The following is a 115,343-nucleotide window of genomic DNA, read 5'->3' on the forward strand; positions in this document are numbered from 1 at the left end:
GTTGAATGCTCCACCCCAACCTGTATCAATATCGACCAGTAAAGGCGTATCGACACGTTCGGTAATTCGGCGTACATCTTCCAAAACGTTATCTAGACTGGTCATTCCCAAGTCAGGTAAGCCATAGGAGTAGTTGGCAACACCCGCACCTGAAACGTAGATGGCTTTGTAACCCACTTCCTTGGCCATCATCGCGGCATAAGCATTAACCGTACCAATAATTTGTAAGGGTTTCTCTATTTCTAGTGCTTCTCGAAATCTTAAACCTGCAGATCTTTGTGCTGTCATATTCCTTTTCCACAGTTTCATTTTACTTATCGAATTTCGAGTATAGCCATAAAGATCTTCATATCTATGACTTTTTAGTGTTTATACTTTAAAACTTTAGTCATATATTTAGCCAAACTATACTATTATTTCAATGCATCATATGCGTAACAAAATAATTCAACTCTAGTAATTCAAGAAATGTGTGCATATTTTTGCTATAATTGCAAATGATTTCATTTTTTGATTATTGACTCAATACGCCATATGCAACAAATAGTTCAATTAGATCCTTTCGCTCGCGATATCCCACACACAAAGCGTGGTCATGAACGATGCCTATCACTTTTACTCAGTGCCAATGAATTATTTTTAGAACGTGGTTATGATGCAGTTTCCTTAGATGATATCGTGCATCATGCGGGTGGCTCAAAAGCATCAATTTACAAGTTTTTTGGCAACAAAGAAGGCTTATTTACTGCCATTTGTGACTATCGTCGCGAACAATTTTTTAAAGATATTTGTGTTCCTTTTGAACAAGATAAACATAATTTAAAAACTTATCTCATTCGTACTTTATTAAATTTTCATCAACATTTATTACAACCAGAAAATACGGCATTTATGCGTTTAGTATTGGAGCGTACGCAACGAAGTTCGGAACTAGCCCTCTACATTCACGAGCAAGGACCAAAACATATTCAATCTGCAATTGCCTGTGCATTACAAAAAGCGCATAGCAATGGAGTAATAAAGTGTGAAAATCCAATTTATTCTGCACAATTTTATTTCGGGATTTTACGAGATTTAGAATGGCGTATATTAATTGGACTCCCTATTGAAGAAGATGAACAAGAAACCATCACTTACTTAAGTTATTGTGTCGATCGCTTTTTAGAAGGTCATCAAAAAGATTAGTTTTTTGCAATTTCCTCTGGTTATAGTATATTGGTCGATTCCCTTTTCACTTAACCAACCGACAATTCATTGTTGTTTTCGTTTTTATTTAACAATAATTGTGGAGTAATCATGGCTCTCCGTCACTTTCTGACCTTACGCGATTTATCGACTTTAGAACTTAACCAAATTTTACAGCGCGCAATTGAACTGAAGCGCAAGCAACATAACAATGAGGTATTCCAACCTTTTGTCGGTAAAGTCTTGGGCATGATTTTCGAAAAATCGAGTACCCGTACACGTGTTTCGTTTGAAGCAGGTATGAGCCAATTCGGTGGTAGTGCAATTTTCTTATCTTCTCGTGATACCCAATTGGGGCGTGGCGAACCGATTGAAGATTCTGCGCGTGTTATTTCAAGTATGCTTGATATTATTATGATTCGTACTTTTGGTCATGACATCGTAGAACGTTTTGCTTCTTATTCTACAGTACCTATTATTAATGCTTTAACTGATGATCATCACCCTTGCCAGCTTTTGGCTGACATGCAGACTTTTCTAGAACATCGCGGTTCTATTGAAGGAAAAACAGTGGCATGGATTGGTGATGGTAACAATATGTGTAATTCCTATATTGAAGCTGCGCATATGTGGGGCTTTAACTTAAAAATTGCCACACCTAAAGGTTATGAACCTCAGCAAAAATTCTTGTCTGAATTTGCTCATTGTGTGGAATTATTTGATTCGGCAGAAGATGCAGCGGTAAATGCTGACCTCATCGTGACTGATGTTTGGGCAAGTATGGGACAAGAGGAAGAACAAAAAATTCGTGAAGCCGCATTTGCCGATTTTCAAGTGAATGAGAAATTAATGAGTTTGGCGCATCCTGATTGTTTATTTATGCACTGTTTGCCAGCACATCGTGGTGAAGAAATTTCAGAAAATATGCTAGATCATAAAAATGCTGTCGTTTGGGATGAAGCAGAAAACCGCCTACATGCACAAAAAGCTTTAGTTGAATTTCTGTTAAATCAAAATTTAAATAAAAATTAGAATATTTATTTTATTCAATAAAATTAAGCACCTTTTGGTGCTTTTTTATACTTAGATTTAAAATAAGATTTAACGAACTAAACCCTGTGGTTGTAAAATAATAAGCAGTGCACCGAGTATTACCACTACGCCGCCCAACAAATCCCAACGTGTTAAACTGACTTGATCAACGTAACGAAGCCAGAGTAACGCAGTAAAAATATAGATTCCTCCATATGCTGCATAAATTCGTCCTGAAGCAGCAGGATGCAAAGTCAGCAACCAAACAAAAATCAATAGGCTTAAGGCTGCAGGAATCCATAACCAATGAGACTTCCCTTGATTTAAAATTAAATAAGGAAAGTAACATCCTAAAATTTCAGCAATTGCGGTAATCAAAAAAAGAAAAAAGGTAGTGATGACTTTGGTAATTTGAATATCCATAAATTTTAATTCACCCAGCAATCTGGATCTTTGATCTTTAAGCAAAACTCATAAATTTTCAATATAAAAACAACCCGTACGGACACGGGTTGTTTTTTTATATAGTCTTAAGCAGGTTCAGCGGTCTGATCTTCAAATACTTCCAATTTCAAACCAGTCGCTTTACCATTTTCTTTCTTCACGGAAACTGCGACATTGCCACCATGTTCCGCAAGCTCACCAAATAAAATCATTTCTGCAAGCGGTTTTTTCAAATGTTCTTGGATCAGACGTTGCATTGGTCGAGCACCCATTAAACGATCGTAACCCTGCTCAACCATCCATTCACGCGCATTTTGATCAACTTCAAGAATGACTTTCTTATCATCCAGCTGCGCTTGCAATTCAGTCAAGAATTTATCTACCACATTTTCAATTACTGTGGTTGGTAAGGCATTGAATTGAATTACACCATCTAGACGGTTACGGAATTCAGGTGAGAATGCTTTTTTCATTGCATCTTTATTATCTAGACTATTATCTTGCTCCATAAAACCAATACTCGTGCGTGAAATACTTTCAGCACCAATATTCGTGGTTAGAACAAGAATCACATTACGGAAATCTGATTTACGTCCATTATTATCAGTTAATGCCCCGTGATCCATAATCTGCAAGAGCAAATTAAATACATCAGGGTGCGCTTTTTCAATTTCATCTAATAATAATACACAATGCGGATTCTTATGAATTGCATCGGTGAGTAAACCACCTTGATCAAAACCAACATATCCTGGAGGTGCACCAATTAAGCGTGAAACAGCATGACGCTCCATATACTCAGACATATCAAAACGAACCAGTTCAACACCCATCAATTTGGCCAATTGTTTGGTGACTTCAGTTTTACCGACTCCTGTAGGACCTGCAAACACAAAACTACCGACTGGTTTATCAGGCGATTTTAAACCTGCACGTGACAGCTTGATTGCAGAACCGAGTGCTTCGATGGCATTGTCTTGTCCAAATACCACTCGTTTGAGATCGCGCTCAAGATTACTTAATACAGTTTTATCATCTTTAGATACTGTTTTCGGTGGAATACGGGCAATTTTGGATATAATATCTTCAATATTTTCAACGGTAATCAGAGTATTTTCTTGTTCAGCTTTTAAACGACGCTGCGCACCTGCTTCATCAATCACGTCAATCGCCTTATCAGGCAAGAATCGGTCATTGATAAATTTCGATGATAATTCAACGGCTGCAATCAAAGACTGATCGTCATATTGTACATGGTGAAAATCCTCAAACTTAGATTTTAAACCGCGTAAAATATCAATTGTTTCAGAAATAGATGGCTCATTGACATCAATTTTTTGGAAACGACGTGACAATGCATGGTCTTTTTCAAAGACTTGGCGATATTCTTGAAATGTGGTTGAACCAATGCAACGCAATGAACCATTCGATAAAGCGGGTTTAATTAAGTTTGAGGCATCCATTGTGCTGCCCATACTTGAACCAGCACCAATAATCATGTGAATTTCATCAATAAATAAAATCGCTTCTGGTTTCTTTTTCAAAGCATTAAGAAGCTGTTTCAGGCGTTTTTCGAAATCACCACGATATTTTGTACCTGCCACCAGTGCACCAATATCCAAGCTATAGACTTCAGCATTTGCGAGTGGTTTAGGTGCTTTAGCATTGACAATCAGCCAAGCCAAACCTTCCGCAATCGAAGTTTTGCCCACGCCAGGATCACCGACCAATAATGGATTATTTTTACGACGACGACATAAAATTTGTGCTGCGCGTTCAATTTCTTTTTCACGCCCAATGAGTGGATCAGTTTTGCCTTTTTGCGCTTCGACGTTTAAATTGGTCGTATATAAATCGAGCGGACCTGAATTTGAAGAACTTGATGTTTCACCATCTAACTCTTCCACTTCCTCTTCGGCCTGTACTTCTTCTTTGCGAGTCCCATGAGATAAATATTGAGTCAATGTTAAACGATTAATTTGATGACGCTTAAGCAAGTAAACGGCAAAAGAATCACGTTCAGAATACATTGCGACCAATATATCAGCACCTTCAACGGTACGATCACCACCACTTGACTGAACATGAAAAATCGCACGTTGCAAAATACGGTCAAAACTTTCAGTCGGATGAGGAGCCTGCTCACTGTGTTCACCCAGTTTAGGGGTATGCTGTTCAACGTATTCTTCAAGTTCTTTACGAAGCGCAACGATGTCTGCACCACACGCCTTTAGCGCGTTTACAGCAGAATCATTATCAAGTAAAGCCAACAATAAATGTTCAACCGTGAGAAACTCATGTCTCTTTTGACGAGCCATGCTTACAGCCAAACGTAAAGATACTTCTAATTGACGACTGAGCATGTAATCCCCTTAATCTTTTGGCTCAATCTGACAAAGTAATGGATGACCTTGAGACCGAGCATAATTATTAACTTGGTTCGCTTTCGTTTCCGCAATGTCTCGTGGATAAACGCCTGCAATACCTTTTCCTTCATAATGTACAGTTAGCATTACTTGAGTGGCTTGGTCAAGATTCAAAGCAAAGTATTGTTGTAAAATTTCAATTACAAAGTCCATTGGGGTGTAATCGTCGTTCATCAGAACCACAACATACAGCGGTGGACGTTTTAATTGTGGTTGCGCAGTTTGAACAGCCAGATCTCCTTGCTCGTCCCCATGCGTTTCATCGCTTAAGCGCGGATGAATATGCCAATCGACATACCCAGTTTGCTGAAAAGAATTTTTGATGTCGTTTAAACAATGTTGACGTTTATTCATTGGCATATAATTTAAAGTTCACACTATTGTGCATTGGCTTCTGCTTGAGGAATTTCAGAAATGAATGCGGATTGACTTTCTATAGGTTTCCCACGCCCCCAACTGAAACGCTTAATCACGGGGGTTGCTGTTCCCGTTAAACGAACTTCAATAAATTGCGGACTAAAGCCTTTAGGCATAGTCCAACGTCCAGTTAAACGTTCAAAATCCTGAAAATTAAAATTCTTATCTTCCAGTGGAATTTCTAAAACTTCAGTACCTTGAATTAAACGTAACTCGACACCTCCAGATGTACTACGTTTATTTGGACTCACTTGAACCAAATCAAGCTGATACTCATAAGCATTTTCAGGTAAGGGTTTAATTCCAATATTTTGAATGGTTAAGCTTAATCCACCTCGTTGACGCAGAACCTCACGGTAAATAGCACTTAGCCCCTCAGACTGAACTTTGTCTTCTTTGGCCTGATTGAGCACAGTAAATAAATCATTGGAATTACTTACTGCTACATCACGTTCTTGTACAGCTAAATTCAATGTTTTATTTAAAGTTTCGAGTCTGGTTTTTTGCTGTTTAACCACTTCAACCAATTGCTCAGCATCCGCCTCAAAGCCTACAGCGGTTAAACCCTGTCGATGTCCTACTGAATAGCCCATAAAGCCACTTCCTACCACTAAAATGGCAGCACCAATCGCAAGCGGCAAATTACCTTTCAAAAACGGCTTTTTATTGACCTGCGTCGGTTGTGACGGGGTATTTGATTCGGTATTCAACATCGTCATCTCTTATTTTGATTTATTCAAAACACATATTTAAATCTAAATCGAAATATGTGTGAAGTCTAAAATAGTTTTTTATGGTAATAAACCAATACCTTCTAATCCAGAAGTCTCAGTTAAGCCAAACATCAGATTCATATTTTGTACGGCTTGACCTGCTGCGCCCTTAACCAAATTATCTTGTACAGATAAGACAACTAACTTTTTCGGCTGAGGTTTGTACAATGCAATTCGAAGTTGGTTTGCACCACGCACAGAACGTGTCTCAGGTAAACTGTTTATTGGCATCACATCAACAAATGCTTCATCTGCATAAAACTGTTCATAAAGAGCTTGCAAATCGGCTGCATCGCCTGCATCTGTCAAATCAACATAGATTGTACTCAGCATGCCGCGAATCATCGGAACCAAATGTGGCACAAATACAATATGATCAAACACACCTTTTTGACCGGATATATTTTCCAATGCTTCCACAATTTCAGGATGATGACGATGTCCACCAACTGAATATGCCTTAAAATTATCTGCATTTTCCGAATAGCTCATCTCTAAGCTGGCTTTTCTTCCCGCCCCTGAAACCCCTGATTTTGCATCAATAATAATGCTTTCAGGTTTTATCAATGCATCGCTATTTTTGAATAGTGGTGCCAAACCCAATTGTACTGTTGTTGGATAGCAACCTGGGTTACCAATCACGTTGGCTTGTTTGATGTTTTCACGATTCAGTTCTGATAAACCATACACAGAATCTTTTAAAATTTCTGGACAAGCATGTGGCATGCCATACCATTTTTCAAATTGCGCTAAGTTTTGTAAACGAAAATCAGCTGCAAGGTCTATTACTTTGGTATTTGATGCAAGTAGTTCTGCTGCATGATTCATGGCAACACCGTGTGGCGTTGCAAAGAAAACTACGTCACATTTTTTTAATTCATCGATATTTAAATCTGAATATTGAAGATCGGTATGTCCACGCAAACTTGGGAACATATCATCTACACGGCGACCATTTTCAGTACGTGATGTTAATACACTAACTTGTACATTTGGGTGTCGTAGTAAAAGACGCAACAATTCTACGCCTGTATAACCTGTACCACCGACAATACCAACAGTAATCACGATCACTACCTCAAATTTAAAGTGTTCATTTCGTAACTGCATAGTATGACAGGAAGTTTTGATTTTCTGAACTGTTTTAGCTTAGATTACTTCAATTCGGATGTTTTTATCGGGTTAAGTGAAAACATATTCTCAGAAAGTATAAGGCCGACATTATAGTAAAGGTAAAATCGGCCTACTTGCTAGCCAAAAAATACTACTTCATACTAATTTGTAATGGTATTTTCTGTCCTTTTCTCAGAATTTCAAACTTTACCGTATTTCCTTTTAAATAATTTGAACTTTCAACAAAAGCGCTAACATCTTTAATATTTTCGTCATTCATTTTTAAAATTATATCTTGCGGCATTATAACATTTTCTGCTGGAGAGTCTCGCTTAAGCACTTTAGCAACGACGCCTGATTGAATACCGTTATAAATTTTATCTCTTTCGGATAAGTCAGCAGGGTAAATACCTGTTATTGAATTAAATTTATAAAAATAAATTACCCTAAACTGATCATGTAAAGATTCATATCGGACTGACCTACTTTCTATCGTGCCTACCGGTATATTATTTAAATTATTCACATCATTTTTATTTCTGTCATTGCCTGAAATTCTTGCAGCCTCTGGCTCGCGCATCCGAGTATCGTAAATAAGCTTATTGCCTTGATATTCATTGCTAAAAACAGCAATGGGAGAGCCATGAAGCAACGCTTTTTCTCGAATATCTCTCATGCTTCTGCTATAGGAATAATCAATGAACTTTTCTTTAAATATGGGTACATATCCTTCTTGCAGCATTTCAAGTGTCTTTTCTTCTAAATCATCTACTTTAAAAATTTGTGGATTTAAACTTTGTACATTTTTTCCACTGTAACCCTCCGCACGAACTATATTACTGCTGCAAACCAGCATCAAAACACTGCAGAATCCTAATAGCTTCATCATTTTCGGTTTCTCTCTTATATTTTTAATTTTGTATTTAACCTAAATATATAAATGAAAAATCTTTATTTATTCAATCCTTATTAGATGAAAAGACACTTTTTACTCCAAAGCAACTATGGTGCATAAATATTTAAATTTTAGTTTCTATACACTCCACCACCAAGGCATTGGCGTAGTTTTTAAAATTTTCCGATGCTGTTGAAAATTCTCATCATGTTTTTGAACTTCTGCCCAAAAATGCGGACCATGATCAAAATACTTGGTATGTGCCAACTCATGTACACACACATAACGAGCGATATGCTTTGGAAATAATACCAAACCACTGTTCAACATAATGTCATGCTTAGATGTACAACTTCCCCATCTGGTTTTAGGTTGACGAATCGCACATTTTGCAAAATTCAGATTAGATTCTTGGCTTATCTCTTCCAAGTAAAGTGGAAGATGATGCTTTGCATAAGCAATCACGAAGTTTTTTAAATATTGCGTAGGCTGCCGGTCACTGATAAGCAGCTGTGAATTTTGATCATCAAAGATAAAATTAGGCTGCTGCGTATGATAAATAATAGTAATTGAATTCTGTAAATTAAAAAGTTGCAACGTATTCGGTAAAGTCCGATCTTGGTTTTTGATATTCTGTTGCTGCTGCTGCCATGTTTTTAACAACCATTGTTCAGATAACTGAATAAAACTTTGAATTTGTCCTGATGTACAAAAAACAGGAGCCGTAAGACGTATTTTATTAGGCTCAACGCGTAAACGTAAATGCTTAGAGCGCACATTTCGAGTGATTTGAATTTCTGGCAAGTCTGGAAAATTCATTGTTCTTCTATTCAAATTTACTAACCCTCCTCCTGCAAAAGGAGGATTAGTTAGCATGATTTAAACCGCAGTACGTTCTTCAATACCATTGTTGGTAGCAACAATTGCTACATCAGCTTGATGAATCGCGAAAATGCCGTTACACACGACACCAGGAATATCATTCAAGGTTTTTTCAAGCTCAAGCGCATTTAAAATATTAAAGTTATATACATCTAAAATCACGTTGCCGTTATCGGTAACCACACCTTCACGATACACTGGGTCACCACCAAGTGAAACGATTTTACGTGCTACTGCGGAACGCGCCATTGGAATCACTTCTACTGGCAGCGGAAAATCACGCCCCAACTGATCAACCCATTTAGAATCATCTACGATACATACAAATTTTTTCGCAATCGATGCGACAATTTTTTCGCGTGTTAAAGCAGCCCCACCACCTTTGATCATATGCATACGACGATCAATCTCATCTGCGCCATCGACATACGCATCTAAACCACCAACATGGTTCATATCGACCACTTCTATACCCAATTTTTTAAGACGCTGTGCAGTGGCTTCAGAGCTTGCTACAGCCGCCTCCAACTGTAACTCAGGTAATAAATCAATCAGGAAGTTAACAGTGCTTCCCGTACCTACCCCCAAAATTCCACCCTTTGGCAAATGCTTTAATGCAGCTTTCGCGGCAGCTTGTTTCTTTTCATCTTGGGTCGCATACAGACTCATAACTTGGCTCAACTATTTTTGACATTTCTTGCTGATTAAACAGCCCAAATGCACAGGGGTTTGTTACAATAATTGCCTATTTTAAACTGTTAGATGGAAAATTAACATGCTGTCTCGTTTGGTTCGACAAATATTACAAGCAACTGTCTACGATGTTGCAATCGAAACTCCACTCGAAGCGGCACCACGAATTAGTGAAAAACTTAAAAACAACATTCGTTTTAAACGCGAAGATTTACAACCTGTCTTTTCTTTCAAACTACGCGGTGCATATAACCGTATTAGTCAGTTACCAAAATCACAATTAGAACGTGGTGTAATAACTGCGTCTGCTGGTAATCATGCACAAGGCGTAGCACTTTCTGGTCAAAAATTAGGGATTCGCGCCATTATTGTGATGCCTAAAACCACACCTGACATTAAAGTTCAGGCGGTAAAACGTTTAGGCGGTGAAGTCGTATTACACGGTGACTCTTTCGATGTTGCCAATAAATATGCGATTCAACGTGCTACAGAAGAAGGCATGACTTTCATTCCGCCTTATGACGATGAATTGGTCATGGCTGGCCAAGGCACGATTGCCAATGAAATTTTGCGCCAATGGCGTGATGTTGAATATGTATTCGTTGCCGTAGGTGGTGGTGGCCTAATTGCAGGCGTTGCTGCTTACTTGGGCGATGTCGCGCCACATGTCAAAATCATTCCTGTGGAATATGAAGAATCTGCATGCTTAAAGGCAGCTTTTGAAGCCAATGAACGTGTGATTCTTCCACAAGTCGGCTTATTTGCCGATGGTACGGCGGTGGCACAAATTGGTGAAAAACCTTTTGATGTGATTCGTCTGCAAAAATCGGATAATTCAGGTCCAATTGTTGAACGCGATGTCGTTCTGGTCAATACAGATGAAATCTGCACAGCCATTAAAGATACTTATGATGAATGCCGCAGCATTGTTGAACCCTCTGGTGCTATGGCACTGGCAGGAATAAAAAAATACGTCGAACAACATGGTCTAGAAAACAAGAACATGGTCTCGATTGTATGTGGTGCCAACATGAACTTTGATCGTCTACGTTATATTGCCGAACGTACCGAACTCGGCGAACAAAAAGAAGCGATTTTTGCAGTCACTATTCCTGAAGAAAACGGTTCATTTTTAAAATTCTGCCGTGCGCTACAAGGACGTAATATTACCGAGTTTAATTATCGTGCTAGCAGTTCAAGTGCCGCACAAGTATTTGTTGGTATCAGCTTAAAAGGTGGCGAACCCGAACGTCATGATATCCATGAAATGCTTAAAGTTCAGTATGATGTGGATGATTTATCTGATGATGAAGTAGCCAAATTACATATTCGTTATTTAATTGGCGGTCATGCTGATCTTGAAAATGAACGTTTATTCCGTGTCGAATTTCCAGAACGTCCAGGCGCATTATTAACCTTCCTCGAACGTCTTGGGCCTACACATAATATTACCTTGTTCCACTATCGTAATCATGGTGCAGCAGAAGGTCGTGTTTTGGTCGGCTTAGAAGCCTCTGATGCCAAACAAAATCCAGATGGCTTAATTGAAACCCTAGAAAGTATTACTTATCCTTATGCAGAAATAACCAACAATCTTGGCTATCAACGTTTTTTAAAATAATCCTTTAAACAAAGAGCCATATATGGCTCTTTGTTTATTTTTAGATCGCTATTTAAGTCGATCTTAAACAATCTGATTTTATATAATGTTCAATACAAATTCCTTCATTTTTAAATTGCTTACTGAATGACTTACAAAATTTATGAATTTTCACATCCTGATTAGGAACCGCCATCCAGTACGTGGCATCTGCATAAATTAATAACAACTCAAAATTATGATGCTTTAAAACCGTATCAATTTCTTCAAAAACCAGATCAAAAATTTGATCATTGATGTTGTAATATTTTCCAATCGTATCTTTATGTTTTTCGTAATGTGCATTGAGAGGCATGACTCGATCCTCAATGCGTTGCTGTATGTCTTCAAAATTTAATTTTAATGTTTTTAACACTGCGCAACGCTGCAACTGATTGTCTAATGGACTTTTAAAAACCACTGACATCAAATGACTTCCCTTTTCACTTTCAGCTAAAATCCACGTGAGAAATTGCTGAAAATTCTGTCGATGTTTTTTCTTGGGTATGCCTTGTTGCGCAAGAACAGGAAACCAATCTTTTAATATTTTAAAAATCTTTTTATCGTCCATTTTAGTTCTTCTATGGTTATTTTTTAGACTTGGTGATAACAATAAAATCTTCTGAAGATGCTATATGGTATTTTTGAATGTTTGATGACGATCACCGTTTTATTTGTGTCTATTGTAATATTGAATACAAAATCTTTTTTTAGACTGCTACATATTTTCAAATCAAAGCGACGCTTTTTATATAAAAAATAAAGGTTTTAATTGGCTGTATTTTTTATTTTTCCATCTAAAATAAACTCTTGTTATATATAATTTTGTAAGCTCGACACACGTGTGAAGTAGAACATTATAAAATGATTTGCTACTTAGACTTTCCATATATAAAAACCAATAAGAGGTATTTTGAATGGCTCAATTTGCAGTAATTGGTTTAGGCAGTTTTGGAGCAACGATTGCCACAGAGCTTGTAGGTTTAAATCATGATGTGATTGGTATTGATATCAATAAAAAATTTGTTGAAAACATTGCTGAGCAAATTACCCATGCCGTCATTGCAGATGCGACTGATGACCATGTTTTAAATGAACTGAATATTCAAAATTGTGAAGCAGTCGTGGTTGCCATTGGTGAAGATATTGAAGCGAGTATTTTATGCGTACTACATCTTAAAAATATGGGTGTAGAAAAAATCTGGGCAAAAGCCAAATCCAAAGCCCATCATATGATTTTGACTCATCTGGGCATTAGCAAAATTATTCATCCAGAAGAAGATATGGGCGTTCGGATTGCACAATCCTTGAGTTATCCCATGGTCAGCCGTTATATGGTTTTAGAGGATAATCATTTTCTGGTCAAAGTAGAAATTAAAGAAAAGCTTCACGGGGAACGCTTTAACCATCTCATGAATCATGCACCAGAAATTAAAACCTTACTGCATAAACGGGGCAAAGAAATTTTATATAGTATTGATCCAAATTTAATTTTACAAATTGGTGATGTATTGGTAGTTGAGGGAGAACTTGAACCCTTACGTAAACTCTCAGCACGGTTTAAATAACACATGAATTCATTACAGAATAAAAAACAAAATACTATTAATCTGAGTCCACCTAGTTTACTGGCCTTGGGATTTTTAGGTTTTATTTTAACGGGGACATTGTTACTTAAACTGCCTATTTCACATCATGGTGAACTCAGTTGGTTAAATGCCTTGTTTACCGCTACATCTGCCGTGACCATCACAGGACTTTCTGTTGTCAATGTCGGAGAAGCCTACACCACTTTTGGACAAGTGGTGATTATGTTTTTACTGCAATGTGGCGGTTTAGGCTTTATGACTTTCGCCATTCTTGCAGCGCTCAGCCTGTCTTCTAATCTCAAATTAAAACAACAAATGATGGCTCAAGAAGCAATAGGACAAACCAGCCTAACCAAAGTTGCGTTTACCATTAAGGGCGTCCTTTTATATTCTTTATTTTTTGAAGCGCTGGGCACAGTGATTTTAACCATTGCTTGGATGCAAGAGTATGATTTTTCTCGCGCATTTTTTTATGCGGCTTTTTATAGTGTTTCTGCTTTTAATAATGGTGGCTTTTCACTTTTCCCCAATAGTCTGATGAGCTTTGCAGGGCATTATTTCATTACTTTCACCATTAGTATGCTCTATATTATTGGAGGCATAGGCTTTGTTGTACTCATGGATATTAAACGTACACGTCGCTGGAAAAAGATGAGTCCAAACAGTAAATTAATTCTCTCTACCATTGCAGGTTTAAATCTTCTTGCTTTTTTAGTTATTTGGGCTTTAGAAGCAAATAATCCACTGACACTCGCTAGCATGAGTCTCGGTGATCAAGCTGTAAATGCTTGGTTTCATGCGACTGTCCCGCGCTCGTCAGGCTTTAATAGTTTAGATATGTCGAGTATTACTGATGCTTCTAGTTTATTTACCATTATCTTAATGTTTATCGGGGGTGGCTCCCTCAGCACTGCTGGCGGCATTAAAGTTGGCACATTTATTATCGTGGTTTTAAGTGTCATCACCTTTTTACGTCGCTCTGAAGAATTACGTGTTTTTAATCATTCAGTTTCAAAAGTCACTTCATTTAAAGCATTCGCAGTTGTTTCAATCACGGCCATTTTGGTATTTTTAGGATTATTCACTTTACTTATTTTAGAACCCAATAAAAATTTTTTAGATTTATTATTTGAAGCAGTTTCTGCCGCATGTACAGTCGGTTTATCTCGAGGGATTACCAGCGAATTGCAACCAGCTAGCCTAATCGCTCTAATATTATTGATGTTTGCAGGGCGTTTAGGTCCATTAACCTTGGCTTATCTTATTGCCACACCCAAAAAAACGCGTCTCAAACATCCACCCGCAGATATTCAAATTGGTTAACTTTCTCTAAATTTTAGTAAAAAAAACCACTTTTAAAGAAAGTGGTTTTTAGCTTTTCACATAGTTTTAGAACCAATTCATCAACGATACGCCTAAACCGACATACGTTGCACGGTGATTATAATCAATCAGACTCTCACCATAGCCATCAAATAATTGAAAATGGCCTCGTAATTTTCCACTAATCGGAAATACCCAATCAAATTGGGCCGCACCATGCGCATCATCTCCACCTTTCAATGAATGACGCAGCATCAATGAAAAATCATGATCATTCCAGCGATAAAAAGCCGTCAAATCTCCACGACCAATATAGTTTTTAATGTCTGGATTATTATCATCTTTTGAATCTTCTTCAATTCGATACCAAGGGCGCAACATGAGTGCAAAATTATCACGCTCAAAACCGATATTCATCATGATACGGTTCCAACTACGCGACAATGGGTCTGCTCGCCCATTAGACTGATGATTAAAAGTTAAACCCAATAAACGTGCATTTAAACCCAATATTTCATAATTAGTCCGAAAAATGAGACTGGCTTCAGGTTCGTAATTGGTTTCACGAAAAGGACGAGATTCCTCACTGTTATAGACCTGCCAGCGCGAAGATTGTGTATAACCTAGCCAAATATCGCCATTATCACCCAACAGATTTTCAACGGCTTTGGTTTTTAATGACAATTGAAATTTGGATTCTGTCGATTTCAAATTTTGATCTGTATCGACCGTATTGTTCACATTCGGACTTTGCGGAAATTCATTTTTGTCTGAAGTCCAAAATGCAGGTAACAAATATACTGGCTGATGTGCTCGAATATTCCATGTTCCGAGTTTACTGTCTGGAGATAACTCCCAACGTCGATCCAGCAATGAATGATTTGGATCGATTTTCGATCCTTCACTTGCAAATATAGTACTCACCCCCTGACTGATTTTTTCTTTGAGTGTCTCGGGCTGAGTAGGTTCAGGTGCAAGCTCTTTTGCGGCTTGGCGTTCTGAAAGCAATGTCGTTTTCTCTGCTTCTGGCACTTTAAACAAAGTATCGTAACAAGATAACCGATCTGCATTTGACTCTAGCGCCACACATGCTTCAGCACTGGCGGGTGCAATCAAGTTTTCAGGGCTAACTGCATAACTAGTACTCACAGACAAAGAACTGAGCATAAATATGCTCAGTTTCAGTGTTGTGCATTCAAATGTTTTGAACGCCATCGTATTCCACCTCAAATTATTTTTTTAATGTATTAATTCACTTGCTGAAGATCAAAACCAAGCTCAAGCAAGATATCACGTTTCGACACTGGGGCCACCACAGCTTTAACAGGTTTTTGTTGAACCAAATATTGCTGAGTTACACGTTTTAAATCGTCTAAGGTGACATTCAATAAACGTGCTCTTAATTGTTTACGAATCGCAGGTGTTCGTGCATGCAACAAAGCATAACACGCCGTAATTGCTTCGCCCGCAGGAGAACCTGGTTTATCCATACTGGCAATCAAACCCAAGATCGCTTCTTCAAGTTGATGAGGTTGATGTTCTGTTTTTAATAACCATTCAATACTGGCATCAAAATCTTTAAACGTCTCAGCTAAGCGTGGGTCGCGATAACTGTAAAAACGGAATGAACAGGCATTACCGTCATAACTTGCCCCCCCCCCATAAGCTCCACCTTTTTCACGAATCGCACTATGTAAGAAACCATTACGTAAATAAGCAGCCAAGACCATTAAAGGAGCAGCATCGGGATGTGAAACTTCCACAGTAGCATAAGCTGAGGCACAAAATTGAACATTGGCTTGAATTAACCAGGCTTCATCTTTATTGCTATCGACAAAAGCAACTGGCGTTAACTGAACAGGCTCAGAATCGACGACTAATTTATCCCAAACATTCTGAATTTCTTCAATCAAGCGGTCTGATTGAGGCTCTTCACAAACCAGTAAAAATTGTTTTGGGGCCTGTAACAGCAAACGGTGAATCGCTTGTAACTCTGCAATTAAAGCATTATATGCAGTATCGTCTTTTTCAATTCGATTGACTAAGTCGTTTAACCAATTTAAAGCACCCAAACCTGTGGTTTGATAATCGCGTTGAGCCAAAGCACTACTATGACGAGATGCAATTTGCATGGCATAACTGTGCCCAGAACCAGAAATACGCGATTGCCAACGTGTTTTACGCTGTTGCAACAATTCAATGATTCGATCTTTTTCATCGAAACGTAACTGTTCAAAGGCTAATTTTAATAAACGGATTGCTTCAAAATTATTGACCAATGACTTAGTAGTAAGCGTGAGCCATGCGCTAATTTTATTTTTATCATCCACTTTAGAACGTAACGACGCACCCATTCCAACGCCACCACTTACCGCAGTTTGCAGCTGCTGAAGTTCAAGATAATCGTACTCACCTGCACCAACCTCACCCAACAAAACGGACAATAAATTAAAATAAGGCGATTGCACGACTTCATCTGGAATTTGAACGACAACCTGCTGGTAATAAATACCATTTGTTCCAGCATGATATAAATTTAAAGGCGTATCGATATTATTACTAATAATTTCACGTAATTGACCTTGTACGATATGCAAGTCAGCAGGCACATCTTCCAAGCCTACTTTCGGTAATAAATTTAAATCATCTGGTGTGTCTTGACGGACATTGAGGGCTTCAGTTTGCTTGATAATCTCAGCTTTTTGCTCAGCTGTCAGTTTAGCCCCGATTTCATTTAAACGTGCTTTCTCTGCCTCAGCTTCTTTCGCTGATTTAGTCGCATCTGGTACTAAAGTCAATTGCACACGATGTGGATTATCAATGAGATAGGTTTTGATCAGATTCGATAACCACATTGGATCTTTGAGTTCTTCTTTCACCAATGTAATCGCACTATCCACATCCCAAACATCTACTGGATCACTGTGATGAATAACACTGCTTAAGCCATTTAGAATCAGACTTAATCCATACGGCATGCCGTCGCCATTAATTTCACGTTGGTGTAATTCAATCTGATGCAAAATCGCATCGACCATTTCTGTATCAACAGGCTTTGAAGCCACGTCTTCAAGAATTTTAAAAACGCCTTTTTTAAATTCTTCAGCATATTCAGCATTGGAACCTTGCACACCACAGAAAAAAGTCATTTCAAAGTTAGAATCATCAACACCCATTATTGGGCCAGTCGATTGAGCATAACCACAGGTTTCTAAATAATGGCGTAATGGTGATGCAGAGTCTTCTAGTAAAATGCCTTCGACCAAGCGCAAACCTAAACGCAATTTAATATCACTTGCTTCTGGTAATAACCATGAAATAATGTGGTAGGTTTTATCCTTTAAATCTTCTGCATCTAAAGCATAACTTTCTGTTACTTCTATTGGTGCTGTTAAACGTGTTTCAGGAGTTGAATGCAGCGTTTCACCTTGTTTGAATTTAGATAAGGCTAAAATTTCAAATTGCTCTTGCAAGTGATAAGCCGATTCATCACCAAACGTCATGAATACTGCATTACTTGGATGGTAATGCGATTTATAGAAATTAACCAATTCAGAGTAAGTTAAATCTGGAATATCTTTGGGATCACCACCTGAATTGTAGTGATACGTGGTTTCTGGAAATAAATGATGCGCCAATTGATGATACAACTGATCTGAAGGCGAACTCATCGCTCCTTTCATTTCATTAAAGACCACGCCTTTATACACTGGTTCGTCATTTTCAAGTTCAATCCGAATCCCTTCTTGTGCAAAATCCAATTCATTTAGATTTGCAGCAAACGCAGCGTCTAAATAGACTTCTAATAAATTTTGAAAATCTTTCTTGTTTTGCGTAGCAAAAGGATAAGCGGTCCAGTCTGCCGAAGTGAACGCATTCATAAAGGTATTTAATGAACGACGAATCATGAGAAAAAATGGATCGCGTACTGGGAATTTTTCAGAACCACATAATGCAGTATGTTCTAAAATATGCGCTGCACCTTTTGAATCCATCGGCTGAGTGCGAAATGCCACTAAAAACACATTTTCATCCAGATCACTGGCCAAATGGTAATGGATAGCACCTGTGACTTTATGTTTATATTCAGACACAAAAATGTCTAAGGCTTCAACATGGTGTTGACGTATCAACTGAAACGCAGGATGAACAGTTTGAGTAATGGTTTCAGTAACATCTACAGTCATGTGATCTCCTCAGATATACATATTTGATAAAATGTTTTTGAGTATACCTCAATCTACAGCACTGTGGATTTTGAGGTTACGAATTTCATTGTATTTGAGGGTAGTTTTAAACCATATATTTTTTAAAATTTACAAATGACTCATCATTCGAAGATCGGATTGCAACGAATGCTTTTTGGGTTCTTTCAACATAAAAATAAATTTAGCTTTATACAAACATCACACTCCCAAAGTTAAAGCCCTTAAACTATTCCTTAAGCAAAATTGCTGCTATACAAGCAGAAATGGTGCGCTCTTTTAAATATACAAGCTAGACACCATTTCCCACACTCAATGGTAAATTTTAGAGTAAATATTTGAAATAACTATAATTAGGATGATTTTCAACAAAAACATAATTTTGCTTTTGATAAAAACTGGCTGCCGCTTTGGTATCAATACTCAAACACAAGGCAGAAAAATTTGCACGTGCCTGTTTTTCCAGATGTTGTAAAAGCTGTTTTCCAACACCATGCTTACGATACTTCGGCAAGACATAAAAACGACGAACACGACCAATACGTGTATCAATTTCATTTTCATTCCATTGCTGATTGAGCCCCCCACAGGCAATTAACCGATCATCATCATAAGCAAAAAGAAGAAACTCCCCAGGTTGATTGAATCTATTTTTTCCACTTTCATACTCTTCAATCAATCCATCAACCAATACCAAGCCTTCTTTGTGAGCTTGCTTCGCCAATTCTTTGATTTCTACAGGTAATGTTTCTGCCTGAGTAATGGTGATGTTCATCTATCCTTCCTTATCCTTTCTTAAGTTACATTCTGAACGAATCAATAGACAATATCTTGAATTTTATTCATCAATCTACAGCAATCATGAGCATTGGTGTAAACTTAGTGCTTTAATTTAAAATGTGAATCAAAGACATGGCAACTGTGGATCTTTTTGCAATTGGTAATGCACTCATCGACCAAGAATTTCAGGTTTCTGACGATTTCCTTGTCCAACAAAATTTGCAAAAAGGCACTATGCAGTTGACTGATGCTGAAACACAAGCAAATTTATATAATAATCTAATCGAAACGCAAGTATACAAAGGTCAAGCATCGGGCGGTTCTGCTGCAAATACGACAGTGGCTTTTAGTGCTTTGGGTGGAACCGCATTTTATGGTTGCCGTGTTGGTCATGATGAACTGGGTGGGATTTATTTAGCAGGATTAAATGAAGCAAAAGTTCAAACCACCGAAAAATCAGTGAGTCATGGCGTAACAGGGACCTGTATGGTACTTGTAAGTCCAGATTCTGAACGCACCATGCATACCTATTTAGGTATTACTGCTGAGTTAAGTGAAGATCAAATTTATTTTGAGCCTTTAAAATCTGCAAAATGGCTTTATCTTGAAGGCTATTTGTCTACCAGTGATTCTGCTCGACAAGCAGTCAAACAAGCACGTAAAATTGCTCGCGAACATGGTGTTAAAATCGCTCTGACCTTATCCGATCCAGCTATGGTGCAATATGCACGTCAAGGTTTAGATGAGTTATTGGATGATGGTGTAGACTTACTCCTCTGTAATCAGCAAGAAGCCCTGATGTATACCAATACTGAGACAATCGAAGCTGCGCTTGCTCAATTACAATTGAAAAGTAAATACACCGTCATTACATTATCAGCTGAAGGTGCTCTTATCTCAGATTCAGAGCAAACTTTTACGGTTCCAGGTCGAGCTGTTACAGCAGTAGATGCAAATGGTGCTGGTGATGCATTTGCAGGCGCGTTTCTTTATGCTTTAAATACAGGTCTTAGTTTAAAAACTGCAGCTGAATTGGCAATACTCATTTCAAGTGAAGTTGTTTCACAATTTGGTCCACGTTTAAGTGTTCAACACTATGCAGAATTATTAAATCATTTTCAAAAGGAATGTGCATAATGCTTAAAATTGCCATGACGGAAGAAATTCCCGAGCGTGAAGCTCGTGCTTATGAAACAGCGAATGGTGATACTATTTTTATTACCCAACGTGATGGTTCATTTTATGCTTATCAAAATATATGTCCGCACTTACAAGTTGAATTAGAATTTTTAGAAAATCAATTCTTAGATCAAGACCAAGAATATATTCAATGCTCTACACACGGTGCACTGTTTGTTGTAGAAACAGGTGAATGTATTTCGGGTCCATGCCAAGGTGAGTCACTTGAAAAAGTGAACATTAATGTGCACTCTGATGGCGGAATTTATCTAAACGAAGCATAAAAACCAATGGAATTTTATCATGCTTGAGTTTTTGCAAAACTATAATTTAATCCCCTTTCATTTAAGTTTATTGGCTTTGCTCCTCCTCAGCATGATAGAAACTATTGGGTATTACTTTAATATTCGCCCTATGCAATTTTTAAAACATTTATTCCCTAAAAAGCTAACCGAATCTCCTTTGCTCAGTGTTAAATTTTCTAAAACTTTGATTATTGTTTTTTTATTAATGAATTTTAGTTTTTCCGGTTATTTTTTACAGCTTTGTGCATTTGCACGCCAACAAGAATTTTTACCTGCTTATTACCTGATTCTTCCCGCTCTTATCATTGCGATTTTCTTTACTGTATTTATGATTCACTGTTTAGATCAAGTGATTAAACCTACAAAAACCAAGCGACAAATTACGCTGCTTGGACATTTAGCCACCATTTCAAGCGGCAATGCGCGCCCAGGATTTTCTGCTCAAGCAAGGGTCAGAGATCATTTTGGACAATTACACTATGTTCAAGTTGAACCTGAATTTGGCGAATTAGAATTTCAATCACAAATAATTCTTATTCGATTAAAAAAATCGCATTACGTCGCCAAAAAGATTTCTAAATCGAATACTTTATTTACGCTCGAACATGATTCTTAGACTTTTAAAATTGCTATTTTAAACAATTATACGCAGTATAAAGCACAACACAGTAATCAAATGATTATATGTTGTGCTTTAAAATAAAGTGATATCAAGCTGTTAAAATGTGAGATTAGCGTTTCAAGAAACCTGACACCAAGTTCATGACTTGCTGAATATCATTATTGGCTTCTTGTTTATCGGTGTGTTCGCCTTGAGGTGTCAACGAATCAATAATTTGCGGCAACACTTTAGAAATCGCGCTATAAATGTCCTGTTTCGGTACTTGCGCTTCTTCTGCAACTTGCGCTACTTCCTGCTCATCAAATAAGCTTTGCACTTGCTGTTGGTCTACACTTGCATTATCACCAGGACCTGTCGATACCCAGTCATCCACTTGCTGATTTAGCCCCATGCCTTTTAATTTTTCTAAAGCGCCCTGTATCCCACCTTGTTTTTGAATCCACGCCAACACCAAAGGTAAAACTGCAATCAATAAGGTTTTTGCACCACCGCCGCCTAAACCACTGTTTTTGGAATTCGATTGAGTTTGCTGTGTACCTCCTAAATGTCCCAAAACAGAGCCAAGTATTCCACCGAGACCACTTTGTTGTGATTGCGTCTGATTATGCGGGGTTTGCTGTGTATTATTCGTGTTTAATTGCCCCAAGACAGAACCTAAAATCCCACCTAAACCGCCTTGTTGCGATTGATTTTGCTGGCTGCCACCCAAAGCCTGCTTTGCCAGTATTTCCACAATATTGCTAAGATTAGTCATTCTTTTATCCTGATCTATGTTTTATAAAAGCATACGATGCTTTCAAAATATTAGATCAAGTGAATTGTTAAAATTTGCAATACTGAAAAAACATGAATAAATTTTACCAGCGAAACTTATTCCAGTTATCAGGATTCGCCCAGAATTTAGAATTAAACCAGTCTGGCACGTGCTTATAAGTCAAAATATTAAATTGCCATAACGCAAAATTATTAGAATATCGAGTTTTATCTATAAGCTGAGTAAATCCCAAAGAACGTAATAATTTTTCGTCTTGCAAGTGACTGACGACGACTATTCGTTTCGCCATCAAATCCCTTAATTTCACCAATAATTGAGATTTTTCTGTATTTGAAATATGACTGAATTCTGGAGAATCTAGCAATATAAATCCCAAATCATATCGTTGGGTAAAAGGCAGACTTAAAAACCCAGTTACGTTAAAATAGTGCCATTGAATGGATTGATTGTGATCGTATTGGCTTAAATTTTGACCAATACACAATGCAGTTTGAATAGGCTGTTCTTTAAATAAATCGTCTAGCATCGAAGCAATGACATTTTGTTCAGCCATAACTGCATCCTTATTATTTGAGAGAGTATTCTTCATGGAACTACAAGGCATTTGCTATAAAATGCATGCGGGTTTAAAGCAGCCTATTGTAACTGATCAACAGACCTGTAAGGCAAATGTAGAATATAAATTTGTGCTAGATCGCGCTGAAATAGACATTCCTTTTACCTTAGGTCAAGAAGTCGAAATTGAATGGACAGGCAATATTTACTGTGTCTCTTGTGGCAACAAAACACCAAAATCTTATGCACAAGGTCATTGTTTTAAATGTTTCAAAACAAAGGCCTCTTGTGACCTCTGTATTATGAAACCAGAGACGTGCCACTACCATTTAGGCACTTGCCGTCAAGACAGTTTCGCTCATGAAGTCTGCTTTCAGCCGCATATCGTCTATCTGGCCAACTCAAGTGCATTAAAAGTAGGAATCACTCGTTTCGGTCAAATGCCCACTCGCTGGTTAGACCAAGGGGCAACTCAAGCCTTACCTTTTTTAAAAGTTGGTTCACGTCGGCTCTCAGGGCAGCTTGAAATTCTATTTGGTACTCAAGTGGCTGATAAAACCGATTGGCGCAAGCTGCTTAAAGGTGAAGCTGAGCCATTGGATTTACTAGAAGTACGGGAAAGACTCTTAGAGGAATTTGCGCCAAAAATTCAGACCATTCGTGAAGAATTCAGTCAAAATATTGAATTTAATGAAACCGTAGAATTACTGGAAAATGAACTGCCTCGTGAATTTGCCTATCCGGTAGACCACTATCCCGAAAAAATAAAATCGCACAATCTCGATAAAACACCCATTATTCGGGGCGTTTTACAGGGAATTAAAGGTCAATATTTAATTTTAGATACGGGTGTGATTAATATTCGAAAATATTCAGGATATCAACTTAAATTACGTGCTAACTAAATCAAATGATATTAAAAAAACCTGCATTAATGCAGGTTTTTTTTAATACTGAGATCAATTATTTAATCTTAGCATGCGATTTTAAATACTCAGTGTAGTCGTCTAATTCTTGCTGACCACGAAGCTGTTGATATAATTTAGACAATTCACTCAATTGCTGATCATTTAAAGCATTTGAAGTCGTCTTGTTCACATTTGATACAGCTACAACCACCAACTCATTCGGTAGTGATGCCGTACTCACTGACCACATCCCAGCCTTTGGTGCTGCAAGACTAAATGCTACGCGCTCAATCTCACGTTTTAAACCTTGAGACCGTGTGAACACTCCCGCACTCTCGAATGCCATTTTACTCTGTGCCAACACTGCAGCAGCGGGCTGTGATTTAAAACTATTCAAGGTAGATTGAATTTTTGCTTTCGCAGCATCACTTGCTTTTTGCTCAATCAATTGAACTGTGACACGAGGAGTCGCTTCTGTAAGATTTTGCACACCAGCCGCATGGTAGTCACGTACTTTAATCCAAACAGTATCACCATTGCTTAGCTGAATACTGCTCGAAGCATTACGATCCCCATTTTTAACATCGTCATTAAAGAGTTTCACTTTTACATTAGAATCACTTAATACAGGATGTTGAGTCGACAAAGTCATACCTTTAACAGATTGCACAGTCACGCCTTTGACTTCCTGAGCAACGACATCTAAAGCATCACTCCCGACCACCATTTCGTTTAAATTATTTACAGTATCTGAAAAAGCATTTGCAGATTTATTCTTTTGCAACTCTGCCAATAAACGTGGTTTTTCTGCCTCAAATGATGGAATTTTCACCGATGCAACTTCTGTTTCAATTAAATGATAGCCATATTGAGTTTTGACCGGTGCAGAAACTTGGGTCGATTTTAACGAAGCAACCGCCTGATCAAATGCATCACCAAATACACCTTTTTCATACGCCTCAATGACACCGCCTTTGGCTTTAGACTCAGTATCATCTGAATACTGTGCAGCAGCTTGAGCAAAGGTCATTCCTGCTTTAATTTTTGCAGCAGCTTCATCAGCCAACTTTTTCGCTTCAGCATCTGAGCGACTATCTGCAGTAATTAAAATATGTTTAACCAATGGTTTAATATTTTTCTTTTGCCCATCAACAAACGTTGCATAAGCTTGCTGTAATTCGGTATCTGTAACTTGAACATTAGCAGGTGCAATATTGGTCGGTGTTATTACCACGTAATCTACATCAACACTTGCAACCTGCTTAAATGCAGCTTTGTGCTTGTTATAATAAGCCTCAACTTCTTGCGGTGTTACTTTAATATTTTTCTTATATTCATCAAGCTTAATACTCGCGAGATGTAAAGTACGCTGTTCCGTCTGCAAATTAGCAATTTGTTGAATATCAGGTTTACTTACCAAAGCATAGTCTGTAAATGTTGAGGTCAACATTTTTAAAGCATGATCTTGGCGCAAATTAACAATTAAAGCGTCATTGGTCATACCCACCGAACGCAAATAATTTGCATATAAAGTTTCGGAGAATTTACCATTTTCTTGAAAATTTGGTTGCTGTGCTACCATTTGCTCAATCTGGGTATCACTTAAAGAAATCCCCAACTCTTCTGCTTGTTGTAGTAACAAAGTACGAGCCACCAAAGTATCTAAAGCTTTATTTTGAATAAAAGATTGATTCAATAAAGTTTCATCACCATTGGCATAGCTTAAGTATTGTTCTTTAAATGTTTTGGTGAGCGCTTCTAATTCTTTGTTGGAAATATCTTGTCCATTGACCACTTTTGCCGAATCTTCAGACTTTCCACCACTAAAATATCCTTCAATACCTACAAGTGCCAAAGGGGTTAAAAACAAAATAAGCAAAACCTTGCCCAACCAACCCTTAATAACTTTACGAAAAGATTCCATAAGTATTCCAATATTTTATTTGTGAGGGATTTTACCCGAAAACCTGTAATGAATGAATGAGTTCAAACTATAAATTAGCTTTATTAATAAAAAACGCGCCGATGAGGCGCGTTTTAAGGCTTTAAAAAAGATTAAGCAACAGAATCTTTCAAACCCTTACCAGCTTTAAAACTAGGAACTTTACTTGCTTTAATTTCTAAAGCTGCACCAGTCTGTGGATTACGACCAGTGCGTGCTGCACGTTCTTTAACATTGAATGTGCCGAAACCAACAAGAGTAACGGTATCACCAGATTTAAGCGCTTCGGTAATGGAAGCAATTGTCGCGTCTAAGGCTTTACCTGCATCAGTCTTAGACAATCCCCCTTTCTCTGCAATTGCATCGATTAATTCTGATTTATTCATGAAGATTATGTCCTCTTAATATCGTTTATTTAAGGTCTAAGGATTCCATAACACCTTTATAGCAATGCTTTAGGGCAAAACGCAATACTTTAGATCGGCATTTCTATAAAATAAATATGAAAAAATTTGTTGAATAATGCATAAAAAGCAAAATTGTTTCATTTTTTTACAATTTGTTCTTTTAAAATTTTATTCTCTTCTACCAACATATCAACTTTGCTATGTAGCTGTAATATGAGATTTTCTAGATGCTGAATATCTTTCACTGTCACCAAACCAATTCGGTTTAAAGAGTGATGGACACTGTGATCAATCAACTTTTCAACCTTATCTTTTGTATCCGTAACAGACTCTTTTGCTTTTTCAGATACTTTTTCTACTGTCTGATCTGCGATTTCAGTCGTTTTGGATTCAAGCTCTTCGCCCACTTTTACCAAGGAGTCAAATAATTTATTTCCTTCTTCTTCTGCACGTGAAAAAGCACCTAAACCAGCCAACCAAATTTGTTGCGTATATTTACGAAAATCCAAACTAGACTTACGTCCAGATTGTAACTTATTCTTTGATTTATCAGAATTTTCTCTTACTGAATGATCCGCAGTTTGATCCTTTTCACGTTTATCCATGCCACATTTCTCCTATCATTCTAAATACCCTTTAATATATTTTATCCACAAAATGCACTCATAATAGCAAATTAAATACTTGATCGATTTGCTAAACTGTTCTACAAAGCAAGATATTGTTTATTTAGTTTAGTCCTGAGGACATGTTTCGAGCATCGGATGCTCTAGTTTAAGGTAAGGATTGGGTTTTATGAGTGAAACGCAACAAAATCAAAATCGACCGCATTTGTTGCTAACCATGGCTATGATTGTTCTTGAAACTATTTTCACTTTCATTTTAAAACATGATCGTGTTGTAAGCTTGCAAGCTAAAAAATTTATTGATGAAAACATTACTATTAAAATCAATAGTTATTTACCGTATTTTGATTTTTATATTCAATTTACCGAGCAAGGTATCTTATTTGATACCAAAGAGCCTGATCATGCAGTCAACCTTGATATCCGCACCACACTTATGGATTTGATAAACATTTTTGTTTTTGCAAATCGTCGTAGTTTAAAAAAAATGCGAATCGATGGTGATATTACCTTAAAAGATGAATTTCGCGATCTCGCCTTACTTTTTAGCGTGCCGAAAGTTTTATCAGATTGGAAACAATGGTTAAGTGAACCTTCTGACGAACAAGATATTGTTAGTTCCAAAAAACGAATTGCGCCGCTTTTAGAAAAAATTGATCAACAGCGTTCAAGTATTAATCATCTACAAGTAGAAGTGAAGCAATATAAAAATCGTATTCGTAGAATTGAACAAAAGCAAAAAAGAATTAATAGCGGATTTATTGTCATTGTCGGAATTTTAATTGCGTTATTAGTGTATAATTTTTGGCTAGGATAAATAATTAATTTTTCATCATAAATAAAACTGTTTTGTGGCACATAAAAAAACTTGACTATTTTAGTCAGGATTCATAAAATCAACACATCTAGTCTTAACATGTGTATCGAATCATGCGCCTTACCACTCGCGGTCGTTACGCAGTGACTGCTCTACTTGATTTAGCTTTGCAGCCAACTGAACAAACGATTACGCTTGCAGAAATTGCAAACCGTCAAACTATTTCCGTTGCCTATCTTGAGCAGTTATTCGCAAAACTAAAGCGCCATGGTTTGGTTTCTAGTGTTCGAGGTGCTAATGGTGGATACCATTTAGCACGTAATGCAGAAAAAATCACTGTCTTAGAAATTATTGAAGCTGTAAACGAAACTGTCGATGCGACTCGTTGTGACCATAAAGGTAACTGCCAAAATGGTGCAATGTGCTTAACACATGATTTATGGCAAGAACTCTCCCATCACATTGCCGATTATTTAGCTAAAATTACTCTTGCTGATCTTGTAGCACGTGACAACGTACAAACTGTTGCAATCCGCCAAAATTCACCAAGTTTTGATTCAGCCCTTTTATCGGGTACAGGTATTTAACATGAAACGTCCGATTTATCTTGATTATGCAGCAACCACTCCTGTAGACCCTCAAGTTGCAGAACGTATGATGGAATGTTTAACATTCGACGGTACTTTCGGTAATCCAGCATCACGTTCTCATGCCTACGGTTGGCAAGCAGAAGAAAAAGTTGAATATGCACGTGAACAAGTTGCAAATTTAATAAAAGCTGATCCACGTGAAATCGTCTGGACTTCTGGTGCGACTGAATCTGATAACTTGGCGTTAAAAGGTATTGCTCAGTTTTATGGTTCTAAAGGTAAACACATTATTACCAGTAAAATTGAACATAAGGCAATTTTAGATACCTGTCGTGAGCTAGAAGAAGAAGGTTTTGAAATTACTTATATCGAACCTGAGCCAAAAACAGGTTTAGTCACCCCTGAAATGGTAAAAGCAGCCATTCGTCCAGATACCATTCTAGTTTCACTGATGATGGTAAACAATGAAATTGGTACAGTAACTGACGTTACTGCGATTGGTGAAATTACCCGTGCCAATAAAACGTATTTCCACGTCGATGCTGCTCAAGCCGCAGGAAAAGTTGAAATTGATCTTTCAACCATGAAAATTGATTTGATGAGTTTCTCAGCACATAAAATTTATGGTCCTAAAGGGATTGGCGCGTTGTTCGTTCGTCGTAGCCCACGTGTTCGTCTTAAAGGGCAAATGCATGGTGGTGGTCATGAACGTGGTATGCGTTCTGGTACACTTGCGACTCATCAAATTGTGGGTATGGGCGAAGCATTTGAGCTTGCAGGTAAAAACTTAGTATCTGAGCAAAAACGCATTCGTGTATTACGCGACAAACTCTGGAATGGTTTACAGGGTTTAGAACAAGTATTTTTAAATGGTCATGCTGAACAAAGTGTTGCAAATTACTTAAATGTAAGCTTCAACTTTGTTGAAGGTGAATCATTAATGATGGCATTGAAAGATGCAGCAGTTTCATCGGGTTCTGCATGTACTTCTGCAACACTTGAACCTTCATATGTACTTCGTGCATTAGGTTTATCTGATGAGTTGGCACATAGTTCAATTCGTTTCAGTTTTGGTAAATATACCACTGAGGCAGATATTGACCATGTTCTTGAAGTGACTATTGCTGCTGTAGAAAAATTACGTGATCTTTCTCCTCTTTGGGATATGTACAAAGATGGTGTAGATCTATCTACAGTCGAGTGGGCTGAACACTAATTAATTTATTCATGGCATCTTATAGTAATCTATTAAAGATGCCCCCATATTAAACCTTATCAGGCTGACCCCGAGGTTTGGAGACGCATCATGGCTTATAGTGAAAAAGTAATTGATCATTACGAAAATCCTCGTAATGTAGGTGTTTTGGATAAAAACGCTGAAAATGTTGGTACAGGTATGGTGGGTGCACCAGCGTGTGGCGATGTTATGCGCCTGCAAATTCAAGTAGATGATAACGGCGTGATTGAACAAGCACGTTTTAAAACTTATGGATGTGGCTCTGCAATCGCTTCAAGTTCATTGGTAACTGAGTGGTTAAAAGGTAAAACTTTAGACCAAGCACAAGCGATTAAAAACATTGATATCGCTACTGAACTTGCACTTCCTCCAGTAAAAGTACACTGTTCTGTACTTGCTGAAGATGCCATTAAAGCTGCTGTTGAAGATTATCGCAGCAAAAAAGCGAAAGCTTAATTATTTAAGTTTTGAATAAGGAACAATGGAGTTTTCATGATTCATTTAACTGAAAATGCTGCAACTCATATCAGCAATTACTTGAAAAATCGCGGTAAGGGTGAAGGCATTCGCGTTGGCGTGAAAACTTCAGGCTGTTCTGGTTTGGCTTATGTACTCGAATTTGTCGATGACATTGATACACATGATCAAACTTTTGAACAGTTTGGTGTTAAGGTTTTTGTTGATCCTAAAAGCAGTGTCTATTTGGAAGGTTTAGAAATGGACTATGTAAAAAATGGATTAAATGAAGGCTTCGAATTCAATAATCCCAATAAAAAAGGTGAATGTGGTTGTGGTGAATCTTTCACTGTCTAAACAACTCTCCTGACCTTTTTAAAGCCTTAAAACAGTGTGCCTACACTGTTTTAATTGCATTCATTTATGCACTTATTTTTATTGAACTTTGCGGATCACATCTCCCATGAATCATTTTGAGTTATTCAATCTTCCAGAAGTACTCGATATTGATTTAGCAGCTTTAAAAAATGAATTTTTAAAATTGCAGCAACAATATCATCCAGATAAAGCCGAGAATAAAGATCAAGCGTTGATTAAATCAAGCGAAATTAATCAGGCCTTTAAAGTTTTATCTCAAGTTGATAGTCGTGCGGGATATCTGCTTTCATTAAAAAAACAAGATCACCTTCTCGATCAATCGATTAGTGATTTTGATTTTCTACAATCTGCCTTAGAAATTCGTGAGCAACTCGATGAAGCACATTCTGCCGATGACTTAGTTTCTCTAAAACAAGAAGTTCAACAATGGATTGATAGCTTAGTTCGTGAATTTAAAATTGATTACGCTGAGGAAGATTGGACTGAAGCTCGTGATACAGTTCGAAAATTACGTTTCTTTCAAAAAGTTATGAGCGATATCGATAAAGCTGAAGATCGCTTTTTGGATGATGATACTTTTGATCTTGATGATGATTTTTAATTTATTTTTACTTTTAGACGTTCAAAGGATGTAACACTATGGCTCTCTTGCAAATTGCAGAACCTGGTCAATCAAGTGCGCCCCATGAACACCGTATTGCGATTGGTATCGATTTAGGAACCACTCACTCTTTAGTCGCTACGGTTTTATCTGGCAAAGCCAAAGTTCTTAATGATGATCAAGGTCGCGTGTTACTTCCATCTCTTGCACATTATGCGGAGCACACAGCTCTGTATGGAGATGATGCAAAAAGCTTTATTACCAGCGACCCTAAAAACACAATTGTTTCTGTTAAACGTTTTATGGGACGCTCAAAAGCAGATATTAAGTTTCAACATCCGTATACACTGGTCGGTGAAGATCACCAAATGCCAGCCTTTGAAACCAATCAAGGACCTAAAACGCCTGTTGAAATTTCGGCTGAAATATTAAAACAATTAAAAGAGCGCGCTGAATCAAGTTTACAGAATCCGATTAATGGCGCGGTGATTACTGTTCCTGCTTATTTTGATGAAGCGCAACGCCAAGCCACTCGCGATGCTGCGCAATTGGCTGGTTTAAACGTATTGCGTTTATTGAATGAACCGACTGCTGCTGCGGTGGCTTATGGTTTAGATCAAACTGCAAATTTGGCTTCCGATCGCAATTACGTTATTTATGATTTGGGCGGTGGGACTTTTGACGTTTCTATTTTGCGTTTTACTCAAGGTGTTTTTGAAGTATTAGCCACTGGTGGACACACTGCACTTGGCGGTGATGATCTTGATCGATTAATCGTTAAATGGGCAAAAAAACAACTGAATATTGAAACGCTGAATGATTCAGAATATGCACATTTTATTGTTGCAGCGCGCAATGCCAAAGAATCTTTAACCGATGTAGAATCTGTCGATCTTCAAATCTTCAATCATGTTTTAAGTCTAGATCGAATCACATTCCAAGCTATTATCAAAGTTGCTTTGGACAAAACGATTAGTGTATGCAAACGTGTCATGCGCGATGCTAAACTTGAACTGAGCGATATTCAAAATGTAGTTCTGGTGGGTGGTTCAACTCGGTCTTATGCAGTACAACAAGCGGTACAAGACGTTTTTAATCAAGAACCTTTATGTACCATTAATCCAGATGAAGTGGTTGCAATTGGCGCAGCCATCACTGCAGATCAACTGATTGGTAATAACACAGAAGGTGCATTACTTCTTGATGTTACCCCACTCTCGCTCGGTTTAGAAACCATGGGCGGGTTGGTCGAACGTCTGATTTCACGTAATACTGCTATTCCCGTAGCACGTCGTCAAGAGTTTACCACCTATCAAGATGGTCAAACTGCTATGCTCATTCACATCGTACAAGGCGAACGTGATTTGGTGGAACATTGCCGTAGTTTAGGTCGTTTTATCTTGCATGGCATTCCTCCAATGACTGCGGGTCAAGCACGTATTGAAGTGACATTTCAAGTAGATGCAGATGGTTTGCTTACCGTTTCTGCAAAAGAAACCACTTCTGGTGTACATGCACAGATTGATATCAAACCGTCTTATGGTTTATCGGATGCTGATACTGAGCGCCTATTGATTGAAGGTTTTAAATTTGCAGAAGAAGATAAAAATCTTCGCCATTTGCAAGAAACCAAAGTTGAAGCGCAACGTGAACTTGAAGCACTGACCCAAGCATTGAAAGTTGATTCAAGTCTGCTCAGTGCAGAGCAACAAAATGCTTTAGCACAAGCCAAAGTAGAACTTGAACAACAATTATCAACAACCAATATTGAAACTATTGAACAAGCTGTGCATCAGCTTAAAATACACAGTGATGCTTTTGCAGCGGCTCGTATGAATCAACATATTGATTCTGCGCTCAAAGGTACTCAACTTGATGATTGGTCAAACTCACCCAAATAAATAGGTAGAAATTATGCCACGTATTAAAGTTCTTCCGCATGCGCAAATTTGCCCTAACGGTGCGGAGTTTGAAGTTGAACAAAATGCCAATCTTTGTGAAAGCTTATTGAAAAATGGTATTAAAATTGAGCATGCTTGCGATATGTCTGCTGCATGTACAACGTGTCACGTGGTGGTACGTAGAGGTTTTGATAGCCTAGATGAAATGAATGATGTTGAAGCCGATTTACTTGATCGTGCTTGGGGACTTGAACCTGATTCACGTCTTTCTTGTCAGGTTAAAATTGTAGAGCAAGATTTGGAAGTTGAGATTCCAAAATATACGATCAATCATGCTTCGGAAAATCATTAATTTTTTCACCGCATAAAAAACCACGCTTTTGCGTGGTTTTTTATGCTAAATACATATTTTAATTATGCTTTTTTATACTACTCATCATCATTTCTAGGTTTTTTTACTTCATCTTCTAAATTCAATTTTACAATACCCTGAGCATTGGTCATTTTTTGCTGTTTTTGAATTCTTTTGATCATTTTTTCTAAAACATTAATCAACTCTGGATATTCATAATTTTGAACTTCATCTAAGTTTAATAACAAATGAAAACCTTTATATTCATAATCAAACCAACGCTGATAATCTAACTTCCGCGAACTGTATTTTTCCATCACTTGCCAAGTATTGACTGGTGCTTGAATGCCCTTAAGGGTAATCGGTGCTTTAGGTGCACATAAATAATCATTTTTAATTAAGTTATAGGTCTCATCTGAAATCAAAATTTCATCGACTGCTGCGGCACTTTGCAAACGTGCTGCCAAATTTGCATCGCGTCCCACAATGGTATAGGCCATGCGATGTGCTGCACCATAATTTCCAACGTGACAATATCCCGTACTGATTCCCATCCGGATATGTAAAGCCGGATAACCCATTTTAATCCAACGCTCTCTTAATAGTTTCATTTGTTGACGCATCTCAATGGCCATATCTAGACAAGTTTTTGCATCTTGTTCTACACCCTGAGAAATTGGATCACCAAAAAAAATGAGAATTGCATCGCCCATAAATTTGTCGACTGTTGCTTCATGATGTTTCGCAATTTCAGTCATATGGCTTAAATAGTCATTGAGTAAAAAAGCTAAATCATCGGGAATCAAAGTTTCAGAAAGCTCAGTAAAACCTTGAATATCTGAAAAAAAGATGGTCATCTTTTTACGTTTATACTCTATTTTAGCTGCAGACTCACCTTTCATAATAGAATGCCACAATTGCATAGGCGCATAACGGCTAAGCTGATTGGCAAATTCCATATAGCGATTCATTTGCTCAAAATAGTAAGTTTTACGGTCATTGATATGCTGCACTTGACTACGTTGGTAAAAACTACCCACACCAAAATAAGTAATTAAACAAATAAAACCAAGAACGGTTAATTCACCAGTGGTTTGCTCAAAATAATCACCAAACCCAAAAATAAAGATATTGCATAAATAAAAAATTGCACAACCTAACAGGCTAGCCAATGAGATCAGCATAAATGAAATTTTAATATTAAAAGCAGTGTATAAAAGAGCAAAAAATAAGAGCAGGGTCAGAACAAGATTTAAATGGATTGCAGATAAAATGATTGCAATGACAACAATATCAAGAATAAACAAGACATTATTTTGTGTCTTTAGATTAAAACGGTATGACAACCAATTGGATAATTTAGGTGTAATTAATAAAATAAACAGCAGAAAAATAGGAACATAGATCTGATAGTGAGTGTCAGATGATGTGTAATGATAGACGAGGATAATCAAAGACAACATGATATACCCCATCAAACGATGAAAATATTCAAATTGTTTTGGTTCTTTTCTTATCCAATCGTCCAATGACACTTAACTACTCCCAACCAGAGGATTTACATTTTATTCTTTTAATCTGGTTTAATGACTGGATCAGTCCATTCGCCAATCAAATGGCATATCACCTTGACCACGTAAAGCCAACATTAAAGTTTGACGCATATGCGCAAGGACTTCATTGCTATAAGGAACGGCTGGTGTTCCCCAAACAGGTTTTGGCCATGCAATATCATTCTGATAACGTACAACATGATGAAAATGTAATTGTGGGACTACATTTCCCAAAGCTGCGACATTCATTTTATCAGCACGGAATACACGCGCGAGCTGGCTTGATAACCAACTTGATTCACGCAAGAATTGTTCTTGGTCCGCCTGACTCAGCTCATATAACTCTGTAATTCCAGGTACACGCGGAATCAAGATCAGCCATGGAAATTGCATATCATTCATTAAACGACATGTTGACAGTGGAAAGTCGCCTATGAAAAAAGTATCTTGAGCAAGTTGTGGGTGCAAACTAAACATATCTTTATAAATGATGCAAAATTAAAATGATGGCTAATACTACCACATACAATGAAGTGTGAATATTCTATGCAATGCGTTTCATTACAAATAAATTACGATTTTATTTAAACCCTTTCAGCGCTCTAAATATATTAAATTTCTTCAAAAATCAAATATATGTTAGATATCAGGTTTATTTCTTTCTTGTCTCCAAATAGGTACGCTTATTTTTCAGTGCCTGCCTATTTTCATCCATGAATTTCTTGCAATAAATTACTCAATAAATCTGAAATAAATTGAATTCTTTTTTGATGATCTTCTAGCATGACCATGATTTTTAAGCGCTGCCCTCCTTCCATACGGAAAAAAGTGGGGTGTTTTTGCATCATTTGAATAATACTGATCGCTTGTACAGGTGTATCTGGAGAAAATTCAATATGGCCACCTTTTGACCCAATATCCACCTTGGTAATACCCAATTGTTCAGCCTTTAGACGTATCTGATGCACGGCAAATAATTGTTTCACAGGTTGCGGAGGCACACCAAAACGATCTATCAGTTCCATTCGAATATTGTCCAGTTTTTCTTGGCTATCTGTATTACTAATTCGTTTGTAGAACATCAGTCTTTGATGTACATCTCCCAAATAATCATCTGGAATTAATGCGGGCATATGTAAGTTAATTTCAGCGGTTAGCGATAATGGCGCATCGAAATTTGGCGTTTTGCCCTTTTGAATTGCTTTGGTCGCCTTTTCAAGCATTTCCATATACAAGCTATAACCAATTGCTTGCATAGAACCACTTTGCTGCTCTCCTAATAACTCCCCAGCTCCCCGAATTTCGAGATCTTCAGTTGCGAGCATAAACCCTGCACCTAAATTTGAGGCACGTTGAATGGCATCAAGACGTTTTTCTGCATCCCCTTTTAGGCTCTTTAGCGAAGGCACGAGTAAATACGCATACGCTTGATGATGTGAACGTCCAACGCGACCACGTAATTGATGTAACTGAGCAAGTCCCAGTTTATCCGCTCGTTCAATCACAATAGTATTGGCATTGGGAACATCAATTCCTGTTTCAATAATGGTTGAACACACCAAGACATTATATTCTTTGTGATAGAACTGCTGCATGACCTGCTCAAGTTCACGTTCGCGCATTTGTCCATGTGCCACAGCCACACGTGCTTCTGGCACCAATTCACGTAAACTTTCAGCAGTACGTTCAATGCTATCGACTTCATTATGTAAAAAATATACCTGACCACCACGAAGCAACTCACGCAGAATCGCTTCTTTCACTGAATCGCCAGTATGTTCTTGTACGAAAGTTTTAACGGCTAAACGACGGGCAGGTGGCGTAGCAATAATCGATAAATCACGCATTCCACTGAATGCCATATTTAAAGTCCGTGGAATAGGTGTGGCTGTTAAAGTCAACATATCGACATCCGCACGCATGGCTTTGATCCGCTCTTTATCTCGCACACCAAAGCGATGTTCTTCATCGACAATCATCAATCCCAAGTTTTTAAATTGGATACTTTGTTGCAAAATTTTGTGGGTTCCTATCACAATGTCTACCTTACCTGCGGCTAAGTCTTCGGTGGTTTTAACATGTGATTTATTTGAACCAAAACGGGAAAGTACTTCAATTCGAATCGGCCAGTCAGCAAAACGATCCTTAAAGGATTCATAATGTTGTTGTGCTAACAAGGTCGTAGGTACTAAAACTGCGACTTGTTTATTGTTCTGGACAGCTAAAAATGCCGCACGCATAGCCACTTCTGTTTTACCAAAACCAACATCACCACACACCAAGCGATCCATCGGTTTTGCCAGTTGCATATCATGTAAAGTCGCTTCAATCGCATTGGCTTGATCAAGAGTTTCTTCATAAGCAAAACCACTGGCAAATTGCATATAAGGACTTTGCTCAAGCTCAAAGCTAAATCCAGGTCTAGCTTGACGGCGTGCCTGTATATGCAAAAGTTCAGCAGCAACATCATGAATTTGTTCTAACGCTTTACGCTTGGCTTTACTCCATGCATCTGTACCTAATTTATGCAATGGAGCTAAATCAGGATCACCCCCACTATAGCGACTAATCAAATGTAAGTTGGTGACAGGCACATACACTTTCGCAGCATCGGCATAATCGAGCTGTAGAAACTCATAATCTTGATCATCAATACTTAAGGTGACCAAGCCTGCATAACGCCCTACCCCATAATCAATATGTACCACAGGTGCACCGATACTCAGTTCCGTTAAACTGCGAATCAGAAACTCTTCAGATACTTCTTGCTGACGCTTGCGACGGCGCTGTACAACGCGATGCTCATATAACTGATTTTCAGAAATAACGGTCAATTGATCAGGAATGACTAAACCACGGTCAAGTGGCGCACTAGTGATTGCAATTGCGTATAGGGATTTTCTAAAGTCAGCAAAATTATCAATATTGGGAATATCGCCTAAAGCTGCTCGCAATGCATCTTTTAACGTTTCACGGCGACCAGCACTTTCCGCGACCAATAATACGGGATGACTTGCAGCATCAATATATTTTTTAACGGCTGAAAAGGGTTGCTCTTGTTTAGGGTCAACAGGTAAGCGCGGCGGTAATTCAGTTTTAAAATTTAAAACACCTGTTTTCTCTACAAACTCCTCTGCAGAAGCAATAATTCGAGCAAATTGATTCAGTTGTTCTAAAACTTGATTCGGCGGCAGAAAAATCTGTTCAGGTGATAAAATTGGATGATCAACATTATGACGACGGTCTTCATAACGACGAATAACATCTTTCCAAAAACTGGCTAAAGTGTCATCTAAATACTTGTCTGTTATGACAATACTATTCTTGGGTAAATAAGCCATAAGCATGCTTTGATTCAGCATAGCCTCTTTACTAAAAAATAAAGGAAAATAAAACTCAAGACCTGGGGATGCAATCCCTTCTAATACATCTTGATATACTGGATTTTTTTTTGGATTTGCATTTGGAAAACTTTCTGCGTAACGATCTCTAAAAATTGAACGCCCTTCTTTGAGGGGAAATTCCTTTGCTGGTAATACAGCAAACTGCTGCAAGTTTTGCGTGGTTCTTTGGGTTTCTGGATCAAAAAATTTTAAGCTTTCTATCTCATCATCAAACAAATCTATACGAATTGGTGCATTTTGCCCGGACGCATAAATATCCATAATACTGCCGCGAACAGCAAATTCGCCATGATCATACACTGTATCCACCAAATGATAGCCTGCTTGGATCAAGCGCATCTTTTGCTGCTCTAATTTAAACTTTTGACCGACCTGAATATCAAAATGCTCACCCAATATCCATGAGGTGGGCGCTACACGCTGTACCAAAGTCGAAGCTGAAAGGAGGAGTACCCCGCTTTGCGGCATATTGGATAAAATGGATAGTCGTTCAGAGACAATATCTTGATGAGGCGACAAACGATCGTAAGGCAAAATTTCCCAATCTGGGAAAATGGTCGGTTTTATGCCATAAAACTCTAATTCACTTTCCAACTGTCCCAAATGTTGATTATTTGTGGCGACTAAAATAAACAATTGCTTGGTTTGACTCGCCATTTCTTTAAACAATAAAGACGCAGATGAGCCTTGTAAATTACCGACCCAGCGTTTTTCGCCTGCTTTAAGTTGCTGCAAATTTAATTGAGAAATTTCTTGTTGGAACATGTATATAGCTTTTGGTCTAAATGACATAGGCAATATATTAGCATGGGTTATTTAGCGTTTGAGTTATTTTTATTGGTGCAATTTTTACACTAAATTTTATCTGTGACTCAATATTAAAAGACAATGGATCCATTATTTATCACGCAAAAAATGGCGATAGTAGTCATTTAATTTTTTGATGGCATGCTTCATCTGCAACAAATTTTCTTGATTGTTACCTAAATGCCTGACAAAACGCTGATTCGCAATTTCTAAATCAATTTTTTCATTGATAATCATGGCACTGAAATATAATGCTTTTAAATCATTAAATGTGCTTAATTTTCGGTTAGAAAAATACATTAAACGTTCCGACCATTGATTAATTTCTATTCCATCTACAATATAGCCTTGCTCTGAATCAAATTGAATATTGTTTTCTTGCAAAAATATTTGCTCAGCTGAAGGCTTCTTTTTAAAAAAAGAAGCAAGTGTATTGAACATGATGAAGTTATATATTGAACAATTTCCACTATGTTAACGCTATCTCTCAATTTAAACGACTTATTTATACCTGCTTATTTCAGAGTCCATTCTCAATTTTTAAATAAGATTACTACGATGCTGCACGCATATTTAAACTTTGTACTAGCTCAACACGAAGCGAATAAATCTATCATTAAACACATTTAAAATTATGTTATTTTTAGGTGTGGTGACATTTCTACTGCTTAATCTGGAATAAGTTTAGTCATCTGATTCAAACTTTGTTACCATCCCTGTTTCAATGTGTTCATAATTTTTACTGCATATGACTTCCCCTTATCAGTTACAACTTGATGCCAAAATTGCCCGTATTTCTGCTCAATTTGCCGAGTTCAATCCTCCATCTTTAGAAGTATTTCAGTCGCCTGAACAAAACTTTCGGATGCGCGCAGAATTTCGTATTTGGCATACAGATGATGATATGTTTTATGCCATGTTCGAACGCAGTGAAGATCAGCAAAAACAAGTGATTCGGATTGATGAATTTCCTATTGCGGATACTCGCATTAATCAATTGATGCCCGTTTTACTACAAGAATTAAAAAGTAATCCTGTTTTATCTCAACGCTTATTTGAAGTGCATTTTTTAGCAACGCTCAAAGGTGAAATGTTGGTATCGATGATTTATCGTTGCCCTCTCACTGCTGAATGGGAAACATTGGCTAAACAACTGGCTGAAAAACTAGACATTAAATTGATTGGCCGCAGTCGTGGTCAAAAAGTCATTTTAAGTGATGAATTTGTTATTGAAGAATTGAAGGTATTTGATCGCACGTATAAATACAAACAAATTGAAAGTAGCTTTACTCAACCGAACGCACAAGTGTGCCAAAAAATGCTCGAATGGGCATGTCATGCAGCCAAACAGTCAGATAAAGACTTATTAGAATTATATTGTGGCAATGGTAACTTTACATTACCCCTATCCACCAAATTTAATCGTGTACTTGCCACCGAATTGGCTAAGTCATCGGTATATGCTGCGCAGTGGAATATCGAACAAAATCACATTGATAATATTCAAGTCGCACGCCTATCAGCAGAAGATTTTACCCAAGCTTATAATGGCGAACGTGAATTCCGCCGTTTACAAGAAGCCGAAATTGATATTTCCAGTTATGATTTTGACACGGTATTTGTTGATCCTCCGCGTGCTGGAATTGATGATGAAACTTTGAAATTAATTCAACGCTTTGAACGTATTATCTATATCTCTTGTAATCCTGATAGCTTACAAGACAATTTAAATACTTTAACGCATACTCATAAAATCACTCAATTTGCAATGTTTGACCAATTCCCTTATACCCATCACGTTGAATGTGGCGTATTAATGGAAAAGATTTAAACAATTTATTTCATTGTTCAGCTTTAAACACTTTTAGAATTCTGAATAAAATTTTAGGTTCTTAAATTATTGTATTTTTAATTAGCCACTTACAATCAAATAAAATTAGTCAACATTATAATTTCGTTAAATCTATTGAACACTATCGGAAAGATTCGTGTTCAATTGCTGCTTTTTTCACTTTAGTAGACTTGTTTTATTTCTAAAACTGACTATATTTCGATCTATGTTAGGTCGTATATGAATACTCTATGAGTTTTTGGCAAAAGCTGTTTTCTGCGAATCAACAGCTCAATGAACACAAGAATCAAATCTCGTGTGTTGAAAATGATTGCTCTTGTAAATCCAATGAAGAATTGATTCAAGCTTTAGCGAAAGCCAAAGATGAAGACGTGATTATTGGAATTAAGAAAGTGTTAGCTTCTCGGGGCTATAGCCGTAAAGAGTTAAATGAATTGCAGCATTTACCGCTGCAATAATAGAGTCTCAAATAAAAGGCATTTAGTTGATCTAAATGCCTTTTTTTATGAACCGCAATAAAATATTTCTTGCTTAAAATATGACGACTACATTACAAGCATAAATGATTTAATAAAGTGAAATAGTCGATTCTTTTACACAGAAGCAGTACACTAGACTCATAAAATACATTTGTAACTTTATTGGCTATACGTATGATGCAGTTGCAGAAAGCACGGTTTCCTTTAGGGACACATCTTATTGTTAAACATTTTGGATACTCCCATCACGGCATTTATGCGGGGCGTGGACGAGTCATTCATTATTCAGGTTTTGCACATTTATTTAAAAAACGTCCTATTGAAATGACCTCTTTAGAAAAGTTTAGTGCGGGTAAAACTGTTATTGTCCAAAAATACCAGCACCCCAAATTTACTGGTCGTAAAGTGGTTCGTCGCATGCGCTCACGTATGAAAGAAAACAACTATCATCTGATCATGAATAATTGCGAACATTTATGTACTTGGGCAATTACTGGCTTAGAAAGTAGCCCTCAAGTCATTCGCATGATGAATCGCTTAACCACACTGGGTTACGTAAGCTCTATTATGAGTTATATGAACAGTATGTTGCTTGCGATCACCACGACCTGTTTTGCGCTGGTATTGTATATCAAGAAAAAATTACGCGACAAAGCTAAACATCGTTTGAAGCATTATCGTTTAATGCGTAATCCGATTGAACAGCCAAATAACACTGTAACAAAACCGGATATAACTGATCACAAGACACTTTAATTTCAAATCCATTCTATTTTATAAGTAAATGCTAGCATTACTCAGTTTCAATTTAAGTTCTCTTTTAACAGTATTTATAAGTTATAAGCGCTTACACAAGATTAAAAAAGCTCAACCGAAGTTGAGCTTTGAGAAGATCTATTTCAATGACTTTTTACCTGCATCACACATGAAGTAAAACTTCATCTTTTGCGCTTGAGCAAATAAGCTCTATATGACAAAAGACGAAGTGATTTTTACTTATACTTACTTAGGCTTAAAACTGTCTTTTAAATCCAAAATGCGGTTAAACACGGGTTTGTCGCTTGTATGATCATATTGATCCGCTACAAAATAACCTTCACGTTCAAACTGGAATCGATCTTCGGGTTGCGCTTGTGCTAAAGCAGGCTCAATCACGGCTTGAAGCACAGTTAAAGAATCAGGATTTAAGTGCGCCAAGAAATCATCATCGGCATCAGGTGCAGCTTCAGTAAATAAACGGTCATACACACGCACTTCTGCAGCAATCCCTTTACTTGCAGAAACCCAATGTACAACTCCCTTCACTTTACGTCCTTCAGGATTTTTACCTAATGTTTCTGGGTCGATTGAACATTTGAGTTCAATAACTTCACCATTTGCATCTTTAATCACTTCATCGCACTTAATCACATAAGCATGACGTAAACGTACTTCACCTTCAGGAATTAAGCGTTTAAAGCCTTTTGGTGCAATTTCTTCAAAATCTTTCCGATCAATATAAATTTCTTTCGATAACGGAATAATACGCTCACCCATATCCACATTTGGATGACGTGAATGGGTTAAGTCCATATCTGCTGCTAAGTTGGTTAAAGTCACTTTAAGCGGGTTTAACACTGCCATACCACGTGCAGCGGTATTTTCAAGCGATTGACGAATACAAAACTCAAGCATCGCGACATCGACAATACCATCCGTTTTAGATACACCCACACGCTTACAAAAATCACGTAAACCTTCAGGCGTAAAACCACGACGACGCATACCGACGACAGTTGGCATCCGTGGATCATCCCAACCATTGACATGATTTCCCTCAACCAATTTACGTAATTTACGTTTCGAAGTAATGGTGTAATCAATGTTTAAACGGCTTGATTCGTACTGACGTGGAACGGCCTCAGATTTAACTTTATCCACCACCCAATCATAAAATGGACGATGATCTTGGAATTCCAACGTACACAGTGAATGGGTAATCCCTTCAATCGCATCTGATAAAGGATGAGCATAGTCATACATTGGGTACATTTTCCAAGTATCACCGGTTTGATGATGCTTAGAATGTAGTACTCGATATAGAATCGGATCACGCATATGTACATTCGGTGATGCCATATCAATTTTGGCACGTAATACCGCTTGCCCTTCACCCAATTCGCCATTATTCATTTGAGTAAAACGTGTAAGATTTTCTTCCATACTCACATCACGATAAGGTGAATTTTTTCCGAGCTCTTTGAAATTACCTCGGTTTAATTTAATTTCTTCAGGGCTTTGCAAATCCACATAAGCATCCCCTTGTTGTATCAATTGAATTGCCCAGGCATGCAACTGATCAAAATAACTTGACGCATAGCGTGGTTCGCCCTCCCAATGAAAGCCCAACCATTTTACATCGTTGGCAATACCGTCCACATATTCTTGTTCTTCTGCATCGGGATTGGTATCGTCAAAACGAAGATTGCATATACCATCAAATTCTTGTGCAATGCCAAAATTTAAACAAATGGCTTTGACATGACCAATATGCAAATAACCATTTGGTTCTGGCGGGAAACGTGTCACCACAGTTTGAGTACGGCCTGCTGCCAAATCTTCACTAATGACCTGACGAACAAAGTCTAAGCCAGGTTGTTGTTCTTGCTGCGCAGCATCGACAGATTGATTTTGAGTTGTCGGGTTATTTGGCAGGGATGAAACAACATCATTTGGCTTCATAGTTGATAAATCACTTCTATAAGATAAAATAGGATAATTAAAACGCTTTCTTGATTTTTTAACAAAGAAAATAACGTTTTTGCTTGCCTTGTAGTTTACAGTTTGCTTATGCTTCTCTCAACCAAAAACCCATGGCTTTTTTGTCCATGATCAGGAGATTATAGAATGAGTTTTCCTCAAGTTGAATTAAACACCAATAAAGGCCGTATTGTTCTTGAACTGAACTCTGAAAAAGCACCTAAAACTGTTGCTAACTTTTTAGAATATGTTCGTGACGGTTTTTATGATGGCGTAATTTTCCACCGTGTTATTGAAAATTTCATGGTTCAAGGTGGTGGCATGGATGAAAACTTCAAAGAAAAAGCCACTCGTGATTCAATCGAAAATGAAGCTGACAACGGCTTAAGCAATGAAATTGGTACAGTGGCAATGGCACGTACACAAGCACCGCATTCTGCATCTGCACAATTTTTCATTAATGTAAGCAATAACTCTTTCCTAAACCATACGGGTAAAACAGCACAAGGTTGGGGCTATGCAGTGTTTGGTAAAGTGACTGAAGGCCTTGATATTGTTGATGCTATTAAAAGTGTTCGCACAGGCAACCGTGGTTACCACGCTGATGTTCCATTAGAAAATGTTGTGATTGAATCTGCTAAAATTATTTCTGAATAAAATATCTCCTCTCCGTTTTAAATGAGCTTTAAAACGGAATAATGAAAATAGATTCCTCATTTATTGAGGAATCTAGAGGGTAAAAAAGGAAATATTGTGACCTATTTGTTTATCGCTGATTTACATTTGTCACCTGAACACCCTCGACTTGTTCGGGGTTTTTTGGATTTATTGGCACACTATCAAAACAAAAACACCCAGCTCTATATTCTAGGTGACTGGTTTAATGCGTGGATTGGTGATGACTACACTGCCCCATGGCTAGATGACGTGATTAATGCCTTAAAACAGTTCAATCAAACTGGTAATCAAGTTTATTTCCAAGTCGGCAATCGTGACTTTGCTTTAGGTAAGCGTTTTTTAAAACAATTTAATGGTATTTTATTGCCTGATGTTGATGTTTTAAAGATAGATAACATTCAAATACGCCTTGAACATGGCGATTTACTCTGTACCGATGATGTGTCCTATCAAAAGTTTCGTAAAATTATTCGTAATCCGCTTCTTTTAGGCTTTCTTAAAAGTATGCCGCTCAGTTTCCGTCAGAAATTGGCTCATGGTTTCCGTAAAAAAAGCACAAAAACCAAACAAGTAAAATCCTATGAAATTATGGATGTGAATCAACATGCTGTTGAACAATCACTTCAATCAGTTGATTTATTGATTCATGGACATACGCATCGCCCTGAAATGCACCATGAATTTGGCAAGACTCGTATTGTTTTAGGTGATTGGCGTGAAAACCAAGCACAGATTTTAGAAATTGATCCCCAACAAATACATCAAACCTTAAAATTAAAAACTTGGTCTTACTAAGTAAAAAATAATGCTGTATGTTTACAAAACGATGACCTCCATTTCAAATACTCAGCCTTAGCTTCTTGATAAGGCATATTTATCATGCCAAAGTCTAATATATGTTCAATTTGTTATAAGCCATTGTCATCTAGCTTCAGTTAGAATAAGACTTATATTTTTCCAGTGGAGTCATGCTTGATGGATCTTTTAAACATTTCAAAAACTCGCTATACCACCAAAGCTTATGATCCTGATCGAAAAATTCCATCTGAACAGATTACGCGACTATTAGAAGTACTCCGTTTAACACCCTCTTCGATTAACATTCAACCTTGGCATTTTTTTATTGCAGATCATCAAATAGCCAAAGAGCGTATTGCCAAAGCATTGGTCGGCAAATATGCATATAACGCACCCAAAGTTTTAGATTCGTCCCATACCATTTTATTTTGTACGCAAGCTGATATTAGTGAACAGCATTTAGAAAATCTGCTCCAACAAGATGATGCAAGTGGCCGTTTTAAGGACTCAACTGCGAAACAAGGCCAAAAAGACAGTCGCAGTGGTTATGTTGATTATTATCGTAATGAAAAAGGTGATATTCAACGTTGGGCAGAAAATCAAACCTTTATTGCTTTAGGTCAAATTTTACTGGCTGCTGGCATCGAGGGTATTGATGCCACACCGATTGGTGGCTTTGATGAGCAAATTATCAATGATGAACTAAAACTGACAGAAAAAGGTTTAGTACCTTCTGTACTCTTAACACTCGGCTATAGAAGCGAAAGTGATTTCAATGCCAAATTGCCAAAATCACGCCTCAATAAAGAGACTATTTTTACTCAGCTTTAATTAAAACTATTTAAAATAAAACGGGGTGCAGATCAGATCAAACGCTCCGTTTTATGTCAATTTAGGACATATTTCTTACATAATATACAGGTTATACTGCTAAAAAATAAAACAGTAGTGGTTCTTATGTCTGTTCTACCTAAAATGCCAATAAAATTCGAATGCAACGATTGTTGTAAAATCTATATGTATCCATATTCAGTTAAAACCTTAAACGTTTATCCGAAGTGTCCGGGTTGTAAACAAGCAGGTTCAATTTTAGGTACAGCTGAAAAGCTTGATATCATTAAATATCCACGACACTTTATAAAGTCTGTATTTAAACAGATAGCGTATATGCGAGGCAAATAACACTCGCTAAACCAAGTAATAAACCTAAAGCTGTCATCAATTTTAATTTTTCTTTGAAAATCATTAAACCACTGCATGCACCCAAAACAACCACCAGAATATTCATACCTGCAAAAACAATAGCAGGTGTGTCTTTCAATAGCATATGTGCTTTAACATAGAGGGCAATATTAGCAAAATTTAAAACACCTAAACCTAAGCCAGCTATTATATTTTTTGCATGGCCAAAAGTTTTTGATGTGAATAAAATATAAACCAGTGACAAGATAAAAGCACAGATAAACATCAGATTTAACACCACAGCAAATTGAATCCCCAATCCTGTGGTGTATTTGAGCAACACATCAATCAATGCATAACCAAACCAAACTAAAACAAGATAAAACATCGCTTGTTTTGAAGATGCTTTGGCTTTTTGATTACGTTGTTGTGAAAATAGGATACTCAATACAGCCAGAATACCCAGAGCAATTCCAATGATCTTTAAATAATTAAACTGTTCTTGAAAAATAAAAAATGCCGCCAATAAAGATAAAACTACGGATAAACGTTGTGCAATTTCAGTATTGATTATACCGGCATGGTGCAAAGATTTTGCCAAGCATAAAAAAATACTGGGTAGCAGAATCCCTAAAGCTATAATTAATAACCATGGTGTATGAGAAACTGAAATATGCTGCAAGTCTGGTTTAAACCATAAAAGACACAATAAACTTGCCGATGCATAATTCCACGCAATCATGTGCAGTGCATTGAAACCTTTCGGTTTTGCAAGCTTTAAAAGGATTGAAATCAGTACACTACAACAAGCTGCAGCAAATATAAGTTCCATCTTTTACCTTTTTTAAAAGTGAAATACAAAAAAGCCCACAAGAGTTGCGGGCTTTTGATCATAAATAATTTTTATCGATGATCTTAATAATACATCATCATCAAAGATTATTTATAACGATCTACCATTTTCTCTAAAGAGATTGGGCGAATCTTGTCTGCATGACCTGCTGTACCAAACTGGGTATAACGATCTACACAGATTTGTTTCATTGCAACCACTGTTTCTGCAAAGAATTTACGTGGATCGAATTCACTTGGTTTTTCAGCCATCATACGACGCATTGCACCTGTAGATGCCAAACGTAAATCGGTGTCGATATTAATTTTACGCACACCGTGTTTAATTGCTTCAACCAGTTGTTCAACTGGCACACCATAGGTTTCTTTGATGTCGCCGCCGTACTGGTTAATAATCGCCAACCATTCTTGTGGTACAGAGCTTGAACCGTGCATCACAAGATGTGTATTTGGCAATGCCGCATGAATTTCTTTAATGCGGTCAATGGCTAAAATATCACCTGTAGGTGGACGTGTAAATTTATACGCACCGTGGGAAGTCCCTACTGCAATGGCTAAAGCATCAACATTGGTATCTGCAACAAATTGAGTTGCTTCTTCAACTGAAGTTAAAAGTTGGGAATGATCAAGAACACCTTCTGCACCAACACCATCTTCTTCACCGGCCAAACCTGTTTCAAGGCTACCCAAACAGCCAATCTCACCTTCAACGGAAACGCCACATGCATGCGCCATTTGAACGGTGCGACGTGTTACGTCGACGTTATATTCATAATTTGTCGGTGTTTTGCCGTCTGCACCCAATGAACCATCCATCATCACCGATGAAAAGCCCAATTGAATCGAACGTTGACAGACATCGGGATCAGTACCATGATCTTGATGCATTACCACGGGAATATGTGGCCACTCTTCAATTGCAGCCAAAATTAAATGACGTAAAAACGGAGCACCTGCATATTTACGAGCACCCGCAGATGCTTGAACAATAACAGGTGAATTCGTTTCGTCTGCGGCTAACATAATTGCGCGCATTTGTTCTAAATTGTTTACGTTAAACGCTGGTACGCCGTAATTGTGTTCACCGGCGTGATCCAAGAGCTGGCGCAATGAGATAAGTGCCATAAAGTCCTCCCAGTTGATGCCCCATATTCTACATGCTGAATCATTTCAATTCAGTAACAAAACACACTATTTTAAAAAAAAGTCCCTGCAAATGCAGGGACTTTTTAAATAATATAAGCAACCTATGGTGCCACAGCCTCAGAAGCAGCGACTTCTGTCTCTGGAGTTGCTTCATCTGCATCTGCATTCGCAATTTCTGGAGCCACATCTGTGTTGTGTTCATCCAAAATAGGTTGATCAATGGCATCAATAGCGGCTTGTTGTTCTGGCGTAATTTTTTCATTTACTGCCACAGTTTCAGCAGTTTCATTTTTTGGTGCTTCATCTTTTTTTGCACATGCGGTTAAAGCCAAAGGTACAATAAGTAAGGCTGCAAAAGTTAATTTTAAGTTCATCATATTTTCCTAAGACAGGAGATTTAATGAACATAATTTTATTGCAATTATATTTCATTTTCATGACTAAAGTATGTCTATCAAAAAACAAAGGCTGGCCTAAGCCAACCTTATTACTCTTCCAATCTGTTCTACTATCTTATTAGAGATTAAGCACGCTCTAATAATACTGCTACCGCAGGTAAGGTTTTACCTTCTACAAATTCAAGAAAAGCACCACCACCGGTCGAGATATATCCCATTTGGTTAGCGACTTCATATTTGTCAATTGCAGCCAAAGTATCGCCCCCGCCTGCAATAGAGAAACCAGCAGATTCTGCAATCGCTAAAGATAAGGCTTTCGTTCCTTCGCCAAATTGATCGACTTCAAATACACCGACAGGACCATTCCAAAGAATCGTTTTTGAAGTTTTGATAATTTCTGCAAATGCTTTTGCTGTTTCTGGACCAACGTCTAAAATCATATCGTTGTCAGCGACATCAGCAACATTTTTAACGATTGCTTTTGCTTTTGTCAATGAGCCCAAGAAATCACTGAAATCAATTTCAGCTGCATCAGCAACCACAACATCTGTAGGTAATGGAACAGAAACTTTAGCAGCAATGGCTTTAGCTGTATCGATTAAATCATTTTCACACAATGATTTACCAACGTTGTAGCCCGCAGCAGCCAAGAAGGTATTGGCAATACCACCGCCCACAATGATTTGATCGCAAATACTAGAAAGCGAAGTCAGCACATCAAGCTTGGTTGAAACTTTTGAACCGGCAACAATAGCCACCATTGGTGATTCAGGGGTTTGAAGTGCACGACCTAAAGCATCGAGTTCCGCGGCAAGTAACGGCCCTGCTGCTGAAACTTGAGCAAAGCGCGCGACACCTTCTGTGGATGCTTCTGCACGATGTGCAGTACCAAAGGCATCCATCACAAATACATCGCACAGCGCTGCATATTTTTGAGCAAGGTCAGGGTTGTTTTTCTTTTCCCCAACGTTAAAACGTACATTTTCAAGCAATACCACTTGACCTGCCACAACCTGTACGCCGTCTAAATAATCAGTAATTAATTCAACCTTTTGACCTAAAGCTTGCGTCAAATAAGCAGCGACAGGTGCTAAAGATTGTTCAGGTTGAGCTTCACCTTCAACGGGACGACCTAGATGTGAACATACCATTACTGCAGCGCCTTTTTCAATGGCTGCCTTAATGGTTGGAAGCGCAGCGCGTAAACGTGCGTCACTGCTAATCTCACCATTTTTGACAGGCACGTTTAAATCTTCACGGATTAAAACACGCTTAGCGGTTAAATCAAGGTCAGTCATACGCTGAAAATTCATGTATAGCTCTCTTTATAAATATAAAAATCGCCCGATTTTAAATGATTATGTAGAAAAAGGTTAGCTTCTTTTGTATAAAAGCTGTCGAAAGGCAAAGTTTTGATTATGATAGTCAAAAGCCACATTATGATTCAGAATTTATGTCTATTCACCCCGATCCAAAAATCAATCGATTAAATGTTTTAGGCGAATCCTTGGCCAGCTGTTGTTACGCTCCCATTACAGGATATTTTCGCAATGGCTTTTGCCATACTGCCACCACCGATCTCGGTCAACACACCATGTGTGTGCAAATGACTGCCGAATTTCTAAATTATTCGCAGAAAGTAGGTAATGACTTAATTACCCCTTTACCTGAAATCGACTTTCCTGGCTTAGAACCTGGTGATTTTTGGTGTATTTGTGTGACACGCTGGGTAGAAGCATATCAAGCAGGAATTGCTCCTCCAATTAAAATTCATGCCTGCCATCAAGCTGTACTTTCTTATGTCCCTATTGATGTACTGATGGACTATGCGGTGTAATCAAAATGTCTCAAATTATTTTGGCTTCAAGTAGTCAAACGCGAAAAGCATTGATGGATCGGCTTTATATTGATTATCAATGTGTAGTGCCTGATATTGACGAGTCACCACACCGTGAAAACCATGCTGATGACTTGGCAAAGCGCTTGGCTTTCGAAAAAGCCAAACAGATTTCTGATCAATATCCCGAAGCGATTGTGATTGGATCTGACCAAGTGGCTTGGCGTGAAGGTGCACCTGATATTTTTATTGGTAAACCTTTAACTCACGAAAAAGCGATTAAGCAGTTACAAGCCAATTCAGATAAAATCGTGTATTTCAGTACTGCTTTAAGCGTACAGCAGCAATCTACAGGTTTTGAACAGACCTTGGTTGAACATTATAAAGTCAAATTTCGCAAACTGACCTTAACTGAAATCGAGCGTTATATCCGAATAGATCAGCCTTTAATGTGCGCAGGCAGTTTCAAATGTGAAAGTCTAGGCATTAGTTTATTTGAAAACATGAGTGGACAAGACCAAACCACACTTATGGGCCTGCCCATGATTCAACTTTGCCATATTTTACGTCAATTCAACATTTTAGTTCCTTAATTTTAGGCTTTACCTATGTCTCAAACTTTAGCTGTTTTGGGCGGAATCACCGCTGAACAATTTCTTACCGAATACTGGCAAAAGAAACCGTTACTGGTGCGTAATGCGCTTCCTGAAATTAAAAATCTTTTAGAACCAGCAGATGTAATGGAGCTGGCTTTAGATGAAAATATCAATGCACGATTGATTAAGCAAAAGGACAAAGATCCGAATCATTGGTCAGTAAAATCATCACCTTTAATGAAAGCCGACTTTCAAAAGATGCCAAAACTTTGGACTCTTTTAATTCAAGCTGTAGATCATTATTCATTTGATTTGGCCGAACTTTGGAAGAAATTCCCTTTTATTCCACAATGGCGTCGTGATGACATTATGGTGTCTTATGCCCCCAAAGGTGGTTCAGTCGGTAAACATTTTGATTTTTATGATGTATTTCTAGTACAAGGTCATGGACATCGACGTTGGCAGCTTGGACAAATGTGTGATGCAGACAGTGAAATTGTGGCCGGTCAACCGTTAAAATTATTGCCAGAAATACAAATTCATTTTGATGAAATTTTAGCACCGGGTGACTTACTTTATGTACCACCTGGTTTGGCACATTACGGTGTAGCAGAAGATGACTGTTTGACTTATTCTTTTGGCTTTCGCATGCCAAATGTTGCGGAAATGATGGATCGTGTCAGCGATAAATTTGCGGTTGATCAATTACTTAAAAATCCACTCACAGATATTCTGCGTGAAAAAATGACTTCTGTGGGTCAAATCAGTCAATCAGAACTTGAATATTTAAAAACAAAACTCTTGGCGCAATTGCAAAATCCAGCCGTGCTTGAAGATGCACTCATGAGCCTGATGTCAGAGTCGAAATACCCTGAAAATATTCCAGAGGCAGAAGCCATTGGTTCAGGTGATTTAGAACAAGCACTTGATCAAGGTTATTCACTGATGCTTGAGCCTGCATCACGTCTGCTCTACACCGAAGTTGAAAGTAAATTATTGTTTTGGGCGAATGGTGAAGGGATTTGTATTTCTGATGATTTTGCGCCACTTTTAAAACAACTGGCTGATGGCAATTTAATCTTACTCGATGAAAAATTGGCTCGTCCAGAGATGCTAGAAGATATTGTCAATTTACTGAATGAATCAATCTTAATGTTATTGCCTGCTGTAGATACAGAATAAACCATGAATCAAGGGGAAATTATGATTTTCCCCTTGGTTCAAATCAATTCTTTATCATTCACGCATATTGCTGCTTTAAGTATTTTACAATTTTTGCAGATTCAAACATTTTCACCCCAGTATTGGGATCAACCAAATAAGGAACCTGAATATCTCTTCCCATAATCTCGATAACTTTTTCGCGCTTACCACCTTTTAACGGCTCATATTTACCGGGTTTCAAACGCAATACTGCGGGACCCATATCCTGCCAACGTTCTTTCGGCACATTGTGAAATATGAATGGTAATTCTAGCTCTGTTAAAACGCCGCGTACCACACGGGTAAACGGACTGGCTTCAAACCCCCATAATTCTAAAAGTTGTGCAGGTGCTTCACGCTGAATGCTGTTCTGATTGATCCAGACACCACGCGCACCATTAATCAATGTTCCTGCAAAAGCAACGACAGGGATTTTAGGATAAGTCGAAAATTTTGTCGGTGTTTTTCCAGTCCGTCCATAATGTTTAAACAGATAATGAATGATGTCTTGTGACTCATACATCTCAATACCTGTATTTTTATCTATGAAAAACGGAAATTGTTTTTTCCCCCCTTTTTCTTGCACAACTTTACGGTATTTTTGTCCCCCTTTTGGACAAGGATAAACCTCATAATCCAAATTCAATAGACTCATCACTTCACGTACACGACGGCAAAATGGTGAACCTTCAAATTCATAAAGTTGCAGTGCTTTTTCTGGTTGCTTCGGAAATGCTGTACCGCTTACCCCTCGACCACCTTCAGTGATAGAAGATGCTAAAGCCTGTAATACTTTAATTTGATGCATCACCATTCTGTTATTCCCGTTAAGTTGTGTTTATAAATCGACTAATTTTTCTTTTGCAATCACTATTCCATTATTATCGGCATAAATATAATCACCAGAATTAATACTTACTCCACCAAAATATAGTGTTAAATCTACTTCGCCTATGCCTTTTCGATTGCTTTTTTGCGGAATTGCAGCCAATGCATGTATACCTAAATCAAGTTTAGCAATCGCATCCACATCACGCACACAACCATAAATCACAACACCACTCCAGTGATGATTCACTGCAGATTCTGCAATCATGTCGCCCATTAAGGCACAACGCATTGATGCTCCCCCATCCACTACCAACACTTTTCCACGACCATCAGTTGCAAGGAGTTCTTTAACGCGTGAATTGTCTTCAAAGCATTTTACCGTCACCACCTGACCAGCAAAACTTTGACGTGCTCCATAACTTTTAAAAAATTTCCCATCCATAGATGGTGTCACAACCTGAAGATCTTTTTCAGGATAATCATCCAGCAAATCACAAGTTACAAAAGTTTGATCCGACACTCTCTATCTCCTTTATTTTGAATTCTGTATAGCTAAATTATCATAAATTTCAAACTTATCTGCCTGAAACTGTGCCGCTTTGAGCATAGTACGAGCCACTTGCGCTGCTGTCACTGGCTTATATTTAAAAGTATTGGGTACGAAATGCGACAATTTTTGATAAAGTTTTTGCGTCATATCTTCTAAAGTTCGTTGTTCTGAGCGATCACCTAGTAACAAGGAAGGTCTAACAATTGAAACATATTCCAGTTTCAAATCTTGAATATGGTTTTCTAGTTTTCCTTTCACCTTATTGTAAAAAAATTTTGAATCTGCTTTGGCCCCCATAGCACTAATGAGCAAATAATGCGTAGAGGTTGATTCGAATAAATTAGCAAAATGTGCATTAATTTCATAATCAATATTATAAAATTTTTCTTTTGAACCTGCCTTTTTCAAGGTTGTTCCTAAACAGCTAAATGCATGGCTATAGCCATTTACATCCTCATCGTTTAGCAAAAGGAAATCATCAAGTATAAATTGTTGCACTTTTTCCAATGTTTGCAGTTGTGCGTCTTCATGGCGAACAACAGCGGTAATTTTTTCACACACCTCAAGTTGATTCATCTGTTTTAATAGTTCACGACCAACCAAACCAGTCGCACCAATCACAATTACACTTTTAATTGATTTAGTCATTTTTTAAACAATCTCTAAGGGTTATTACCAATCTAGCGCTTTCTCGATCATTTTTCTGCATCTAAAATGTTGTCAAAGTAAGTCAAGACTTGACTTAACCTCATAGTTTAATCACAATATGGCACTTGTTTACGGGCTGGTGATAATTCTTCTGATGAAGGTTTTCAGTTGCAATTTCAGCCCGCCCAGACCAATCTATTTCAAGGAGTGCACGAGTGGCAAACTCTGCTCAAGCTAAAAAACGTGCTCGTCAAAACGTTAAAGCACGCAAACACAACGCAAGCTTACGTTCTATGGTTCGTACTTATCTTAAACGTACAGTAGCTGCAATCGCTGCTGGTGATTATGCTGTTGCTTCAGAAGCATACAAAACTGCAGTACCTGTAATTGATCGTATGGCTGATAAAGGCATCATCCATAAGAACAAAGCTGCTCGTCACAAGAGCCGTTTGAATGCACAAATTAAAGCGTTAGCTAACTAATTTGTTGCATTGAAAAAAGCCCGTTAAGGGCTTTTTTTAGGTCTATATTTTTTCAAATAAAAATAAATGAAATGAATCTTTAAGAAAAATAATCAATATAAGTGTACCTATTTACTTTATTTTTCTAACAATTGAAAATCTCGAATAGAAAGTTCACTGACTTTACCGCGCCAAATCCATTTGAGTTTTGATTCTAAAAATTGATCGCCTTCAAACCAGACAAATAAGCCTTCCATCATTTTGGGCCAGTCTTCTTGGCTAATGCTCTTATGCCCAGAAATAACAGCAATAATCGCCGCTAAAATAGTGTCATGACTGACAGCCAAACTTAAACCAAACTGATTTTGCGGATGTGCGTTATAAATCAGTTCCAATACATCCACCACACCCGAAATTGGGTGTTTCATCCCAGGTAAAGCATTATTCACAAAACTGTTAATAAAACCTAAAGCCCCTTGTTTTCGAAAATAAGGACCTGCTTGTTTAATATCCAATACAAAACTACCTGGCTCGACCAGCAACCCTTGCTCAACAATTTCGATATGATGAGTATTTTGGGCAGATGTATTAGAGTCAGCACCTTGAATCATTAAAGCGGCTGTATCTACACAGCGCTGTATCGGGCTTGAAATGCAGTGTTGAATACTTCGATCTGTATTCTCAATTAAATAACATCCCCAAGCCTCTGCTAATTCTCGACCTTGGGAAGTCAATTGTAAATCATAGCCAGCCAAGCCCTGACCCGATACCATTTCACGAATAGAATGACGAGTAAATAAAGTGACAGGGACTTTTGCTTCTGGCAATAAATCAATTGCTTTGAGCATACTTTTAGGAAGGAGGTCTAACGCCATGATGCAGCCAAAAATTAAACATGGTTCGCCATACTATAGCATGTTACAGCGTGGACTTATTCGTTGTTCGCCATAAGTCGCAATGCTTGAAATGCAATCTTTTTCATTTCGATAGTCTTAAAAGCGATAAAACCCTTGTTTAATAAGCTGTCTCTTTGATTATATTGAAAATCCTTTCCTTGCAAGCTGACCAGCCCACCACCAATACGCTCAAGTAAACATTGTCCTGCACTGGTATCCCATTCACTAGTCGGATGGAAACGGGGATAAATATCTATTTTTCCCTCTAAAATCATACAAAATTTATAAGCACTCCCTGCTTTGAATTCAACAATTTCAAATGACTTTTTGAGTATTTTTACATATTTTGCATACTGAGTTTTACCTTGATCACTTTGACTGAGCCCAATTTGAATCGCTGTAGTCGTTGCTTGATCTTCAACATAGCTTCCCCAGCGCTGGTTTTTAATTTCAAACTTTAAAGGCACCCCTTGTTTTGAGCAAATATACAACGTTTGCTCCTCTGGAATGGCTAAAATCGCAAAAGTCGTCTGTGCACCCTCAACCAGACTTAAATTAATTGTAAATTCAGGTCGCTTATGCAGAAACTCCTTAGTTCCATCTAGAGGGTCGAGTAACCAAAAAGTTTGCCATTGCTTACGTTGCGTATTATTTCCCTCTTCAGACAAAACTGGAATGTCTGGAAAATTTCTTCGCAATTCTGCTACGATAAATTCATTCACCCGATAATCAGCCTGCGTTACAGGTGAATGGTCACTTTTTTTCTCAATATCAAAAGCAACACCTGAACAATAAGCACGATATTCTGCTCGCAAAATTTCACAGGCCTGTGTCACAATGGGGATCAATTGTAAAATCAAAGCATCTTGTGGTGCTGTTGTTGTTCTAAACATAGATTACCTTTATATGCCAAATAACTTAAAAAAACCGACGATCATTTTCGATATGGACGGTACACTTCTTGACCTTGCCTATGATGATTTCATTTGGAATCACCAACTTCCTATTCGTTATGCAGAAACACATGGCTGTACTTTAGAACAAAGCAGCCAAGCATTATTTCAATTTTATCAAGAACATAATCATACTCTAAACTGGTACTCAACTCGCTTCTGGAGTGCCAAAGTAGGACTCGATACGCTTGCCCTACAACATGAATTTAAACATAAAGTTGCACTACGTAGTGGTTGCATGGAATTACTTGATGCTTTAAAAGCACAGGATTATCCATGCTGGATTGCGACCAATGCTGACTGTGCAGGACTTCAGTTTAAGCTTAAACAAATGCAAATTGCCCATTATTTTGATGTAATAATCAGTAGTGAAAGTATCGGCTACGCCAAAGAGTCAATTGAGTTTTGGCAAAATTTACATACTTTGCATCCCTTTTGTCTAGATTCAGCTTATTTTATAGATGACACAGAAAAAGTACTCAACAGTGCAAAAAAATTTGGTATCGCCAATTTAATTACGATTGCTCAGCCCTCATCTAAAGGGAAGATAAGAGATGAGAGTGCTTATCCTATTTTAAATCATTTGACTGACTTAATGCAGATGTTAGAACACACTGAGGATATGAAAAAATATGCCTAATTCTTCTCAACAAACTGATGTTGAAAGTATGCGTGTCGATAAATGGTTGTGGGTTGCACGTTTTTTTAAAACGCGTTCCATTTCAAAAGCAGCCATTGAAGGTGGTAAAGTTCACCATAATGGTGAGCGGGTCAAAGTCTCAAAAGAAGTACGTGTCGGTATGGAACTCACTATTCGGCAAGGTTTTGATCAAAAAACTGTGGTCATACAATCGTTATCGGCCATACGTGGCGCAGCAATGATTGCACAGCAACTTTATACAGAAACCGAAGTCAGTATTGCACGAAGAGAGTTGCTTGCAACCCAAAGAAAGTTGCATAATCTAGCTCGGCCTGAACATCGACCTGATAAAAAAGATCGTCGGCAAATGAGTAAATTTAAACAAAACAATGATCAGCAATTAGACCAAGACTGGTCTTATAGTCATGATTAATTTAAGCGTCATATTCTGTCGTACCTGACTGAATTGATATAGAACATAAAGAATGAATCTGTCACTATACTGAAGTGGAACACGTTTTAAAGTTACACATCCACTTAAGTTAATAATTTTGTGACATCGCTTTGAGGTTGTGAGATGGATGATAATAAAAGTAAGGCGCTCAATGCTGCCTTAAGCCAAATTGAAAAACAATTTGGTAAAAACACAGTAATGCGTCTGGGTGATAATACCGTACTGGCTGTTGAAGCCGTCTCTACGGGTTCTTTAACACTGGATATTGCACTCGGTATTGGTGGCTTACCTAAAGGTCGTATCGTTGAAATTTACGGGCCTGAATCTTCTGGTAAAACCACAATGACTTTGCAAGCGATTGCAGAATGTCAAAAAGCGGGTGGTACATGCGCTTTCATCGATGCCGAACATGCGCTTGATCCGCAATATGCACGTAAGCTTGGTGTAGACCTTGATAACCTTTTGGTTTCTCAACCAGACCACGGTGAACAGGCACTTGAAATTGCCGACATGTTAGTACGCTCTGGCGCTGTCGATATGATTGTTGTCGATTCCGTTGCTGCCCTTACCCCTCGTGCAGAAATTGAAGGTGAAATGGGCGACTCACACATGGGACTACAGGCCCGTTTGATGAGTCAGGCATTACGTAAAATTACTGGTAATGCAAAACGCTCAAACTGTATGGTGATCTTTATTAACCAAATTCGTATGAAGATTGGTGTAATGTTTGGTAGCCCTGAAACAACAACTGGTGGTAACGCACTTAAATTCTACGCTTCAGTACGCTTAGATATCCGACGTATTGGTCAAGTGAAAGAAGGTGATGAAATTGTCGGTTCTGAAACACGCGTTAAAGTCGTGAAGAATAAAATGGCACCTCCATTCAAAGAGGCGTTATTCCAAATTCTCTATGGTAAAGGTGTTAATCAACTCGGTGAACTGGTTGATCTTGCTGTGGCTCAAGAACTGGTACAAAAAGCAGGTGCATGGTATTCATATCAAGGCAATAAAATTGGTCAAGGTAAAAACAACGTGATTCGTCACCTTGAGGAAAATCCTCAAATTGCACAAGAACTTGATCGCCTTATTCGCGAGAAACTCTTGACGCCTGTGACTACGCCAATTGAAGAAAAAGATGAAATCGAACCTGATTTATTAGACGCTTAATCACGATTTGTTTTCAAATGCTATCCACCTTAAACTGTAAAACGCCTTGCGAGGCGTTTTTTATTTGATTCAATAGAACCCTATTATGAGCGATCCAAAATTTCCTAAAATGCTTGACTATGATCTACTCAAGCAAGAATTCAATGATTCACACTTAGAGTCAGCAACAGATTCTTCTCTCAACCATCTAGCACCTGAAGCCTTACATTTTGAAGATCACCCGTCAACTAAAGTAGAAGGTCTCACAGGTTCACGTTTACGTTCTTACGCTTTTGCAGTACTTACACGCAAAGAATATTCAAAATCTGAGTTGGTTGAAAAACTGGCTTTGTATGCAGCACATCGAGATGAAGTTTTAAAGCTGGTCGAAGAATTAGCAAAAGAAAATTACCAAAGCGACCAACGTATGGCAGAAACGATGCTGTCGAGTCAAAAACGCAAAGGAAAAGGGCCAAACCGCATAAAACTGGCATTAAAATCAAAAAAAATAGACAGCAGCTTAATTCAAGAAGAATTAAAAGAAACAGATTGGAATGAACAAGCATATCAACTTAAAGTTAAAAAATACGGTACTCAAGTCGAAAAAGAAGCCAAATTAAAAGCCAAACAAATACGTTTTTTGATGTATCGAGGATTTGAAATGGATGCGATTATTAAAGCGATTACAAGAAAAGAAGATGACATTTAAAAAATAGAAAATAGAAAATAGAAAATAGAAAATAGAAAATAGAAAATAGAAAATAGAAAATAGAAAATAGAAAATAGAAAATAAGGATTATTATTTTAGAAACTGGTGGCAACCCCACTAGCAAAACTTCGGCACATCATAGTTCTGTTACCGTTGCTACCTTCCGGTCCTGGCGGGGTTCACAGAGTACAATTGCGAAGCCACCAGCGGGGCTACCATTGCAAGAACAGAGTATAGAGATTTTTAATCAACTTGCAAGTATAGAAGCGACATTTATAATGGCATTGCTTGTGTTTGCTTATTAAAAAAACAATTTACATTAAAAACGATATTTTATTTATTTTTATGAACTAAATCATTTACTTTAAAACTACGACAACATTGCAAATCTATATTGCATTTCAGGGAATTGGCGTCTTTAATGTGGTCATGTCTTTTAAATCGCTATAGCTCTAAAGTTAGATATTTAGAATGTAGCAATGAATACGAAATGGATATTTTTTATGATACTTAAAAAGCACTCATTGTGTGTTGTTGCTCTCATGAGCTCAACTTTACTGTATGCCAATGTGCCGATTGAATCTCGAGGATTAAGCCAAAATAGTACAACTGATGCCAATAGTGTAGCCATAAGCTCCGGCGCTATCACGGCAAATGTTCCTACAAATTTGAATTGGCAAATGATGCAAAAAAATCAACAATTAGAAAATGATTTACGTGAACTACGGGGTAAAATTGAAGAGCAAGATAATGAAATTGAAAAACTTAAACATGAACTAACTAATCGCTATACAGACTTAGATCAACGATTAGAACTTCTGCAACAGAAAATAGATCCAGAACCGACTGCGCCAGAGGAGGAAAACCAACAGGATATTTCTCCCAGTCCAGCAGACGCTAACACCCCAATAGGATCAGGTACAACCTCTACTTCACCAGATACCGTCTCCACCACTCAGAATGCAACTGAAATGGATAAAGCGGCCTATACTGTAGCACTAGATGCTTACAAGCAAGGTGGAGCAAAAAAAGCCATTGCACCGATGCAAAACTTTATTAAGAACAACCCGAATAGTGTTTATATTAGCAATGCCTATTTTTGGTTAGCAGAATTTAATTTAGCCATTGAACCGACCAATTATACTGAAGCAAAAAAGAATTATAATATTGTAGCCAACCAATACCCCAACTCTGCTAAAGCAGCACGTGCACTGTATCAACTTTATAATATTGCTAAAGATGTAGACCGAAATACTACACTTTCAAATCAACTCAAAACTAAACTCATTAAAAACTACCCAACCTCAGAAGAGGCTGGATATTTTAAAAAATAAAAAAAAAGACACCGAATACGGTGTCTTTTTTTAAATCAAATACTGAGTTAACGTACAATACCACGCTTAGATTGCTCTAAAGAGTCAATTAATAATTGAACCTCAGCAACTTCAGGCAGTATGTCTAGACGAATCTGTTGAAGCGCTTGCTCAGTCGTTAAACCATCTTTATAAATCAGCTTAAATGCTTGGCGAAGACCTTGAATAACATTCTTGGACCAGCCCTTACGACGCATTCCTTCCACATTCATAGAAAAAGCATGTGCTGGATTACCAGAAACCATCACATAAGCAGGTACATCTTTTAAAATTAACGAAGCACCACCAATCATGCTGTAAGAATCAATTTTACAGAATTGATGAATACCTGAATTTCCACCGACTACGACATAATCCCCAATATGAACATGCCCAGCCACACCAACATTATTGGCAAAAATATTATGATCACCGATGACACAATCATGTGCGATATGGGTATTCACCATAAGTAAGTTATGACTGCCAATCTTGGTTAAACCTTGGTCTTGGGTAGTACCGCGATGTAAACTGCAATGTTCACGAATACGATTATGATCGCCAATTTCAAGCCATGTTTCTTCACCAGCATATTTCAAATCTTGACAAATTTCACCCACACTCGAAAATTGAAAAATTTCATTATTTTTTCCAATTTTGGTGTATCCCCCAATCACTACATGTGAATGTAGCTGAGTGCCTTCACCAATCGAAACCTGTGGTCCAACAATAGAATAAGGACCAATTCTTACATCTGCGGCAATAACAGCAGATGGATCAATGATAGCGGTTGGGTGAATTAAATCGTTATTACTCATGCCTGCTCTATTTTTTGATGCGAAACCATAATTTCCGCAGTTGTTGCTACAACACCATCAACAGTAGCAATACAATTATATTTGTAAATGCCACGTTTATGCATTACCAGCTCCGATTTTAAAACGAGTTGGTCACCTGCAACAACCTGTTTTTTAAAACGAACCTTTTCTGCCCCTGCAAAAAGGAATAAAGAACCTTCACTTGGTTTTTCATTATTCATAATAAAACCAAGTATACCAGAGACTTGAGCTAAGGCCTCAACAATTAATACACCTGGCATAATCGGATAGCCTGGGAAATGTCCCTGTAAAAACTCTTCATTAATTGAAACGTTTTTATAACCCACAATCGCATTATCAGTCACATCGACAATACGATCGACCAATAAAAATGGATAGCGGTGAGGTAAATATTCACGAATTTGTTGAATGTGCATTGGCAATTCAGGTTTCGTAAATGCAGCAGTATTCGACTCAGTCATCATATTCTATTTACGCTTAAAAGTTGATTCAAGGGACTCAATTTGAGTCTGCATATGATCAATCCGTTTGAGCAGTTGGGTCAATGGCACATCTGCTAATTGTTTAAAGCGAATTGCAGCACGCTTCCAAGGCAAACTTTCCAACAGAGGTGTACCTGAAGAATAGCTTCCTGCTTCGGAAATACTTTTTGTGACCATTGACATTCCCGTTATAGTCACATTATCTGCAATATTAATATGCCCTACTACACCAACACCACCTGCTAAGACACAGTTTTTGCCTATGATCGTGCTTCCTGCAATACCGCATTTGGCAGCTAGCGCAGTATTTGTACCAATTTTAACGTTGTGTGCAATTTGCACAAGGTTATCAATAATGACACCATCTTCAAGAATAGTGTCATCCAATGCACCACGATCAATACTACAATTTGACCCAATTCTGACATCATGACCAATTTTAACTGAACCCAATTGTGCAATCCGATGCCATTTTCCTTGATAAGGTGCAAAACCGAAACCTTCACCACCTATTACAGTATTGGCATGAATACGAACCCGATTCCCTATTTTCGTTTCACCCGTTAAAGTCACATGTGAATCTACGAAACATTGTTGCCCAATTTCGACATCATGATCAATTTTAACGTGCGACTGGATAATCGTTTGCTCACCCACAATACATTTTTCACCAATCACGACATAGTGTCCAATATATGCACTCTGGGCTATGATTGCTGATGGATGAATTTGTGCAGTATCTTCTATTCCTTGTTGTTCACATTTTTTTTCAAAAACATGTGTCAGAATTGCAAAAGCGAGATAAGGATTCGCAACCACGATAAAATTATGATGATTGCTCAATTGATTTTTCAATGATGCAGTAACAATCAAGGCACCTGCTTTTGAAGCCAGTGCCTGATCTAAATATTTATCCGCGTTTACAAATGCAAGATGTCTTGCTTGAGCTAGATCAAGGCTAGCCAATCCTTCAAGTTGCAAATCAGATTGACCAACAAACTCGCCTTGTACAAGACGAGCAAGATCTTCTAAACAAAATTGTCTATGATTCATTGATTATTTAATAGCATTGACCTTTTGGATCATTTTATCAGTTAAATCATATTTAGGGTCATAAGCAAGCGCGGTATTTTTATTCAAAACACCATCAAAGTTATTTTCTTTACGCAATTGCTCAGCAACTTGTTTCACTTGTCTATCTAAGGTTTGATTCATCACTTGAATTGAAGATTGAACACTCGTCTGCAATGCTTGTTGAATTGAATTAAACTCTTTAAGTTTCGCCTGATATTGAGCGGCCATTTTTTGCTGTTCAGCTTGAGATAAATTGGTGCTCTGTTGCGCACGTGTCTGAATCGCTTCCAACTCTTTGCCTAATTGCTCAAGTTTAGTGGTTTGCGGCTTCATTTTTTGCTGTAAAGAGGTATTTTGTTGTTTCAAATAGGTGCTATTTTCCACAACTTTTTCTAAATCAACAACACCGTAACCTGCAGCATGCACCACAGAGCTACTCGCAATCCCAGCAAAAATCAGAACTGATAATATTTTATTCATTTTAATGTCCTTTTAAATTTTCTAAGGTTGCCACTTAGAAAGTACGACCGATTTCAAACTGGATATTTTTAGTTTCGTCACCAGCTTTATCATTTATTGGGTATGCATAGCTTAACGAAAGAGGACCAATCATGGTAATCCAAGTAAAGCCTACGCCTACGCTATAACGGAAGTTATCTGCATCAAAACCAAAGTTGTCTTCACAATATTTTTTAGCATCTACACCTGGATCATTCGGTGTTCCTTGTAAGTACAAAGCTCCGCTTGGAATGCTACATTGTGTATCAAATACTTGTGCACCTTCTGCAAAGAGCACAGGACGTATTTGACGTGTCCAATCCCCTTTAAACGGTAAAGGCAAAGCAAGTTCAGCACCAAATTGCACCAAGGCATTTCCGCCTACTTCCTCAGGGTCATAATCTATTTGACGTGACTCATTATAGGTTACGCCTGGATACTTAGGTCCAAGTGTACTATTGTCATAGCCACGAACTGAACCAAAACCACCTGCATAGAAATTTTTATAGAATGGCAGATCATTACCATAACCTAACTTACCGTAACCACGTAAAACGAAGTCATAAGGTAAAGGTAAGAATGCTTGAGCATCATAAGTCAGTTTTTGATATTCAACATCACTGCCTGGTAGTGCAATTTCACCATTCACACGATGAGACATACCTGATGTCGGGAATACAGGACGATTTAAAGTATTATAAGACCAACCTAAATTCAAATTATAGGTTAAAAAATCACCTTTAAATTGATCTTCAAAATCAACCAACCCTACAGCCTGTTGGTTGTTATCTAAACATTTATCAGGAGTATCATAACCCTCAGGAGGCGTGTCAGGTCTTGGGTTACCATTAAGTTGATCCAGTGCCGCTTGTGAATATAACGTCGCAATACAAACATCTTGACGAGTATTTGTGGCTTTTCCGCCATTTGCTTTTAAATAGTCACGCACATAGGTCGATACATAAGGACCCGTCGTTACTTCAGTTTGATCAATATTTAGACCCGCACTAATACTTTGGTTTTCATCAATTGGATAACCAAAACTAATCCCCCCACCAAAACTGTCTGTAACGTAATTATTAACGTTATAATCATCATCTAACTTGGTTTTGCGGTAGTACATGTTGTAACCACGACGCACACCATCAATAGTAAAATATGGATCAGTGACACTTAAATTATAATAGTCTTGTGTTTCTGAACGAGACAAATCAACTGAAACACTATTCCCTGTACCCAAGAAATTGGTCTGACTTAAACCTGCTTGGAAAGTAATACCGCCACTTTGTGAAAAACCTACAGCAAGTGTACTCGTACCTGAATGTTGTTCTTCAACATTCACATTTAAATCGACCTGATCAGGCACATTTGGAATACGTGCTGGCTTAATATCAACAGTTTTAAAGAAACCTGTACGCTCTAAACGAACTTTTGATAGATCAATTTTTTCGTTACTGGCTAAAGCACCTTCCATTTGACGCATTTCACGACGTAAAACTTCATCTGCCGTTTTAGTATTGCCCGCAAAATTAATACGACGTACAGTCACCTGTTGCCCTGGATTAATATAATAATTCAAATCAACCAATTTGGTTTCTTTGTTAATCTCGGGAACCATATTCACTTCGGCATAGTAATAACCGGCATTACCATACTTACGTAACAACAATTGCTTAACCGCATTTACTTTTTCTTGAGAATACGTTTCGCCATCTTTATAAATTTGTAAGACTTTTAATTCTTCTGGTTTATAAAGTGCATCACCTAAAAATTTGGTTTGACCAAATTTAAACTCTTCACCTTCTTCAACAGATACTTCGATAAAAATGTTCTTTTTATCTTCACTTAAGTTCAAGTTTGAATTGGTAATATTAAAATTGATATAACCTTTATTCAAATATAAAGCGCGTAGTGCTTCAAGGCTTGCCGCCATTTTTTCACGCGCATAGCGATCATTACGAGTAACAATTGAACTCCATGCACTCTCTTTTACTGCAAAAGCTTGTTTGATTTCACTTTCTTTAAAGACAGTGTTACCAATAATATTGATATCAACAACTTTAGCGGCTTTGCCTTCCACAAACTCAATGCTTAAATCTACGCGATTATTAGGACGAGCTGTAGTCATGACTTTAACATCAGCGTCGTAACGACCTTGCTGCATATATTGTTGTTCAAGTTCAGTTTCTATGGTTTGCAAAGCAGATTTTTTCAAAACCTCACCTTCCGCAATACCCATTTTTTTCAAACCTTCATCTAAGGCTTCTTTAGGAATAAGTTTATTCCCTTTAAACTCCACCTTAGAAATCAGCGGACGTTCAACCACTGCGAAAACAAGCGTATCTGCATTTTGAGAGACTTTAATATCATCAAACAAGCCAGTGGCATACAAAGCACGAATCGCATTTGCAATAGTCACATCATTGACACGATCACCTGCATTAATGGGCAATACCCCATAAACATTTGCTGGCGTTAAACGGACAAGTCCGTCAATTTTGATATCGCGGACAATGAACTCATCTGCTGCATATACTTGTTGTACTGCTGCCATTGCACTAATAAGCGCCAAAGGCATAAATAAATGTGTGTGCTGCATGCCAGTCTTTTCCGATGTTAATTTATTTCATAGTCACGTTGTTATAAACGCATAAAATCATTGAATAATGCAAGGAGCATCATACTACCGAGCAGTACCATACCAACTTTTAAACCAACCAATTGTATTTGTTCAGAAACAGGTTTACCACGAATCAATTCAATAAAATAGTAAATTAAATGTCCGCCATCAAGCATCGGGATAGGTAATAAATTTAAAATTCCTAAACTTACACTCATTAACGCCATAAAAGAAATAAAGGTTTGCCAACCCATTTCTGCACTTTGTCCAGCCACTTTAGCAATGGTAATTGGACCAGATAAATTATCCAAACCGATTAAACCACGTACCATTTTGACAATCGAGTTCAAAATCATACTTGAAATTTGACCTGTTTTATCAACAGCCATACCGAAAGCTTCAGCAGGATTATACTGAATCGTTTGTTTATAATCCGCAGGAATATTTATTTTCCCAGGAATACTTTGCACCCCTAAAACCCCAGAAACATTGCCCATATTGTCACGCTGTGCTTGTGGCATGATTTGCAACTGCATTCTCTGATTTTGGCGTAACACATCTATTTTCAAAAGTTTTTCTGGTGAAGCTTGAATAATCTGTACAACATCAAACCAATCTTTTACTTTCACACCATCAATTGCAAGAATTTGATCGCCTTGTTTCATGCCCTGACGTATTGCCGCACCATCTGCACTTAATTTGGTCGCAATAGCAGGAATATGAGGACGATAAGGAGTAAAACCTAAACTCTCCAACGCAGATTGATTTTGATTTTTAAGAAAATCTTGTATCGGTAATTTAAATGTTTGAATTTGTCCTGCACGGTCAGCTTGAATTTCAATCGAGCCTGTTTCACCTACACGATTCACTAAAGCAAAATTCAGTTTTTCCCATGTTTTAGTTTCATTTCCATCTACTGCGGTAATTTTGTCACCGACCTGCATCTGAACTGAAGCGGCTGGTGTGTTGGGTAACACTTTACCAACACGAGTGTTTAATTGTTCTTGTGTCGGTAAGAATAAAATCCAAAACAACACTACTGCAAAAGCTAAATTGATTAACGGACCTGCGGCTACAATCGCAATTCGTTTCCACGGAGATTGACGATTAAATGCTTTCGGTAAATCTTCTTCCGCAACATTACCTTCGCGCTCATCTAACATTTTGACATAGCCGCCTAAAGGCAAGGCGGACAGCTGATATTGGATACCTGATTTTTTAGATGTCCATTTCAACAGCGTAGGACCAAAACCAATAGAATAAACTAAAACTTTAACGCCTAATTTTCGTGCAACAATATAATGCCCAAACTCATGAATTGCGATGAGAGGCCCAAGCAGAAGAATTGCTGCCATAATAATAAACAAGGCATTCATGCTTTAGCTTCCTGTATTCATGACAATCTGATCAGCAACAGAACGTGCCAAGAGATCTGCCTGTAAAATGAGTTCAATTGAATTTGCCGCACCATTTTCAACGTGATTTAACGTCTTTTCAACGACCTGCGAAATTTCATCAAATCTAATCGCATGATTCAAGAATGCTGCAACAGCAACTTCATTTGCAGCATTCAAAATAGTCGGTGCCAACCCTCCACTTTGCATCGCTTGACGTGCAAGCTTTAATGCAGGAAACCGAACAGTATCAGGTTCTTGAAAGTCCAAACGATGATTTACAAACAAATCCAGTGCAGGCACATGCGTTTGTATTCGTTCTGGCCACGCCAGTGCATGCGCAATCGGCGTACACATATCAGGATTGCCCATTTGTGCCAAAGTCGAACCATCCACATATTGAACCATGGAATGGATAATACTCTGTGGATGCACCACTACTGTTACAAACTGTTCTGAAATTGCAAACAAGTGGCAAGCTTCAATCAACTCTAAACCTTTGTTCATCAATGTAGCCGAGTCAACAGAAATTTTTTGACCCATCGACCAATTTGGATGCTTACATGCTTGTGCAGGCGTAACATTTTTTAATTGATCTAAATCATAATGCAAAAATGGGCCACCCGAGGCAGTCAATAAAATTTGTGCTACCCCCTTTTGAGGTTGTCCATTCCGCTCTGCCTGTAAATAACCTTCAGGTAAACACTGAAAAATTGCATTGTGCTCAGAATCGACTGGAAGTAATACAGCGTGATGATCTCGCGCAGCTTGCATCATGATATCGCCAGACATCACAAGCGCTTCTTTATTGGCCAGTAAAACACGTTTTCCCGATTTTACTGCTGCCAATGTGGGTAACAAGCCAGCTGCACCTACAATGGCTGCCATCACCACATCTACATCTGAATGTTCAGCAACAGCAATTAAGCCAGCTTCATCAGTCAAAATTTCAATATGATTCAGATGCTGATTTTTGAAATATTGTCGCAGTTTATCTACTTTATTGGATGGAACCACCACCACTTGTGGATGATACTGTTTGCATATTTCAACCAATTCTAAAATTCGGCTGTATGCCGTCACCGCAAATACAGAATACTTTTCAGGATGCTGTTGCAGAATTTTTAAGGTACTTTGACCAATTGAACCCGTAGCACCTAATATACAAACAGATTGTGACATCTATAAATCTACACCAATAAGTTTTAAAACATACATGCTTGCAGCAAAAATTGGAGCAGCAGCCAGCAGTGAGTCTATACGATCCAATACCCCACCATGTCCTGGTAAGATACGACCTGAATCTTTAATTCCCGAGCGGCGCTTCAGCATAGATTCAAATAAATCACCTAAGACAGAGCTAAATACTGTCACAACCGACAAAATCAGGAATAATAAATGCTGAGCTAACGTTAAATTTAAATATAAAACTTCAACAGCCACCACGATCAACATTGCAGTAAACACACCACCGTATAGACCTTCTAAAGATTTATTTGGACTGACATTGGGAGCAAGCTTTCTTTTACCAAACTTACGGCCAACAAAATACGCACCACTGTCCGCACCCCATACCAGTAAAAACAGGTACATGAGCCACCAAGGCGAACTTTGCCATACAGAAAAAATTGCAGTCACTGCGGCTGAAATTAAGATAAAACCTAAAATATTCAGTGTTGAATTATACCAACCATCATAATTTGGATAAGATTTAACCCATACAATACTTAAAAGCCAAGACAATATCGAAGCGGACCAAAGCAATAAAGCAATGTCATTAAAATATAATGCTAAGGCTGCTAGAACTGCCGTTGCAGCACCATACATCCACGCAATAGGTTTAACAGGATTTTTATTTTTTCTTGGCATAAGTTTAAACCACTCATACCCCGCCACCCCTGCGGCTACAATCATCAGCATAAACATTGGATACTGAGACTGTGTAGCAAACATACAACTCAGCACGACTGCTACCAATACCAATGCGGTTATAATCCGCTCTAACATGTATTAATTCTCAATTTTCTTTTGTTGGAGTTGCTCTGAGGTTTTCCCAAAACGACGTTCTCGTCCAGCAAAAACTGCTAGGGCATCATCGAATTCTTCAACTGTAAACTCAGGCCATAACGTTTGGCTAAAATATAGCTCAGCATATGCTGCTTGCCAAAGTAAAAAGTTCGATAAGCGGAAATCACCACCGGTACGAATCAGTAAATCTACAGCAGGTAAATCTGCCATACTTACATGTTGCCCAAAAAGCTCAACATTTATATCTTCAACAGCAACTTTATTTGCCATAACCTTAAGTGCAATTTGTTGCGCAGCATGTGCAATATCCCACATACCGCCATAACTAATAGCAATGGTTAAAGTCATGCTATCGAAATTAGCAGTCCTTTGTTCAGCTTGCAACATTAACTCACACAAATGCGCAGATAAACGAGAACGATCACCAATAAAACGTAAAGCTATATTGAATTTTTCCATTCTAGGCAATTGCTCTAAAATAGTTTCCTCCAATAACACCATGAGTAAATCGACCTCAAATTGAGGTCGATTCCAGTTTTCACTGGAAAATGCAAAAACAGTTAACGCCTGTATTTGATTTTTTCTACAGTGTTCAACAATCGGGTCAAGGACATTTTTCCCTTCACGATGGCCATCACCTTTCTGCATTTGCATTTTTTTAGCAAAACGATTGTTGCCATCCATAATGATGGCAACATGTTTTGGAAGATGCGAATTATCTTCTGATGCGGTCATTCAATGTTAGACCTTCATCAGTTCAGCTTCTTTTGCAGCAAGACGTTTATCAACTTCAGCTACAAATTTATCCGTAATTTTTTGAATATCATCTGCCGCACGACGATCATCATCTTCAGAGATTTCTTTGTCTTTAAGCAAAGATTTGATATCACCCAATACATCACGGCGAATATTACGAATCGCAACTTTGGCATTTTCAGCCTCATTACGTGCAACTTTTTGCATGTCACGACGTGTTTCTTCAGTGAGAGCAGGCATAGGTACACGAATTGCGTCAGCAGTAATAGGATTTAAGCCTAAACCCGCTTCACGAATTGCTTTGTCAATTGCTGAAACCATATTACGTTCAAATGGCTGTATCACCAAAGTACGAGCGTCTTCAAGACCCACATTTGCCACTTGATTTAAAGGCACGTCAGAGCCATAGTAAGGAACCATCACCCCATTAAGTATAGAGGGATTTGCACGGCCAGTACGAACTTTAGCAAAACCTTGCTCTAAAGAGTCTAAAGTCTTGTTCATACGGTCTTCACTGTCTTTTTTAAGATCGTTAATCATATGATCTTCCTTACTGAATTCTAAGAAATGTAATTACTAAATAATGTGTAGTATAAAGAGCTTTGGAGTTCACGTACATTAGTTCGTAACGTGAGTCCCTTCTTTTTCACCCATGACCACTGAAAGCAATGAGCCTGATTTATTCATATCGAATACTTGTAGCGGCACATTATGATCACGACACAAACAAATTGCGGTTAAATCCATGATGCCTAATTTTTCATCTAGAACCTGATCAAATGTCAGTGTTTCATACTTCACTGCATCATCATATTTGCTTGGATCTTTATTATAAACACCATCAACTTTAGTGGCTTTCAAAATTAAGTTAGCCTCAATTTCAATACCACGTAAGCAAGCTGCTGTATCCGTGGTAAAAAACGGATTACCCGTTCCTGCCACAAATACGCAGACTTCGCCTTGAGTTAAATGACGAATCGCATCACGACTTGAATAGGACTCAACGACTGCACCAATAGGAAGTGCCGACATTAAACGGGTCTTAATATTACGACGGACTAAGGCATCTCGCAAAGCCAAGCCATTCATTACAGTGGCAAGCATCCCCATTTGGTCACCCGTTACACGACCAACTAAGCCGTCTTTTTGCAACTGACTCCCACGATACAAATTACCACCACCAACGACAATACCGACTTGAACACCTAAACCAACCAAATGTGCAATCGCTAAAGACATCTGATCAAGCACCATCGCATCAATCCCCATATCTTTATTGCCTGCCAGGGCTTCACCAGACAGTTTCAATAAAATACGTTCATAACGGGGCTTTTTTGAATCCAACATTAGGAATCTCCGAATCTTCCAATATCTAAAATTTTTTTTGCATACTTCAATAACAGATTAAGCCGACTTAATCCGAATTAACTTGGCATATAAATCATATTCATCTGCATCAGTAATTTCGACTTCGAGTAAATCACCAGATTTAATTTGACTTTTATCAATATCTTCTACAAAAACATTACCATCAATTTCAGGCGCATCCGCATAAGAACGTGCAATCGCCACTGGAAATTCATCTTCCAGACCATCGACCAATACAGTCATGGTTTGACCAATACGTTTTTGTAATTTTGCTGCTGAAATTTCTTGCTGCACTTGCATGAAGCGCTCATAACGATCTTGTTTAATGTCTTCAGGGACATGATCTGGCAAATCGTTGGCTGTTGCACCCTCTACAGGTGAATAGGTAAAACAACCAACTCGGTCAAGCTGAGCTTCTTTGAGCCACTCTAATAAAATTTGGAAATCTTCTTCAGTTTCACCAGGGAAACCCACAACAAATGTGGAACGCAGCACCAAATCCGGACATTTTTCGCGCCACAATTTCAGACGTTCCAATGTATTTTCACTATGAGCTGGTCGTTTCATCAATTTTAGGATGCGTGGACTGGCATGCTGAAAAGGAATATCTAGATAAGGCAATATTTTACCTTGTGCCATTAAATCAATCACAGCATCCACATGTGGATAAGGATAGACATAATGCAAACGTACCCAAACCCCTAATTGACCAAGTGCTTCACACATGTCATAAAACTTGGTTTTAACAGGCTGACCATTCCAAAAATCGAGTTTGTATTTGGTATCTAAGCCATAGGCAGAAGTATCCTGAGAAATGACAAGAACTTCTTTTACACCTGCATTTTTTAATGCTTGTGCTTCGCTTAAAACTGAACCTACAGGACGAGAAACCAAATCGCCACGCATACTTGGAATAATACAGAATGTACAACGATGGTTACAGCCTTCCGATATTTTTAAATAGGCATAATGTTTAGGCGTTAAACGAATTCCCTGTTCAGGAACAAGGTCAATAAAAGGATTGTGCTTTGGTGGTTCAGGTACGTACTGATGTACGGCCTCCATCACTTCTTGATATGCTGCAGCACCTGTCACCTTAAGAACACTAGGATGCATTTTGCGAATCTTGTCTTCATCCTTACCCAAACAACCTGTCACAATGACGCGACCATTCGCACTAATAGCTTCGCCAATCGCGTCTAAAGACTCTTGTACTGCAGATTCAATAAAACCACATGTATTGACAACAACCAAATCGGCACCATCATAATCCGATGCAACATCATAACCTTCAGTTTTTAACTGAGTTAAAATTCGTTCAGAATCTACCAACGCCTTAGGACAACCTAAAGAAACAAAACCGACTTTGGGGGACTTCATGAATCTACACTCCACTATAATGCGCATATTGTATGTCTTTTCCGTACATATGAATAGGTGGAATGCCGACTCTTTGCGTAACGCACCAAAATACATCCAATTTTTTACACATTTCCTTGTGCGCACTATTTTGGTTCAATAATATTTTGAATTGATTTACTATGAGATGTGTTTCTGCAATCAAATAACAAAAAAGCGCATTTTTCTCTTCATAATTTTTTTATTTATACCGATAGTTAAAGTTGGCGTGCATTTTGCTTTATTTTGACAATGCTTAATGCGTTGAATGTCCCATAACAGGGAGAAATAATCAAAAATGCAGCTACCATTGCGCTATTTTAATACAGGATAATTTCATCAATGGATCAACCCGTCGCGATCGACTACCGCCTTTTAGTGGATAATTTAACGACTGCTATTTTACTGGTTGATGGGCAACTTAATGTTTTTTATTTAAACTCTTCATGTGAATCATTATTTGACATTAGTCTGCTACGCGCCTCAGGCCAGCCTGTTTTAAATTTGCTGCATATGGCCAATGATGAATTCAATACCCAAGAAGCGCTATTGAATACTTTTAATACGGGACAACCTTATACACGACGCGAAGCAACCATTCGCGTAAATTTCAAAGATATCCATGTGGATTATACTGTTTCACAAATTAATGCAGAAAAATCCTACCACCCACTTTTATTGATTGAACTTGATCAAATTGATCGAATGTTAAAAATCTCCAAAGAAGAAAACCTCATTCAGCAACACCAAGTGGCGAGGCAACTTATTCGCGGTGTTGCACATGAAATTAAAAATCCTTTAGGCGGTATTCGCGGTGCAACCCAATTACTGGCACGTAGCTTAAATGATCCGCAGTACGAAGAATTTACCGACATTATTATTAGCGAAGTAGATCGTTTAAGAAATTTAGCCGACACCATGCTCGGTTCGCGCCAATTACCCAGTTACGAATTAGTCAATGTACACGAACCTTTAGAACGTGTTCGCTCACTGGTGACCAACCAAACCAAAAAGAAAATTAAAATTACTCGCGATTATGATTTGTCTTTACCCGATGTACTGGCAGATCGAGACCAATTGATTCAGGTCATGCTCAATATTAGTGTCAATGCAGTTCAAGCCATGACAGAAAATAAAGAATTCTTTATCGACCATCAGCCTGAATTGATCTTAAGAACGCGTATTCAACGTTTGGTCACCATTAATGGTGTATTAAAACGATCTGTAGTTCGTATCGATATTGAAGATAATGGCCCAGGCGTACCAGAAGAAATATTAGAATCAGTGTTTTATCCTCTTGTTACTGGACGCGCTAAAGGCACAGGCCTAGGTTTAAGCATTGCACAAAATATTATGCATCAACATGGTGGAATGATTGAATGTCAATCCATTCCAGAAAAAACAATATTTAGCTTATATTTACCTTGGGAGGCGAGTCATGTCGCGAAATAAAATATGGGTCATTGATGATGACCGTGCCATGCGTTGGGTACTCGAAAAAACATTCAAAGAAGAAGGTTTTGAGGTTACCAGTTTTGAAGAAGCACAATCTGCGCTTGATCAAATGAATACAGAGTTACCCGATGTCATTTTAACTGACATTCGCATGCCCGGTATCGACGGTCTTACATTTTTAGGAAAAGTTAAAGCCAGTCATCCAGAACTTCCTGTGATTATCATGACCGCACATTCTGACTTAGAATCTGCTGTATCGAGCTATCAAACAGGTGCATTTGAGTACTTACCTAAACCATTTGATATTGATGAAGCTTTAGCACTAGTCAATCGTGCTATTTTACATATTGCCAAATTACAACAACAAGAATCCGCCAAAACGGCCCCACCAATTCAATCCACTGAAATTATTGGTGAATCTCCTGCTATGCAAGAGGTTTTTCGTGCAATCGGCCGCCTGTCCCAATCTCATATTACCGTACTTATTAATGGCGAATCTGGAACAGGTAAAGAATTGGTCGCGCATGCGCTACATCGCCATTCACCACGTGGCAGCAAACCTTTTATTGCCCTGAATATGGCAGCCATTCCTAAAGACTTGATTGAAACTGAACTTTTCGGGCATGAGAAAGGTGCTTTTACAGGTGCAAATTCGCAGCGCCAAGGTCGTTTTGAACAGGCCAATGGCGGTACGTTATTTCTAGATGAAATTGGCGACATGCCATTTGAAACCCAAACCCGTTTGCTCCGGGTTTTGGCCGATGGCGAGTTTTACCGTGTTGGCGGACATATCCCTGTCAGAGTAGATGTTCGTATTGTTGCAGCAACTCATCAGGATTTAGAAAAATTGGTGAATGATGGTCGTTTCCGTGAAGACTTGTATCATCGCTTAAATGTCATTCGCATTCATATCCCGAAACTCGCACATCGTAGTGAAGACATTCCGATGCTGGCGCAGCATTTCTTGGCACGTGCAGGTAAAGAACTGGGTGTAAATGCTAAAATTTTACGCTTAGAAACCCAAGAATATATGAAACAATTGCCTTGGCAAGGTAACGTGCGCCAACTAGAAAACACCTGTCGTTGGCTTACGGTCATGATTACAGGTCGTGAAGTCTATCCAGAAGACTTACCGTCGGAGTTAAAACAACTTCCGATTCAGCGCTCAGGCGATGAAGCACAAGTACAGAATAGTTTTGATCGAGTGTCATTGCATCATTGGGATGAATTATTAAATCAATGGGCAATACAAAAGCTTAAAAATGGTGAAATGAAGATTCTTGATATTGCAACACCCATGTTTGAACGCACACTCATTACTGCTGCACTGCAACAAACTCGAGGCCGTAAACGTCATGCTGCTGAACTTTTAGGTTGGGGAAGAAACACCTTAACTAGAAAGCTCAAGGAGTTGGGTATGGACACTGTAGATGATGATACTGAAGAAGAAGTAGAAAGCTAACTTTCTATATAAAGAAAAGCTCCTATTGGAGCTTTTCTTTTTTGTGTTGTCTATTTAAGCGGTAAACCCAATGTAGCGAAAATACCCTTGTGCGCCCAAATCTGATTTAAAAATCAAATAATTCGGATATGTTGATTGAGTAATTTCTGCAAACATATTCACCTGATCATCATGGGCATGCAAATCATCCACAGAACGCTGCATAGTTTGTTCAAAGTCATCAGTTATATATTCAAAACCAATATCCATAGCAATAAACAAGGTATGTTCACACGGTTGAATATATTGCTCTTGTATCCAATCAATCACATTTTGCTGACAATGTGGGCAAGCGATATTATCCACTGCCGAAATAGATAAGGGAATAATTTGATAAGCCATTTAGTATTCGTCTGTTTTGCTATAGTGTCATTTTAGCAAATTTTTAGATTGGTTTATTTTGCACATCACATTTTTTAAAATAAAAAAATTTAAGGAAAAAAGATCAAGCGTCCATAACATTTAACTTTTACATTCAGTATGTTATCACTACGTCTAGATTTTTAAATAGAATGACAAGCATGATGTTCAAGCTAAAATTAAATTATAAAAGCCCACATGAAGTGGGCTTTTAACATCATCAAAACAAACTAAAATTATGCTGATTTTTTCGTTTGTGCATTCTTACGAATGGTAATCATAATCAATTGCACCGCAGCAGGCGTAACACCTGGAATACGATTTGCTTGCGCTAAAGTTTCAGGACGCACATCTTTTAACTTTAAAGTAATTTCACGTGATAAACCTGAAACAATATCATAATCAAAATCGACAGGAATTTTTGTGTCTTCCAGACGCTTCATCTGAGCCACATCTTCATGTTGACGGTTGATATAACCTGCATACTTCACTGCAATTTCAATTTGCTCACCCACAAACGGGGTTACTTCAGAATCAGTCAATTCTGCAATTTGAGCAAAATTGATATTTGGACGCTTCAATAAATCAATCGCAGAGCATTCTTTAGAAAGATCTGCCCCTGTCATTTCTACGAACTTCTTACCCATTGGATTATTGGGTGCAGCCCAAAGATGCTGTAAACGTCCTGTTTCTTTCTCTACTGCTTCCATTTTTTCACAATAAGATGCCCAACGCGTGTCATCAACCAGTCCAAGTTCACGCCCGATTGTCGTTAAACGCTGATCTGCATTATCTTCACGTAACATCAAACGATATTCGGCACGTGAGGTAAACATACGGTATGGCTCTTTGGTTCCCAGTGTAATTAAATCATCCACCAAGACCCCCATATACGCTTCATCACGTTTTGGTGTCCATTGCTCTTGATCCCATGCACGACGTGCTGCATTTAAACCAGCCAACAAACCTTGTGCACCCGCCTCTTCGTAACCTGTGGTGCCATTAATTTGACCCGCAAAATAAAGGTTATGAATGGCTTTGGTTTCAAGCGAAAATTTTAACGCTTGTGGATTGAAATAATCATACTCAATGGCATAACCTGGACGAAGAATATGTGCATTCTCCATACCACGAATTGAACGTACCAATTCAAACTGCACATCGAACGGCAAAGAAGTTGAAATACCATTTGGATAAAGTTCGTGCGTATCTAAACCTTCAGGTTCCAAGAAAATCTGATGCGAATTTTTATCAGCAAAACGATGAATTTTATCTTCAATCGATGGACAATAACGCGGCCCAACCCCTTCGATCACACCGGTATACATCGGTGAACGATCTAAACCACCACGAATAATGTCATGGGTACGCTCATTGGTATGCGTGATATAGCAATTCACCTGCTCAGGGTGCATAGAAGCATCCCCCATGAACGACATAACAGGTGACGGAAAATCACCCGGTTGAGCGGTCATGACTGAAAAATCAACTGAACGCGCATCAATACGTGGTGGTGTACCTGTTTTTAAACGACCAACTGGCAAATTCAATTCACGTAAACGAGCAGCCAAAGAAATAGATGGCGGATCACCCGCACGACCACCACTTGATTTTTCAAGCCCCACATGAATTACCCCACCCAAGAAAGTTCCTGTCGTTAAAACGACAGTTTTTGCCTCGAAGCGAATACCCATTTGAGTGACTACACCTTTGACAGTATCACCCTCAACAATCAAATCGTCTGCTGATTGTTGAAAAATATCTAAGTTGGCTTGATTTTCTAAAGTTTCACGAATTGCTGCTTTAAAACGCACACGATCTGCTTGTGCACGGGTAGCGCGAACTGCGGCACCTTTGCGTGAATTCAAAATACGAAATTGGATACCACCTTTATCGGCAGCCAATGCCATAGCGCCGCCTAAAGCATCAATTTCACGAACTAAATGGGATTTACCAATACCACCGATTGCTGGGTTACAGCTCATTTGCCCTAAAGTCTCAATGTTGTGAGTTAGGAGCAATGTCTGTCGACCCATACGTGCCGCAGCAAGCGCTGCTTCAGTACCTGCGTGACCGCCACCGATAACAATGACATCGTAAACTTTAGGATAATGCATAATGGTTTGAGAGATAAAAAAGAATGACAGAACATTATATCAAAATTGATCAACTGAGGTGGATAAAATACGACGATTTTATCATGTCTTAAATAGCGTCAATGTCTTGCTTAAACATTGCAATGTAAGTCTAGTTTGCAAAGTAACCATAAAAATTAAACATTTAATGAATAATGTTTACTTGATTGGTCTTGTTTTATTCTGGTTATTTTTTACTCTATAGGTTGGTTACATTACAAACAAAGGTATAAAAGATGAATAACAATGCTTTTCTTTCGATCATCCTCTGTAGTCTATGTCTCACTCCTTTTGCTACCCAAGCAAATGACAAAGTAGAAACCACTTATAACGCGCAAAAATATCAACAAGTCTGTAAAGGCAAAACTCAAGGTGCTCAAGTCAGTTTTGCACATCGAGGAATTATATGGAATGGCACCTGTGAGCCGCAATTTTTCTCTTCATCAAAAAATAGCGCGATTAAAGGTGATGAAGCTGAGCTCAGCAGCACTTGTAGTGCTGATATGAATGCTAAAATGGCAAACATAAATGGTACAGAAATCAAAGGGAAATGCGCCTTAGGCTTTATGCCACCCCAGCCTAAGATGCAAAGCCCATCGATGCAATCACAACCTACTATGCAGTCTCCAACAGCGATGTAAACGCATTACATTTTAATTCAATTGATATTTACTTAGCGTAAATACTTGACGGGTAAACAATTAAATTTTTACCCGTTTTTTTATGCAGAATAAATAGCGTCTTAAAATTAATTTTGTTCTAAAAACCAACATCCGAATTAAAGATAAAGAAAAAAATATTCAATACAACTTATAAAAAACTTTACTTTTAAACAGCCATACTCTTGGTCTTTATAAATTCTAAAATTCATCTAATATTTTCAAATTTTAATTTTATAAGCTATATATAGGATTGAAATTAAAAAAATTAAACAAAAAATAAATTAAGGATTAGGAAAATCAATATGGATTCTGGAATTATTACTCTCTTATTACCTTTAGCTCTGGCAATTGTTATGGCTGGGCTTGGTTTAGAACTCACACTCAAAGATTTCGCTCGTGTGACCAAACATCCTAAAGCTGTATTTTTAGCACTTTTTTGCCAACTTGTAGTTTTAGTCGGAGTCGCGTTTTTAATTTGTAAGTTATTTCAGCTCCCTCCACTTCTAGCTGTTGGTCTCATGTTGCTCGCAGCCTCACCAGGAGGAGCAACAGCAAATTTATTTAGCTATCTTTATAAAGGAGATATTGCTCTCAATATTTCCTTAACCGCAGTAAATGCCATTTTGTCTGCATTTACTTTACCTTTGATTGTAAATTTTGCTGTTATTCACTTTATGAATAATGGTGACGGCATGGGCTTACAATTTGCAAAAGTAATTCAAGTGTTCATTATTATTTTTGTCCCTGTGTGTATCGGCATGTTGATTCGCCGCTACTCCCCATCTATTGCAACCAAGCTACAACGTCCTACTAAAATTTTTGCGATTGTATTTTTAATTGCAATTGTCTGTGGCGCAATATTTCAAGAACGAGAGAATATTTTAGGTTATTTTGCACAAGTGGGTCTAGCAACCGCTGTATTTTGTGTGGCAAGTTTAGCCATCGGTTATTTCGTCCCTCGCTGGGCAGGAGTAAGTTCATTTCAAGCACGCGCTTGTGCTTTTGAAATTGGGATACATAACAGCACGCTGTCTTTGACAATAGCACTGACCATTATGGCCAGTACAACCATTGCAATTCCTGCGGCTGTGTATTCAATTTTTATGTATTTTTTTGCAGTCATCTTTGGCCTGCTATTGAATAAGTATGCACCGCAACCTGCAACCACCTAAACTAGATTTTTACCTAAAAAGACCTACCATTAGGTCTTTTTATTTTTTACTGGTTTTATGAAAATATAGTGGTTTAAGTACAACTTCCGCTACAATGGCATTTTTAAAAACATCAATTTAGGTTATTTCTGTGAAGTGGTTACAAATTCATATTACTGTTGAACAAGCTCAAGTCGATTTTACCGAAACCTTATTAAGCTCACTGGGTGCAGTGAGTGTAACTTTAGACGATGCTGAAAATCAGGACTTGCTTGAGCCACTTCCAGGAGAAACTCCACTGTGGAATAAAGTTATTGTTACTGGTATTTATGCTCAAGAAGAAGATGAAGAAATTGACGTAAATGCCCTAACAACCTTTATTACTGCACAAATGCCCGATACGCCCTTGCGTTATGACTTCCTTGAAGATCAAGAATGGGAACGAACATGGATGGATGCCTACAAGCCTATTCAAATCGCTGAGAAATACTGGATTGTGCCTGAATGGATGCAAGCACCTGAACCAGATGCAGTTAATATTAAACTGGATCCCGGTTTAGCCTTCGGTACAGGTAATCATGCGAGTACTTTCCTCTGCTTACAATGGCTTGGGAAAATTAACCTTAAAGATAAAATTGTCATCGATTATGGTTGTGGTTCTGGTATTTTAGGCGTAGCTGCACTGTTATTAGGTGCTAAAAAAGTCTATGCCACCGATATTGACCCGCAAGCAGTTTTGGCAACCAAACAAAATGCCGAATTAAATGGTGTACTTGAACATTTATATGTAGGTTTACCCGAAGAGTTTAATATTGAATTTAACCATCAAAAAGCAGATGTGTTTGTGGCCAACATTCTGGCTGGCCCACTTATGGCACTTGCGCCTGAGTTCTCAACTTTAATAAAATCTGAGGGAGAGTTCGCACTTGCTGGCATATTAGAAGAGCAAGTTACTGATGTTTCTGCTGTTTATTCCCAGTTTTTTGATATAATAGAAGTCGAAAAACGTGAAGAACAGTGGTGCCGAATTTCGGGAAAACGCCAAAACATCCTTTAATTTCTGAATAGATCATGAGCGAAAAACAAACCTATTGCCCGAATTGTTTGACTAAATACAAGGTCTCTGTAGAACAACTCACAATCGCGCGGGGGATGGTTTGTTGCGCAAAATGTTCAACCAACTTTAATGCATTAACTCACTTAGTCGTAGAGAAAAATCAAACTTTCTCTACGACTAAAGACTCCCTATCTGTCAATTCAATCCAGAAAAACATGCCAACAATGGCCACAACGGGATCTGTTCTGATAGATTTATCGACACCCGAACAACATTTATTGGATATTTTTAATCGCAAGGTAGAAAATTCAAATATTGATTTAAAAACGTATTTGAACAATTTGAATTACTTCAGTACAGAACCCATTCGAAATTACCCAATCATGAATTGGGATGAGACATCTGAAAATAATAAAAAACACAGCACACGCTATTATGTAATATGGCTATGCGTTAATTTATCTTTAATTGGTTTACTGATTTTTCAATTTTTTTGGTTTAACCCTAAAGTTTTCAACAATAGTCCCGCCTTGGGCGTCTTATTGAATCAAGTATGCCAACCTATTAATTGCTCTATCATGGATGATAATTATCAGTTACTGGCCACCAAAAAAGTTAAGCTAGAGCCAATTGCCGATCATAAAATTCAATTGACAGGCGAACTGGTTAATTATCATACAAAAAGTTTATCATTGCCTATTTTGAAAATTAATTTGAAAAAAAAAGGTAAAGTCGTTTCATCTTACTCATTAAACGCTTCGGAATACTTGACGACTAGCTTGCATGGAATCCAGAGAATCCCTCAAAACAGTCCTTTCAAATTTAAGTTTAAGCTTCCAGTCGCACGTGAAAGTTTCGATAATTATAATTTAGAAATAATTCCGCCGTAATATTGATAAAAATTATTAAAAAAACAAAAAAAATTAAAAAAAATGTAGTTTTCTTGCTCACTTTTTCTTAGACAATGCTATCATACGCGCCACGAAAGCTTTGTGCTGCAAACTCCTCGCTATTTTCACAACAAATATAGTCTAGCTGATGCGCTTTATTTTTATTAATGCGTATTGAGTAGATTTTTTGTTTTGATTTTGGTCTGTAACAAATATTAATGTATTGTTACGCTTATTTTTCGACCAAGTACGTCGAGTTGTGGCAAGCTAAATGTACAGTTTTAGAATTTCCGTTTTAGGATCTAAAACGGAGTTCATTTAATTTTATAGACCACTTTTATATATCTCTTTACCCAAGTGATATTTGATTTTTCGGATTAATTCGCATGAATAGCAAATCTCCTATTTTTACTGCACAATCTGATGTCGCTCTACGTATTCATGTAGATCGCGCAGTTCGCCATTATTTTGCACAATTGCAGGGCGAGCAACCTTCTCAGGTATATGACATGGTGTTGGCAGAAATGGAGAAACCTCTTTTATCTGTAGTTCTAGAATATACACGTGGTAATCAAACACGTGCTGCCGAGATTCTCGGACTGAACCGTGGTACTTTACGTAAAAAGTTGAAAGCTCACGGTTTAATGAGTGAATAAATGATAAAATGCTCGCGGTTACCGTGGGCATTTTTTTTATCTTATATGTGCCTATTGTTTTAATCTATACCTTTAATATTGTTGACCAAAATCATGACTATTAAACGCGCGTTAATCTCTGTTTCTGATAAATCAGGGATCGTTGAATTTGCTAAAAACCTTGTTGCTCTAGGGGTAGAAATTTTATCTACCGGCGGTACATATAAGTTGCTTAAAGACAACAATATTGCTGTCGTAGAAGTTTCAGAGCATACAGGTTTTCCAGAAATGATGGATGGTCGTGTAAAGACTTTACATCCTAAAATTCATGGTGGAATTTTAGCACGTCGTGGTTTAGACGAAGCAGTGATGGCTGAACACAATATTGATGCGATTGATTTAGTAATTGTAAATCTTTATCCATTTGCAGCTACTGTAGCGAAACCAAATTGTTCACTTGATGATGCCATTGAAAATATTGACATCGGTGGGCCGACTATGGTGCGTGCTGCTGCAAAAAATCATGCTTCAGTGGGTATTATTGTGAATGCATCTGACTATGATGCCGTGATTGCAGAAATTAAAGCGGAAGGCGTTTTATCTCATGCAACACGTTTTGATTTGGCTGTTAAAGCATTTGAACATACAGCACAATATGATGGCATGATTGCATCTTACCTTGGTGCTCGCGTAGGTAAAGAAGAAGGTTCTGCTGACAAATTTGCACGTACCTTCAATACCCAATTAAATAAAGTACAAGATCTTCGTTACGGTGAAAACCCACATCAATCTGCTGCATTCTATGTTGAAAGTACTGCAGCCGAAGCCTCTGTTGCGACTGCTAAACAATTACAAGGTAAAGAGCTTTCTTATAACAATATTGCAGATACCGATGCAGCACTTGAATGTGTAAAATCTTTTGCTAAACCTGCGTGTGTCATCGTTAAACATGCAAACCCTTGTGGTGTTGCAGTTTCTTTAGATGGCATTCAAGTTGCTTATGATCTTGCTTATGCAACTGATCCTGAATCTGCATTTGGTGGCATTATTGCATTTAACCGTGAATTAGATGTTGCAACTGCGCAAGCCATTGTTGATCGTCAATTTGTTGAAGTGATTATCGCACCAAGCATTGCTGATGGCGTACTTGAAATTACAGGTGCGAAGAAGAATGTACGCGTATTGGTATGTGGAGCATTACCTGCAATTGATGCACGTCAATCTCAGTTAGATTACAAACGTGTCAATGGCGGCTTATTGGTTCAAGACCAAGACTTAGGCATGATCACGAAAGATGATCTTAAAGTTGTGACTAAAGTTGCACCAACGGATGCTGAGATTGATGACTTAATCTTTGCATGGAAAGTTGCAAAATACGTTAAATCAAATGCCATTGTTTATGCTAAAGGTCGTCAAACCATTGGTGTAGGTGCAGGTCAAATGAGCCGTGTAAACTCTGCACGTATTGCTGCCATTAAAGCTGAACATGCAGGCTTAGTGGTTGAAGGTGCCGTTATGGCGTCTGACGCATTCTTCCCATTCCGCGATGGTATTGATAACGCAGCTAAAGCGGGTATCAAATGCATTATTCAACCAGGTGGTTCTATGCGTGATGAAGAAACCATAGCTGCTGCTGATGAAGCCGGTATTGCTATGGTATTCACGGGTATGCGTCACTTCCGTCATTAATAGATGCAATCCTGATTGTAATGACAATGTCATTCATGTTGTTTAAAACAGATTTCTAAATCTTGTATAAAGTCCTCTCCTTTTGGCTGAGGACTTTATGTCATTTTGGATTCATGGAGTATGAACCGATGAACATTTTAGTTTTGGGTAATGGTGGTCGTGAACACGCACTTGCTTGGAAAATCGCGCAAGATGAGCGAGTAGCGAAAGTATTTGTTGCACCAGGTAACGCAGGCACAGCAACAGAACATAAATGTGAAAATGTGAATTTAAGCATTTTAGACAATGCTGCAATTATCGACTTTGCAAAAAATAATGCCGTTGAGTTAGTGATTGTTGGTCCAGAAGCGCCACTCGTAAATGGTGTAGTCGATGCATGCCGCGCAGCAGACGTTAAAGTTTGGGGTCCGACCCAATTTGCTGCACAGCTTGAAGGTTCGAAAGCATTTGCTAAACATTTCTTGAAACGCCATAACATTCCCACTGCATTTTATGATGTATTTACCGATGTTGCAGCAGCCAAAGCCTTTGTTGAAAAAAATGGCGCGCCGATTGTGATTAAAGCCGATGGTCTTGCTGCGGGTAAGGGCGTGATTGTTGCCATGACCAATCAAGAAGCATTTGATGCGATTGATGACATGCTTGCAGGCAACAAATTTGGCGATGCAGGTTCTCGCGTAGTGATTGAAGAATTTCTTGCAGGCGAAGAAGCGTCTTTCATTTGTATGATTGATGGCGATAATATTTTACCGATGGCTACATCTCAAGATCACAAACGTATTTTTGAAGGCGATCAAGGGCCAAATACAGGTGGTATGGGTGCGTATTCCCCTGCGCCAGTGGTCACTGCTGAGGTTTTTGAAAAAGCCATGAATGAAGTCATGCGTCCTACCGTTGACGGAATGAAAGCAGATGGTCATATCTATACAGGGTTCTTATACGCAGGCTTAATGATTGATGAACACGGTCAGCCAAAAGTGATCGAATTTAACTGTCGTTTTGGTGACCCTGAAACTCAACCGATTATGATGCGTCTAAAATCATCTTTGGTTGAACTGGTTGAAGCTGGGATTGCAGGTAATTTACCTGCTGAAGCTGAATGGGATGAGCGTAAAACTGTCGGTATTGTGCTTGCCTCAAAAGGCTATCCAGAAACGTCGAGCAAAGATGATGTCATTTCTGGTTTAAATACAGAAATGAATGATGCTAAAGTTTTCCATGCAGGTACTGCACTCAATGCAAATGGTGATGTTGTGACTGCTGGCGGCCGTGTACTATGTGTGACGGCACTTGGCAATACCATTGGTGAGGCCCAAGCTAAAGCCTTGGAACTATGTCAAAAAGTAACTTTTGACGGTGTTCAATATCGTCAAGATATTGGTTATCGTGCGATTGCGCGTGAAAATGCCTAATCATTAAAATATTTTTTTAAAAGCTCGCCTAATGCGAGCTTTTTATTTTTTTGAATTTAGAATCAAGAAAATCTTATAAATTAAAAAGTTACACTGCTATTTTTAAAATAACTGAAAGTATAAATAGCATATTGATTTAACAGATATTAAATATTAAAACATCATTTTATTTATTTTTTCTTCGCTATGTGCAAAATTTTTATAGTCTATATTGAATATCAATTTATTGTTATGATATTGCAAATTTTTAAATGAAATTGAAGCTTTTAAGTTGTTGAATATTTATATTCAAATCAAGATTTAAGCTTCAAAAAAATAGTTTATACATCCAATTTTCACTCTCAAATTCTGAGGTTTCTACGGAAAAATGAGTGTCTTAAATTTGATTAATCTCTCCAATTAAAATATGTAAATTTAGACTTTAACGTTAAATTTACTAAGGGTGAATACATGAAAAAGTTCCTCGGACTTGTTTTAGGTGTGGCCGTTGCCTTAACGGGTTGTTCTAAACCAGAAGCACCTGCAAACGAGTCAGCGCAAGCTAAAGATTCAACTGCTCTTCAAACTGTGACTATGGCATCAACTGGTTCTGATGCTGACATTTGGCGTTTTATTGCGACTTTGCCGGAAACCAAACAAGCTGGTATTAAGCTGGAAGTGAAAAACTTCACAGATTATGTCGCAATGAACACAGCCGTTGCCAACAAAGAAGTGGATATTAATGCATTCCAATCTTATGCGTATTTGGTGGCATTTAATGCTTCAAATAAAGATAAAATTGCCGCAGTTTCGACTACCTACCTTGAACCAATGGGAATTTATTCAAGCAAAATTAAAAAGATTGAAGAACTGAGTAATGGTGCAACCATTGCAATTCCAAACGATGCTGCGAATGAAGCCCGTGCCCTATTGCTTCTTCAATCTGCGGGCTTATTAACATTAAAAGCTGATTTCAACCCAGCAACAGGTACACCAAACGATATTACTGAAAATGCTAAAAAAATAGTGATTAAACCGATTCAGATGGCGACTGCTGTTCGTGTAAAAGATGAAGTAGATGCTATTGTTCTGGGCAATACTTTGGCCATGGAAGGTGGTTTAAACGTGCTAAAAGACTCGATTTATTATGAACCTGTAGATCAAAGCACCAAATTAAATGTGAATATTTTAGCTGTCGCTGAATCACGTAAAGATGATGCTGTATTACAAAAAGTCGGTGCTTTATATCATACCGAAGCAGTCAATCAATATGTACAAAAACACTTTGGTGGTACAAAGGTTGATGTAAATAAACCAATTAGTTATTTAACAGATGCAAAATAGTAATATAATGATTTAAACAAAACAGGCAAAATCACTTTGCCTGTTTTTTATTTTCTGACTAATTTTTGACGATATGATTGAATTTAAAAACATTTCAAAGCACTACCAGCTAAAAGGCCAAACCATACGCGCTCTGGATCAAATTAATTTGGTGATTCCAGAAGGCAGCATTTTTGGCATTATTGGTTATAGTGGCGCGGGTAAAAGTACCTTAATACGTTTGATTAATTTATTAGAGCGACCAAACGAAGGTCAAATTATTCTGAATCAAAAAGACTTTACCGCTTTGGATGCGCGCTCATTACGTCAAGAACGTGCAAATATTGGAATGATTTTTCAACATTTCAATTTATTGCAGACCAAAACAGTGGCAGCCAATATTGAAATGCCGCTTAAGCTCTTAGGTATACCCAAAGCAGAACGTGAAAAACGTTTAAACGAGTTGCTTGAATTTATTGATTTAAAGCATAAAAAAGACGCTTTTCCCGATGAGCTTTCAGGTGGACAAAAACAGCGCGTTGGTATTGCACGTGCGCTTGCCAATCGACCTAAAATTTTATTGTGTGATGAAGCTACATCGGCACTTGACCCGCAGACCACCAAATCTGTTTTGGCATTATTGAAAAAAATTAATCAAGAACAGAATATTACTATTGTCATGGTCACGCATGAGATGGATGTGATTGAGACAGTGTGTGATTATGTCGCCGTGATGGAGCAAGGCAAAGTTATTGAAACGGGTTCTACGATTAATATTTTTAGTCAGCCACAACACCCGACCACCAAAAACTTTATTCAAACAGTGCTTCAGCAGCAACTCCCTATCAATATTCTTAAAAATCTTGAGAATCAGAACCATAACAGCATTTATTGTTTACAGTTTTTAGGAAAATCTGCGCAAGAAACGGTAGTTCAAGCAGTCATCAAAAAATTTGATATCAGTCTAAATATTTTGTTTGCCAATATGACTGAAATTAATGGCACTGTGATTGGGCAAATGTTTATCCAGTTACTGGGTGACCCCTTGATTATTCAGCAGGCAATTGAATTTTTGAAACAAAATGGCGTACAGGTTGAACATTCAGGAGATCAGGTATGAGAGATTTAATCGTACAATGGTTGACTGAACTAACTGCACCATTTTGGCAAAGCTCCTTGTCAATCGATCAATTTGTCACGGCATTGCAAGAAACTTTCCATATGGTGTTCTTTGCCATGCTGTTTGGAGGCATTTGGGGCTTCATTCAAGGGATTATTTTATTGGTGACGCGCCCTGAAGGTATCCTGCCAAATCGTGCGGTTTATCATATTTTAAATCCTATTGTGAATGCGCTACGCTCCCTCCCCTTTATTATTTTACTAATTGCCGTTATTCCGCTGACCAAATTTTTAGTCGGTACTTCAATTGGTACATGGGCTGCGATTGTTCCGCTCACGATTTATATTGGCCCTTATATGGGACGTCTTATTGAAACATCTTTACTTGAAGTCAATGAAGGCATTGTAGAATCTGCTCAAGCCATGGGCGCAACGCCTTTACAAATTATTTTCAAGTTTATTCTACCTGAATCACGTAGTTCACTCATTTTAAATTTGACTACCGCTACGATCAGTTTAATTGGCGCTACAGCAATGGCAGGTGCAGTTGGAGCAGGTGGGATTGGTGATTTGGCAATTTCATATGGTTATCAACGTTTTGATACGAGTGTCGTGATTTTAACGGTGATCGTACTTTTACTCTTGGTTCAAATTGTTCAGACTACAGGCGATTGGTTAGCCAAATTAAGATAGAATTTGATTTAAACAAATCTTTAAAACCCTCAAATTCGAGGGTTTTTATTTTGATCATGATTAAAAAACAGGCGACCAATCATTTCCTCTCTCTCAATATCAGTTATTCTTATTCTAACGCTGAAAATCTACTTTAACTTTAGCAAATATTAAGCTATCGCCTATTCAGAGCATGCTAAAATAGCCAACGGTTTTTGCAGGAACTCATTTATGCGCTTTGTTCATCTTGGTATACACACAGAATTTTCAATTTCGGAATCGATCGTACGTATACCTGATCTTATTAAAGCTGCTGTGAATGAGGAAATGCCCGCTTTAGCTTTGACAGATTTATCTAATTTACATGCTGCAATTAAATTTTATACCAAATGTTTAGATAAAGGCATTAAACCCATTTTAGGCAGTAATATTCGCCTCAATAATGCTGAACATAAAGCAACCTTGCTTGCGATGAGCAATAAAGGCTGGCGCAACCTCACTGAAATTGTTTCGCGCGGTTTTATTGAAGGACAACAACTCGACATTCCGTGTGTTCAAAAAGAATGGATTTTAGAACAAAATCAAGACTTAATTGTGCTTTTGGGGATGCACAGCGATGTTGGGAAAATGCTGAACTCATCCAATCCGCAAAAAGCTGAACCTCTGTTAGAAGAATGGATCGAAAAATTTGGTAATCGGGTTTATTTTGCCCTCACCCGTACAGACCGACCTGATGAAGAAAGTTTTATTGCGGGTGCAATTCAACTTGCTCAAAAACATAATATTGGTGTGGTCGCACATAATGATGTGCATTTTATTGCACAAACTGACTTTGAAGCGCATGAAGCCCGTGTATGCATTGCAGATGGCTATGTTTTAGGAGATAGCCGTCGTCCACGTTATTACAGTCCTGAGCAGTATTTTAAAACAGCTGAGGAAATGACAGTATTATTTTCAGATATTCCAACGGCGATTGAAAATACTTACCACATTGCCAAACGTTGTAATGTCAGCTTGCGCTTAGGATTCAACGATCTTCCGGATTATCCTGTTCCAGAAGGTCATACCATTGACACCTTCTTTGCCTATGTTTCGCAACAAGGTTTAGAAGAACGCTTAAACTTGTTGTATCCAATTGAAAAACGGGATGAAGACTGGCTTGAGATTCGTCAAAAATATGATGAACGACTGACGTATGAAATCAGTACCATTTTAAATATGGGTTTTCCAGGCTATTTTTTAATTGTCATGGATTTCATTCAATGGTCTAAAAATAATGGGGTTCCTGTCGGCCCTGGTCGTGGTTCTGGTGCAGGCTCACTGGTGGCCTATAGCTTAAAAATTACCGATCTAGATCCACTGCGTTATGACTTACTTTTTGAACGTTTTTTAAACCCTGAACGTGTATCGATGCCTGACTTTGACATCGACTTCTGTATTGCAGGCCGTGACCGCGTGATTGATTATGTCGCACGTCATTATGGCCGCGAGGCTGTTTCACAAATTGCAACCTTTGGTACGATGGCAGCAAAAGGTGCTATCCGAGATGTTGCTCGTGTTCTTGGAAAATCATACGGTCTGGCTGACCGTATTTCCAAAATGATTCCGACCAAACCTTTAGGTATAGATTTACGTGGCGCCATTGATATGGAACCGCAGTTAAAAGATATCGTCACCAATCCATCTAACCCAGATAATGATGATGCCGCTGAAATCTGGGAAATGGCACTAAAACTTGAAGGTATTACCCGTAACACAGGTAAACATGCCGGCGGTGTGGTGATTGCACCAGGTAAAATTACCGATTATTCAGCTGTGATGTGCGATGCTGACGGGACTAACCGTGTCGCACAATTCGATAAAGATGATGTTGAATCCGCGGGTTTGGTTAAATTTGACTTTTTGGGTTTACGTAACCTGACTGTGATTGAAGATGCCATTCAAAATATTAATAAGCGTATTGCAGAAGACAAAAAAGTAGATATTGTTTATATCCCACTAGATGATCCAAAAGCCTACTCTATCTTTGCAGATGCTAATACAACTGCAGTATTCCAGTTTGAATCCGTCGGCATGAAAAAAATGCTGAAAGAGGCACGACCAAGTAAGTTTGAAGAAATTATTGCCTTTGTATCCTTGTACCGTCCAGGGCCAATGGATCTGATTCCAGACTTTATTCACCGCATGCATGGGGGTGAATTTGAATATTTACACCCACTTTTAGAAGGTGTTTTGGAACCGACTTACGGGATTATGGTTTACCAAGAACAAGTGATGCAAGCTGCGCAATACTGTGCAGGTTATACGCTGGGCGGTGCAGATATGTTGCGCCGCGCAATGGGTAAAAAGAAACCTGAAGAAATGGTGAAACAGCGCCAAATCTTTATTGAGGGTGCTGCCGAAAAAGATATTGATGAGGCGACAGCCAATCATATTTTCGATTATATGGAAAAATTTGCAGGCTATGGTTTTAACAAATCACATGCAGCAGCCTATGCCCTCGTTGCCTACCAAACGGCATGGTTAAAAGCTTATTATCCATCTGAATTTATGGCTGCGGTCATGACTTCAGAAATGCAAAACACGGACAACGTAGTATTTTTGATTGATGATTGCCGTAATAACCAGTTAGAAGTATTTCCCCCGTCAATTAACATGTCTTTTTATCAATTCCATGCCAGCGATGAAAAAACCATTGTCTATGGTTTAGGTGCAATTAAAGGTGTAGGTGAAGCAGCCATGCAATCAGTGATTGATTCACGATTGCAGGACGGGCCATATAAAGACTTATTCGACTTCTGTCATCGAATTGATTTGAAAAAGATCAATAAACGAACCTTAGAAGCACTCATTCGCTCTGGTGCTTTGGATTGTTTGGGCATTGATCGTGCAAGTTTAATGACACAATTACCAGAAGCAGTTCAAGCGGCAGACCAAGCACGTTCTAACCGTGAAACAGGCATCATGGATTTGTTTGGTGAAGTTGAAGAAGTTCAACGTAAACCTGCAAAACCAGTAAAACCGTGGTCGGATGAAGTTCGTCTAAAAGGTGAAAAAGATACCCTTGGTTTATATTTAACAGGGCATCCAATTGATGTTTATCGCTCTGAATTAAAATCATTTATTCCAGTTAAACTCAATGAATTAACACCCACCCGTCGCGGGGTAACCACTGTTTTTGCAGGCTTGGTGGTTGATATTGCCAATTTCCCCAACCGTATGATGGTCACCTTAGATGATGGTACATCACGCCTTGAAGTATCTGCCAATCATGAACGTTTCCAGCGCTTTAAAGATATTGTTCAACTTGAGCGTGTGGTTGTCATTGAAGGTGAAATTTATGAGCGTGAAGGTTATGACCGTCCAATGGCACGCTTAAACAAGGCTTTTAGCTTAAATGAAATTCGTCAAAAACGTGCCAATAGCATTCAAATTAAACTCAATAATGAGCATTTGAGTAAGACCCTAAGTCAAGATTTACAAAAGATATTACTGCCTTTCTGTAACGTCGATATGTGTAATCATATTCCCCTGCAATTACAGATTGAATATGCTTATGCTTCTGCCGAAGTTCACTTGGGCTTAAACTGGAAAGTGGCACCGCAAGATGAATTACTGGCCAAATTACGCGATTATTTTGGTAAAGATGTGATTCATGTCGAATATCAAGTGAAATCTAAAGCCGCAAAAATCGTGCAGTACACTAAGCCCGCACAAACTGTACCACCTCCTGCCAACATCAGTATGGATGATGCAATGGATATGTATCAGGCAGAAGCCAATCAATATTCTTAATTTTTAAATACTTAAATTTACATCGGACACATTATGAGTCAAATTGACAATGCTGTTGTTTCAGCACATCTCTCCCATGTGCGTATTGTCATGGTCAATACCACACTGCCTGCTAACATTGGTAGCGCTTTACGCGCAATGAAAACCATGGGCTTATCTAAGCTCGTTTTAGTGGCACCCAAAACCTATCCTCATCCAGATATTGATGCTTTGGCTGCAGGTGCAACCGATCTTATCGAACAGATTGAAATTGTATCGACTTTAGAAGACGCCATTCAAGATTGTCATTTGGTTTTTGGTACCAGTGCACGCAGCCGTACTATTCCTTGGCCATTGCTTGACGCTCGTCCTGCTGCAGAAAAATCGCTACAAGCAGTGTTGAACGATCAGCAAGAGGTTGCGATTGTATTTGGGCGTGAAGATCGTGGTTTGACCAATGAAGAATTAGCACTGGCCAATTATCATGTCACTATTCCCGTCAATACTGATTACGGCGTATTAAATGTCGCACAAGCCATTCAAGTGATTTGTTATGAACTACGTATGGCAACGCTGGCTTTAGTGGAACAAAAAGAGAATACTGAAGCCACTATGCCTGTCACCGAAACAGAATCGATGCAATGGGATGAACCTTTAGTCACACACGAACAAATGCAACAATTTTATCCGCATATTGAAAAAATGTTGGCTGAAATTGAATTTATGGACCCTAAAAATCCAAGATTGTTGCCATTACGCTTGCGCCGTCTCTTTGGACGTATACAATTAGATCGTATGGAATATCATTTACTTCGTGGCATTTTTACTCGTGTACAAGCCATGAATAATGGCACATGGAAAAAATCTAAAACCGAAACTACAGATTCTTCAGAGGATCAACCCCATGTTTAAAAAGCTCAAAGAAGATATACACGCTGTATTCGCGCGCGATCCAGCAGCTCGAAATACTTTAGAAGTTCTGACTACTTATCCTGGTATACACGCCCTGATTATGCATCGTGTTGCCCATGAACTTTGGCAAAAAGAGTGTAAAGGCTCTGCGCGTTTATTGTCTTCTTTTAGCCGTTTCGCCACAGGAATTGAAATTCATCCAGGCGCAAAAATTGGTCGTCGTTTCTTCATCGATCATGGCATGGGTGTTGTGATTGGGGAAACAGCAGAAATTGGTGATGATGTTACGCTTTATCATGGCGTTACTTTAGGCGGCACAACATGGCATAAAGGCAAACGTCATCCAACCTTAGAAGATGGTGTCGTAGTGGGTGCAGGAGCCAAAATTCTTGGCCCCTTCACTGTCGGAAAAAATTCAAAAGTTGGCTCGAATGCAGTCGTTACCAAAGAAGTTCCACCAGATACTACAGCAGTGGGCAACCCTGCCCGTTTTATCACCAAAGACAAACCAAAAGATGCAGAAGAAGCTCGTCGACGTGATTATGCAGAAAGTATAGGTTTTCTGCCCTATGCGGCAACGCAAGAGCAATCTGATCCGATTCTAGATGGTATGCGCGTTCTACTCGATCGGATTCAGCACAATGAAAAGCGCATGAATAGTTTATGCCAACGTTTGTCTTTATTAGATCCTAGCTTTAAAAAGCAGCAAGATGAACAACCGTTTAGTGTCGAAGAGCTTAAAATTATTGAAGATGTTCGCCGTGAATGTGAAGCGCAAAGTAGCCAATCTAAAGCCTGAGAAAGTAATTCAAATATTAACAAGCGCTAACTTGCATGTTCGTGAGAGTTTTTTTAGACTGACGAACATGGCTATTTATCAGTATACAATTAATTAAATGAATGGATGATCGATATGACGCTTAAGCCTTTGGCATTTACATTAATAGCGGTTTCCTTACTCTCTGCTTGTAGTACAGCACCTAAAAAAGAAACGCCAGTCAACGGTCCGATTGTCTTTACCGAACCTGATTTAACACCACCTTTCTACGCCCTTAATCCATTTAATTATGATGCACCCCCACCTTTTGAACTTGCCTTAAAACAAGCTGCTGTTCAGCCTGTAACCAAGATGGAAGTCAGCATACAAAATGATCCGACTAAAAAGCTGATTTTAGATGTCAACAAACTCATTATCCCTACCGTTGATAATAATGAAAGAACACTAAAATTTGCTGCTTTGGCGGGCGAAAATGAAATTGATATCACTGAAATTGACGACTTCTTACAAATGGTTGAAGGCAAAGCTCGTCATTATCCGCCCCGTTTTACAGAACGTCAGGAACGTAAAGGTTTCGAAGCTAAACTGAAGCAATTAACTCAACAACTTGATGGCTTGGCGGTTAAAGAAAATGCGTCTTTCGATATTCTTATGCGCGCTTTTAAAGCCAGTGTGATGGCACGTAACCTAGATTTAGGATCTGTTTACACCACAAATTCTTTAACCTATGCACAACGCATTTTAAAAATTAATAAGGACGATGCAGAAGCGAATTTCTGGTTTGGATTTGGTTTATCTGAAGGTGGTGGTCAACGTGAGGCTATTCCTTATTTAGACAAAGCCATGAAAGCGGGTGTCCAAGAAGCTTATTTGTCTGCGGCTAACAACTACATTGCCATGGAACAAAAGAAAAATGCAATTCAAACGCTAAAAAATTATAAAATAAAATATCCGCAAGAAGCAGAAGTTTCTGATCGTTTAATCGCAGAAATTGAAAATCAAGGCCGTTGGAATGTTTGGCAGGTGCTGAATGTGACCAAAACATCTTAATTTTTAAATCATAATTTAAACTAGATCATCAAAATAGACCGTCCAGTACGGTCTATTTTGTTTTGAGCGAATTGAAAATGAGTAGAATTATCGTATGATGATGAAAAATTCAAATAAACATTTAATGTAGACAATCTTTATGCCTAAACACATTTATAAAATTGTTTTTTCAGCGCTTGTGAGTGGTTATTTACTCACAGGTTGTCAAATTGTCAGTGTTAAAAACCAAGCCATCAATGTCACCATTGCCAATGAACGAGAAAGTATTCTGACTCGCGACAAATTAAGCGAAGCGAGTTTAAATGTGCTTTCGATGACGGGTCGTGAAGCTAAGGTTTGTTCTGAGCAACCAGATCAATGCATTCAAGAGTTGCAGCAAATTCCTCAAATTCAAGAGGAACAATTACTTTCAACAGCAAGTGAAATCTATTTATCCAAAGCCTTAACTTTTGAAAAATCGAACGATTGTAAAATCAGTATTTTAAATCGTACACAATCAGAAGAAAAACAGAAACTACAACAAGTCAGCTATGATCAGTGCCTAGATCAGCAACTTTATATGCTGGATAAAAGTATTCGATACAGCTACGCATATATGTTTAAAACGAAACGCGGCCCTCAAGATCGTATTTTTGATAACAGACAAGTTCAAATTCGAGATTTTTACAATTTAGCTTTGGCAAAATTAATCCCGACTTATGCTTTACGCCATAAACCGACTGAAGTTAAATCCCAAATTAAAGTTGGCAACAGTATTTATAAAATTAATTTTGATGCCTATCCACAGCTCAAGCAACAAAAAATTGAACAACTTCTCTCTAGTTATAATTTAAACTTTTCAGGTTTACGCTCTATCAACCGTCGTGATGGTTTTGGCTCAGAATTTGTCGTGGTTTTACCGCAAGTTAAAGATGACATTGGTGAAGGAAAAGCCAAATATATTATAGATCCAATCAATTTTAGTTATAAAAATGGGATTAATCCTAATATTCATCAGGCACGCTATTTAGCCGCTACGATTATAGCTGAACCTAAATCTAGCCAAAATATTCAAGACATTTTGAATCAGTCTGAGTTTGAATTAAAAGCATTCGATCCCTACAAATATGAAAAAGTAAGTATGGCAGGTAAGAGTTATCCTTTGGCTGCTAACTTTTCTACACCTTATGGTCTATGGTTAGCACAAAATAATTTAGGAAAAGCAGCTTATCTGTCCTTAATTGATCGCGATGATCGTCTGACGATGCCGCATTTATATATGTTGGAACCTTACAACCCAAATAAGAAAATCATTGTGTTGGTTCACGGTTTAGCCAGTAGTCCAGAAGCATGGATACGACTCACCAACGATATTATGGGTGATAATGCATTGCGTGAAAATTTTCAAGTATGGCAAGTTTTTTATTCAACCAACATGCCCATCATAGAAAGTCGTTTCCAAATTTATGCATTAATTAACCAAGCCTTCGCTCAGGTGGATGCAAAATCAGCAGCTAAAAAAGATGCCGTATTGATTGGACATAGCATGGGCGGCATTATTGCCCGCCTTTTGGTCAGCGATGCGGATGTCACTAAAAAGGCATTATCTATGATGAATAATCGTCAGCTAGCTAAATATCAAAAATTACCAATTGTGTCACAACGTTTGGTCATTCGAGATATTCCGAATTTTAATCGCGCAATTTTCTTGGCTGCTCCTCATCGTGGAACCGAATATGCAGACCGCTGGTTTACTAAAGCTGCACGTAAAATTATACGTCTACCCGTGACTTTTGTGTCTGCTATAGGTGACTCTTTACAAAGCCAAAACTTAGATTTTAAAGAGTTGATGGACCAGATTGACCAAGGATTCATTCAAAATGGTCCCAGTGATTTAAGCCATCAATCTAAATTTATGGAATTGACTGAAGATATTGCGCCACGTAAAGGCTTGGCTTTTCATTCCATTATGGGGAACATTACCAAGAGTGATGACTTAAATGTCATTACAGATGGCATCGTTCCTTATAAGAGTGCGCACTTATCAGGCGCACTTTCAGAAAAAATTATTAAAGGTGGACACTCTATTCAGGAAACACCCGAAGCTGTTTTAGAACTCCGACGAATCTTGCGTTTACATTTAACTCAATTGGGTTTGCAGAAACCTTAATTTTGCTTAATATCTATCAACATCGGTTAAGCATGGCATATATCAGACATGTTTAACCGTATTTTAGATTTATTCATTTTTGAAAATAACAACATCATAACAAAATAAAGAAAGATTAAATTTTTGAATTTATTATCCGCCTCGTTAAAAACACTAAAATTGATTGTTGCGCTCATTTATCATAATTTGCTGCAAAGCTTTTTTCTATACAGCTGCAAATTTGCTAAGATATGCCTTTCGATGAAATGAATTTTTCTCTCTCTAATTTGTTTAAAAGTTCGACCCACTTTTGGTTTTTGTACAGAAAATTGGTGAAACAGCCAAGTTTTTAGCGATTAATGATATTCAAATATTTAAGGATTTTATCTCAATGAGTTACTCGGAAATCATGGCTGATTTTTCCACATTAACCCCGATGATGCAGCAATATTTAACCATAAAAATGCAGCATCAAGACTCACTGATGTTTTATCGGATGGGTGATTTTTATGAGCTCTTTTTTGATGATGCTCACAAAGCTGCTAAATTATTGGGAATTACCTTAACGCATCGTGGTAAAGCCAATGGGCAACCTATTCCAATGGCTGGTGTGCCTTATCATGCGGCTGAAGGTTATCTTGCCCGACTGGTAAAAAAAGGTGAAACAGTCGTCATTTGCGAGCAGCTGGGCGAGGTGAATGGCAAAGGTCCAGTCGAGCGCGGTGTCGTTCGGATTATTACTCCTGGTACCCTAACGGATGATGCCCTGTTAAACAGCTACCAATCCTCCAATTTAGTTGCACTCTGTATTCAACAAAATCAAATTGGTATAGCGTTGCTCGATTTGAGCGCAGGCATTTTTAAAGTACAACAACAAGATTTTAAACATGAACAATTAGCGATTGAGCTTTCTCGTTTAATGCCGAGTGAAATCGTGGTTGATGAGAATATTGTCGATCCCAACATTATTGAACAAATTAAAAAACAGCTTGATTGCCCCATTACAAAGCGACCAAATGTCGATTTCAATGTGAATAATGCGCAAAAAACACTGTGTGATCAATTGGCCGTTTCGACCCTTTCGGGTTTTGGAATTGATCATTTACCACTGGCAAAAGCTTCAGCTGCGGCATTGATTCATTACGCTAAAGAAACTCAAAAAACGGCTTTGCCTCATATTCGTTCAATTCAACTTGAACAAAGCAGTGATTTTATTGCACTTGATCCAGTCACACGACGTAATTTAGAGTTAGTAGAGCCTTTATTTGAACATGGCACTTCACTCTTTCAACTGATTAATGATTGCCAAACTGCAATGGGCAGTCGTTTGCTCAGTCGTACTCTGATGCAGCCATTAAGAGACACAAAGCTACTTGATGCTCGTCTTGATGCGACTGCTGCCATATTGAATGAATATCATGAATCACCCATCCGTCTTGTACTTAAAAATATTAGTGATATTGAACGTGTGCTTAGCCGTATTGCTTTAGGTAGTGCGCGACCACGCGATTTAGTTCAGTTACGTCAGGCATGTGCGCAAATTCCATTATTAAGACATGCGATTCAACCCATTATTTCATTAAAAACGTCTGTATTGGTTCAACAACTTGATGATGAGTTGGGTGATTTTAAAGGACTTTACCAACGTCTGATATCAGCCATTGTAGAACATCCCCCCGTGTTACTTCGTGATGGCAATGTAATTGCAGAGGGATTTGATAGTGAACTTGATGAATTACGTAAAATTCGAGATCATGCTGGGCAATTCCTCATTGATTTAGAACGACAAGAACGTGAAAATACAGGTATAACCACCCTTAAAATTGGTTATAACCGTGTAAGTGGGTATTTCATTGAATTGACGCGAGCTCAAGCAGATCAAGCTCCCGATCATTATATTCGACGTCAAACTTTGAAAAATGCAGAGCGTTATATCACACCAGAACTTAAGTCATTTGAAGACAAAGTACTTTCAAGTGAATCACGCGCACTTGCACGTGAAAAAATGCTGTTTGAAATGCTATTGGATGAATTACGTCAAGATATTGGCAATTTACAAATGATGAGCAGTGCAATTGCACAAATTGATCTGCTTGCCAATTTCGCTCATCAAGCTCGCTTAAGAAATTGGGCTCGTCCTGAGTTTAGTCCAGAAATCGGGGTTAAAATTATTGCGGGTCGACATCCTGTGGTAGAAGCATTAAATAAAACTGCTTTTACCCCGAACGATACCAGTTTAGATTTCAATCATCGCATGGCAATTGTGACAGGACCCAATATGGGGGGTAAATCTACGTTTATGCGTCAAACTGCCCTCATTAGCTTATTGGCTTATTGTGGATGCTATGTGCCTGCTAAAACTGCTATTTTGGGCCCTATAGACCGTGTTTTTACCCGTATTGGTTCTGCCGATGATTTATCTACAGGTAAATCGACCTTTATGGTTGAAATGACAGAAACCTCACAAATATTGCATCATGCGACCAATCAGTCTTTGGTATTAATGGATGAAGTTGGACGTGGCACCAGTACCTACGATGGCCTATCACTAGCTTGGGCATGTGTACTTGATTTAAGCAGACGAATTAAATGCTTATGTTTATTTGCAACCCACTATTTTGAACTGACTGAACTGGGCAAAGAATCAGGTATTGATAATTATCATGTCACTGCGAAAGAATTAAATGGTAATTTAATTTTATTGCATAAAGTTCAGCATGGTCCTGCCAGTCAAAGCCATGGCTTACAAGTGGCAAAATTGGCAGGTATACCCGTAAGTGTAATTAAAGAAGCACAAAATCGTTTGAAAATTTTAGAGAAACAGCAGCATCAACACCGTAACACCGCGGTACAAAATGACTTGTTCAGTATCACGGATGACCCTAAAACTGAAATTATTGAACGAATTATCGAGGTGGAAAAAGACTTACCTGCTTTGTCTATGTTAAGAGCATTAGATGTCGATAATCTTTCTCCACGTGAAGCACTTCAACAAATATACGCATTAAAAGACGCACTTCAAATTTAAAAGATAAAATGAGTCGATTGTAAAAGGCTGCTGTATTGAGTTCTTTTACAATTATTCAGCTTATTTCGACGTATATTGAGTGATTATCAAAATTAACAGCCCCGCATATAACAAATATCAATAAAAGGAATTGTTAGTTGTAGGCATTTTTGCCTAAAATACAGCATCTGTAATTAGAACCATATTTTTTAGGTAGCTGTCGCCATGACCTTTGTTGTCACTGAAAATTGTATTAAATGTAAATACCAAGACTGCGTAGAAGTTTGTCCAGTAGATTGTTTCTACGAAGGTCCAAATTTCCTTGTGATCAATCCTGATGAATGCATCGACTGTGCGTTATGCGAACCTGAATGTCCAGCAAATGCTATTTTCTCAGAAGATGAATTACCAGAAGGTCAGGAAGTCTTTATTGAACTCAATACTGAACTGTCACAAAAATGGCCGAATATCACCCAAATTGGTGATCAGCCTGCTGACCGTGAAGAATGGAATGGTAAAACCGATAAGTTACAGTACTTGGAAAAGTAAGACTCTTCTAAAACTTAAAAAAGAGATCGGCAATTGCTGATCTTTTTTTATACCTAAAACACACATTTGATTGCAAAATTTTCAAATTTTCTCCTTAAAATTAGATTAAAATAGAACAAGTATTTATAAATATTTGATTTCTATAATGAAGCATTTTCGAAAGAGATTACTCAGCTTAAGCGTGATTTCTCTTGCTATGGTTGGATGTACTACGTCTACTCATAAACCAGGACATACAACGCCTGATGGAAAACGGATCTTCATCCCACAAGAACGTATTATTATTGAACGCCCAATTCCACCTAAAACTGTGCCCTATGCCTACAATGCTTGGATTGCAGTAGGTGATAATTTAAGACGTGTACGTGAATATGAAATTTTTCTTGAGAGAAATGGTGTAGGCAACATTATTCCTAGTTTTGAACTCATGCGTACCGCACGTGACTGGCAGAAATGTGCTCGCTCGCAATATATGATTCCAAATAGAGAATTATGGAATAACCAAATTTCGACCTTGAGAGTTTTTAAATATTTGGTCGCAGCAAAAGTTTTAACTGATTTTGAAGTCACTTCTGTGTATCGTGATCTACCACTGAATCAATGTGCTGGTGGCGCAAGTTCATCACGTCATCTCTTTAATTCTGCTATCGATTTTCGTATTGGGCCTGCTTATCCACAGCCCGAAGATTTTACTTTTATTGAAAATACTAAATTTAAATTGTGTCAGTTCTGGGCTCAACATGGTCAAAGTCTCAATATGGGACTTGGATTATATTCTTCGGGTCAAATTCATATCGATACTCAAGGTTATAGAACTTGGGGGCCAGACCTTTCTAGAAACAGTTCAATGTGCAGTTATTAAGGTTGCATAATCGATCAATTGTTTGCCCATTAATTCCATGTTCCAATACTTTAGAGATCATTAGTATCTCTTTTTTTATTTTTGCAGTTAAATACTAAAACGAAAAATTGCACTCTGAATGGAAAAGTTTAAAATACTGTGCAACGCAACAAGGGTGAAAAGATTATGCAAAAAATGTGGACAGAGATTGATGCTTACATCGATTCACATTTGATTCCAGAAGATCCTATTCTGTTACAAACGCTCAAAAATACTGAAGATAACGGTTTCCCAGATCATCTTGCAGTTGCACCCAATCAAGGCATGCTGCTTCAAATGTTGATTCAAATGAATCAATGTAAACGCGTACTAGAGCTAGGTACTTTTGCAGCTTATAGTACAATTTGGCTCGCACGTGCTTTACCCGAAGATGGTTATATTTTAACAATTGAAGGGCGTGATACACATGCAGCTTTAGCACAAGAAAATATCAATAATGCAAAATTACCACAGAAGATTGAACTTCAAGTCGGACGTGCAGCTGATGTACTAAAAGCACTTCCTCAAGATTTTGAAGCTTTTGACTTTATTTTTATTGATGCAGATAAACAAAGTTATTCTGAATATTTAGAGCTCAGTTTAAATTTATCTCATTCTGGTACCATTATTGTACTGGATAATGTTGTACGTGCTGGTGAAATTATTAATAGTAAAAATCAAAAACCAAGTATCGAAGGTATACGAGATATGTTTGTCGCTTTAAAAAATCATCCAAAAATTTTATCATGCACTGCTCTACAAACTGTAGGCAGTAAAGGTCATGATGGTTTTGCTTTAGTACTGGTGAAATAATTAGATACAAAGCTTAAAAAACAAGCGTAGGCTTTTTTTAATTAAATATGAGTCACTTATAAGTATTGTCCATATAGTTATCCACAACTTATGCGGATAACTCTAGGACAAGAAAACGTTCATGTAATCATTCAAACCTATCTAAATATTATTTAACAACCAACAACGGTACCGTTGAATTTCTGAATATACTGGTTGCAACACTTCCCAAAAAGAATTGACGTATTTTACTGTGACTAAATGCACCAAGTAAAATCAACTGAATACCATGCTCTGCCTGATACTCAAGTATGTTTTCCGCCACATCTCCATAACGGTATTCCATGATTACATCAATCCCTGCATCACTTAAATATTTCGAAGGCTCATTTAGAATTTCGGGATGATCACCTACATATAACAAATGACATTGTAATAATTTTAATAAGTCTGTTTGTGCTACTCGATGCATTACCTTGACGCAAGTGGGTGAATATTCATATGCAAAAATAAAACGTGTTGGTGGTTTAAAGTTCTCTCCAACAGTCATCACCGCACAATTTGCACCACGAATAAAGTTTTCAACATTACTGCCTATAGGTTTATTCCGTTCTGCTGAACGCTCCCCTACTCGACCAATCACTGCAATGTCATCTTCATGCAGTACATTAAAACTTTGTTCTAAAAAATCACCTTTTTCTTGAATATGTGAAGTGGTAATCTGATATTTTTGCTGAATCATCTCAGATATATGATTCAATAAATTATTACTATAATCCAGTGCAAGTTCACTTTGTTTTTGTTCAAGTTCTGCCAGTTCCTTCAGCAACATGGCATTACTTTCAAAACCAATTACGCCACTAATTTCCCCCAAATGATAACTTGCTGGGTAATAGTCTAAAACCTGTAATAATACCAATTCACGTTGTGTTTGCCTTGCCACCCATGCCGCAGCTTCAGCAACTGCATTTACACAGGGAGAAGAATCAATACAAGCGATTACACGTTTCATTTTAGCCTCGCTTTTTGCCTATTTGGGCTTTAAGTCTATTGGTTATTTTTAACTTAGCACATCTCTTATAACGCGAGGATGCTTTTATGTAAATATCAGTATAAAAAACTGAGGATTAAATTCATCCAGTATTAATCTCTATAGCGAATAAATTGAGCTGGGTTTCCGACGACAATCGCAGCTTCGTCAACATGTTTAGTCACCATACTATTCATTCCAACCACTGCTTTTGCTCCAATTTTGACACCATCTTTTACACCTACATGTGAACCCAGCCAAACATCTTGACCAATTTCAATCCCTTTTGATCGAACGGGTTGTTGGTATATTGGCTGTTCTAAAGCCATGCCATGATCAAAAGCATATAAATGACAATAGGCGGCCATTCTTACTTGATCATGCAGTTTTATGCCGACACGTCCACCATCCAAGATACAATGATGATTAATGGCGACTTCATTGCCGATGTCCAAAGGCCCGTGCAAGGTACAATCTGCTGCAATAAAAGTATGATCTCCGATACTAATTTTTCGACCTGGTTCAGCAAAAATATGCGCTAAAGGTGAAATAAAACAGTTTTCACCAATTTCAATGGTTTCCATCTGCATTAAATAGGTCTGATATTCTTTTTGCCAAGTTTCTGCCCATGCACGATTTTTCGCCTTTAACGACCAATATAACCAAGGCATATAATTTAAACGATGCTTATGCTGCTCACGATACTTTAATAGAGGATCAAACTCATTCATGGTAATTCCTCTATTCTTTTAAGTTGCTCACGACCACGAGTTACATCCTGAATTTTTAATGATAAATGTTCTATTTGATCAACTCGAACATAAGCAATAATTTGTACGCCTGTAGCCAAATAATCTTCTTTAAATTCGATCTGTTGCTGATTTAAATCATATTGAAAAATAGCCCATTCATTAAAATTGCATAAAAAGCTGACGGGTATTTTTTCTATAAGTTCAATTTTTTCAGCCAATGCTAAACATTGCCCAGCAGAGCCACCATAAGCACGAACTAAGCCGCCAGTGCCGAGTTTAATCCCCCCATACCAACGATTCACTAAAACTATAATATTAGTCAATTCATTGCCTTCAATACTGGCAAGGATAGGTCTACCTGCAGTTCCAGATGGTTCACCATCATCATTAAAGCGCACTTGATGACCAATTTTCCATGCCCAACATTGGTGGGTCGTGCTGAGATCTTGATAAGTCTCTAAAAAGTCTTTTACAGCTTGTTCATTTTCTACAGAAACAGCAAAAACTTGAAAACGACTTTTTTTAATCTCAGCTTGAAAGGTCACAAGTGAAGCAAGGGTAAAAGGCATAACTCTAGAATAAATAACGACATCAAGTCAGTATAGCCTGATTTTGAGAGGATTAAAGAGCCAAGAATACGTCTAGGTAAAACTTATCCTCCCATAAACAGTTGCAAGTTCATCATGATCGTATTCAATTTTTGATTTTGTGCTGCTGAGTACATGACTCAAACATTTACAAATAACAGATTTAGAAATCCATTAAAAAATAAAATTAAAAAGCCGTTAATTTTCAGAATTAACGGTTTTTTAATTTTATCCAAGCGCTAAATTTACTTAAATTTTTATGTATTATCGCTCTCGCAAGGCTTCCTGTGCTTTATTAAACGGTTTGATCAAATAATCCAAAACCGATTTTTGTCCTGTTTTAATATCCACCGTTGCGACCATCCCAGGTGTAATACTAAATTGTTGACCTGCTTTATTGGTGAGTTTATCGGTATCTGTTCGAATATACACTCGATAATAAAACTGGTCTTGCTTCACTTCATCTCTCAAAGTATCGGGTGAAATAACCTTGACCTTACCTTTTAAACCGCCATAAATAGAATAATCATAGGCTGTAATTTTAACCAGTGCATCTTGTTCAGGATGAATAAATGCAATATCTCGCGGTGAAATTCGGGCTTCTATCAATAACTGTTCATCTAAAGGAACAATAGTCATGATTTTTCCATTCTGAGGAATGACCCCACCAATGGTCATCACATCTATTTCTTTCACCACCCCGCGCATCGGGGCTTTAAAAGTAGTTCGACTGAGTGTATCAGACTTGCCTTTTACAACTTGTTGCTGCATTTCAACATCAGTATTGGCTTTGGACAATTCTTCACGCGCTTTGACATAATATTGATTACGAATATCATTCATCTGATTACGAAGATTGTTGGCTTCACGTTTTAAACGTAATACCTCCACTTCACTGGCCGCGCCCTTAGCCACCAATGGCTCAGTCATTCTGAGTTCTTGTTCGACCAAACTTAATGCCTGACGCAGACCTGCTATAGACTCATCCAAATTGGCGCGCCGTGAATGATAAAGTGCTGTTTCTTCCTGAACCAATTTATTTTCTTTTAAAACATCTTCTGGAAATGACAGCGCTGTACCGTTTACTTCTGATCTTAAACGGGCTGACGTGGCACGTGAAGACATTAATAAAGAAGCTGACTCTCCCACATTTGAGGCAAATCGAGTAGGATCCAGTTGTGCTAAAATTTGACCCGGTTTTACAATTTCACCTTCACGCACATTAATTTTGGTGATTATCCCGCCTTCAAGAGATTGAATGATTTGTTCTTTTGAAGAAGGAACAACTTTCCCCGTTCCAGTTGATACTTCTTCAAGTTTAAAAAACCAAGCCCATAAGAGTAAGACCAATAAACCAAGGCAAATTATCCAGATAAAGATACTTGATTTAGGTAAAGGTGGTTCAAGTTCAGTTATTTTCGAGGTATTTTTTGGATTGTATTCTTGATTGCTCATGAACTTGTACCTCCAGCTTGACGTTGCTGATGCAAATTTTGATTTAAAATCTGATCACGCGGGCCATCCATCACAATTTTGCCATCATTGACCACAATAATTCTGTCCACCAACTCAAGCACAGCGCGACGATGTGTCGCAACAACTAAGGTTCGATGCCCCAACCAAAATTTTAAATGATCAATAAATTGTTTTTCTGATACATCATCAATTGATGCAGTAGGTTCATCCAGTAAGAGAATATTTGGTTGGCGAATGAGTAATCGTGCAAGTAACAAAGCCTGCTTTTGTCCACCCGAAAAACCCACGCCTCCCTCAAGAATAATATGATCTAAACCCTCTTTTTTATCCTGAACAAATTGCATTGCACCGGTAATTTTTAAGACCTTAAAAATATCTTCATCGCTGGCTAAAGGTGCACCTAAAGTCAAATTTTCCCGAACGGAACCGAAAAATAAATAGGCATTTTGGTTTAATAAAGCCATATCTCGTCGAACATCGGATGGATCAATCAAGCCCAATTCAATATTATCTAGTTTAATTTTTCCTTGAGTGGGTGTCTGCATACCCGACAATAGCTGTAATAATGTCGATTTTCCTGCTCCATTACGGCCAAGAATAGCAATTTTTTCACCTGATTTTATTTCAAGTTTCGGAATACTCAGACTTGGTCTCGCATCATTCTGACCGTATTGAAAACTTAGTCCAGATAAGCTGTAATCCCCATTTAATACAGCACGATGAATCAAATGTGCATGATCTGGCTGATCTACTGTTTTTTTCATTAACTCATCTAGTCCAGCTTTGGCAACCTTTGCCTGCTGCCAACGGCCTAAAACACCCGTAATTTGTGCAATAGGCCCTAACATACGTGAAGAGAGCATAGAACAAGCCACTAAAGCACCTGTGGTCATATCACCTTTCATCACAGCAAAACAGCCCACCAATACGACGACAGCAAAAGTTAATCCTTGTATTTTCTGGGTCCAAGCTGTCATGACGCCAACAATTTTCCGCTGCCGCATGGAAATATCTGCTGAAGTTTCATTCATGTGATTCCACTGATTTTGGAACCGTGCTTCTGCACGCAGCAGTTTAATATCTTCAATTCCCTGAACGGCCTCCACGAGCATGGCATTACGAATAGCACTTTCGCGCATCCCTTCATTGGCAAGTTTAGCCAAACTTTTTTGTGCCAAAATCCCTGGTAAAATCATTAAAGGTACGACTGCAAGCATAATCCAAAAAAGATTGCCGCCAATAAGCCAAAAAATAACCAAAAACAAAATAAAAAAAGGTAAGTCAGCAATCGCCGAAATGGTGCTTGACGTCACTAATTCACGTACCCCTTCGAGTTCACGAATTTGGGAAATAAATGTGCCTGTAGATTTAGAACGTTCACTATTTTTAATTCTCAGTGCATGCCCAAAAACACGATCCGAGACTCTTAAATCAGCACGTTTTCCAATCACATCAGATAAATAAATTCGTCCTACACGCAAACTAAATTCAAAAATAGCTGCAATTAGAACGCCACCTGCCAAAACCCATAAAGTGGGAACAGATTGTGCAGGAATCACCCGATCATATACATTCATAGAGAAAACAATGGTTGCCAAGGCCAAAATATTCGCAATCATGGATGCAAACATCACATCGATATAACGCTTCCAATCACGTAATACAATGCTCCAAAACCAACTACTTTGGTAAGGCTTAATATATTCATCAACACGCGCATCAGGTACCGATTTTTCTGGTCGGATAATATAGATATGACGTATATTGGCATGCACGACTTCAGGGGTCAGAACTTGGGTGAGTCCCTGTTCAGAACTAAACTGGATGCTGGCATTTCCTTGACTGTCGACCTTATCAATCACGCCGACTTGACCATCATGAAATTCGACCATCACAGGTAAACGCCAAGGGTTGATTAAATCAGGATCAAAGTTAGATTTGCGCAAACTCATGCCAATCTGGCGCGTCATTAATGCCAAAATATCATCCGTATTTTGGTTCGGATTCCAATCCAGTTGTAAGCGTATACGTTCTTCTGAAGGCTCTATACGATAGTGTTTAGCAATGCTTAAAACGGCTTGTAACCAAGGCAGGTATTGATTCTTATTATTCATGGCTGTATCTCAAATCCCTGAATTGAAATGTGATTTAAATCATACAGATCGCGCGAACGTCCTGTGACAAAAATGTATCTCACAATAGCGTCATAAATATCAAAACGTGCATTTTCGATTTCTTGCGCTGCACTATGAATGGCTTGTTCAGCATTCAGTAAATCGACGGCTGATCGTGTGCCGAGTTTGTACTGTTCTTGATAAAGTTCACGCGTGCGTACCGTGGTTTCCTTGCGGGCAATTAAACTGACAATCTGACGCTGCTTATTTTCAATTTCTTCACGCAAAGAACGTATTTCATCCAACACATCTAAATAAACACGATTTACTTTGGCTTTAGCTGCTTCTTCTGCATAACTCGCTGCACGAGTCTGTGATGCAGTTGCACCACCTTGATATAAATTACTGTTGGCTTCAAGCATGATTGAATTATAAAAACCATCATCTTCATTGTTATTCGGATTTCGACCATTCACAGCCTGACTTAAAGAACCCTTCACATTAATGGTTGGATAACGACTCAATTTAGATTGTTGCTTCTGAAATTTCGCCACATCGACTTCTGCCTGTGCAGACATCATGTTAGGTACTTTATTAAATTCAGGATCAGTATATAAATCTGACTCTTTCACCAAATGTTCTGGAATAGCCCATTTCAACCCTTTAACTTCGCTACCCAAGAGTGTACGTAATCTTTGTTGAAATTTTTTAAGCTGTGTTTCTTGTACAATTAAATTGGTTTCCGCTGCTTGTACATTTGAACGGGCTTGTACTGGATCGGCTTGTGAACTAATTCCAGCTTGAGCCCTTAAATTGGTTATTTCGGCAATTCGTGAAATTCCACTAATTTGCTGCTGTGCAATTTTAATAATTTCTTGATAACGTTGAATATTAACAATCGTATTGACCGTTTCATATGCCACATTATCGATACTGACGAGAACATTGGCTTGAGCCACTGAAAGTTTGGCTTCTTGTATATCAACACTGCTATTGATCTTGCCAAAATCATAGAGCATTTGTGTCGCACTGAGGCTTAACATTTGTCGACCACGCTCACCCGACGTTAAGTCTGCCGTAGACAATCCACCTGAAACTTGCGGATAATATTGTGCTTTTGCAACATCAATATTTGCGCCCTGAGCTGCCAAAGTAGCAATATTTTGTGAAATTTCAGGACTGCGTTGCAATGCGTGCACAATAGTTTCATTCAACCCAGAAGCATTAAAAGCAGTATAGGTATATTGAAGTGACCTACCCATTTGAGCAGGAGCAAAAATAGTCGGCAACTCCTGTATTTTAGTCGTATCCAATTGAAAATTGCTTAAAGAAGAAATACTCGCCTTAGCATAATTTTCCTGCGATTTAGGCGCTAAAATTTCGCTCATACTTGACTGAACAGACTGCAAAAATGTTTTTGAGTTTTCCGCATGTAAAGCGTTAACTTGAAAAGGAATGATCCATATTAAAAACCGTAGATTTCTAACGAATAAATTTTGGTATGAAATAATTTTACTTTGATTTTTGAGCATCATTTGACTGGCAATCACATTCAACGGATATTCTGATGTATTCGAAATGTATACACCTATTATTGTTAAGTAATTTTCTTCTTTAAAACTTTTAAAATGTTATAACACTATGATGATCATGTCATTTTTTAAATGAAAAATCATCTTATTTATTGCTTAGATTTTCTAATGAATACCAATAAAAATTAATCTAGCGAAGAGATAAGAGATCAAATTTAAAACCTACTACGCAAATGCTTTTAAATAAGAGATTTGGTTTACACTCTCTTTAAGGTTTCTAAAAAAAAGTGACTTACAAAAAGAAATGATGATTTTCAATGATCAAAATATCTATAAAATTTCAACACCTTAATGCACCATTACATTTTATCCATTGGGGAATAGATGTGATCTTCAATCCAAACATTAGTTAATCCTCGTTTCGATTGTAAACAGAAAATAGCGACAATCTTTCTTCAAAGCTACCGTTCATCCAACCAGTCCATCCAATAAGCGTTATTAACACTCACCACAGATAACTTTTAACAATTCAGCTTATATAGCCAGATTATAAATGAGCTGATTTTTATTTTCGATCCGCTAAACGAGAGTATGACTGCCAAAAAAAGACTCTGATTTGAAAGTCAGAGTCGAATAATATGGTAAGAGCAGAGCGCTGTGCTGACCAGTTAAATCGAAGTTGAATTAAACGGTGAAATCATCACCTAAATAAACTTGGCGTACTGTTTCATTTTCTAAAATTTCTTGTGGTGTGCCTTCAGCAATCACTGCACCTTCACTGACAATATAAGCACGTTCACAAATTGCTAAAGTTTCCCGGACATTATGATCGGTAATTAAAACGCCGATCCCACGATCTTTTAAAGTCCGAATAATATCTTTAATATCACCCACTGAAATAGGGTCAACTCCCGCAAAAGGTTCATCCAACAGCATAAATTTCGGATCAGCTGCCAAAGCACGTGCGATTTCTGCACGACGACGCTCACCGCCCGAAACGCTCATACCAAGTGAATCTTTAATATGAGTGATTTTAAAATCGGCCAACAGTTCACTTAGACGTTGCTGACGCTGTGCCTTAGTTAAATCTTTACGGGTTTCAAGAATGGCCATGATATTTTCAGAAATGGTTAATTTTCTAAAAATAGAGGCTTCTTGCGGTAAGTAACCAATACCTTTACGCGCACGTTCGTGCATGGCTAAATCGGATAAATCTAAATCATCTAAATGGATTTCACCTTTATCCATTCGAACTAAACCTACAACCATATAGAAGCTTGTCGTTTTACCTGCACCATTTGGACCAAGCAAACCTACAATTTGTCCACTTTGCATTTGAAATGAGACATCTTTCACGACCCATCTTTTGCTATAGTTTTTTGCAAGCTGTTTAATACACAGCGTTTGTGGTTTATTTGGCGCTTGCTCCATTAATCACGTGCTCCCGGAAAAGATTTTGATGCAGAAGGTGGTATCACAATTTGGACACGCCCTGATGATGAACCTGTAGAGTTTGGCGTACCTGTTGCCTCGACATCTCCTCTGTTCATGCTATATTTCAAGGTATTACCTCGAATACTTGCATTATTTTGTTCTAACAATGCACTTCCTGACAAAGTAATAATGCCTGTTTCTGCATTGTAAATAATCTTTTGTGCCTGTCCTTTCGCCAAACCTTTATTTACATCTGTTTGCTGCTGAAAACGTGCAGGACGCCCTGAAGCAGTAATGGTACTGATTTCTCTTTTGCTGTTTAAATTGGCCACAATAGAATCAGCCTGTAACTTCATTGTGCCTTGTTCAATGATGACATTACCCGTATACGTGGTGATCCCTGTTTTCTCATTGTAGGTTGCACGATCGGCTAAAAGTGAAATAGGTTGGTTTCGATCAGAAGGTATGGCAAAAACAGTTGACGATGACAATACAACCAAACCGACTAAAGCTGCTTGCTTAAGCAAGGATTTAGAATATGTAAGCTTAAGATTTTGGTTCATATTTTCCTCGAATATTAAAAAATTCGTATTGACCGTTGTTAAAATTGGCTTTCAAACCTTGGCTTACAAATTCAGCTTGCGGTGACTGCACAACGACTTGTTTGTTGGATTCTATTTCACGTGTTTTAGGGTAACCCGTTAATTCTGTGGTTTTAAACTGCATTTTACCTTGTTGCATGAGTTTAACAGCAGTTACATCACCAGATAAAACGACCCGTTGATTATCATCATAACTATTTGCAACTTTGGCATAAAAAGTCGCATCTACAGCACTATCTTTATATATAGAAGCATCCAGATTCGTCAGTTTCGCTGTTTGTTTTTGCATGTCTTGTTCAAGCCGATCAACTTGAGCACGCATATATAAATTGCCTTGATCATCCGTTTGAGTCAAATGAATTTTCTCAGCGGAATAGGTCATACTTTTGGCTGAATCAACCTCAAGCTTATTCCCCTTACCACTATAATAGTAGTAACCACCACTTATAGCTGCAATGGCTATAGCAGTTACGTATAAAAATTTTATATCCATAAGTGGTGTACTGAACTCAAATGAAATAGATGATTAAATAATTAATATGGGGTAGAAGTATATTTTTCAAGCAGGCTGTTATAAACACCTTTTGCGCTTAAAATCATATCGCAGATTTCACGTACTGCACCACGCCCACCCATAGCCTGAGTCACCAAGTCTGCACGACGTCTAACTTCTACATGTCCATTGGGTACAGTGACTTTAAGTCCAGCAATCGCAAATGCAGAAAGGTCAGGCCAATCATCTCCCATATATAAACAATCTTCTGGTGCAATATTGAGTTGTGCACATGCCTCACGTAATGCAATACCTTTATCTTCACGGCCTTGGAAAATCAAATCCACACCAAGATCAGACATACGTTTTTCAACGATATGACTCTTACGGCCTGTAATGATAATGACTTTGACACCTGCTTGCTGTACAAGTTTCATACCCAAACCATCACGAATATCAAAAGACTTAATTTCGTCACCTGAATTGGTCAGCGTCACAAAACCATCACTTAAAATACCGTCTACATCGAGAACCAACGCTTCAACATGACGCGCTTGTTGTAATAAAGTGTAAGATGCCATCTATTAATTTACCCCAGCTTGAATTAAATCGTGCATGCTAATCACGCCAATCACTTGATTTAAATCGTTTACAACCACAAATTGATTAATTTTTTTATCATTCATTCGCTCTAATGCTTCAACGGCACGTGCTTCTTGTGAAATAGTGAGGGGGTTTTGGGTCATCACTTCAGACACCACTAAATCCACATCAAAACCTTGCTGCTTATCAATGAGGCGACGCAAATCGCCATCCGTAAAAATCCCAAGTAACACGTCATTTTTATCTACAATTGTGGTTAAACCTAGACGTTTATTTGAAATTTCGTATAGAACCTGATTCATTGGTGTATCTGGAGACACTTTTGGCAAATCTGTATCGGTATGCATAAGGTGCTTAACATGCAACAACAGGCGTTTGCCTAATGCACCTGCTGGATGTGACATCGCAAAATCATCTGCCGTAAAACCGCGCGCATCTAATAAAGCCACTGCCAAAGCATCACCCAAGGCCAAGGTCGCCGTCGTACTTGAAGTCGGAGCCAAACCCAGTGGACAAGCTTCTTGAATATTGCCCAAAGTTAAAGCAACATCTGCATTTTGTGGCATTGGGCCTTTTGTATCACCGCTAATTGTGATAAGTGGTACTTCTAAATGCTTAATCAAAGGCATCAACATCATAATTTCATCACTCTTTCCAGAGTTTGAAATAGCAATCAGTACATCACCATGTACCAACATACCTAAATCACCATGCCCCGCTTCACCAGGATGCATAAAAAATGAAGGTGTGCCTGTAGAGGCAAAAGTTGCTGCCATTTTTCGACCAATATGGCCTGACTTGCCCATTCCCGTAATGACTAAACGTCCGCGACAATGCAAAATAATTTCACATGCCCGACTAAAACGCTCATCAATTTGAGTTGCCAATATCTCTAAGGCTTGCTCTTCTATACGTAAAGTTTCTAATGCAACTTTTTGGAAGTCTATGGGATTCGGCCTATTTTTTAGATTCAAAGTCAGTCTACCTTTACGCTATAAAGCTTTGATGTTAATCAAGCAAAAATAATTTTCATAATTTTATCATATCTATACAAATACCACGTTTCTAAATGTGTAAGTTTTCACATCCTTATAAAAAAAAGCTATAAAACTTTATGAAGAATAAGGCTTGAGTTAAGATGA

110 protein-coding genes and 1 other RNA gene are annotated in these 115,343 nt (G+C 38.1%); 53 read left to right on the top strand and 58 right to left on the bottom strand.

What is annotated here, in order from left to right; all coding sequences use genetic code 11:
- Positions 1 to 288 (bottom strand): isocitrate lyase/phosphoenolpyruvate mutase family protein (locus GA0116959_RS11185; protein ID WP_171256911.1); only part of this gene is annotated, 288 nt, incomplete at its 3' end.
- 246 nt (positions 289 to 534) lie between these two features.
- Between GA0116959_RS11185 and GA0116959_RS11190 the strand changes: the two genes are divergently transcribed.
- Together GA0116959_RS11190 and argF are read left to right on the top strand one after the other, a co-directional pair.
- Positions 535 to 1,185, top strand: a complete 651-nt coding sequence (locus GA0116959_RS11190; protein ID WP_092720769.1) for a TetR/AcrR family transcriptional regulator — start codon at positions 535 to 537, stop codon at positions 1,183 to 1,185.
- 111 nt (positions 1,186 to 1,296) lie between these two features.
- Complete coding sequence (gene argF, locus GA0116959_RS11195; RefSeq protein ID WP_053580187.1) at positions 1,297 to 2,217, top strand: ornithine carbamoyltransferase; 921 nt, start codon at positions 1,297 to 1,299, stop codon at positions 2,215 to 2,217.
- A 69-nt stretch (positions 2,218 to 2,286) separates the two neighbouring features.
- Here the strand turns inward: argF and GA0116959_RS11200 are convergent, their stop codons facing one another.
- The 8 genes from GA0116959_RS11200 to rpiA all read right to left on the bottom strand — a co-directional run bounded on the left by GA0116959_RS11200 (position 2,287) and on the right by rpiA (position 9,836).
- Positions 2,287 to 2,640 carry a YnfA family protein gene (locus GA0116959_RS11200; RefSeq protein ID WP_092720843.1) on the bottom strand — a complete coding sequence of 118 codons (354 nt, stop codon included), beginning with the start codon at positions 2,638 to 2,640 and terminating at the stop codon, positions 2,287 to 2,289.
- Between the two features lie 107 nt (positions 2,641 to 2,747).
- Positions 2,748 to 5,024, bottom strand: coding sequence for an ATP-dependent Clp protease ATP-binding subunit ClpA (gene clpA, locus GA0116959_RS11205; protein WP_092720770.1), 2,277 nt, complete (start codon positions 5,022 to 5,024; stop codon positions 2,748 to 2,750).
- Between the two features lie 9 nt (positions 5,025 to 5,033).
- Positions 5,034 to 5,447 carry an ATP-dependent Clp protease adapter ClpS gene (clpS, locus tag GA0116959_RS11210; RefSeq protein WP_053580185.1) on the bottom strand — a complete coding sequence of 138 codons (414 nt, stop codon included), beginning with the start codon at positions 5,445 to 5,447 and terminating at the stop codon, positions 5,034 to 5,036.
- 17 nt (positions 5,448 to 5,464) lie between these two features.
- Positions 5,465 to 6,217 carry a DUF6776 family protein gene (locus GA0116959_RS11215; RefSeq protein ID WP_092720771.1) on the bottom strand — a complete coding sequence of 251 codons (753 nt, stop codon included), beginning with the start codon at positions 6,215 to 6,217 and terminating at the stop codon, positions 5,465 to 5,467.
- 78 nt (positions 6,218 to 6,295) lie between these two features.
- Entirely contained in the window at positions 6,296 to 7,351 is a 1,056-nt protein-coding gene (gene argC / locus GA0116959_RS11220) for an N-acetyl-gamma-glutamyl-phosphate reductase (protein ID WP_171256912.1), read from the bottom strand.
- 190 nt (positions 7,352 to 7,541) lie between these two features.
- Complete coding sequence (locus tag GA0116959_RS11225; RefSeq protein ID WP_141684231.1) at positions 7,542 to 8,279, bottom strand: PDZ domain-containing protein; 738 nt, start codon at positions 8,277 to 8,279, stop codon at positions 7,542 to 7,544.
- 144 nt (positions 8,280 to 8,423) lie between these two features.
- Complete coding sequence (locus GA0116959_RS11230; protein ID WP_092720773.1) at positions 8,424 to 9,104, bottom strand: YgjP family zinc-dependent metalloprotease; 681 nt, start codon at positions 9,102 to 9,104, stop codon at positions 8,424 to 8,426.
- Between the two features lie 60 nt (positions 9,105 to 9,164).
- Entirely contained in the window at positions 9,165 to 9,836 is a 672-nt protein-coding gene (gene rpiA, locus GA0116959_RS11235; RefSeq protein ID WP_092720774.1) for a ribose-5-phosphate isomerase RpiA, read from the bottom strand.
- A 106-nt stretch (positions 9,837 to 9,942) separates the two neighbouring features.
- Between rpiA and ilvA the strand changes: the two genes are divergently transcribed.
- On the top strand, positions 9,943 to 11,481 hold the full coding sequence (gene ilvA / locus GA0116959_RS11240) for a threonine ammonia-lyase, biosynthetic (RefSeq protein WP_092720775.1): 1,539 nt from the start codon (positions 9,943 to 9,945) through the stop codon (positions 11,479 to 11,481).
- Positions 11,482 to 11,533: 52 nt separating this feature from the next.
- On the opposite strand, the gene GA0116959_RS11245 is transcribed toward ilvA, so the two are convergent.
- Entirely contained in the window at positions 11,534 to 12,070 is a 537-nt protein-coding gene (locus GA0116959_RS11245; protein ID WP_092720776.1) for a hypothetical protein, read from the bottom strand.
- Between the two features lie 346 nt (positions 12,071 to 12,416).
- On the opposite strand from GA0116959_RS11245, the gene GA0116959_RS11250 reads away from it, so the two are divergent.
- Both GA0116959_RS11250 and GA0116959_RS11255 read left to right on the top strand, forming a co-directional pair.
- Positions 12,417 to 13,067, top strand: coding sequence for a potassium channel family protein (locus GA0116959_RS11250; protein ID WP_092720777.1), 651 nt, complete (start codon positions 12,417 to 12,419; stop codon positions 13,065 to 13,067).
- Positions 13,068 to 13,070: 3 nt separating this feature from the next.
- A complete protein-coding gene (locus GA0116959_RS11255; RefSeq protein ID WP_053580178.1) occupies positions 13,071 to 14,411 on the top strand; it encodes a TrkH family potassium uptake protein in 1,341 nt (446 codons plus the stop codon).
- A gap of 66 nt (positions 14,412 to 14,477) precedes the next feature.
- Here GA0116959_RS11255 and GA0116959_RS11260 read toward each other — a convergent pair whose 3' ends face one another.
- The 3 genes from GA0116959_RS11260 to GA0116959_RS11270 all read right to left on the bottom strand — a co-directional run bounded on the left by GA0116959_RS11260 (position 14,478) and on the right by GA0116959_RS11270 (position 19,391).
- Positions 14,478 to 15,626: a phospholipase A gene (locus GA0116959_RS11260; protein WP_053580177.1), complete on the bottom strand. Its 1,149-nt coding sequence runs from the start codon at positions 15,624 to 15,626 to the stop codon at positions 14,478 to 14,480.
- Between the two features lie 32 nt (positions 15,627 to 15,658).
- A complete protein-coding gene (locus GA0116959_RS11265) occupies positions 15,659 to 18,598 on the bottom strand; it encodes an insulinase family protein (protein ID WP_092720778.1) in 2,940 nt (979 codons plus the stop codon).
- Positions 18,599 to 18,941: 343 nt separating this feature from the next.
- A complete protein-coding gene (locus tag GA0116959_RS11270) occupies positions 18,942 to 19,391 on the bottom strand; it encodes a GNAT family N-acetyltransferase (RefSeq protein ID WP_053580175.1) in 450 nt (149 codons plus the stop codon).
- Between the two features lie 137 nt (positions 19,392 to 19,528).
- Between GA0116959_RS11270 and GA0116959_RS11275 the strand changes: the two genes are divergently transcribed.
- Genes GA0116959_RS11275 through GA0116959_RS11285 form a run of 3 tightly spaced genes read left to right on the top strand, consistent with a single transcriptional unit; the run spans position 19,529 to position 21,496 of the window.
- Complete coding sequence (locus tag GA0116959_RS11275; protein ID WP_092720779.1) at positions 19,529 to 20,533, top strand: adenosine kinase; 1,005 nt, start codon at positions 19,529 to 19,531, stop codon at positions 20,531 to 20,533.
- Positions 20,534 to 20,547: 14 nt separating this feature from the next.
- Complete coding sequence (locus tag GA0116959_RS11280) at positions 20,548 to 20,859, top strand: Rieske (2Fe-2S) protein (protein ID WP_171256913.1); 312 nt, start codon at positions 20,548 to 20,550, stop codon at positions 20,857 to 20,859.
- 19 nt (positions 20,860 to 20,878) lie between these two features.
- Positions 20,879 to 21,496, top strand: a complete 618-nt coding sequence (locus tag GA0116959_RS11285; RefSeq protein ID WP_092720781.1) for an OB-fold-containig protein — start codon at positions 20,879 to 20,881, stop codon at positions 21,494 to 21,496.
- Between the two features lie 115 nt (positions 21,497 to 21,611).
- On the opposite strand, the gene GA0116959_RS11290 is transcribed toward GA0116959_RS11285, so the two are convergent.
- Positions 21,612 to 22,256 carry a YidB family protein gene (locus GA0116959_RS11290; RefSeq protein ID WP_092720782.1) on the bottom strand — a complete coding sequence of 215 codons (645 nt, stop codon included), beginning with the start codon at positions 22,254 to 22,256 and terminating at the stop codon, positions 21,612 to 21,614.
- A 103-nt stretch (positions 22,257 to 22,359) separates the two neighbouring features.
- The gene (locus GA0116959_RS11295) at positions 22,360 to 22,830 is read right to left on the bottom strand and encodes a DUF6231 family protein (RefSeq protein WP_092720783.1); all 471 of its coding nucleotides are present in this window, start codon (positions 22,828 to 22,830) and stop codon (positions 22,360 to 22,362) included.
- Positions 22,831 to 22,864: 34 nt separating this feature from the next.
- On the opposite strand from GA0116959_RS11295, the gene GA0116959_RS11300 reads away from it, so the two are divergent.
- Positions 22,865 to 23,737 carry a DUF2797 domain-containing protein gene (locus tag GA0116959_RS11300; protein WP_092720784.1) on the top strand — a complete coding sequence of 291 codons (873 nt, stop codon included), beginning with the start codon at positions 22,865 to 22,867 and terminating at the stop codon, positions 23,735 to 23,737.
- 58 nt (positions 23,738 to 23,795) lie between these two features.
- Here GA0116959_RS11300 and GA0116959_RS11305 read toward each other — a convergent pair whose 3' ends face one another.
- The 3 genes from GA0116959_RS11305 to GA0116959_RS11315 all read right to left on the bottom strand — a co-directional run bounded on the left by GA0116959_RS11305 (position 23,796) and on the right by GA0116959_RS11315 (position 26,694).
- A complete protein-coding gene (locus tag GA0116959_RS11305) occupies positions 23,796 to 25,664 on the bottom strand; it encodes a SurA N-terminal domain-containing protein (protein ID WP_092720785.1) in 1,869 nt (622 codons plus the stop codon).
- 131 nt (positions 25,665 to 25,795) lie between these two features.
- Positions 25,796 to 26,068, bottom strand: coding sequence for an HU family DNA-binding protein (locus tag GA0116959_RS11310; protein WP_004651791.1), 273 nt, complete (start codon positions 26,066 to 26,068; stop codon positions 25,796 to 25,798).
- Positions 26,069 to 26,226: 158 nt separating this feature from the next.
- Complete coding sequence (locus tag GA0116959_RS11315) at positions 26,227 to 26,694, bottom strand: phasin family protein (RefSeq protein WP_092720786.1); 468 nt, start codon at positions 26,692 to 26,694, stop codon at positions 26,227 to 26,229.
- A 190-nt stretch (positions 26,695 to 26,884) separates the two neighbouring features.
- On the opposite strand from GA0116959_RS11315, the gene GA0116959_RS11320 reads away from it, so the two are divergent.
- The 8 genes from GA0116959_RS11320 to fdx all read left to right on the top strand — a co-directional run bounded on the left by GA0116959_RS11320 (position 26,885) and on the right by fdx (position 33,047).
- Positions 26,885 to 27,532, top strand: a complete 648-nt coding sequence (locus GA0116959_RS11320) for a hypothetical protein (RefSeq protein WP_092720787.1) — start codon at positions 26,885 to 26,887, stop codon at positions 27,530 to 27,532.
- A gap of 113 nt (positions 27,533 to 27,645) precedes the next feature.
- The gene (locus tag GA0116959_RS11325; protein ID WP_053580165.1) at positions 27,646 to 28,119 is read left to right on the top strand and encodes an Rrf2 family transcriptional regulator; all 474 of its coding nucleotides are present in this window, start codon (positions 27,646 to 27,648) and stop codon (positions 28,117 to 28,119) included.
- Between the two features lies 1 nt (position 28,120).
- The gene (locus tag GA0116959_RS11330; RefSeq protein WP_092720788.1) at positions 28,121 to 29,338 is read left to right on the top strand and encodes an IscS subfamily cysteine desulfurase; all 1,218 of its coding nucleotides are present in this window, start codon (positions 28,121 to 28,123) and stop codon (positions 29,336 to 29,338) included.
- A gap of 90 nt (positions 29,339 to 29,428) precedes the next feature.
- Positions 29,429 to 29,815: a Fe-S cluster assembly scaffold IscU gene (gene iscU / locus GA0116959_RS11335; protein ID WP_004651785.1), complete on the top strand. Its 387-nt coding sequence runs from the start codon at positions 29,429 to 29,431 to the stop codon at positions 29,813 to 29,815.
- A 36-nt stretch (positions 29,816 to 29,851) separates the two neighbouring features.
- Positions 29,852 to 30,172 carry an iron-sulfur cluster assembly protein IscA gene (gene iscA, locus GA0116959_RS11340; RefSeq protein WP_053580163.1) on the top strand — a complete coding sequence of 107 codons (321 nt, stop codon included), beginning with the start codon at positions 29,852 to 29,854 and terminating at the stop codon, positions 30,170 to 30,172.
- A gap of 106 nt (positions 30,173 to 30,278) precedes the next feature.
- Complete coding sequence (gene hscB, locus GA0116959_RS11345) at positions 30,279 to 30,794, top strand: Fe-S protein assembly co-chaperone HscB (protein ID WP_092720789.1); 516 nt, start codon at positions 30,279 to 30,281, stop codon at positions 30,792 to 30,794.
- A 38-nt stretch (positions 30,795 to 30,832) separates the two neighbouring features.
- Positions 30,833 to 32,695, top strand: coding sequence for a Fe-S protein assembly chaperone HscA (hscA, locus tag GA0116959_RS11350; protein WP_092720790.1), 1,863 nt, complete (start codon positions 30,833 to 30,835; stop codon positions 32,693 to 32,695).
- A gap of 13 nt (positions 32,696 to 32,708) precedes the next feature.
- The gene (gene fdx / locus GA0116959_RS11355; protein WP_092720791.1) at positions 32,709 to 33,047 is read left to right on the top strand and encodes an ISC system 2Fe-2S type ferredoxin; all 339 of its coding nucleotides are present in this window, start codon (positions 32,709 to 32,711) and stop codon (positions 33,045 to 33,047) included.
- A 77-nt stretch (positions 33,048 to 33,124) separates the two neighbouring features.
- Here the strand turns inward: fdx and GA0116959_RS11360 are convergent, their stop codons facing one another.
- The 4 genes from GA0116959_RS11360 to GA0116959_RS11375 form a co-directional block, all read right to left on the bottom strand.
- Positions 33,125 to 34,582, bottom strand: a complete 1,458-nt coding sequence (locus tag GA0116959_RS11360) for an adenylate/guanylate cyclase domain-containing protein (protein ID WP_053580159.1) — start codon at positions 34,580 to 34,582, stop codon at positions 33,125 to 33,127.
- 60 nt (positions 34,583 to 34,642) lie between these two features.
- Entirely contained in the window at positions 34,643 to 35,077 is a 435-nt protein-coding gene (locus GA0116959_RS11365; RefSeq protein ID WP_053580158.1) for an HIT domain-containing protein, read from the bottom strand.
- A 230-nt stretch (positions 35,078 to 35,307) separates the two neighbouring features.
- Positions 35,308 to 38,769 (bottom strand): transcription-repair coupling factor, encoded by a 3,462-nt coding sequence (gene mfd, locus GA0116959_RS11370; protein WP_092720792.1) that lies wholly within the window; start codon positions 38,767 to 38,769, stop codon positions 35,308 to 35,310.
- A gap of 132 nt (positions 38,770 to 38,901) precedes the next feature.
- Positions 38,902 to 39,252 (bottom strand): hypothetical protein, encoded by a 351-nt coding sequence (locus GA0116959_RS11375; RefSeq protein ID WP_092720793.1) that lies wholly within the window; start codon positions 39,250 to 39,252, stop codon positions 38,902 to 38,904.
- Positions 39,253 to 39,559: 307 nt separating this feature from the next.
- Between GA0116959_RS11375 and trmA the strand changes: the two genes are divergently transcribed.
- The 3 genes from trmA (at position 39,560) to GA0116959_RS11390 (ending at position 41,898) form a co-directional block, all read left to right on the top strand.
- Positions 39,560 to 40,642 (top strand): tRNA (uridine(54)-C5)-methyltransferase TrmA, encoded by a 1,083-nt coding sequence (trmA, locus tag GA0116959_RS11380; RefSeq protein WP_092720794.1) that lies wholly within the window; start codon positions 39,560 to 39,562, stop codon positions 40,640 to 40,642.
- 251 nt (positions 40,643 to 40,893) lie between these two features.
- Positions 40,894 to 41,121 (top strand): hypothetical protein, encoded by a 228-nt coding sequence (locus GA0116959_RS11385; RefSeq protein ID WP_053580154.1) that lies wholly within the window; start codon positions 40,894 to 40,896, stop codon positions 41,119 to 41,121.
- A 198-nt stretch (positions 41,122 to 41,319) separates the two neighbouring features.
- The gene (locus GA0116959_RS11390) at positions 41,320 to 41,898 is read left to right on the top strand and encodes a lecithin retinol acyltransferase family protein (protein ID WP_092720845.1); all 579 of its coding nucleotides are present in this window, start codon (positions 41,320 to 41,322) and stop codon (positions 41,896 to 41,898) included.
- A gap of 246 nt (positions 41,899 to 42,144) precedes the next feature.
- Here the strand turns inward: GA0116959_RS11390 and GA0116959_RS11395 are convergent, their stop codons facing one another.
- Positions 42,145 to 43,863 (bottom strand): glutamine--tRNA ligase/YqeY domain fusion protein, encoded by a 1,719-nt coding sequence (locus GA0116959_RS11395; protein WP_092720795.1) that lies wholly within the window; start codon positions 43,861 to 43,863, stop codon positions 42,145 to 42,147.
- Positions 43,864 to 44,028: 165 nt separating this feature from the next.
- On the opposite strand from GA0116959_RS11395, the gene GA0116959_RS11400 reads away from it, so the two are divergent.
- The 3 genes from GA0116959_RS11400 (at position 44,029) to nfsB (ending at position 46,188) form a co-directional block, all read left to right on the top strand.
- On the top strand, positions 44,029 to 44,538 hold the full coding sequence (locus tag GA0116959_RS11400) for a peptidylprolyl isomerase (RefSeq protein ID WP_053580148.1): 510 nt from the start codon (positions 44,029 to 44,031) through the stop codon (positions 44,536 to 44,538).
- Positions 44,539 to 44,634: 96 nt separating this feature from the next.
- On the top strand, positions 44,635 to 45,354 hold the full coding sequence (locus GA0116959_RS11405; protein ID WP_092720796.1) for a UDP-2,3-diacylglucosamine diphosphatase: 720 nt from the start codon (positions 44,635 to 44,637) through the stop codon (positions 45,352 to 45,354).
- Between the two features lie 180 nt (positions 45,355 to 45,534).
- The gene (gene nfsB / locus GA0116959_RS11410) at positions 45,535 to 46,188 is read left to right on the top strand and encodes an oxygen-insensitive NAD(P)H nitroreductase (protein WP_053580146.1); all 654 of its coding nucleotides are present in this window, start codon (positions 45,535 to 45,537) and stop codon (positions 46,186 to 46,188) included.
- A 319-nt stretch (positions 46,189 to 46,507) separates the two neighbouring features.
- Here the strand turns inward: nfsB and GA0116959_RS11420 are convergent, their stop codons facing one another.
- The 4 genes from GA0116959_RS11420 to GA0116959_RS11435 form a co-directional block, all read right to left on the bottom strand.
- On the bottom strand, positions 46,508 to 47,371 hold the full coding sequence (locus GA0116959_RS11420) for an EamA family transporter (protein ID WP_092720798.1): 864 nt from the start codon (positions 47,369 to 47,371) through the stop codon (positions 46,508 to 46,510).
- A gap of 107 nt (positions 47,372 to 47,478) precedes the next feature.
- On the bottom strand, positions 47,479 to 48,516 hold the full coding sequence (gene fba / locus GA0116959_RS11425) for a class II fructose-bisphosphate aldolase (RefSeq protein WP_053580144.1): 1,038 nt from the start codon (positions 48,514 to 48,516) through the stop codon (positions 47,479 to 47,481).
- A gap of 122 nt (positions 48,517 to 48,638) precedes the next feature.
- Complete coding sequence (locus tag GA0116959_RS11430; RefSeq protein WP_092720799.1) at positions 48,639 to 48,911, bottom strand: hypothetical protein; 273 nt, start codon at positions 48,909 to 48,911, stop codon at positions 48,639 to 48,641.
- Positions 48,912 to 49,060: 149 nt separating this feature from the next.
- Positions 49,061 to 50,248, bottom strand: a complete 1,188-nt coding sequence (locus GA0116959_RS11435; RefSeq protein WP_092720800.1) for a phosphoglycerate kinase — start codon at positions 50,246 to 50,248, stop codon at positions 49,061 to 49,063.
- A gap of 140 nt (positions 50,249 to 50,388) precedes the next feature.
- Between GA0116959_RS11435 and GA0116959_RS11440 the strand changes: the two genes are divergently transcribed.
- The 3 genes from GA0116959_RS11440 to GA0116959_RS11450 are packed head-to-tail and all read left to right on the top strand — an operon-like array spanning position 50,389 to position 52,550.
- Positions 50,389 to 50,772 (top strand): DUF2237 family protein, encoded by a 384-nt coding sequence (locus tag GA0116959_RS11440; protein ID WP_053580141.1) that lies wholly within the window; start codon positions 50,389 to 50,391, stop codon positions 50,770 to 50,772.
- Complete coding sequence (locus GA0116959_RS11445) at positions 50,772 to 51,365, top strand: Maf family protein (RefSeq protein ID WP_092720801.1); 594 nt, start codon at positions 50,772 to 50,774, stop codon at positions 51,363 to 51,365. Before GA0116959_RS11440 ends, GA0116959_RS11445 begins: the two co-directional genes overlap by 1 nt.
- Before the next feature lie 15 nt (positions 51,366 to 51,380).
- The gene (locus GA0116959_RS11450; RefSeq protein ID WP_092720802.1) at positions 51,381 to 52,550 is read left to right on the top strand and encodes a ribosomal protein uL16 3-hydroxylase; all 1,170 of its coding nucleotides are present in this window, start codon (positions 51,381 to 51,383) and stop codon (positions 52,548 to 52,550) included.
- 58 nt (positions 52,551 to 52,608) lie between these two features.
- Here GA0116959_RS11450 and GA0116959_RS11455 read toward each other — a convergent pair whose 3' ends face one another.
- The 3 genes from GA0116959_RS11455 to GA0116959_RS11465 are packed head-to-tail and all read right to left on the bottom strand — an operon-like array spanning position 52,609 to position 54,600.
- Complete coding sequence (locus tag GA0116959_RS11455) at positions 52,609 to 53,385, bottom strand: glutathione S-transferase N-terminal domain-containing protein (RefSeq protein WP_092720803.1); 777 nt, start codon at positions 53,383 to 53,385, stop codon at positions 52,609 to 52,611.
- 24 nt (positions 53,386 to 53,409) lie between these two features.
- The gene (rraA, locus tag GA0116959_RS11460; protein ID WP_092720804.1) at positions 53,410 to 53,922 is read right to left on the bottom strand and encodes a ribonuclease E activity regulator RraA; all 513 of its coding nucleotides are present in this window, start codon (positions 53,920 to 53,922) and stop codon (positions 53,410 to 53,412) included.
- Positions 53,923 to 53,934: 12 nt separating this feature from the next.
- Positions 53,935 to 54,600, bottom strand: a complete 666-nt coding sequence (locus GA0116959_RS11465; RefSeq protein WP_092720805.1) for an NAD(P)H-binding protein — start codon at positions 54,598 to 54,600, stop codon at positions 53,935 to 53,937.
- A gap of 215 nt (positions 54,601 to 54,815) precedes the next feature.
- Here GA0116959_RS11465 and rpsT point away from each other — a divergent pair, with 215 nt between their 5' ends.
- Complete coding sequence (gene rpsT / locus GA0116959_RS11470) at positions 54,816 to 55,082, top strand: 30S ribosomal protein S20 (RefSeq protein WP_053580135.1); 267 nt, start codon at positions 54,816 to 54,818, stop codon at positions 55,080 to 55,082.
- A gap of 116 nt (positions 55,083 to 55,198) precedes the next feature.
- Here the strand turns inward: rpsT and GA0116959_RS11475 are convergent, their stop codons facing one another.
- On the bottom strand, positions 55,199 to 55,936 hold the full coding sequence (locus GA0116959_RS11475; protein ID WP_092720806.1) for a histidine phosphatase family protein: 738 nt from the start codon (positions 55,934 to 55,936) through the stop codon (positions 55,199 to 55,201).
- 56 nt (positions 55,937 to 55,992) lie between these two features.
- A complete protein-coding gene (locus tag GA0116959_RS11480; RefSeq protein ID WP_092720807.1) occupies positions 55,993 to 56,850 on the bottom strand; it encodes a 3'(2'),5'-bisphosphate nucleotidase CysQ family protein in 858 nt (285 codons plus the stop codon).
- Positions 56,851 to 56,863: 13 nt separating this feature from the next.
- On the opposite strand from GA0116959_RS11480, the gene GA0116959_RS11485 reads away from it, so the two are divergent.
- The 4 genes from GA0116959_RS11485 (at position 56,864) to GA0116959_RS11500 (ending at position 59,859) form a co-directional block, all read left to right on the top strand.
- Entirely contained in the window at positions 56,864 to 57,550 is a 687-nt protein-coding gene (locus GA0116959_RS11485; protein ID WP_092720808.1) for an HAD hydrolase-like protein, read from the top strand.
- Positions 57,543 to 57,983 carry an RNA-binding S4 domain-containing protein gene (locus GA0116959_RS11490; protein ID WP_092720809.1) on the top strand — a complete coding sequence of 147 codons (441 nt, stop codon included), beginning with the start codon at positions 57,543 to 57,545 and terminating at the stop codon, positions 57,981 to 57,983. The genes GA0116959_RS11485 and GA0116959_RS11490 overlap by 8 nt, the downstream gene beginning before the upstream one ends.
- Positions 57,984 to 58,127: 144 nt before the next feature.
- Entirely contained in the window at positions 58,128 to 59,171 is a 1,044-nt protein-coding gene (gene recA, locus GA0116959_RS11495; protein ID WP_053580130.1) for a recombinase RecA, read from the top strand.
- Between the two features lie 85 nt (positions 59,172 to 59,256).
- Positions 59,257 to 59,859: a regulatory protein RecX gene (locus GA0116959_RS11500; RefSeq protein WP_092720810.1), complete on the top strand. Its 603-nt coding sequence runs from the start codon at positions 59,257 to 59,259 to the stop codon at positions 59,857 to 59,859.
- A gap of 112 nt (positions 59,860 to 59,971) precedes the next feature.
- On the opposite strand, the gene ffs is transcribed toward GA0116959_RS11500, so the two are convergent.
- An RNA gene (gene ffs / locus GA0116959_RS11505) (signal recognition particle sRNA small type) lies at positions 59,972 to 60,068 on the bottom strand.
- A 294-nt stretch (positions 60,069 to 60,362) separates the two neighbouring features.
- Between ffs and GA0116959_RS11510 the strand changes: the two genes are divergently transcribed.
- The gene (locus tag GA0116959_RS11510; RefSeq protein WP_092720811.1) at positions 60,363 to 61,193 is read left to right on the top strand and encodes a YbgF trimerization domain-containing protein; all 831 of its coding nucleotides are present in this window, start codon (positions 60,363 to 60,365) and stop codon (positions 61,191 to 61,193) included.
- A 47-nt stretch (positions 61,194 to 61,240) separates the two neighbouring features.
- Here the strand turns inward: GA0116959_RS11510 and lpxA are convergent, their stop codons facing one another.
- The 12 genes from lpxA to rimO form a co-directional block, all read right to left on the bottom strand.
- A complete protein-coding gene (gene lpxA / locus GA0116959_RS11515; RefSeq protein WP_092720812.1) occupies positions 61,241 to 62,029 on the bottom strand; it encodes an acyl-ACP--UDP-N-acetylglucosamine O-acyltransferase in 789 nt (262 codons plus the stop codon).
- Positions 62,026 to 62,511: a 3-hydroxyacyl-ACP dehydratase FabZ gene (fabZ, locus tag GA0116959_RS11520; protein WP_171250395.1), complete on the bottom strand. Its 486-nt coding sequence runs from the start codon at positions 62,509 to 62,511 to the stop codon at positions 62,026 to 62,028. The genes lpxA and fabZ overlap by 4 nt, the downstream gene beginning before the upstream one ends.
- Positions 62,512 to 62,517: 6 nt before the next feature.
- Positions 62,518 to 63,585, bottom strand: a complete 1,068-nt coding sequence (lpxD, locus tag GA0116959_RS11525) for a UDP-3-O-(3-hydroxymyristoyl)glucosamine N-acyltransferase (protein WP_092720813.1) — start codon at positions 63,583 to 63,585, stop codon at positions 62,518 to 62,520.
- Between the two features lie 3 nt (positions 63,586 to 63,588).
- Complete coding sequence (locus tag GA0116959_RS11530; protein ID WP_092720814.1) at positions 63,589 to 64,086, bottom strand: OmpH/Skp family outer membrane protein; 498 nt, start codon at positions 64,084 to 64,086, stop codon at positions 63,589 to 63,591.
- 34 nt (positions 64,087 to 64,120) lie between these two features.
- Entirely contained in the window at positions 64,121 to 66,703 is a 2,583-nt protein-coding gene (bamA, locus tag GA0116959_RS11535; protein WP_092720815.1) for an outer membrane protein assembly factor BamA, read from the bottom strand.
- 41 nt (positions 66,704 to 66,744) lie between these two features.
- Positions 66,745 to 68,100, bottom strand: a complete 1,356-nt coding sequence (gene rseP, locus GA0116959_RS11540; protein WP_092720816.1) for an RIP metalloprotease RseP — start codon at positions 68,098 to 68,100, stop codon at positions 66,745 to 66,747.
- 3 nt (positions 68,101 to 68,103) lie between these two features.
- Positions 68,104 to 69,300, bottom strand: coding sequence for a 1-deoxy-D-xylulose-5-phosphate reductoisomerase (gene ispC, locus GA0116959_RS11545; RefSeq protein ID WP_092720817.1), 1,197 nt, complete (start codon positions 69,298 to 69,300; stop codon positions 68,104 to 68,106).
- Positions 69,301 to 70,125: a phosphatidate cytidylyltransferase gene (locus GA0116959_RS11550; protein WP_092720818.1), complete on the bottom strand. Its 825-nt coding sequence runs from the start codon at positions 70,123 to 70,125 to the stop codon at positions 69,301 to 69,303.
- 3 nt (positions 70,126 to 70,128) lie between these two features.
- The gene (gene uppS, locus GA0116959_RS11555; protein ID WP_092720819.1) at positions 70,129 to 70,881 is read right to left on the bottom strand and encodes a polyprenyl diphosphate synthase; all 753 of its coding nucleotides are present in this window, start codon (positions 70,879 to 70,881) and stop codon (positions 70,129 to 70,131) included.
- Between the two features lie 6 nt (positions 70,882 to 70,887).
- Positions 70,888 to 71,442: a ribosome recycling factor gene (frr, locus tag GA0116959_RS11560; RefSeq protein ID WP_053580118.1), complete on the bottom strand. Its 555-nt coding sequence runs from the start codon at positions 71,440 to 71,442 to the stop codon at positions 70,888 to 70,890.
- Between the two features lie 78 nt (positions 71,443 to 71,520).
- Positions 71,521 to 72,249 (bottom strand): UMP kinase, encoded by a 729-nt coding sequence (gene pyrH, locus GA0116959_RS11565; RefSeq protein ID WP_053580117.1) that lies wholly within the window; start codon positions 72,247 to 72,249, stop codon positions 71,521 to 71,523.
- A 57-nt stretch (positions 72,250 to 72,306) separates the two neighbouring features.
- Positions 72,307 to 73,650 carry a 30S ribosomal protein S12 methylthiotransferase RimO gene (gene rimO, locus GA0116959_RS11570; RefSeq protein WP_092720820.1) on the bottom strand — a complete coding sequence of 448 codons (1,344 nt, stop codon included), beginning with the start codon at positions 73,648 to 73,650 and terminating at the stop codon, positions 72,307 to 72,309.
- 360 nt (positions 73,651 to 74,010) lie between these two features.
- Between rimO and glnL the strand changes: the two genes are divergently transcribed.
- Both glnL and glnG read left to right on the top strand, forming a co-directional pair.
- The gene (glnL, locus tag GA0116959_RS11575) at positions 74,011 to 75,120 is read left to right on the top strand and encodes a nitrogen regulation protein NR(II) (protein ID WP_053580115.1); all 1,110 of its coding nucleotides are present in this window, start codon (positions 74,011 to 74,013) and stop codon (positions 75,118 to 75,120) included.
- Positions 75,107 to 76,585, top strand: coding sequence for a nitrogen regulation protein NR(I) (glnG, locus tag GA0116959_RS11580; protein WP_053580114.1), 1,479 nt, complete (start codon positions 75,107 to 75,109; stop codon positions 76,583 to 76,585). The genes glnL and glnG overlap by 14 nt, the downstream gene beginning before the upstream one ends.
- 54 nt (positions 76,586 to 76,639) lie before the next feature.
- Here glnG and GA0116959_RS11585 read toward each other — a convergent pair whose 3' ends face one another.
- Together GA0116959_RS11585 and mnmG are read right to left on the bottom strand one after the other, a co-directional pair.
- On the bottom strand, positions 76,640 to 76,966 hold the full coding sequence (locus GA0116959_RS11585; RefSeq protein ID WP_092720821.1) for a hypothetical protein: 327 nt from the start codon (positions 76,964 to 76,966) through the stop codon (positions 76,640 to 76,642).
- A 254-nt stretch (positions 76,967 to 77,220) separates the two neighbouring features.
- Positions 77,221 to 79,101, bottom strand: coding sequence for a tRNA uridine-5-carboxymethylaminomethyl(34) synthesis enzyme MnmG (gene mnmG, locus GA0116959_RS11590; RefSeq protein ID WP_053580112.1), 1,881 nt, complete (start codon positions 79,099 to 79,101; stop codon positions 77,221 to 77,223).
- Between the two features lie 254 nt (positions 79,102 to 79,355).
- Here mnmG and GA0116959_RS11595 point away from each other — a divergent pair, with 254 nt between their 5' ends.
- The 19 genes from GA0116959_RS11595 (at position 79,356) to GA0116959_RS11685 (ending at position 103,599) form a co-directional block, all read left to right on the top strand.
- A complete protein-coding gene (locus tag GA0116959_RS11595) occupies positions 79,356 to 79,760 on the top strand; it encodes a hypothetical protein (RefSeq protein WP_053580111.1) in 405 nt (134 codons plus the stop codon).
- 323 nt (positions 79,761 to 80,083) lie between these two features.
- Positions 80,084 to 80,953, top strand: coding sequence for a bile acid:sodium symporter family protein (locus tag GA0116959_RS11600; protein WP_092720822.1), 870 nt, complete (start codon positions 80,084 to 80,086; stop codon positions 80,951 to 80,953).
- Positions 80,954 to 81,083: 130 nt separating this feature from the next.
- Positions 81,084 to 81,989 (top strand): 50S ribosomal protein L11 methyltransferase, encoded by a 906-nt coding sequence (gene prmA / locus GA0116959_RS11605; protein WP_092720823.1) that lies wholly within the window; start codon positions 81,084 to 81,086, stop codon positions 81,987 to 81,989.
- A 14-nt stretch (positions 81,990 to 82,003) separates the two neighbouring features.
- Positions 82,004 to 82,879, top strand: a complete 876-nt coding sequence (locus GA0116959_RS11610; protein WP_092720824.1) for a DUF3426 domain-containing protein — start codon at positions 82,004 to 82,006, stop codon at positions 82,877 to 82,879.
- A gap of 386 nt (positions 82,880 to 83,265) precedes the next feature.
- Complete coding sequence (gene fis, locus GA0116959_RS11615) at positions 83,266 to 83,535, top strand: DNA-binding transcriptional regulator Fis (protein ID WP_001086304.1); 270 nt, start codon at positions 83,266 to 83,268, stop codon at positions 83,533 to 83,535.
- Positions 83,536 to 83,628: 93 nt separating this feature from the next.
- Positions 83,629 to 85,203, top strand: coding sequence for a bifunctional phosphoribosylaminoimidazolecarboxamide formyltransferase/IMP cyclohydrolase (purH, locus tag GA0116959_RS11620; RefSeq protein ID WP_092720825.1), 1,575 nt, complete (start codon positions 83,629 to 83,631; stop codon positions 85,201 to 85,203).
- Positions 85,204 to 85,331: 128 nt separating this feature from the next.
- On the top strand, positions 85,332 to 86,615 hold the full coding sequence (gene purD / locus GA0116959_RS11625; protein WP_092720826.1) for a phosphoribosylamine--glycine ligase: 1,284 nt from the start codon (positions 85,332 to 85,334) through the stop codon (positions 86,613 to 86,615).
- A 450-nt stretch (positions 86,616 to 87,065) separates the two neighbouring features.
- Positions 87,066 to 87,938 carry a MetQ/NlpA family ABC transporter substrate-binding protein gene (locus tag GA0116959_RS11630; RefSeq protein WP_092720827.1) on the top strand — a complete coding sequence of 291 codons (873 nt, stop codon included), beginning with the start codon at positions 87,066 to 87,068 and terminating at the stop codon, positions 87,936 to 87,938.
- 73 nt (positions 87,939 to 88,011) lie between these two features.
- Positions 88,012 to 89,037 carry a methionine ABC transporter ATP-binding protein gene (locus tag GA0116959_RS11635; RefSeq protein WP_092720828.1) on the top strand — a complete coding sequence of 342 codons (1,026 nt, stop codon included), beginning with the start codon at positions 88,012 to 88,014 and terminating at the stop codon, positions 89,035 to 89,037.
- The gene (locus GA0116959_RS11640; protein WP_053580103.1) at positions 89,034 to 89,729 is read left to right on the top strand and encodes a methionine ABC transporter permease; all 696 of its coding nucleotides are present in this window, start codon (positions 89,034 to 89,036) and stop codon (positions 89,727 to 89,729) included. The genes GA0116959_RS11635 and GA0116959_RS11640 overlap by 4 nt, the downstream gene beginning before the upstream one ends.
- Positions 89,730 to 89,939: 210 nt before the next feature.
- On the top strand, positions 89,940 to 93,503 hold the full coding sequence (dnaE, locus tag GA0116959_RS11645; RefSeq protein WP_092720829.1) for a DNA polymerase III subunit alpha: 3,564 nt from the start codon (positions 89,940 to 89,942) through the stop codon (positions 93,501 to 93,503).
- Between the two features lie 33 nt (positions 93,504 to 93,536).
- The gene (locus GA0116959_RS11650) at positions 93,537 to 94,394 is read left to right on the top strand and encodes an RNA methyltransferase (protein ID WP_053580101.1); all 858 of its coding nucleotides are present in this window, start codon (positions 93,537 to 93,539) and stop codon (positions 94,392 to 94,394) included.
- Complete coding sequence (cysE, locus tag GA0116959_RS11655; protein ID WP_092720830.1) at positions 94,387 to 95,193, top strand: serine O-acetyltransferase; 807 nt, start codon at positions 94,387 to 94,389, stop codon at positions 95,191 to 95,193. The genes GA0116959_RS11650 and cysE overlap by 8 nt, the downstream gene beginning before the upstream one ends.
- A 114-nt stretch (positions 95,194 to 95,307) precedes the next feature.
- Positions 95,308 to 96,222, top strand: coding sequence for an ABUW_2363 family tetratricopeptide repeat lipoprotein (locus GA0116959_RS11660; protein ID WP_053580099.1), 915 nt, complete (start codon positions 95,308 to 95,310; stop codon positions 96,220 to 96,222).
- A gap of 139 nt (positions 96,223 to 96,361) precedes the next feature.
- On the top strand, positions 96,362 to 98,371 hold the full coding sequence (locus tag GA0116959_RS11665; RefSeq protein ID WP_092720831.1) for an esterase/lipase family protein: 2,010 nt from the start codon (positions 96,362 to 96,364) through the stop codon (positions 98,369 to 98,371).
- 370 nt (positions 98,372 to 98,741) lie between these two features.
- Entirely contained in the window at positions 98,742 to 101,378 is a 2,637-nt protein-coding gene (mutS, locus tag GA0116959_RS11670; protein ID WP_092720832.1) for a DNA mismatch repair protein MutS, read from the top strand.
- Positions 101,379 to 101,582: 204 nt separating this feature from the next.
- Entirely contained in the window at positions 101,583 to 101,906 is a 324-nt protein-coding gene (gene fdxA / locus GA0116959_RS11675) for a ferredoxin FdxA (protein ID WP_053580096.1), read from the top strand.
- Positions 101,907 to 102,051: 145 nt separating this feature from the next.
- Positions 102,052 to 102,768 (top strand): D-Ala-D-Ala carboxypeptidase family metallohydrolase, encoded by a 717-nt coding sequence (locus tag GA0116959_RS11680; protein ID WP_053580095.1) that lies wholly within the window; start codon positions 102,052 to 102,054, stop codon positions 102,766 to 102,768.
- Between the two features lie 165 nt (positions 102,769 to 102,933).
- Entirely contained in the window at positions 102,934 to 103,599 is a 666-nt protein-coding gene (locus GA0116959_RS11685) for an O-methyltransferase (protein WP_092720833.1), read from the top strand.
- A 148-nt stretch (positions 103,600 to 103,747) separates the two neighbouring features.
- Here the strand turns inward: GA0116959_RS11685 and GA0116959_RS11690 are convergent, their stop codons facing one another.
- From GA0116959_RS11690 to GA0116959_RS11740, 11 genes are all read right to left on the bottom strand, one after another.
- On the bottom strand, positions 103,748 to 104,590 hold the full coding sequence (locus GA0116959_RS11690; protein ID WP_092720834.1) for a universal stress protein: 843 nt from the start codon (positions 104,588 to 104,590) through the stop codon (positions 103,748 to 103,750).
- A 131-nt stretch (positions 104,591 to 104,721) separates the two neighbouring features.
- Positions 104,722 to 105,339 (bottom strand): acyltransferase, encoded by a 618-nt coding sequence (locus GA0116959_RS11695; RefSeq protein WP_092720835.1) that lies wholly within the window; start codon positions 105,337 to 105,339, stop codon positions 104,722 to 104,724.
- The gene (locus GA0116959_RS11700) at positions 105,336 to 105,929 is read right to left on the bottom strand and encodes an IMPACT family protein (RefSeq protein ID WP_092720836.1); all 594 of its coding nucleotides are present in this window, start codon (positions 105,927 to 105,929) and stop codon (positions 105,336 to 105,338) included. The genes GA0116959_RS11695 and GA0116959_RS11700 overlap by 4 nt, the downstream gene beginning before the upstream one ends.
- A 282-nt stretch (positions 105,930 to 106,211) precedes the next feature.
- The gene (locus GA0116959_RS11705) at positions 106,212 to 107,402 is read right to left on the bottom strand and encodes a beta-barrel domain-containing protein (protein WP_092720837.1); all 1,191 of its coding nucleotides are present in this window, start codon (positions 107,400 to 107,402) and stop codon (positions 106,212 to 106,214) included.
- Positions 107,399 to 109,537: a type I secretion system permease/ATPase gene (locus tag GA0116959_RS11710; protein ID WP_092720838.1), complete on the bottom strand. Its 2,139-nt coding sequence runs from the start codon at positions 109,535 to 109,537 to the stop codon at positions 107,399 to 107,401. Before GA0116959_RS11710 ends, GA0116959_RS11705 begins: the two co-directional genes overlap by 4 nt.
- Positions 109,534 to 111,069 carry a TolC family outer membrane protein gene (locus GA0116959_RS11715; RefSeq protein WP_342341712.1) on the bottom strand — a complete coding sequence of 512 codons (1,536 nt, stop codon included), beginning with the start codon at positions 111,067 to 111,069 and terminating at the stop codon, positions 109,534 to 109,536. Before GA0116959_RS11715 ends, GA0116959_RS11710 begins: the two co-directional genes overlap by 4 nt.
- Positions 111,070 to 111,753: 684 nt before the next feature.
- The gene (gene lptB, locus GA0116959_RS11720; RefSeq protein WP_053580087.1) at positions 111,754 to 112,500 is read right to left on the bottom strand and encodes an LPS export ABC transporter ATP-binding protein; all 747 of its coding nucleotides are present in this window, start codon (positions 112,498 to 112,500) and stop codon (positions 111,754 to 111,756) included.
- Positions 112,500 to 113,066, bottom strand: coding sequence for a lipopolysaccharide transport periplasmic protein LptA (gene lptA / locus GA0116959_RS11725; RefSeq protein WP_053580086.1), 567 nt, complete (start codon positions 113,064 to 113,066; stop codon positions 112,500 to 112,502). The genes lptB and lptA overlap by 1 nt, the downstream gene beginning before the upstream one ends.
- On the bottom strand, positions 113,050 to 113,598 hold the full coding sequence (lptC, locus tag GA0116959_RS11730; RefSeq protein WP_092720839.1) for an LPS export ABC transporter periplasmic protein LptC: 549 nt from the start codon (positions 113,596 to 113,598) through the stop codon (positions 113,050 to 113,052). Before lptC ends, lptA begins: the two co-directional genes overlap by 17 nt.
- 41 nt (positions 113,599 to 113,639) lie before the next feature.
- Positions 113,640 to 114,179, bottom strand: a complete 540-nt coding sequence (locus GA0116959_RS11735) for a KdsC family phosphatase (protein WP_053580084.1) — start codon at positions 114,177 to 114,179, stop codon at positions 113,640 to 113,642.
- Between the two features lie 3 nt (positions 114,180 to 114,182).
- Complete coding sequence (locus GA0116959_RS11740) at positions 114,183 to 115,175, bottom strand: KpsF/GutQ family sugar-phosphate isomerase (RefSeq protein ID WP_092720840.1); 993 nt, start codon at positions 115,173 to 115,175, stop codon at positions 114,183 to 114,185.
- Positions 115,176 to 115,343 lie beyond the last annotated feature (168 nt).

Origin of the sequence: Acinetobacter albensis (assembly GCF_900095025.1) — a bacterium.
GTDB classification, from domain to species: domain Bacteria; phylum Pseudomonadota; class Gammaproteobacteria; order Pseudomonadales; family Moraxellaceae; genus Acinetobacter; species Acinetobacter albensis.

Coding starts and splice junctions, on each gene's coding strand:
- GA0116959_RS11190 (WP_092720769.1), top strand. CDS start 535: ATGCAACAAATAGTTCAATTAGATCCTTTCGCTCGCGATATCCCACAC.
- argF (WP_053580187.1), top strand. CDS start 1,297: ATGGCTCTCCGTCACTTTCTGACCTTACGCGATTTATCGACTTTAGAA.
- GA0116959_RS11200 (WP_092720843.1), bottom strand. CDS start 2,640: ATGGATATTCAAATTACCAAAGTCATCACTACCTTTTTTCTTTTTTTG.
- clpA (WP_092720770.1), bottom strand. CDS start 5,024: ATGCTCAGTCGTCAATTAGAAGTATCTTTACGTTTGGCTGTAAGCATG.
- clpS (WP_053580185.1), bottom strand. CDS start 5,447: ATGCCAATGAATAAACGTCAACATTGTTTAAACGACATCAAAAATTCT.
- GA0116959_RS11215 (WP_092720771.1), bottom strand. CDS start 6,217: ATGTTGAATACCGAATCAAATACCCCGTCACAACCGACGCAGGTCAAT.
- GA0116959_RS11225 (WP_141684231.1), bottom strand. CDS start 8,279: ATGATGAAGCTATTAGGATTCTGCAGTGTTTTGATGCTGGTTTGCAGC.
- GA0116959_RS11230 (WP_092720773.1), bottom strand. CDS start 9,104: ATGAATTTTCCAGACTTGCCAGAAATTCAAATCACTCGAAATGTGCGC.
- rpiA (WP_092720774.1), bottom strand. CDS start 9,836: ATGAGTCTGTATGCGACCCAAGATGAAAAGAAACAAGCTGCCGCGAAA.
- ilvA (WP_092720775.1), top strand. CDS start 9,943: ATGCTGTCTCGTTTGGTTCGACAAATATTACAAGCAACTGTCTACGAT.
- GA0116959_RS11245 (WP_092720776.1), bottom strand. CDS start 12,070: ATGGACGATAAAAAGATTTTTAAAATATTAAAAGATTGGTTTCCTGTT.
- GA0116959_RS11250 (WP_092720777.1), top strand. CDS start 12,417: ATGGCTCAATTTGCAGTAATTGGTTTAGGCAGTTTTGGAGCAACGATT.
- GA0116959_RS11255 (WP_053580178.1), top strand. CDS start 13,071: ATGAATTCATTACAGAATAAAAAACAAAATACTATTAATCTGAGTCCA.
- GA0116959_RS11260 (WP_053580177.1), bottom strand. CDS start 15,626: ATGGCGTTCAAAACATTTGAATGCACAACACTGAAACTGAGCATATTT.
- GA0116959_RS11265 (WP_092720778.1), bottom strand. CDS start 18,598: ATGACTGTAGATGTTACTGAAACCATTACTCAAACTGTTCATCCTGCG.
- GA0116959_RS11270 (WP_053580175.1), bottom strand. CDS start 19,391: ATGAACATCACCATTACTCAGGCAGAAACATTACCTGTAGAAATCAAA.
- GA0116959_RS11275 (WP_092720779.1), top strand. CDS start 19,529: ATGGCAACTGTGGATCTTTTTGCAATTGGTAATGCACTCATCGACCAA.
- GA0116959_RS11280 (WP_171256913.1), top strand. CDS start 20,548: ATGACGGAAGAAATTCCCGAGCGTGAAGCTCGTGCTTATGAAACAGCG.
- GA0116959_RS11285 (WP_092720781.1), top strand. CDS start 20,879: ATGCTTGAGTTTTTGCAAAACTATAATTTAATCCCCTTTCATTTAAGT.
- GA0116959_RS11290 (WP_092720782.1), bottom strand. CDS start 22,256: ATGACTAATCTTAGCAATATTGTGGAAATACTGGCAAAGCAGGCTTTG.
- GA0116959_RS11295 (WP_092720783.1), bottom strand. CDS start 22,830: ATGGCTGAACAAAATGTCATTGCTTCGATGCTAGACGATTTATTTAAA.
- GA0116959_RS11300 (WP_092720784.1), top strand. CDS start 22,865: ATGGAACTACAAGGCATTTGCTATAAAATGCATGCGGGTTTAAAGCAG.
- GA0116959_RS11305 (WP_092720785.1), bottom strand. CDS start 25,664: ATGGAATCTTTTCGTAAAGTTATTAAGGGTTGGTTGGGCAAGGTTTTG.
- GA0116959_RS11310 (WP_004651791.1), bottom strand. CDS start 26,068: ATGAATAAATCAGAATTAATCGATGCAATTGCAGAGAAAGGGGGATTG.
- GA0116959_RS11315 (WP_092720786.1), bottom strand. CDS start 26,694: ATGGATAAACGTGAAAAGGATCAAACTGCGGATCATTCAGTAAGAGAA.
- GA0116959_RS11320 (WP_092720787.1), top strand. CDS start 26,885: ATGAGTGAAACGCAACAAAATCAAAATCGACCGCATTTGTTGCTAACC.
- GA0116959_RS11325 (WP_053580165.1), top strand. CDS start 27,646: ATGCGCCTTACCACTCGCGGTCGTTACGCAGTGACTGCTCTACTTGAT.
- GA0116959_RS11330 (WP_092720788.1), top strand. CDS start 28,121: ATGAAACGTCCGATTTATCTTGATTATGCAGCAACCACTCCTGTAGAC.
- iscU (WP_004651785.1), top strand. CDS start 29,429: ATGGCTTATAGTGAAAAAGTAATTGATCATTACGAAAATCCTCGTAAT.
- iscA (WP_053580163.1), top strand. CDS start 29,852: ATGATTCATTTAACTGAAAATGCTGCAACTCATATCAGCAATTACTTG.
- hscB (WP_092720789.1), top strand. CDS start 30,279: ATGAATCATTTTGAGTTATTCAATCTTCCAGAAGTACTCGATATTGAT.
- hscA (WP_092720790.1), top strand. CDS start 30,833: ATGGCTCTCTTGCAAATTGCAGAACCTGGTCAATCAAGTGCGCCCCAT.
- fdx (WP_092720791.1), top strand. CDS start 32,709: ATGCCACGTATTAAAGTTCTTCCGCATGCGCAAATTTGCCCTAACGGT.
- GA0116959_RS11365 (WP_053580158.1), bottom strand. CDS start 35,077: ATGTTTAGTTTGCACCCACAACTTGCTCAAGATACTTTTTTCATAGGC.
- mfd (WP_092720792.1), bottom strand. CDS start 38,769: ATGTTCCAACAAGAAATTTCTCAATTAAATTTGCAGCAACTTAAAGCA.
- GA0116959_RS11375 (WP_092720793.1), bottom strand. CDS start 39,252: ATGTTCAATACACTTGCTTCTTTTTTTAAAAAGAAGCCTTCAGCTGAG.
- trmA (WP_092720794.1), top strand. CDS start 39,560: ATGACTTCCCCTTATCAGTTACAACTTGATGCCAAAATTGCCCGTATT.
- GA0116959_RS11385 (WP_053580154.1), top strand. CDS start 40,894: ATGAGTTTTTGGCAAAAGCTGTTTTCTGCGAATCAACAGCTCAATGAA.
- GA0116959_RS11390 (WP_092720845.1), top strand. CDS start 41,320: ATGCAGTTGCAGAAAGCACGGTTTCCTTTAGGGACACATCTTATTGTT.
- GA0116959_RS11395 (WP_092720795.1), bottom strand. CDS start 43,863: ATGAAGCCAAATGATGTTGTTTCATCCCTGCCAAATAACCCGACAACT.
- GA0116959_RS11400 (WP_053580148.1), top strand. CDS start 44,029: ATGAGTTTTCCTCAAGTTGAATTAAACACCAATAAAGGCCGTATTGTT.
- nfsB (WP_053580146.1), top strand. CDS start 45,535: ATGGATCTTTTAAACATTTCAAAAACTCGCTATACCACCAAAGCTTAT.
- GA0116959_RS11420 (WP_092720798.1), bottom strand. CDS start 47,371: ATGGAACTTATATTTGCTGCAGCTTGTTGTAGTGTACTGATTTCAATC.
- fba (WP_053580144.1), bottom strand. CDS start 48,516: ATGGCACTTATCTCATTGCGCCAGCTCTTGGATCACGCCGGTGAACAC.
- GA0116959_RS11430 (WP_092720799.1), bottom strand. CDS start 48,911: ATGAACTTAAAATTAACTTTTGCAGCCTTACTTATTGTACCTTTGGCT.
- GA0116959_RS11435 (WP_092720800.1), bottom strand. CDS start 50,248: ATGAATTTTCAGCGTATGACTGACCTTGATTTAACCGCTAAGCGTGTT.
- GA0116959_RS11440 (WP_053580141.1), top strand. CDS start 50,389: ATGTCTATTCACCCCGATCCAAAAATCAATCGATTAAATGTTTTAGGC.
- GA0116959_RS11450 (WP_092720802.1), top strand. CDS start 51,381: ATGTCTCAAACTTTAGCTGTTTTGGGCGGAATCACCGCTGAACAATTT.
- GA0116959_RS11455 (WP_092720803.1), bottom strand. CDS start 53,385: ATGGTGATGCATCAAATTAAAGTATTACAGGCTTTAGCATCTTCTATC.
- GA0116959_RS11465 (WP_092720805.1), bottom strand. CDS start 54,600: ATGACTAAATCAATTAAAAGTGTAATTGTGATTGGTGCGACTGGTTTG.
- GA0116959_RS11475 (WP_092720806.1), bottom strand. CDS start 55,936: ATGGCGTTAGACCTCCTTCCTAAAAGTATGCTCAAAGCAATTGATTTA.
- GA0116959_RS11480 (WP_092720807.1), bottom strand. CDS start 56,850: ATGTTTAGAACAACAACAGCACCACAAGATGCTTTGATTTTACAATTG.
- GA0116959_RS11485 (WP_092720808.1), top strand. CDS start 56,864: ATGCCAAATAACTTAAAAAAACCGACGATCATTTTCGATATGGACGGT.
- GA0116959_RS11490 (WP_092720809.1), top strand. CDS start 57,543: ATGCCTAATTCTTCTCAACAAACTGATGTTGAAAGTATGCGTGTCGAT.
- recA (WP_053580130.1), top strand. CDS start 58,128: ATGGATGATAATAAAAGTAAGGCGCTCAATGCTGCCTTAAGCCAAATT.
- GA0116959_RS11500 (WP_092720810.1), top strand. CDS start 59,257: ATGAGCGATCCAAAATTTCCTAAAATGCTTGACTATGATCTACTCAAG.
- GA0116959_RS11510 (WP_092720811.1), top strand. CDS start 60,363: ATGATACTTAAAAAGCACTCATTGTGTGTTGTTGCTCTCATGAGCTCA.
- lpxA (WP_092720812.1), bottom strand. CDS start 62,029: ATGAGTAATAACGATTTAATTCACCCAACCGCTATCATTGATCCATCT.
- fabZ (WP_171250395.1), bottom strand. CDS start 62,511: ATGACTGAGTCGAATACTGCTGCATTTACGAAACCTGAATTGCCAATG.
- lpxD (WP_092720813.1), bottom strand. CDS start 63,585: ATGAATCATAGACAATTTTGTTTAGAAGATCTTGCTCGTCTTGTACAA.
- GA0116959_RS11530 (WP_092720814.1), bottom strand. CDS start 64,086: ATGAATAAAATATTATCAGTTCTGATTTTTGCTGGGATTGCGAGTAGC.
- bamA (WP_092720815.1), bottom strand. CDS start 66,703: ATGCAGCACACACATTTATTTATGCCTTTGGCGCTTATTAGTGCAATG.
- rseP (WP_092720816.1), bottom strand. CDS start 68,100: ATGAATGCCTTGTTTATTATTATGGCAGCAATTCTTCTGCTTGGGCCT.
- ispC (WP_092720817.1), bottom strand. CDS start 69,300: ATGTCACAATCTGTTTGTATATTAGGTGCTACGGGTTCAATTGGTCAA.
- GA0116959_RS11550 (WP_092720818.1), bottom strand. CDS start 70,125: ATGTTAGAGCGGATTATAACCGCATTGGTATTGGTAGCAGTCGTGCTG.
- uppS (WP_092720819.1), bottom strand. CDS start 70,881: ATGACCGCATCAGAAGATAATTCGCATCTTCCAAAACATGTTGCCATC.
- frr (WP_053580118.1), bottom strand. CDS start 71,442: ATGATTAACGATCTTAAAAAAGACAGTGAAGACCGTATGAACAAGACT.
- pyrH (WP_053580117.1), bottom strand. CDS start 72,249: ATGTTGGATTCAAAAAAGCCCCGTTATGAACGTATTTTATTGAAACTG.
- rimO (WP_092720820.1), bottom strand. CDS start 73,650: ATGAAGTCCCCCAAAGTCGGTTTTGTTTCTTTAGGTTGTCCTAAGGCG.
- glnL (WP_053580115.1), top strand. CDS start 74,011: ATGGATCAACCCGTCGCGATCGACTACCGCCTTTTAGTGGATAATTTA.
- glnG (WP_053580114.1), top strand. CDS start 75,107: ATGTCGCGAAATAAAATATGGGTCATTGATGATGACCGTGCCATGCGT.
- GA0116959_RS11585 (WP_092720821.1), bottom strand. CDS start 76,966: ATGGCTTATCAAATTATTCCCTTATCTATTTCGGCAGTGGATAATATC.
- mnmG (WP_053580112.1), bottom strand. CDS start 79,101: ATGCATTATCCTAAAGTTTACGATGTCATTGTTATCGGTGGCGGTCAC.
- GA0116959_RS11595 (WP_053580111.1), top strand. CDS start 79,356: ATGAATAACAATGCTTTTCTTTCGATCATCCTCTGTAGTCTATGTCTC.
- GA0116959_RS11600 (WP_092720822.1), top strand. CDS start 80,084: ATGGATTCTGGAATTATTACTCTCTTATTACCTTTAGCTCTGGCAATT.
- GA0116959_RS11610 (WP_092720824.1), top strand. CDS start 82,004: ATGAGCGAAAAACAAACCTATTGCCCGAATTGTTTGACTAAATACAAG.
- fis (WP_001086304.1), top strand. CDS start 83,266: ATGAATAGCAAATCTCCTATTTTTACTGCACAATCTGATGTCGCTCTA.
- purH (WP_092720825.1), top strand. CDS start 83,629: ATGACTATTAAACGCGCGTTAATCTCTGTTTCTGATAAATCAGGGATC.
- purD (WP_092720826.1), top strand. CDS start 85,332: ATGAACATTTTAGTTTTGGGTAATGGTGGTCGTGAACACGCACTTGCT.
- GA0116959_RS11630 (WP_092720827.1), top strand. CDS start 87,066: ATGAAAAAGTTCCTCGGACTTGTTTTAGGTGTGGCCGTTGCCTTAACG.
- GA0116959_RS11635 (WP_092720828.1), top strand. CDS start 88,012: ATGATTGAATTTAAAAACATTTCAAAGCACTACCAGCTAAAAGGCCAA.
- GA0116959_RS11640 (WP_053580103.1), top strand. CDS start 89,034: ATGAGAGATTTAATCGTACAATGGTTGACTGAACTAACTGCACCATTT.
- dnaE (WP_092720829.1), top strand. CDS start 89,940: ATGCGCTTTGTTCATCTTGGTATACACACAGAATTTTCAATTTCGGAA.
- GA0116959_RS11650 (WP_053580101.1), top strand. CDS start 93,537: ATGAGTCAAATTGACAATGCTGTTGTTTCAGCACATCTCTCCCATGTG.
- cysE (WP_092720830.1), top strand. CDS start 94,387: ATGTTTAAAAAGCTCAAAGAAGATATACACGCTGTATTCGCGCGCGAT.
- GA0116959_RS11660 (WP_053580099.1), top strand. CDS start 95,308: ATGACGCTTAAGCCTTTGGCATTTACATTAATAGCGGTTTCCTTACTC.
- GA0116959_RS11665 (WP_092720831.1), top strand. CDS start 96,362: ATGCCTAAACACATTTATAAAATTGTTTTTTCAGCGCTTGTGAGTGGT.
- mutS (WP_092720832.1), top strand. CDS start 98,742: ATGAGTTACTCGGAAATCATGGCTGATTTTTCCACATTAACCCCGATG.
- fdxA (WP_053580096.1), top strand. CDS start 101,583: ATGACCTTTGTTGTCACTGAAAATTGTATTAAATGTAAATACCAAGAC.
- GA0116959_RS11680 (WP_053580095.1), top strand. CDS start 102,052: ATGAAGCATTTTCGAAAGAGATTACTCAGCTTAAGCGTGATTTCTCTT.
- GA0116959_RS11685 (WP_092720833.1), top strand. CDS start 102,934: ATGCAAAAAATGTGGACAGAGATTGATGCTTACATCGATTCACATTTG.
- GA0116959_RS11690 (WP_092720834.1), bottom strand. CDS start 104,590: ATGAAACGTGTAATCGCTTGTATTGATTCTTCTCCCTGTGTAAATGCA.
- GA0116959_RS11695 (WP_092720835.1), bottom strand. CDS start 105,339: ATGAATGAGTTTGATCCTCTATTAAAGTATCGTGAGCAGCATAAGCAT.
- GA0116959_RS11700 (WP_092720836.1), bottom strand. CDS start 105,929: ATGCCTTTTACCCTTGCTTCACTTGTGACCTTTCAAGCTGAGATTAAA.
- GA0116959_RS11705 (WP_092720837.1), bottom strand. CDS start 107,402: ATGAGCAATCAAGAATACAATCCAAAAAATACCTCGAAAATAACTGAA.
- GA0116959_RS11710 (WP_092720838.1), bottom strand. CDS start 109,537: ATGAATAATAAGAATCAATACCTGCCTTGGTTACAAGCCGTTTTAAGC.
- GA0116959_RS11715 (WP_342341712.1), bottom strand. CDS start 111,069: ATGCTCAAAAATCAAAGTAAAATTATTTCATACCAAAATTTATTCGTT.
- lptB (WP_053580087.1), bottom strand. CDS start 112,500: ATGGAGCAAGCGCCAAATAAACCACAAACGCTGTGTATTAAACAGCTT.
- lptA (WP_053580086.1), bottom strand. CDS start 113,066: ATGAACCAAAATCTTAAGCTTACATATTCTAAATCCTTGCTTAAGCAA.
- lptC (WP_092720839.1), bottom strand. CDS start 113,598: ATGGATATAAAATTTTTATACGTAACTGCTATAGCCATTGCAGCTATA.
- GA0116959_RS11735 (WP_053580084.1), bottom strand. CDS start 114,179: ATGGCATCTTACACTTTATTACAACAAGCGCGTCATGTTGAAGCGTTG.